Raw genomic sequence first — 101749 nt, 5'->3', positions numbered from 1 at the left:
TGAACTCCGACCAGATCGGCGCGCTGCGCACCCAGCAGGTGGCGGCCCTGTCGACCACTCAGGTCCGGGAGCTCGACAGTGCCGACCTCAACGCCCTCGGTACCGATCAGTTCAAGGCACTGACCAGTGCACAGATCGCCGCGCTGGGCACCAGCCAGGTGTCCACTCTGGAGAGCGACGACCTGCGCGCCCTCACCAGCGGCCAGCTGCGTGCCCTGTCAACCGACCAGATCGGCGCGCTGTCCACCGACAACATCCAGGCACTGCGCTCCGAGCAGGTCGGCGCCCTGAGCACGCTGCAAGTGCGTGGCCTGAGCACCGACCAGATGGCCGCGCTGGAGACCGACGACCTGCGCGCCCTGGGCACCGCCCAGATCCGTGCGCTCGACTCCGACCAGCTCGGTGCGCTGAACTCCGACCAGATCGGAGCCCTGCGCACGCAGCAAGTCGCCGCGCTGAGCACCACCCAGATCCGCGACCTCGGCAGCGCCGATCTCAACGCCCTGGGCACCGACCAGTTCAAGGCCCTCAACAGCGGTCACATCGCCGCGCTGGGCACCAGCCAGGTGTCCACACTGGAGAGCGATGACCTGCGTGCCTTGGGCTCTGCCCAGCTGCGGGCGCTGAACTCCGACCAGCTCGGTGCGCTGTCCACCGACAACATCCAGGCACTGCGCTCCGAGCAGGCCGGTGCCCTGTCCACCCAGCAGGTCCGTGGCCTCTCCACCGACCAGATCGGTGCCCTGGAGACCGATGACCTGCGCGCCCTGGGCACCGCGACCTTGCGCGCCCTCAACAGCGACCAACTGGCCGCATTGAACTCCGACCAGATCGGCGCGCTGCGCACCCAGCAGGTGGCGGCCCTGTCGACCACTCAGGTCCGGGAGCTCGACAGTGCCGACCTCAACGCCCTCGGTACCGATCAGTTCAAGGCACTGACCAGTGCACAGATCGCCGCGCTGGGCACCAGCCAGGTGTCCACTCTGGAGAGCGACGACCTGCGCGCCCTCACCAGCGGCCAGCTGCGGGCGCTGAACTCCGACCAGATCGGCGCGCTGTCCACCGACAACATTCAGGCGCTGCGCACGGATCAGCTCAGTGTGTTGAGCACAGGCCAGATCCGCGGCCTGAGCACCGATCAGGCCGCCGCGCTGGAAACCGACGACCTGCGCGCCTTGGGCACCGCGACCCTGCGCGCACTCAACAGCGACCAGCTTGGTGCCTTGAACTCCGACCAGATCGGCGCGCTGCGCACCCAGCAGGTGGCGGCACTGAGCACCCAGCAGCTGCGCGACCTCAGCAGCGATGACCTCAATGCTCTGGGCACCGACCAGTTCAAGGCACTCAACACCGGCCATATCGCCGCCTTGAGCACAACTCAGATTGCAAGCCTGGAAAGTGATGACCTGCGGGCACTGAATAGCGCACAAATCCGCGCGCTGAACTCGGACCAGATCGGTGCGCTGTCCACCGACAACATCCAGGCACTGCGCTCCGAGCAGGTCGGGGCGCTGACAACGGCGCAGATCCGTGGCTTGGAGACGGAGCAGATCGGTGCGCTGTCCACCGACAACATCCAGGCACTGCGCTCCGAGCAGGTCGGGGCGCTGACAACGGCGCAGATCCGTGGCTTGGAGACGGAGCAGATCGGTGCGCTGGAGAGCGACGATCTGAGGGCCTTGAACTCGGCCCAGCTGCGGGTGCTGAGTACCGAGCAGATCAGTGCGCTGAGCACCGACAACATCGAGGCCATGCAGACACATCAGTTCGCGGCACTGAGCTCGAACCAGATCGCCGGTTTGAGCACAGATCAGATCAAAGCCATCGAGACCCAGGATCTGGCGCAGCTGACCACCGCCTCGGTGCAAGGGCTGAGCACCGACCATATCCAGGCCTTCAGCACCGAACAGATCGCCGGCTTCGAGACCCAGGACCTGGCAGCAATGAATATGGACCAGTCGCTGGCCTTTACTTCCGACCAGAAGGGCGCGATGACTGGCGAACAACTGGGCGCGCTGTTCCTGTCTACGCCCATCATGCTGGACCTGGACGGTAACGGTATCCAGACGTTGGCGGCAGCCGACGGCGTCGAGTTCGATCTGACCGGCACCGGCCATGTGCAGCGCTGGGGCTGGGCCGGCAGTGGCGATGGTCTGCTGGTGATGGACCGTAACGGCGATGGCAGCATCAATGACGGTCGTGAGCTGTTCGGCTCCGGCACCCTGCTCGCCGACGGCCGCCGTGCCGCCGACGGCTACCACGCGATGAGCCAGGAAGACAGCAATGGCGATGGCAAGCTCAGCGCGCTGGATATCAGCTGGGCACAGCTGCAGGTCTGGGTCGATGCCAATAGCGATGGCAAGACCGATACCGGCGAGCTCAAGTCGCTGGAGGAACTGGGAGTTGGCGAGCTCAATCTGCAAGCGCAGAAGAGTGCGGAGATCGACAACGGCAACTTCATCGGCCTGGTGTCTGACTACAAGACCACCGATGGGCATACGATGGCCATGGCTGACGTCTGGTTCGCCAAGGACCGGACGCCGAGTGTCAGCCTCGGTGATGTCCTGACCGGCCCGAGCGGCAATCTGCTGGACGGCCCGGCAGCCACCACCGGGCTTTCGGTGGCCGGACAGGGTTCTGCAGCCTTGAATCCCTTGGCCAAACCGCTCGCCGATGACGATGAGAACCGCCTGCCGCCCCTGATCTGATCGCAGCCCGGCAGCGCTCCCGCTGTCGGCCGCAGGCCCCATCCGGTCGGTTCGCCGGGTGGGGCCTCCTCATTGCTGCCGAATGCGCTGCCCCAGACCAACGCCGTGAACGAATACCACCTCCATCCCCGCGCCGATGGGCAGCCGGTGAGCTGTGGAGGGCAATCCGGCTCGCTCACGTGGACGGGGGACTCAGAGCGCTGATCGATCAGACGCAGGCCCTGAGCTCCACAATCAAGCGGTCAACCTGTGCATGGCGAAAGACCGGCCACAGGGGCAGGCTCAGCAGCACCTCCTGATGCATGGCCTCGGCAATTGGAGGGTCGCCCGGGTCTGAGACCAGCTCGGCATAGACGGGCTGCGTAGGAGGCAGCACCGGGTAGTGGATCAAGGGGCCCAAGCCCAGTTCGGCCAGGCGTTTCTGCGGGGTGTCCCGCACCGGGTGGCAGATCACGAAGAGGTGCCGGGCGGGCCTGCGGCACCTGCGACAGTTGCAGGGCAGCGCCGGTCAGGCCATCAAGCCCGGAACTGATGCCTTGAGCTCATCGTCGTGATACTTGATGCGGGAGCCGTCCCGGATTCGGCTGCCTGCGCCGACGCGGGCGGTCTCGACCCGCGCGTGGGAAGGAACGAACAAGGACGCTTGCCGAGCAAGTCGCCCATGAATTTTTCGGGCTTCAACCGCCACGGCCGCCTTGGCTTCAGCGTAGTGGCGTCAGCACACCACGGCCCATAGACCACAGCAAGGCCACCGCCTGCTGGCCATCTACAAGCGCATTGACCTGGGCTACCCGCAGCGAGTAGTAGTCGGCTTCAGCGCCCATCACATCGAATAGGGAACGCCGGCCCAACTGCTGCCACTGCTGCAGGGTCGATGCGCGCACCCTCTCGCTGTTGCGCAGGATGTCGACAATCAAACGCGCCCGGTCGAAGGAGGACACTGCGGCCTCATGCATGTCGACCATGCGGTAACGGCGCGCCTCCAGTTGATCCTCACGCTGCAGGCGCACAGCCTCGGCACGCTTTCGGGCAGCGCTGATGCTGTGCTCGGCACCGGCGTTGTAGATCGGGATGTTGACGCTGACGCCGGCCACGAACTCGGCACTCTTACTGGGGCCAACCTTGCCGGCCGTGGCGGTGCCGCCCATCAGCAGGTTGACCTGAGGCTTGTAGCTGGCTACGACAGACTCCGCATAGCTGGATTGGGCGCGGGCCTGGGCCTCCATCTGGGCCAGCTCCGGCGCAAGCTCGGCATCGCGCTGCATCTCGGGCAGCTCGGGCACCTGGGTCAGCAAGGCCGAGTAGCTGGCACTGGGCGGCAGCTGTTCACCGACGAAGCGGCGCAGCCGCGACTCGACCTGGCGCAGCACGCTGAGGGTTTGCACCACCGCAAGTTCTGCCTGCTGCTGGTTCTTCTGCGCCTGCACCAGTTCGCTGGCGCGGCCGCGGTCGGCCTGGACGATGGTGTCGAGAGCCTCGACCAGGCAGGCCATCTTGCGCACGTACTGGCCGTAGACCTGGGCCTGCAGCTGGTAGCGGCTGCGATCCATGGCCAGCGAAACTGTCTGGAGCGCCAGCTGCTGCTCGGCACTGATCAGGCCATGACGGGCCGCTTCGGCCAGTTGGCTGCGCCAGTTCGCCAGCTGAGCATTGCGGCCAGAGTCATACAAGGGCGCGCTGACGCTCAGATTGGCACTGCCCTGAAGGCCCGACTGGCCGGGAAATCCCTCGGTCTTGTTGCCCGTCTGGGCCAGCGTGCCGCCCAGATTGACCTGGGGTATGCGCGCGGCCTTGGCCTCTTCCCACTCGGAGCGGGCGGCCTGAGCCAGCAAGTTGGCCGCGCCCAGGCCCTGGCTGCGCTGCTGGGCGAGCTCGACCAACTGCTGCAGCTGGCTGCGCGGGTCGGCGCTGCTGGTCTCGAAGTTCAGCGCCCCGCGTCCCAGCGTGGTTGGCAGCACATCCTCTTCGCCGCAGCGGCTTTGCCTGGGTTCGGCCGCGGCGACGGCCGCCGGCGCAGGGGCCGCCTTCTTGGCACGGCTCCTGGTCTGGGCCAGCAGTGGATCGGGCGCCATCAGCGCCAGCGAAAGCGGCAGGATCAAGACCCGGCGCAGGCCCTGGCGCGAGACGGCGAGCAGTGTTTTCAGCATAGGCCCTACTGGATCATGCCTGGGGCCGCTGCAATGCGCCGAACAAAGGCGCTGCCAGGGTGTAAATCGATCTCAGCGCTCGCGCATCGCTTCCTGGGTCTTGAGCATGGGCCTGAGCAGGAAGCTCAGTACCGAACGCTCGCCGGTCTTGATCTCGACCGAAGCATTCATGCCCGGAATGACCTCGACCGCCTCGCCCCTGTAGCGCAGGGTGCTGCGCTCGGCGCGGACCAGGGCGCGGTAGTAGCGGCCGTCGCCCCCCTTGTCGGCATCGCCCAGCGCATCGGGGCTGATGTACTCGACCTTGCCTTGCAGGCCGCCAAACACGTTGTAGTCGAAGCCCGCAACCTTGATCGTGGCCTTCTGGCCGACCCGCAGATAGCCGATCTCGGCCGGCTTGATGCGGGTCTCGACGAGGATGCGCTCGGTCAGTGGCACGATCTCCATGATGGGTGCACCGGTCGTGATGACGCCGCCCAGGGTGTTGGCGCGGATGTTCTTGACCAGACCATCGACCGGGGAGCTCAGCACCGTGCGGGTCAGCGCATCCTGCCGGACCACCATCTGCTCCTGTTGCTGGGCCAGCTCATTGCGCAACTTAACCAGCTCGGCGCTGGCCTCTTGGCGAAACCGGCTTACTCGCTCGCTGCGCTGCAGTTGCAGCTCGTTGACCTGGCGCGACAGCCGCATCACCTCCACATCCGACATGAGCCCCTTGGCCGCCATGCTCTGCGCGATGCGCATCTCGCGCCCCAGCAGCGCGGCGCTGCGTCCGATGCTGGCCACGGCCTCCTCCAGCAGGCGCTGGCGCGCCTCGAAGGACTCGGTCTCGGCCTCCATCAAAGCCTTGTGATCGTGCAGCTCGGCGGGGAACTGCAGCGGCCGCCCGGCGGCCTCGGCCGCCAGCCGTGCAATCGTTGCCTGTAAGGCCAGGCGCTTGACATGGCCCTCGTTCTGCTGCGCCTCGACCCGAGTCGGATCCAGGCGGACCAGCACCTGTCCCCGGCTTACCCGGTCGCCCTCACGCACCAGCAGCTCGCGCAGGATGCCGACCTCGGCACTGGCAATCACCTGCTCGCGCGCGTCGGGCACGATGCGGCCATCGTTGCGGCTGATCTGCTCGACCTCGGCCAGCGCCGACCAGACGATGGCCACCAGCACCGCCGCCAGCAGCAGGTACAGCACCCAGGTCACGCGCGGCAGCGGCTCATCCACCTGGGCCGCGGCCAGCGCGCTCATGAACATGCCCTCGTCGCGAGATGCGCTCATTCCAGCCATCCCCTCATACCGAAGCCGAACGCTGAACCGGCTGGGCACTCGGATGCATGTGCAGGTTCGAGCCCTCCCCGGCCGGTGCGGGACGTATGCCGGACAGAGCCGCCAGCACCTGGTCGCGTGGTCCGTCCAGCACCAACTTGCCGGCATCCATCACGACCACCCGAGAGACCAGCTCCAGCACGGCCGGCCTGTGCGTCACCACCACCAAGGTGCACTCGGGCGCCGCATCGCGCAGCTGGCGCAGAAAGGCCACCTCGGACTGGGCGTCCATTGAGCTGGTCGGTTCGTCCATCAGCAAGACCTGGGGTTTGGTCACCAGGCTGCGCGCCAGCGCCACCAGCTGGCGCTGGCCACCCGATAACAGACCGCCCATCTCGCCGACCGGCAGGTCCCAGCCCAGCGGATGGCCGGCGATCACGCGGTCCAGCCCGGTCAGCCGCGCCACCTCGACCAGGCGCGCCGCATCCAGATGGGCCCGGCCCATCAGCACGTTGTCGCGCAGAGTGCCGTGAAAGAGCCGCGGCTCCTGGGGGACGAAACCGACCCGGGCGCGGAACTCGGCCGGGTCGATCTGGCGCAGATCAATGCCGTCGACCTCCACCATGCCCTCGGTCGGCTGGTACAGCCCGGCCAGCAGGCGCAGCACGGTGGACTTGCCGCTGCCGATGCGGCCCAGCACAGCCACCCGCTCACCAGCCTTCAGACGCAGATTGACGCCCTTGAGCACCTTGGGCGCATTGCCCTCGCCACTCATCGGATAGGCAAAACCGACATCCTGCAGACCCATGTTGCCGCTGATGCCATTGAGCGGCACGTAGTTGCGATCGGCGCTGCGCTCGGTGGGCTTGGCCATCAGCTGGTTCAGCGAAATCAGCGCCGCATGCGCGCCCTGGTAACGAGAGGCCAGACTCACGACACTGCCCAGTGGCGCGATCGCGCGGCCGGCGAACATCACCGCGCCGATCAGCGCGCCGGCACTGATGCTGCCGGCCTCGATCAGATAGACGCCCCAGACCAGCATGACCAGGGTGATCGCCTGCTGCAGGGACGAGGAGAGATTGCTGCTCCAGCTGTGCATGCTGCGGGTGCGCATGCCGGCCTCGGCCGCCACGGCATTGCTGGTTTCATAGCGGCGTATGAAGCGCCCCTCGGCACCCGAGGTCTTCAGGTCCTCGAGTCCCTCGATCGCCTCGACCAAGGTGCCCTGCAAGTCAGCCATCTCGGTCATATTGGCTCGCACCGCACGTCGCATGCGGCCCTGAATAGCCCATGTCATGCACAGGATCAGCGGAATCGCGATCACCAGCACCCAGCCCAAAGGCCCGCCGATCACAAAAGCCATCGTGACGAACAGGATGATGAAGGGCAGATCCGACACCACCGACATGCTGGCGGAGGCGAAGAAGTCGCGCACCACCTCGATCTGCGCGAGGGTATGGGCGTAAGAGCCGGCCGACTCGGGCTTGTGCTCCATGCGCACGCCGAGGGTCTGGCGAAACAGCTTGGAGCCGATGATCAGATCGGCCTTGCGTCCGGCGATATCAATCAAGTGGGAGCGCAGCTGCTTGGCGAAGAGATCGAATAGCAGCGCCAGCGTAGCGCCGACAGCCAGGGTCCACAGGGTGACGAAGCTCTGGTTCGGGATCACCTTGTCGTAGATCACCATGGTCACCAAGCCGGACACCAGCATCAGCACATTGCTGAGCAAGGCCGCTACCATGGCCGCACGATAGTAGGGAATGAAGCGCCGCAGCGTGCCCCACAGCCAGTGGCTGCCCTCGGCGCGCAGCAGCGGCTCGCCGCGCCCCTGGGCGGAGCCGGCCTGCGATACCTCGGGCAGGGTGACCAGGAGCACGAAGCCAGTGAACTCGCTCTCCAGCTCGGCCAGTGAAGCACGGCAGACGTTGGCGTCGGCGCCGGGGAACACCACGTCATAGGTGGCCTGCCCTTCCTCGGCAGCCTCGTGGCGGGCCACCAGCACGCAGGCGTCACCGCCGTTGAGCAGCAGCACGGCCGGCAACAGCAGCGGGCGGATATCGGAGATCTTCTTGCGCGACAGGCCGGCGTTGTAGCCGGCCTCGCGCATCACCCGCAAGGCCTGGTCAGGCCCCAGGGCGCCCTCGGTCGGCATGCCAGCCCGCAAGGACTCGGCGGAGCGGGCCCGGCCGTGGTGCCGGGTCAGCCAGACCAGGGCATGCAGCAGGGGATCGCCGATGTCCGGCCCGGCCTCGGCCTCCCAGTCGCGCGGCTCCTCGACCGGCGCGGGCGCAGAGCCGTCCGCCGCCAGGTACAGCCCCGGCGGTCCGGACGGCTTGCCTGCGCCGTCGAAGAAGGGATCGTGCTTTTTCTGCGTCACCGCGTTCTTTCAGGCTGGCGCTTGGGGAGTGCCAGGGCTCCGAACTTGTCCTCCAGCTCGCGCACCATGCCGGGAATGTCGAACAGCGTCGAGGCCCGGCCATGCTCGCTCAGATAGCGCTTGTACGAGGCCGAGCGTGCCGGGTTCTGGCCGATCTGCACCGCCCGCTGCTCGTACTCCTGCAAAGAATAGGTCACCAGGTCCGGCAATCCCACATGGGTCAGCAGACTGCCGCACCTGCGCGAGATATAGCTGCGGCCCGAGCGGGTCAGGATGGGCGCGCCCATCCACAGGCAATCGCTGGCCATCGTGCCGGCGGTGGAGGGGAAGGTGTCCAGCACCAGATCGGCCAGCACGAAGCGGGCCAGATACTCGGGCGGCGCCACCCGCGGCGCGAAGATCAGCCGTTCGGCCGCCACCCCATGGGCGGCCGCGGTGGCCAGCATATTCGCCTTGGCCCATTCGTTGTCGGCCAGCAACCACAGCACGCTGCCGCTGACCTGCTGCAGTATGCGCATCCAGGCCGCGAACATCTCTTCGTTGAACTTGTGATTGTTGTTGAAGGAGCAGAAGACGAAGGCCTCCTCGGGCAGCTGGTACTGCGCACGGCTGGGCGTTGGGCCCACCTCGCGCTGGCGGTCGCTGACCTGATAGCAGTGCTCCAGCGTGATGGGACGCTCGGTACAGAAGCTCAGGTACTCCGGCGGCATCACGAAACGGTCGGCGATGATCCAATCCACGCCAGGCAGCGCCGAGGTGGCCGGCAGGCCCAGATAGCTCACCTGCACCGGCGCTGGTCGGTAGGCCAGGATGTTGGGGCGGGCCCCGCTGGTCAGGCCCTGCAAATCCACCAGCACGTCGATACCTTGCTGGGCGATCAGGCGAGCAGCCGCTTCGTCCTCGAGATCGCCGATGCGATGCACCCGGTCCATCGCACCAAGAATGCGCCGGCGCTGGGCCGAACCGTCCTCGCGGCTCCAGCAGAAGGCATGGACCTCGACGCGCTCGCGGTCATGCAGCTCGAACAGCTCGGGGGTCAGCAGGCCCACCGCATGCATGCACAGATCGCCGGACAGATAGCCGATCTTCAGCCGGCCCTGCCGCGGGCCGGCGGCGTGCAGCTGGTGATAGGGCTTGCCCTTGTATTTGTTGACCTTCTCGAGCACAAAGCGCTGCGAGGTCATCAGTTGCAGCACCGGGTCGTCGCTGATGCTGAGCATGGCCAGCAGCGAGGTGCTGCACAGCAGCTGGTTGTGCGTGACCTCGCCGACCGGCTGGTAGATCGGCCATTCGCACTGCTTCTGGCGGATGTGCACATAGTGCTGCATCACATCGCTCTGCTCGGGCTTGAGCTCCAGGCTGCGCCGCATCCAGGACTGCGATTCGGCAAAGCGCTTTTGCAGCTCCAGCAGCCGGGCCAGATTGTTCATCGCATGCAGGCGCAGCTCCAGCGGGTCGCCGCCGATGCTGTCCAGGCCGTGGACGCTCTCGGCCACGGCCTGCCAGGCGGCGAGCGCCTCGGCCACGCGGCCCAGGTGCTCCAGCTGGTGGCCCAGGTTCAGGCGCGCCTGGGCGAAATCCGGTTTGAGCGCCAGCGCCTGTCGGTAGAGTTGCTCGGCCTCGGCATGGCGTCGCAGATTGCCCAGCAAGGTGCCGCAGTTGTAGCAGGCGACCGTGCGCAGCGGGGAGTCGGACGCGGCAATCCAGGCCAGGTACAGCGCCGCAGCGGCATCGGCCAGGCCCAGCGCCTGCCAGCGGCCTGCCTCGCCCATCAGCTCGGGCAGGCCGATCGCTGCCGTGCTGGCTTGCGCCAGCGCCTGCTGCCAGGCGGCGGCGTGCGCATCGGGAACGGCGAGCGTCTGGAGACTGGGCTGTGACATGTCCATGGCAAGAAGCCGTCATTCGACGGCGCAGAACGGGTTCGCCTTGATCGTAGAGGCTGCCCCCGGCCGACAGCCCAGGATTAAGCGCGCATTTCACCGCCAAATCCGGCGGCTGTGCCCCAGCGCCGCCCCGGCGGACGGGGCGACGGCGAGGATCTGGGGCCACAAAGCCCGGGTTTTCGAGGTTTCCTAGCGCCCGGGCATGACCAGAATCTGCAGCGTGCCACCCGGAGGGGGAAAGGCGCCGTCCGCTGATGAAAACAAGATCAAGCCATGCTGAACAAGCTCTTACCGCGTTGGAAGCAGTCCCGGTCCAGATCGTCCCAGCCGCCATCCGAGCCCAGCACCGTCCGTGGTGCGGCCGTCCATCCGCCCGGCCAGCGCCCCGACGACTCGCTGCTGCAAAGCCTGCTGCGCTGGCTGCCGCGCGAGGCCGAGCCCTGGGGCGACACCCCGGCGCAGGCGCGGGCCCGCTGCGCCCAGCTGCTGCCGCAGCTGCGCGCCGATTTCGAGGCCTCGCTGTGCGATGTGCCAGCCGCCGATGAGTTGCGGCGCAGCATCAAGCGCGGCCGCAGTCTCGATGATTTCTGGCATCTGCGCGGCTGGCTCTACACCGAGGTGGCCCGCGCGCTGAGCCAGCGCGAGGCCGAGCTGCGGCTGGCCCATATCAACCGCCATTTCACCGATCCACTGGACGCCTTCTTCTTCAGCGGCCCGAACCGGCGGCAGTGAGGGCGGCGCCGGCTCAGCGGTTCAGCGCCCCAGATAATCCATCTTGCCCAGGCTGACGCCGGCATGGCGCAGCAGCGCGTAGGTGGTGGTCAGGTGGAAATTGAAATTGGGCAGTGCGAAATGGCGCAGATAGTCCTCGCCATTGAAGCGGTGCGGCTCGCCAGCGCGGGTCGGGATCTCGATCGCGCGCTCCTCGCTGCCGTCCACCAGGGCCGCCGGCACCGAATTCACATAGGCGATGGTCTTGCGGATGCGCTCGATCAGCTCGTCCAGCGTCGCTTCCGTGTCTTCCCCTTTGGGCGCTTGCGGGCCTGACAACCGCGCGATGCAGCCCATGGCGGCGTCGCTGGCGGTCTGGATCTGGCGCGGCAGCGGCAACATATCCGGCGCCAGGCGCAGCGTCATATAGACGCTGGTGTCGAACTTCTTGGCCTCGGCATGGGCTTTGGCGGCTTCAAGCCAGTTCAGCGCGTTGCCAAACATGCGGGTAAAAACCGACGCGCTGGCCGAATGCATCGAAATCGTCATCAGGGGCTCCATGTATCAGGGGTGGCGCGATCGTAACGATTTGGCTCATTCGCTGCAGAGCGGCCGGAGATGCCCGCAAGCCGGGGCAAAATGGGGGCCAGCACACCATGAATATCATCATCCTCGACGACTACCAGGACGCGGTGCGCAAGCTGCGCTGCGCCGCCAAGCTGGACCCGCTGAACGCCAAGGTCTTCACCAACACCGTCAAGGGCATTGGCCAGTTGGCCATCCGCCTGCGCGACGCCGAGGTGCTGGTGCTGATCCGCGAACGCACCCATTTCCCGCGACAGCTGCTCGAGAAGCTGCCCAAGCTCAAGCTGATCGCGCAGACCGGCCGGGTCGGCACCCATATCGATGTCGAGGCCTGCACCCGGCTGGGCATCGCGGTGGCCGAAGGCGTCGGCTCACCGATCGCACCGGCCGAGCTGACCTGGGCCCTGATCATGGCCTCGATGCGGCGTCTGCCGCAGTACATCGGCAATCTCAAGCACGGCGCCTGGCAGCAGTCGGGCCTGAAGAGCGGCTCGATGCCGCCGAACTTCGCGCTGGGCATGGTGCTGCGCGGCAGGACACTGGGCATCTGGGGCTACGGCAAGATCGGCCAGCTGCTGGCCGGCTACGGCCGCGCCTTCGGTATGCAGGTGCAGGTCTGGGGCAGCGAGGCCTCACGGGCCAAGGCGGTGGCCGACGGCTATCTGGCGGCCGAGAGCCGCGAGGCCTTCTTCGAGAGCAGCGATGTGCTGAGCCTGCACCTGCGTCTGTCCGATACCACCCGCAGTCTGGTCAAGCCCGAGGACCTGGCCCGCATGAAGCCGACCGCCCTGCTCGTCAACACCTCGCGCGCCGAGCTGGTGGCCGATGGCGCGCTGGTCTCGGCACTGAACCGCGGCCGGCCCGGCATGGCGGCGGTCGATGTGTTCGAGAGCGAGCCGCCGCTACAGGGACATCCCCTGATGCGGCTGGAGAACGCGGTCTGCACCCCCCATATCGGCTATGTCGAACAGGACAGCTACGAAATGTATTTCGATGCCGCCTTCGACAATGTGCTGAACTTCATCAAGGGCACACCCAGCAACCTGGTCAACCCGGACGCGCTCAAGGTCAAGCGGTGAGCCCAGCGACGCAGCCGGCCTCGCTGGGCGTGCTGTTCTGGGCTTTCAACCGCTTGGCGCTGCAGGGCTTCGGCGGTGTGCTGGCGGTGGCGCAGCGCGAGCTGGTCGAACGCCTGGGCTGGCTCAGCCGCGAGGACTTTGTCGAGATGTTGTCCATCGCCCAGGTGCTGCCCGGCCCCAATGTGGTCAATCTCGCGCTGATGATAGGCGACCGCTTCTTCGGCCTGCGCGGCGCACTGACGGCGCTGGCCGGCATGCTGCTGTTCCCCTCGGTCATCGTGCTGGGCCTGGCTTCGATCTCCGACGCGCTGCTGCAGCACCAGACCATGGCCGGTGCGCTGCGCGGCATGGGCGCGGTGGCGGCCGGCCTGATCATCGCCACCGGAATGAAGCTGCTGCCTTCGCTCAAGCGCAATCCGGTCGGCCGCGCCTGGGCCCTGTTGCTGGCGCTGGCCGCCTTTGGCGCCATCGCGCTGGCGCGCACACCGCTGATCTGGGTGGTGCTGGGCCTGGGCGGCATCGGCATGGGCCTGGCCTGGCGGCGGCTGTCGCGGGGCGATGGGGATGAACGGGCATGAGCGAGCTGAGCCTGGCCCAGTTCGGTGGCTTGTTCTTGCACTTCCTGATGCTGTCGCTGCTGTCCATCGGCGGGGCGATCACGACCGCGCCCGAGATGCATCGCTACCTGGTGGGCCAACAGGGCTGGCTCAGCGACACCCAGTTCACCAGCTCGATTGCGCTGGCCCAGGCCGCGCCGGGGCCCAACATCCTGTTTGTCGCGGTGCTGGGCTGGAATGTGGCCGGCCCGCTGGGTGCGCTGGCGACGATGGCCGGCATCATGCTGCCCTCCACCACCCTGGTGCTGGCCGCCACCCGCTGGGCCCGCGAACACCGGCACACGGTGGGCGTGCGGGCCTTCACCGCCGGCATGGCGCCGCTGACGCTGGGCCTTTTGATCGCCACCGGCTGGCTGCTGGCCGTGCCCTATGTGCGCGATCCCGAGCACCGGGTGGCCACGCTGGCCGTCATCGCGCTGACCGTGCTGCTGACCGTCAAGACCCGCATCAGCCTGGTCTGGCTGGTGCTGGGCGGCGGGGTGCTGGGGGCGCTGGGGATCGTCTGATCAGGCTTCCTTGGTGCCAAAAATCTTGTCGCCGGCATCACCCAGGCCCGGGATGATGTAGCCCTGCTCGTTCAGATGGCTGTCGATCGCGGCGGTCCAGCAGCGCACATCGGGATGGGCCTTGGTCAGCGCGGCAATGCCCTCGGGCGCGGCCACCAGCACCAGGGCGCGGATGTCCTTGGCACCGCGACGCTTGAGCAGGTCGATGGTCGCGATCATCGAGCCGGCGGTGGCCAGCATCGGATCGACGATCAGCGCGGTGCGCTCATCGAGCTGGCCGACGAACTTCTCGAAATAATGCACCGGCTGCAGGGTTTCATGGTCGCGGGCCAGGCCGACGACGCTGATCTTGGCGTTCGGGATCATGTCCAGCACGCCGTCCAGCATGCCCAGGCCGGCCCGCAGAATCGGCACCACGGTGACCTTGCGGCCGGCAATCTGGTCGATCTCGACCGGGCCGCACCAGCCCTCTATCGTCGTCTTCTCCAGCGGGAAATCGGCCGTCGCCTCATAGGCCAGGAGGCGCGCGACCTCGCCGGTCAGCTCGCGGAACTTCTTCGTCGAGGTATCACCCTCGCGCATCAGGCCGATCTTGTGTTTGATCAGGGGGTGGTGGACTTCGATGACGGACATGGCGCTGCTACTTTCGTTGAATGGTCCGATTATCCGCGCTGGCGCAGCGCCTCATACAGGCAGACACCAGCCGCCACCGAGACATTCAGGCTCTCGACCGCGCCCTTCATCGGGATACGCACCAGCTCGTCGCAGGTCTTGGCGGTCAGCTGGCGCAGGCCGTCGCCCTCGGCGCCCAGTACCAGGGCCACCGGTCGCTTCAGGTCGATGTCGTAGATCGACTTCTCGGCCTGGTCCGAGGTGCCGATGATCCAGACATCGCGTTCCTTGAGCTCGTTGAGCGAGCGGGCCAGATTCGTGACCATCAGATAGGGCACGGTCTCGGCCGCGCCGCTGGCCACCTTGGCCACCGTCGCGTTGAGGCCGACCGCATGGTCCTTGGGTGCCAGCACCGCGTGCGCGCCGGCGCCGTCGGCCACGCGCAGGCAGGCGCCCAGGTTGTGCGGATCGGTGACGCCGTCCAGCACCAGCAGCAGCGGCACGACCTCGGCGGCTTCCAAGCCTTCCATCACCTCGTCCAGCGAATGCAGCATCGCCAGCGCGGTGACGCGGGCGACCACGCCCTGGTGGCGGCTGGAACCGGCCAGCTTGGACAGGCGCTCGTCGTCGCTGTCGACGATCTTCAGGCCCGCCTCCTTGGCGCGCTCGACGAACTGGCGCATGCGCTGATCGCGCCGCGTCGCGTCGACATGGACTTCGCTGATTGACTTGGGATGCGTCTTCAGGCGCACGGTTACGGCATGAAAGCCGAACAGAATCTTGTTGCTGGTGCTCATGCCGCCATGGTAACTGCCATCAGCAGGCCGATCAGCAGCGGCTGGTGCAGCATGTAGAAACTCAGCGACCAGCGCCCCAAGGCCGCCAGCGGTGCCAGCACGGCCGGCAGCGCGCCCTGCAACAGGGCCGGCCGCCAGCGCCCTAGCGCGCAGCCCCACAGCATCACGCCGATCCAGGGCAGCAGCGGCACATAGTCCTCGGTGAAGGGCTTGGCGGTGACCAGACCGACCCAGTTCGTCCAGCGGCTGTCGAACACCGGGTGCTGCCAGAGCAGCGGCGCGGCCAGCGCCAGCAGGCCCAGGCCGAAGAGCGCGGCCGGCGGCAGACGCGGCGCCAGCAGCCGCAGGATTAATAACATCAACGCCATGGCGTGCAGCACGCCGAAGCTGATGAAGCTGCGCGGGAACATCAGCCAGGAGCCGGCCGAAACCAGCAGCGCGCAGCCCGCCACCTGGGCCCAGCGGCGCCAGAAACGCGGCCAGCGCTGGCCCTGGGCCAGCGCCACCGACTGGCCCAGCCCGGCGCAGAACAGGAACAGGCTGACAATGGCCGTGCGCTGCCAGGTCCAGAACGGGTCATGCTTGAAATCGGCCGCGATCAGCCCGAAATGATCGAGATCGAAACAGAAGTGAAAGATCGCCATCCAGACGACGGCGGCGCCGCGCAGCGCGTCCAGGCGTTCATAGCGGAGGGCGGGGTCAGGTCTTATCATCAGCGCCGCAGTCTAACGACAAGCCAGCCATGCACCGTCTTCTTCTGACCACCCTGCTCGCCGCGCTGAGCCTCGGCGCCGCCCAGGCCCAGCAGCCTCGCGAGGTCCAGCCGCGCGGCCCGCTGCAGGCAGCCGAGCTCAACCACATCAATGTCTTCAAGAAGGTCGCGCCCTCGGTGGTCCACATCACCACGCTGGGCCTGAGCCGCGATATGTTCTCGATGAATGTCTCCGAGGTGCCGCGCGGCACCGGCAGCGGCTTCATCTGGGACGAGCAAGGCCATATCGTCACCAACTTCCATGTGATCCAGGGCGCCAATGCGGCCCGCATCACGCTCAATGACCAGAGCAGCTACGACGCCGAGCTGGTCGGCGCCTTCGAGGACCGCGACCTGGCCGTGCTGCGCATCAAGGCGCCGCGCGACAAGCTGCCGCCGATCCCGATGGGCGCCAGCCGCGACCTGCTGGTGGGCCAGCAGGTCTATGCGATCGGCAATCCCTTCGGCCTGGACCAGACGCTGACCACCGGCATCGTCTCGGCGCTGAACCGCGAGATCGAATCGGTGACACGGCGCAGCATCCGCGGCGCGATCCAGACCGACGCGGCCATCAACCCCGGCAACTCCGGCGGCCCGCTGCTGGACTCGGCCGGCCGCCTGATCGGTGTCAACACCTCGATCTACAGCCCCAGCGGCGCCAGCGCCGGCATCGGCTTCGCGATTCCGGTCGACGAGGTCAACCGCGTCGTGCCGCGCCTGATCAAGGACGGCCGCTTCATCCGCCCGGCCCTGGGCGTCAGCGCGGCGCCCGAGAACCTGCACCGCGCGCTGAAGCTGCCCAAGGGCGTGGCGCTGCTGCGCGTCGCGCCGGGCAGCCCGGCGGCCAAGGCCGGGCTGCAGGCCTTTGCCCGGGCGCGCGACGGCAGCCTGGTCCAGGGCGATGTGATCACCGCGGTCGGCGAGGTCGCGGTGGCCGATCTCGACGACATGCTCAGCGAGCTGGAGCGCCGCCAGAGCGGCGACACGGTGCGGCTGACGGTCTGGCGCGGCGGCAAGACCCGGGTGCTCAGCGTCGTGCTGGGCAGCTCAGACTGACAGGGCCGCATCGATAGACCGCAGGACCTGGGCGACCTCCAGCGGCTTGGTCAGATAGCCGGAGGCGCCGGCGGCCAGCGCGGCCTCGCGGCGCGCCGGCGTCGCATCGGCCGAGATCACCAGCACCGGCAGACCGGCCAGTTCGCCGCGCTGGCGCAGCCAGTCCAGCAGCTCCAACGCCGAGCCGTCGGGCAGATGCATGTCCAGCAGCAGCAGGGTCGGCCGGCGCTCGGCCAGCTCGCGCCGCGCCTCGGCCAGATCGGCGGCCAGCCGCAGCCTCAGCCCCGGCCGCAGCGCCAGCAACTCGCGCATCAGGCCGGCGTTGACCGCGTTGTCCTCCACATAGAGCAGATCGGCGCTCTGCCCGGACGGCACTGCAGCGCTGAGCAGCGGCAGCGGCCCGAGCTCGGCCGTCTCGGCCAGCGGCAGCCAGAGCGTGAACACCGTGCCCTGCCCGGCCCGGCTGCTGACCGTCAGTCTGCCCTGCATCAGCTGCAGCAGCCGCTGCGTGATCACCAGGCCGATGCCGGTGCCGGGCACCGCCGTGCCCTCCAGCCCGAGTCGATCGAAAGGCCGGAACAGGCGGGCCAGCTGAGCCTCGTCCATGCCGCGGCCATCGTCGCGCACCGCCAGGCCCAGCCAGCCGGGCTCGCCCGGCTCCAGGCTCAGCCAGACCGAGCCGCCGGCGTGGCCGTACTTGATCGCATTGCTGAGCAGATTCAGCAGCACCTGCTGCAGCCGCGTCTTGTCGGCGCGCACGTGGGCCGCGCCGACCAGGTTCGCATGCAGGCTGACGCCGGCGGCCTCGGCCTGCGGGGCCACCAGGCGCAGCGCCGCCTCGGCGGCCTCGCCCAGATCCACCGTCTCCAGGCTCAGCTGCAGACCGCCGCTCTCGATGCGCGAGAGGTCCAGCACATCGTCGATCAGATGCACCAGATGCCAGCCGGCCGTCTCGATGCGGCGCAGCCGTTCCTGCTGGGCCGGCGTCAGCGCCTCCAGCGCCAGCAGCTGTGCATAGCCGAGGATGGCATTCATCGGGGTGCGCAGCTCATGGCTGACGCGCGACAAAAACTCGCTCTTGGCCTGGCTGGCCGCCTCGGCGCCGCGTCGCGCCAGCTCCAGCTCGGCAGCGCGCAGACGCTCGGTCTGGTCGATCGCGACCGCCAGAAAGCCGCTGGCCCGGCCGGCGCCGTCATGCAGGGCCGTGACCGACAGCGAAACCCGCAGCACCGAGCCGTCGGCACGACGGTAACTCCAGTCGCCGAACTCGAAGCGGCCGGCCCGGGCCGCCGCCAGCAAGGCCTCGAAGGCCTGCGCCGGGCTGTCGGCCGGTGTACCGAGCTCGGCCGCGCGGGCCATCACCTCGTCGCCCTCATGCAGGCATAGCGCGCTGCGCAGCCCCACCATCTGCGCCGCCTGATAGCCCAGCATCTTCTCGGCACCACGATTGAAGAGCCGGAACACGCCCCGCTCGTCCACCGACATCACCGCCACCTCGGTGGCCGCGTCCAGCACCGCCTGCAGATCCAGCTGAGCCCGCTTGGCGCGCTGCTCCTGCTCCTGCAGCCGGTCCATCAGCGCGCGCAAGCGCTCCCACAAGGCATAGACCTCCTCGCTGCCCAGATCGCCCGAGGCCTCACCGCCCTGCCCGGCCACCACCGCGTCGGCCAGCGCGACGATGCGGCGATAGCGCGCCGCCTCGCGGTCCGCCAGCCGCAAGGCGGCCCAGACCGCCAAGGCCAGCGACAAGCTCAGCACCACGGCGGCCAGACCGAGCAGGCGCAAGACCGGCCGGTACAGCCGCGCCTGCGGATGGGCCACCAGCACCTGCCAGCCCGAGTCGGCGGCCGGCGCGATCGCGGCCAGCCAACGCTGGCCGGCCAGCTCGAGTTCGCCGCTGCCGGGCCGGCCGTCCAGCGCCGCGCGCACCAGCGGCAGATTCACCAGGCTCTCCTGCCAGTCGGCCAGCTGCTGCTGCGGGTGGACGATGACGCGGCCGCGGCCGTCCAGCACGATGACGATGGCGTCGTCGGCGCGCGCCAGCAGGGCCAGGTCCTTGGAGAGGCCGCCCAGCGCCAGCTCGCCAACCAGCAGGCGCGTGCCGGCACGAGCCGCCAGCACGGCCGTGACACGGCCGGTCAGCGGCGACAAAAAGGTGTCGGACCAGACCGCATGATCGGCGGTGTGCGCACGCTCGAAGAACGGCCGCTGCGACACATCCATGCCGACCAGATCGCTGGCCTGCACGCCGGCGCTGGGCCGCACCTGGGCCTCCTCGATCAGGCCCTGGTAATCGACGCAGTAGACCGCCTCGAACTCCTGGGTCAGATCCAATGCCGGGCCCAGCATGGCCTTGTCGCAGGACCGGGCCGTATCGGCGCGCAGCAGCGCGGCCAGCAGCAGCATGCCGCGCTGCGGCGCGGCCAGCTGGCTGGCGATGCGGCTGCGGGTCTGCATGGCCAGATGCTCGTTCTCCTGCGCCATCGCCCGCACCGCCTCGGGCAGGGTCAGGGCCCCCCACAGCACGGCGAACGCCACCAGCGGCAGCAGGGCCGCGACGATGAATTGCCGCGCCAGCAGGCGGCGTAGGCTGGGTTTCTTCTTCGTCATCGCCGCGATCTCAGGGGCGCAGACCTTGCAGCCGGCCGGCCCGCGCCTCGCTCAGATGCAGGCGCCGGTCGGTATCGCCATGGGCGTCCAGCTGCAGCGGTCCCTGCAACAGCGTCCAGCGCCGGCCCGCCTCGCCGAGCACCTCGCGCAGGCTTTGAGCGCCGGCGCGCGCACGCCAGGCCTGCGCGCCCAGCATCAGCGAGTCATAGCTCTGCACGGCGGCCGTGCCCGGCGGGTCGCCGAAACGGGCCTGATAACGTTTCTTGAAGTCGACAAAGGCCGGCGACTCATCGTCCAGATCGAGCGCCTGCAAGACCAGCGCGCCCTCGATGGCGCGGCCGCCATACTCCAGCAGGGACTTGTTGGCCCCCCAGGGCGAAACGGCCAGCTGCAGCGCGGGCCGGATACGGCGCAGGGCCTGGGCCGTCAGCGCCGCCTCGGGCGCGCTATTGACCAGCACCACGGCCTCGGGCTGTGTGGCCAGCAGGCGCTCGGCCAGCGCCGCATAGTCCAACCCCGGCCCCGACTCATAGCGCAGCTCGGCCGGCGCCGGCGCACCCAGCTCGCGCAGCTGCGCCACCAGGGCCAGCCCGAAGCTCTCGGTGTAGGCACGGTTGCGCATGTCCATCAGCACCGCCACCCGCCGCAGGCCGCGCTGGTAAAGCACCTGGCTGAGCTGGCGCGCGCTCTGCGGCGCATCGGTGGCGATGCGAAAGAAATGGTCCTTGCGGCCGGACAGCTCGTGCGAGGTGGCCGTCGGGCTGATGGCGACCAGCTTCAGCCGCTCCAGCTCGGGCATGGCCGCCACCGCCATCGCGCTGGTCATCGGCCCGACCACCCACTGCGCGCCACGCGCCGCCAGCGACTGCAGCGCCTCGCCGAGCCGCTGCGGCGATTGCTGGTCGTCCTCGACCAGCAGCTCGAAGCGCTGCGCTCCGGCGGCGTTCAGCGTTTCGACGGCCAGCAGTGCGCCGTTGCGCCCCTCCACCGCCAGATCGGCGGCCGAGCCCGACAGGCCGGAGACAAAACCCACCTTGATCGGCGCCCGCGGCCCGCAGGCCCAGAGCAGGCACAGCAACAATCCCAGGGCTGCGATACGCTTCATCGAACCACGATAAGCTTTCACCGCGCGCCCCACAAGCGGGCAAAGCCCTTGCGGCCGCCGCGCCACGGCAAGGCCTTGCGCCGGCAAGGTTGGCGCGAGACTCCTAGACTGGGTGCATGAGTCCTCTGTCCATCCTCGATCTCGCCCCCATCGTCGAAGGCGGCACCGCCGCCCAGGCCCTGCACGACAGCATCGCGCTGGCCCGGCATGGCGAAGCGCTGGGCTATACCCGCTTCTGGGTGGCCGAACACCACAATATGGAGGGCATCGCCAGCTCGGCCACTGCTGTGCTGATCGGCCAGCTGGCCCAGGCCACGCAGACCCTGCGCATAGGCTCCGGCGGCATCATGCTGCCCAACCATGCGCCGCTGACGATTGCCGAGCAGTTCGGCACGCTGGCCACCTTGTTTCCCGACCGCATCGATCTGGGCCTGGGCCGCGCGCCCGGCACCGACGGGCCAACCATGCGGGCGCTGCGCCGCCATCTGAGCACGGCCGCCGAGGACCGTTTCCCCGAGGACGTTCTGGAGCTGCAGGCCTATCTGGGCCCGGCCAAGGAGGGTCAGGTCGTGCGCGCGATCCCCGGCCAGGGCACCGAGGTGCCGATCTGGCTGCTGGGGTCCAGCCTCTACAGCGCCCAGCTGGCCGCCTATCTGGGCCTGCCCTTCGCGTTTGCCTCGCATTTCGCGCCGGACCTGCTGATGCAGGCCCTGGACCTCTACCGCAGCCACTACCGGCCCAGCGCCAAACATCCCAAGCCCTATGCGATGGTGGGGCTCAATGTGGTCGTGGCCGACAGCGATGCCGAGGCGGCCTTTCTCTTCACCTCTCTGCAGCAGCGCTTTCTGGGCATGCAGCGCGGCCAGCGCGGGCTGCTGCCCCGACCGGTTGACGATATGGAGTCGCGCTGGAACGCGGCCGAAAAGGCCAGCGTGGCGCGCATGCTGGCCGAGTCCATCGTCGGCTCGCCGGTCACGGTGCGCGCCGGTCTGCGCGCGACGCAGGAGCGCACCGGTGCCGACGAGTTCATCGTCGCCTGCGCGGTGCACGACCAGGCGGCGCGCCGGCGCTCCTACGAGCTGCTGGCCCAGCTGAGCCGCTAGACGTTCTTCCTCAGAGCTTGAATATCTGCACCGCCTCGACCAGGCGGCCGGCCTGGTGCTTCAGGCTCTCGGCGGCGGCGGCGCTCTGCTCCACCAGCGCGGCGTTCTGCTGCGTGACCTGATCGAGCTGGCCCACAGCATCGCTGACCTGGCCTATGCCCGAGGTCTGCTCGACGGTGGCGGTGCTGATCTCGCCGATCAGATCGGCCACCCGCTTGACCTGGGCCACGATGCCCTCCATCGCCTGGCCGGCATCGCCGACCAGGCGCGTGCCGGTCTCGACCTTCTCGACGCTGTCATTGATCAGGCTCTTGATCTCCTTGGCCGCATTGGCGCTGCGCTGCGCCAGGCTGCGCACCTCGGAGGCGACGACCGCAAAGCCCCGCCCCTGCTCGCCGGCGCGTGCCGCCTCGACGGCGGCATTCAGCGCCAGGATATTGGTCTGGAAGGCGATGCCGTCGATCACGCTGATGATGTCGCTGATGCGCCGGCTGGAGGCGCTGATCTCGTCCATCGTGCCGACCACCCGGGCCACCACCTCGCCGCCCTGCGCGGCCGCCGCGCGGGCCGAGCCGGCCAGGGTGTTGGCCTGCTGGGCGGTGTCGGCGCTGGAGCGCACGGTGCCGGCCAGCTGTTCCATCGACGCGGCCGTCTGCTGCAGATTGCTGGCCTGCTCCTCGGTGCGCTGGCTCAGGTCGGCATTGCCGGTGGCGATCTGGCTGGAGCCGGTGGCGATCGAATCGCTGCTCTGGCGCACGGTGGACACGACCTTGACCAGGCTCTCGTTCATCGCCTTCAGGGCCTGCAGCAACTGGCCGGTCTCGTCCTGGCTGTTCACCTCGATGCGCGAGCTCAGGTCACCGGCGGCCACGGTCTCGGCCAGGCGCACGGCCTGCCGGATCGGCGCGACGATGCTGCGGGTGATGCCGGTGCTCAGCAGCACGCCGATCGCCAGGGCCACCGCGCTGCCGCCCAGGATCAGCCAGCGATTCAGGCTGCGGCTGGCCTCGGCCTCGGCGCTGCGCTGCGCCTGCAGCTCGCGCTCGAGCTTGTCGAACTCGGCATGCACGGCACGAAAGCCATCCATCGCGGCCTTGTCGCCGCCCAGCATGAAGGCGGAGACCAGATCGTCGATGATCTTGCTGCCGGCACGCACCTCCTGGCGCACCGGGAACAGCGCCTCAATGGCGGCCTTGAGCTCCTGCTGGCGCTGCTTCATCAGGTCCAGGCGCCTTTGCTGCTCGGGGTTGTCTGCGGTCAGCTGCTTGGCCTCCGACCAAGCCTTGTCAAAAGACGCCTGGCCGATTTTCCAAGGCTCCAGATAGCGATCCTCGCCGGCCAGCAGATAGCCGCGGCCGCCGGCCTGCATGCTGACCATGGACTGCAGCAGCTTCTCGCCCCGGTCCAGCACCTCGTAGGTGTGGATATTGAGCTTCTCGGCCTCGGCCAGCTTGGCGCCGCTGCCCAGCGCGGTCCAGACTACCAGCAGGAACACGCCGATCACCGCAGCAAAGGCCACGGCCAGACGGCGGCCGATCGACAAATTGGCAAACATCCTCACTCACCACTCCTCTTGATGACCACCCCGGGGCACCATAGCCGCCGGGGTCAGGTCTTGAGCTCCGTCGAGACCACCCCAGGCTATCGGCCGGGGGTGGCGAGTCTTGAGGATGAAAAGCCGCTCAGCCCAGCTGTTTGCGCGCATTGCGGAACATGCGCATCCAGGGGCTGTAGGCGCTCTTGTCGCCCGAGGTCCAGCTCATCTGCACATTGCGGAAGACGCGCTCGGGGTGCGGCATCAGCACGGTGAAGCGACCGTCCGGCGTGGTCACCGAGGTCAGGCCCTCGGGGCTGCCGTTGGGGTTCAGCGGATAAACCTCGGTGGGCGCACCGGCGTGGTCGACATAGCGCATCGCGCGCGCCACCGTCTTCGCATCGCCGCGCTGCGAGAAGTCGGCATAGCCCTCGCCGTGAGCGACCGCGATCGGCAGCCGGCTGCCGGCCATGCCCGTGAAGAACAGGCTGGGACTGTCCAGCACCTCGACCATGGCCAGGCGCGCTTCGAACTGCTCGCTCTTGTTGCGGGTGAACTTGGGCCAGGCCGCAGCACCCGGGATGATGGGCGACAGCGCCGCCATCATCTGGCAGCCGTTGCACACGCCCAGCGCGAAACTGTCGGGGCGCGCGAAGAAGGCCTTGAACTGCTCGGCCAGCAGCGGGTTGAACATGATGGAGCGGGCCCAGCCCTCGCCGGCACCCAGGGTGTCGCCGTAGCTGAAACCACCGCAGGCGACAAAGCCCTTGAACTGATCGAGGCCGACCGCGCCCGCCTGCAGATCGCTCATGTGCACGTCGTAGGTGTCGAAGCCGGCCAGCGCCATCGCATAGCTCATCTCGATATGCGAGTTGACGCCCTGCTCGCGCAGGATGGCCAGCTTGGGCCGCGCGCCGCTGTTGATGAAGGGCGCGGCGACATCCTCCAGCGGATCGAAGCTCAGCTGCAGATGGCGGCCGGGGTCGGCGGCCAGGCCGGCCTGGGCGTGCTCGCTATCGGCACAGGCCGGGTTGTCGCGCAGCTGGCTGATGCGCCAGCTCACCTCGTCCCAGCTCTTGTGCAGGGCCTCCAGTGGCGCGCTGAAAACGGCCTTGGCATCGCGCCAGATCTCGACCTTGCCCGTGCTGTTGGGCTTGCCCACCACATGGCTCAGCTTGGACAGGCCATGGGCGCGCAGCACCTGCATCACCGCATCGCGCTCGGCGGTGGGCACCTGCAGCAGCACGCCCAGCTCCTCGTTGAACAGCGCCTTCAGCGTCAGTTCCTCGCGGCGCGCGCTGACCTGGGCGGCCCAGTTCTTCGCATCGCCCTGATCAGCGCGGCTGTCGTTGACGCCGTCGCTCTCGGTCACCAGCATGTCCACATTCAGGCTGATGCCCATATGGCCGGCAAAAGCCATCTCGCAAGCCGTGGCCCACAGGCCGCCATCACCACGGTCGTGATAGGCCAGCAAGCGCCCTTCGGCGCGCAGCTGATTGACGGCCGCAACCAGGTTCTTCAGCAGCGCCGCATCGTCCAGATCGGGCACCGCGCCGCCGAACTGGTTCAGCGCCTGGGCCAGGATGGAGCCGCCCATGCGGTGCTGGCCCTGGCCCAGGTCCACCAGGATCAGGCTGCTATCACCCACATCCGGGCCGGACTGCAGCTGAGGTGTCAGCGTGGCGCGCACATCGGCGATGCTGGCGAAGGCGGTGATGATCAGCGAGACCGGCGCAGTGACCTGTTTGTCGGCCCCGTCGTTCCACTTCGTGCGCATCGACAGCGAATCCTTGCCGACGGGAATGGAGATGCCCAGCGCCGGGCACAGCTCCATGCCCACCGCCTTGACGGTGTCGAACAGCGCGGCGTCCTCACCGGGTTCGCCGCAGGCGGCCATCCAGTTGGCAGACAGCTTGACGCGCGGGAGCTCGATAGGCGCGGCCAGCAGATTGGTGATGGCCTCGGCCACGGCCATGCGGCCCGAGGCCGGGCCGTTGACGGCGGCCAGCGGCGTGCGCTCGCCCATGCTCATCGCCTCGCCGGCAAAGCCCTTGAAGTCGGCCAGGGTCACGGCGCAATCGGCCACCGGCACCTGCCAGGGGCCGACCATCTGGTCGCGGCTGTTCAGGCCGCCGACCGTGCGGTCGCCGATCGTGATCAGGAAGCGCTTGGAGGCCACGGTCGGGTGGCGCAGCACGTCGACGGCGACCTTGGCCAGATCGACGCCGGTCAGCTCCAGCCGGCCGGCGTCGCGCTCGAGCCGGCTCACCTCGCGGTGCATCTTGGGCGGCTTGCCCAGCAGCACGTCCATCGGCATGTCCACCGCGCGCTGGCCATCGGGCCCGTCTTCCAGGATCAGCTCGCGCGACTCGGTCGTCACGCCCACCACCGCGAAGGGGCAGCGCTCGCGTTCGCACATGCGCTGGAACAGATCCAGGCTGTCAGGTGCGATGGCCAGCACATAGCGCTCCTGGCTCTCGTTGCACCAGATTTCCTTGGGCGCCATGCCGGACTCTTCCAGCGGCACCTTGCGCAGATCGAAGCGCGCGCCGCGGCCGGCGTCATTGACCAGCTCGGGGAAGGCATTCGAGATGCCGCCCGCGCCGACATCGTGGATGGCCAGGATGGGGTTCCCGGCACCGGAGGTGCCTTCGGCACCGTGGCCCAGGCCCCAGCAGTGGTTGATGACCTCCTGCACCCGGCGCTCGATCTCGGGATTGCCACGCTGCACCGAGTCGAAGTCCAGGTCTGCAGTATTGGTGCCGGCCGCCATCGAGCTGGCGGCACTGCCGCCCATGCCGATGCGCATGCCGGGGCCGCCCAGTTGCACCAGCAGGGAGCCGGTGGGGAACTCGATCTTCTGCGTCTGGTCGTCACGAATCGCCCCCAGGCCGCCGGCGATCATGATGGGCTTGTGATAGCCGCGCTGCACGCCGTCCACCTGCTGCTCGTAGACGCGGAAATAGCCGTTCAGATTGGGGCGACCAAACTCGTTGTTGAAGGCCGCGCCGCCCAGCGGGCCTTCGATCATGATCTGCAGCGCGCTGGCGATATGGCTGGGCTTGCCCACCGGGTTTTGCTCCCAGGGCTCGGACAGGCCCGGCAGGTGCAGATTGGAGACCGAGAAGCCGGTCAGGCCGGCCTTGGGCTTGGAGCCGCGGCCGGTGGCGCCTTCGTCGCGGATCTCGCCGCCGGCCCCGGTCGAGGCGCCGGGGAAAGGCGAGATGGCGGTCGGGTGGTTGTGGGTCTCGACCTTCATCAAGACATGGGCCAGTTCCTCACGCGCCTCGTAGCGCGGCGCGCGCTTGTCGCCGGCCGGCATCCAGCGCTCGATGCGGTGGCCTTCCATCACCGAGGCATTGTCCGAATAGGCCTTGACCGTGTGCTGCGGGCTCAGCTTCTCGGTATGGCGGATCATGCTGAACAGGCTCAGCGGCTGCTCGACGCCGTCCACCGTGAACTTGGCATTGAAGATCTTGTGGCGGCAGTGCTCGCTATTGGCCTGCGCGAACATCATCAGCTCGACGTCGCTGGGATTGCGCTGCAGGCCGGTGAAGGCGGTCACCAGATAGTCGATCTCGTCATCGGACAGGGCCAGGCCGAAGTCCTTGTTGGCCGACTCCAGCGCCGCCCGGCCCTGGCCCAGCACATCGACATGGGCCAGCGGCTGCGCGGTCTTTTCGTCGAACAGATGGGCGGCATCCTCGCGGGCCAGCAGCACGCTCTCGGTCATTCGGTCGTGCAGCAGATCGGCACAGGCGATCAGCTCGGCCTGGCTCAGCGTCTTCTCGCTGCCGATCAGTCCCCCCAGCAGGCCGGACTTCAGCACCAGGCGGTACTCGGTGACCCGCTCGACCCGGTGGATGCTATTCAGCCCGCAGTTGTGGGCGATATCGGTGGCCTTGGAGGCCCAGGGGCTGACCGTGCCCAGGCGCGGCGCCACCAGCACCAGGCTGCCTTCGCCGCCGCCCTCATAGGCGTCGCCATAGTTCAGCAGCGCGGCCAGCTTGGCCTGCTCATCGGCGGCCAAGGCCACATCGCTCCAGACCCAGTGCACATGGCGTGCCTGGACCGCGCTGATGCGCGCATTGACGGCCTGCAGCCGAGGCAGCAGCGCCTGGGCCCGGAAAGCGGAAAGAGCGTTGCCGCCCTCGAACGAAAGCAGATGCTTGGTGGAAGCCATGGAATCCCGCAGTGCTAGCCGGACCGAGACGGCCGACCTTCGATGAAGTGCGGGATTCTACCGAGGCTGGCCTGGGTCTTGGACTTGCCGCCCGCAAAGGCGGCAAGTTTCACCAGCCGGTAAGTGAACTCAGCGCTCGGTCTTCATCCTGGCGACGATGCCTTCGATGCGATCCAGCAAGGCGCCCTGGTCCACCGTGGTCAGCTCGCGGCCCTTCAAGACCTGGCGGCCGCCGACCCAGACATCGGAGACATGCTCGCGGCCGGCCACATAGACCAGCTGGGCCTCGGGGTTGTAGACCGGTCGGCATTCCAGCGCGTCCAGCGACACCGCGACGACGTCGGCCAGCTTGCCCACTTCCAGCGACCCCAGGTCGTCGCCCCGGCCCATGGCCTTGGCGGCGCGAATGGTGGCCATCTCCAGCGCGCTGCGTGCCGAGACGGTGGTGGGATTCTGCGTCGAGCCCTTGGCCAGCAAGGCCGCAGCGCGGATCTCGCCGAACATGTCCTGGCGGTTGTTCGACGCTGCGCCGTCGGTGCCCAGAATCGTGTTGACGCCGGCGGCTTCGAGCGCCGTCACCGGGCAGACACCCGAGGCCAGCTTCATATTCGAGTTCGGGTTGTGGACCAGGTGCACCTTCTGCCGCGCCAGCATCGCGATCTCGTCCTCGTTCAGATGGACCATGTGCACGGCCATCATCTTCTCGTTGAGCAGACCCAGCTTGTTCAGGCGCTCCAGCGGCCGCATGCCATATTGTTTCAGGCTGCCATCGACCTCGTCCTGGGTCTCGTGGATATGGCAGTGCATCTGCATGCCATGCTGCTCAGCCAACTGGCGCAGCTTGATGAAGGTCTCGTCCGACACCGTGTAGGGCGCGTGCGGCGCGCTGGTCCAGTCCAGGAGCTTCTCGCCCTTGAACTGCTGGTAAGCGGCCAGGCCCTTGGCGATGTAGTCGTCCGGGCCCGAGGCATAGCCGGTCGGGAAATCGATCACGTTGATCGAGACGCCGGCGCGCAGACCTGAGTCGACGGCGGCGCGCGCCATCGCGGTCGGGAAGAAGTACATATCGTTCAGATAGGTGACGCCGCCGCGCAGCGACTCGGCCGCCGACAGCAGCGAGCCCTGGTAGGTCCAGTCCTCGCTGACCCACTTCTTCTCCAGCGGCCAGATGTGGTTGTTGAGCCAGTCCATCAGCGGCACATCGTCGGCCACGCCACGCAGCAGCGACATCGCCGAATGCGTGTGGCCGTTGATCAGGCCCGGGATCAGCACATGCGAGCCGAGTTCGACCTTGGCCGCATCCGGGTACCGGGTCTCGGCCTCGGCCCAGGGCAGGAGGGCCGCAATGCGCTCGCCCTCCATCACCAGCGCATGCTCATTGAGCACCTCGCTGCCGGGCGCCATCGAGACGATCCAGCGGGCCTTCAGCAGGGTTTGTTGGGCTTGGCTCATGGGTTTCTCCTCAATTGAAGGCTTGGGCAAACAGATTCAGCACGCCGGCCGCATCGACGGCGATGCAGGCCTGCTGCGGCGAGCAGCTGCTCCAGGGCGTCTGCGCACCGGTGGGCTTGTGGAAGTCCTGGATGGTCTGGCCGCGGGCAATGCCCTCGGTGACGACGCGCACCGGGCCGCTGCGCAGGCTGAACAGCTCGGGTGCAATGCAGAAGGCCGCCGCGCTGGCGTCGTGCGAGTAGATGCCGCCGATGCCGTCGCGCTCGTGATAGAAGTCCTGGTAATGGCGGGTCGCGGTCCACAGAAAGTCGCCGACGGCGCCGTCCTTGCCTTGCAGCGCGGCCAGGTACTGATGCTTCATCACCACCTCCTGGGTCACATCCAGGCCGACGATGACGACCGGCCAGTCGGCCGTGAAGACGATGTCGGCCGCCTCGGGGTCATTGATGATATTGGCCTCGGCCACCGGCGTCACATTGCCGCCATGGCCATGAGTGCCGAAGGCGCCGCCCATCACGACGACCTGGCGAACCTTGGCCGTGATCGTCGGGTCATGGCGCAGGGCCAGTGCGATATTGGTCAGCGGGCCGACGGCCAGCAGCGTGATCTCGCCGGGTTCGGCATTGATCAGATCGCAGATCAGCTGATGGGCCGGGCGGGCATCTGCTCGGGCCGGCGAGGCGGGCAATTGCCCGAACATGCCGCCCAGGCCGTCGTCGCCATGCACATGGGCCGGGAAGTCCTGCTCCGCCGGCGTGTGCAGCGGGCCGGCCGCGCCCTGCGCCACCGGCAGGTCCAGGCCGTAGAAGGCCGACAGGCTCAGCGCATTGCGGGTGGTGGTCGCGATGGGGGCGTTGCCGAACACGGTGGTCAGCGCGCGCAACGCGATGGCCGGGTGGCGCGCCAGCAGGTGCAGCGCCATCGCATCGTCGATGCCGGGGTCGGTGTCAAAAATTACGGCAGAGGCTTTCATACTGCAAGCACCAGTTCGGTTGTTCAAAGAGTGATTTCGGCGCGGCGCGGCATCGCCGACTGCACGCCGCTGCGGCTGACCGCAATGGCCGCCGCCGCCTGGCCCAGGCGCACCGCATCGGTCGCGCTCATGCCCTCGGCCAGACCGGCGGCCAGGCCGCCGACAAAGGTGTCGCCGGCACCGACGGTGTCGACCGCCTTGACGACCCGGGCCGGCAGATGCTGGACGCCGGCCGCGCCGCACAGCAGCACGCCTTGCGCGCCCAGCGTCACCAGCACCTGCTGCGGGCCGCGCTGCAGCAGCGCCAGCGCCGCAGCCGCGGCCTCGTCGACGCTGCCGCTGGCCATGCCCGCGAGCTGGCCGGCCTCGGTCTCGTTAACGATCAACCAGTTGCTCAGGGCCAGCAAGGCATCGCCGACCGGCAGCGCCGGTGCCGCGTTCAGAATCGTCGTGACGCCGGTCGCGCGGGCCAGCTCGAAGGCCTGGGTGATGGCCGGCACCGGTACCTCCAGCTGGGCCACGACAACTTTGGCCGACTGCAGCAGCGCGGCACTGGTCTGCACATCGGCCGCGCTGAGCTGGGCATTGCTGCCGGGCACGTAGACGATGGAGTTCTCACCGCCCTCGCTGGCCACCATGATGACGGCGACGCCGGGCAGCGCCGCCGGATCGGCGACCACGCCGGAGGTCGCGATGCCCTCCTCGGCCAGCGCGGCCAGCAGCTCCGCGCCATGCTGGCGCGTGCCGACCCGCGAGACAAATGCCACCGGCGCGCCCAGCCGGGCCGCAGCCACGGCCTGGTTGGCCCCCTTGCCGCCGGGCGCCATCACAAAGGCCTCGCCCATCAGGGTCTCGCCGGGCCCGGGCAGACGCCGGGAATGCGAGACCATGTCCATATTGATGCTGCCTACCACCACCACCTGGGGGGCTGCATTTGCGCGCTGCGTCATGAAACTTCTTCCCTTTGTTTTTTCTCAGCCCAGTCGCTGCGGCGCGGAGGTGCTTTCTCGCACCACCAGACGCGGCGTCAGCAGCACATCCTTCAGCGGCGCCGCCGGGTTCTCGATGCGGTCCACCAGCACCCGGGCCGCTTCGCGGCCCAGCTCCTTGATCGAGCAGCCCACCGTGGTCAGCGCCGGGTAAACAAAGCCGCTGAGCTCGATATCGTCAAAGCCGACGATGGAGAGCTGCTGCGGCACCTTGAGCCCCGATTCGGCGGCCGCGCGAAGCGCACCCAGGGCCATCATGTCATTGCTGGCGAACAGGGCCGTGATACCGGCCTGCGCGCGCAGCAGGCGGCGTGCCGCTTCGTAGCCGCCGGCGCTGCTGAAGTCGCTTTCGATCAGCAGGCCTTCGTCGGGCGTGATGCCGCGATCGAGCTGGGCACGGCGCCAGCCGTCGACCCGCTCCGCAGTCACCTCGAACTCGGCCGGCCCACTGATGCACGCGATGCGGCGGTGACCGAGGTCCAGCAGATGCTTGACCGCCTTGTAGGCGCCGTCAGCATTGTTGACGCTGACCCGATCGGCGCGCGCGCCCGGCACCAGACGGTCCACCGTCACCGAGGGCACGGTGGCCAGCTTGAAGATGCGGGCCAGCGATGCGGCATCGCCGGCCGAGGACAGCAAGAGCCCGTCGATACGTTTTTCCAGCAGGGTGCGCATGGACTGCTGCTGGCGTTTCGGGGCGTTGTCGGAGTTGCACAGGAACACCGAGGAGCCGGCCAGCCGGCAGCAGTCCTCGACGCCACAGACCCGCTCGGCGACGAAGGGATTGTTGACGGTGGGCACCAGCACGCCCACGATCTTGGTCTCGCTTTTGCGCAAAGAGCGCGCCACCGCGCTGGGCAGATAGCCGATCTCCTCGACCGCCGCCAGCACCCGGCGCCGCGCGTCGGCGCTGACCGGCCGGGTGTCGTTCAGCACATGGGAGACGGTGGTGAACGAGACCCCCGCCAGGGCCGCAACATCTTTGATCGTGCTCACAAGGACTCAGTGCTTTCCATCATCAATGACCACACAGTGGCAAACGTTTGCCAACCACAAAGCATAGCTGAAACAAGCAGCCTGACGGCAGGCCGGCAGCGCTGTTTGCGCAAATATCCGGGCCTGGCGGCCCCGGGCTTTCCCTGGTCCGCCGGCCCGGGCATCAAAAAACCCGCCGGGCCTGAAGGCCGGGCGGGTTTGGCAACAGCAGCGGGCACGCGGCCCGCTAGGAATCGATCAGCGTTGCGCGATCGGCTTGACGTCGCGCGGGGTCGAGCCGACGAAGAGCTGACGCGGGCGGCCGATCTTGTACTCCGGGTCACCGATCATTTCGTTGAGCTGGGCGATCCAGCCGACCGTGCGGGCCAGCGCGAAGATCGCGGTGAACAGCGGCACCGGGATGCCGATGGCGCGCTGCACGATGCCGGAGTAGAAGTCGACGTTCGGGTAGAGCTTGCGGGCGACGAAGTACTCATCTTCCAGCGCGATCTTCTCCAGCTCCATCGCCAGCTTGAACATCGGGTCGTTGTGCAGACCCAGCTCGTCCAGCACCTCGTGGCAGGTTTCGCGCATCAGCTTGGCGCGCGGGTCGTAGTTCTTGTAGACCCGGTGACCGAAGCCCATCAGCTTGACGCCGCTGCTCTTGTCCTTGACCTGCTTGATGAACTCGCCGATCTTGGCGACGCCACCCTGCTTCTGGATGTCGCCCAGCATGTTCAGCGCCGCCTCGTTGGCGCCGCCGTGAGCCGGGCCCCACAGGCAGGCCACGCCGGCCGCGATGGCCGCAAAGGGGTTGGTGCCCGAGGAACCGCACAGGCGCACGGTCGACGTCGACGCGTTCTGCTCGTGGTCGGCATGCAGCGTGAAGATGCGGTCCATCGCGCGCACCAGCACGTCGTTGGGCTTGTAGTCCTCGCAGGGCGTGGCAAACATCATGCGCATGAAGTTGCCGGCGTAGCTCAGATCGTTCTTCGGATAGATATAGGGCTGGCCGATGGTGTACTTGTAGGCCATGGCCACCAGCGTCGGCATCTTCGCGATCAGGCGGATCGCGGCGATCTCGCGGTGCTCGGGGTTATTGATGTCGGTGCTGTCGTGATAGAAGGCCGACATCGCGCCGACCAGACCGGTCATCACAGCCATCGGATGCGCGTCGCGGCGGAAGCCGCGCAGGAAGAACTGCATCTGCTCGTTGACCATGGTGTGGTTGGTCACGCGAGCGACGAAGTCTTCCTTCTGCGCCGGGTTGGGCAGCTCTCCGTACAGCAGCAGATAGCAGGTTTCGAGGTAGTCGCAGCTGGTGGCCAGCTGCTCGATCGGGTAGCCGCGATACAGCAGCTCGCCCTTGTCGCCATCGATATAGGTGATGGTCGAGTTGCATGAAGCGGTCGACAGGAAGCCGGGGTCGTAGGTGAACTTGCCCGTCTGTGCGTACAGCTTGCGGATGTCGATCACATCCGGGCCTATCGTGCCCTTGTACAGCGGCAGATCCATTTGCGGGCTGCCATCGGAGAACGACAGGGTGGCTTTGACGTCAGACGGGGTCATGGGCGTTCCTTATGACTTCTTGGGGATTCAGGGGGCGGTCCTGAGCAGGGCCAGGACCTCTTGCACATCGGCACGATCGAGTTCGCCTTCGGGCTGCTTGCGGCACAGGAACAGATCCAACAAATCGTTGTCGGACAGCTCCATCAGCACGCGCAGGCCCTCGGCCTGATGCTCGGTCAGACTGCGGTCGTATCGAGCGAAGAAACGCTCGATGAAGAGATCATTCTCCAGCAGGCCGCGTCGGCAGCGCCAGCGCAGCTTGGAGAGGGCTCTCTCGTCGATCAGGGTGTTGACAGCGGTCATGACTGAGCAGGGCCGGGCATCGTCAGACGGCGCGCCGGACCATCAATTCCTTGATCTTGCCGATGGCCTTGGTCGGGTTCAGCCCCTTCGGGCAGACATCGACGCAGTTCATGATGGTGTGGCAGCGGAACAGGCGGTACGGATCTTCCAGATTATCCAGACGCTCGCCGGTGGCCTCGTCGCGGCTGTCGGCGATGAAGCGGTAGGCTTGCAGCAGGCCGGCGGGGCCGACGAACTTGTCCGGGTTCCACCAGAAGCTGGGGCAGCTGGTCGAACAGCTGGCGCAGAGGATGCACTCGTACAGGCCGTTGAGCTCTTCGCGCTCTTCAGGGAACTGCAGACGCTCCTTGTCGGGCAGCGGCGTGTCGTTGACCAGATAAGGCTTGATCGAGTTGTACTGCTTGAAGAACTGAGTCATGTCGACGATCAGGTCGCGCACGACCGGCAGGCCCGGCAGCGGCTTCAAGACGATGGTGCCCGGCAGGGTACGCATATTCGTCAGGCATGCCAGACCGTTCTTGCCGTTGATGTTCATCGCATCCGAACCGCAGACACCCTCGCGACAGCTGCGACGGAAGCTCAGGCTGGGATCGACGGCCTTGAGCTTGTTCAGGGCGTCCAGCAGCATGCGCTCGGAGCCGTCCAGCTCGACCTCGAGGGTCTGCATATAGGGCTTGGCATCCTTGTCCGGGTCGTAGCGGTAGATCTGAAAAGTACGCTTGGTCATAGTGATTTACCTCTTAGAACGTACGGACCTTGGGCGGAATCGACTCGGCCGTCAGCGGCTTCAAGTTGACCGGCTTGTAGTCCAGGCGGTTGCCTTCCGAATACCACAGCGTGTGCTTCATCCACTGCTCGTCGTTGCGACCATTCGGGTGGGCGGGCGTGTCGCCGTAGTCGTCCACCGTATGGGCGCCGCGGCTCTCGGTGCGGGCCGCAGCGGAGACGATGGTGGCCTGGGCCGCCTCGATCAGGTTCTCGACCTCCAGCGCCTCGATGCGGGCGGTGTTGAAGACCTTGGACTTGTCCTTCAGCGTGATGTTGGCGACGCGCTTGGCGATCTCGGCCACCTTGGCCACGCCCTCGTTGAGCATGGCCTGGGTGCGGAACACGCCGGCATGCTGCTGCATCGCGGCACGCAGATCGTTGGCCACATCCTGCGCGTACTCGCCGCTGGTGCTGGCGTCCAGGCGGGCCAGGCGGGCCAGCGAGCGGTCGGCTGCATCGGCCGGCAGATCCTTGTGCGCTTTAGTCTTCAGGCCGGCGTCGACGATGTGGTTGCCGGCCGCACGGCCGAACACCAGCAGGTCGAGCAAAGAGTTGGTGCCCAGGCGGTTCGCGCCGTGCACGCTGACGCAGGCGCACTCGCCCACCGCGTACAGGCCGTTGATCACCGCATTGGGCTTGCCGTCCTTGGGCACGACCACCTGGCCATGGATATTGGTCGGGATGCCACCCATCTGGTAGTGGATGGTCGGCACCACCGGGATCGGTTCCTTGGTGATGTCGACATTGGCGAAGTTGTGGCCGATCTCGAACACCGAGGGCAGGCGCTTCATGATGGTGTCGCCGCCCAGATGGGTCATGTCCAGCTGGATGTAGTCCTTGTTCGGACCGCAGCCACGCCCTTCCTTGATCTCCTGGTCCATGCAGCGCGAGACGAAGTCGCGCGGTGCCAGGTCCTTCAGGGTCGGCGCATAGCGTTCCATGAAGCGCTCGCCATTGCTGTTGCGCAGGATCGCGCCTTCGCCGCGGCAGCCTTCGGTCAGCAGCACGCCGGCGTTGTGCACGCCGGTCGGGTGGAACTGCCAGAACTCCATGTCTTCCAGCGGGATGCCGGCACGCGCCGCCATGCCCAGGCCGTCGCCGGTGTTGATGAAGGCATTGGTCGAGGCGGCGAAGATGCGCCCTGCCCCGCCGGTGGCCAGCAGCACGGTCTTGGCCTGCAGGATGTGGACCTCGCCGGTCTCCATCTCCAGGGCGGTCACGCCCACCACATCGCCCTCGGCGTCGCGGATCAGGTCCAGCGCCATCCATTCGACGAAGAACTGGGTCTTGGCCTTGACGTTCTGCTGGTACAGCGTGTGCAGCATCGCGTGGCCGGTACGGTCAGCCGCCGCGCAGGCGCGCTGCACCGGCTTCTCGCCGTAGTTGGCGGTGTGGCCGCCGAAGGGGCGCTGGTAGATCGTGCCATCGGCATTGCGGTCGAAAGGCATGCCGAAATGCTCAAGCTCGTAGACGACCTTGGGCGCTTCGCGGCACATGAACTCGATCGCGTCCTGGTCACCCAGCCAGTCCGAGCCCTTGACGGTGTCGAAGAAGTGGTAGTGCCAGTTGTCTTCCGACATATTTCCCAGGCTGGCGCCGATGCCGCCCTGGGCGGCCACGGTGTGCGAGCGGGTCGGAAAAACCTTGGACAGCACGGCCACATTCAGGCCGGCCAGCGAGAGCTGCAAGGAGGCGCGCATGCCCGAGCCACCGGCTCCGACGATCACGACATCAAACTTGCGCTTAGGAATTGAATTAGCCACCGACATCACAGTCTCCACAACACTTGGATCGCCCAGCCGGCGCAAGCCACCAGCCACACCAGCGTGAACGCTTGCAGAAACAGGCGCGCGCCGACCGGCTTCACATAGTCCATCCAGACATCGCGCATGCCCACCCACGCGTGGTAGGCCAGCGAGATGATCACGACAAAGGTCAGCAGCTTCATCCACTGCGACGAGAAGATCGCCGCCCAGTGGTCATAGCCCAGCTCGCCGGGCATCAGGAACTGCACCAGCAGCACGACGGTAAACAAGGCCATCAACACGGCCGTGATGCGCTGGGCCAGCCAGTCGCGCAGACCGTAGTGCGCACCCACGACGATGCGCTTGGAACCAAAAGTACTCATTGTTTTAACCTCGCGTTCAGTACAGGCCGAAGAGCTTGGCCGCGACGGCCAAGGTCAGCAGCACGCTGGCGGCCAGTGTGAACACCGCCGACGAATGACCTTGCTCCTTGCTGACGCTATGCGTCGCATCCATCCACAGATGGCGCACGCCGGCGATGAAGTGATGCAGATAGGCCCAGGCCAGGCCCAGCACCACCAGCTTGATGAACCAGGCCGGCACAAAGCCGATGCCGGCCACGAAGGCGTTGGTGAAGGCGTCGTAGGAGATCTCGGACGTCAGGCTGTTGTCGAACATCCAGATGATGAAGGGCAAGAGCAGGAACATCAGCACACCGCTGATCCGGTGCAGGATGGACACAAAGCCGGCCGGCGGCAGCCGGTAGGTTCGCAAATCGGTAAAGAAATTGATGTTGCGATAGACCGGTCTTTTCTTGGCGGTACCGTTGGTGGTGCTTGTCATACCCAACCTTATGTAATCAACATGAAACCCGAGGATTTTATTGCAATGCAGCAGGGCTTCAGCTGCTGCAGTGCGCGCTACGCAACGCGCAAGGATTAGTTCAGCTCATTGCGGTAAAAGTGTGAAGCGGTGTTATAGAGGCCGCGCCGCAGCTCGACCGGCTTGTCACCATAGGTGAAGGACAGGCGCTCGACGCTCAGCAGCGGCGTGCCCGGCGCCACCTGCAGCAGCGCGGCGGCCTCGGCATCGGCCGCGACCGCACGGATCTGCTCCTGCGCGCGAATCATGTGCACGCCGAACTCGGCCTCGAACAGGCCGTAGAAGGGCCCGCGGTGTTTTTCGAGCCGCTCGGCCGTCAACCCTTTGAACAGGGCGCCGGGCAGCCAGATATCGTCCAGCACCACCGGGTGGTTCTTGCTGTGCAGCAGCCGGCGCACCTCGACCATCGGGTCGCCGGCACGCATCTGCAGCTGCTTGGCGATCCAGGCCGGCGCGCGCTGGCGCTTGCAGTCCAGCAGCTGGCGACCCAGCGCCTCCTGGCCCTCGTCGGGCATCAGGCGCAGAAAGCGGTACTGGATCTTCTGCTCGGCATGGGTCGCGACAAAGGTGCCCTTGCCCTGACGGCGCACCAGCAGATTGTCGGCCGCCAGCTCGTCGATGGCCTTGCGCACCGTACCCTGGCTGACACCGAAGCGCGTCGCCAGCTCGATCTCGCTGGGGATCGCCTCGCCCGCCTTCCACTCGCCGGCCTGCAGGCTGGCGATGATCAGCCCCTTGATCTGGCGGTACAGCGGACTGAAAGAAGGGCCGGCGTCCGGGCGTGCGGATTCGCCGGACAGCGGTGGGGCGGTCGACATGGCCGGCATTGCAGCACAGGTCGGGGCCATTCGTCCATCAAAGTTGAGTGATATCTTCTATAAGACATAAGACGCGAGCAAGAAATCCGGAAAACATCGCATAATCGCGCGCTATGGCATCGCAGGCCGCCAGTCCAGCCGGGTAAGCCCTTGGACTGTCCTACACTTGCGCGGCACTCGCCGGAACGCTGGAGCTTGTCTTCCGGCACCCCTGCGGGCATGGAACACCCCCCACATTTCGTCATTACTCCGGAGCTTTCACATGAGCACAAAGAAACCCGTTCGCGTCGCCGTCACCGGTGCCGCCGGCCAGATCGGCTACGCCCTGCTGTTCCGCATCGCCTCCGGCGAAATGCTGGGCAAGGACCAGCCGGTGATCCTGCAGCTGCTGGAGATCCCTGACGAGAAGGCCCAGAACGCACTGAAGGGCGTGATCATGGAGCTGCAGGACTGCGCCTTCCCGCTGCTGGTGGGCATCGAGGCCCACAGCGACCCGATGACCGCCTTCAAGGACACCGACTACGCGCTGCTGGTCGGCTCGCGTCCGCGCGGCCCGGGCATGGAGCGCTCGGAGCTGCTGTCGATCAACGGCGCCATCTTCACCGCCCAGGGCAAGGCGCTGAACGCCGTCGCGTCGCGCAATGTCAAGGTGCTGGTGGTCGGCAATCCGGCCAATACCAATGCCTATATCGCGATGAAGTCGGCCCCGGACCTGCCGGCCAAAAACTTCACCGCAATGCTGCGCCTGGACCACAACCGCGCCGCCTCGCAGCTCGCCGCCAAGACCGGCAAGCCGGTCGCCGAGATCGAGAAGCTGGCCGTCTGGGGCAACCACTCTCCGACCATGTATGCCGACTACCGCTTCGCCACCATCGGCGGCGCCTCGGTCAAGGCCATGATCAATGACGAGACCTGGAACCGCGAAACCTTCCTGCCCACCGTGGGCAAGCGCGGCGCCGCCATCATCGCGGCCCGCGGCCTGTCCTCGGCCGCCTCGGCCGCCAACGCAGCCATCGACCATATGCGCGACTGGGCCCTGGGCACCAACGGCAAATGGGTCACGATGGGCATCCCCTCGGGCGGCGAGTACGGCATCCCCAAGGATGTGATGTTCGGCTACCCGGTCACCTGCGAGAACGGCGAGTACAAGATCATCGAAGGCCTGGAGATCGATGCCTTCTCGCAAGAGTGCATCAACAAGACGCTCAACGAACTGCTGGAAGAGCAGGCGGGCGTCAAGCACCTGCTCTGAGCCTCAGGCTTGAGCGACACTCGCTTGAGCAAAACCAAGGGCCGGCTTTTGCCGGCCCTTTTTTCATTGAGACCGCCATCGTGACCACCGCTCCCCACCCCCGCCTGGCCCTGTTCGAGGAAGGCGACGCCGCCGCCACCCTGCCCGTGGTCGACCACTACTGCGGCGTCGAAGCCCGCATGGGCAAGAGCCTGGAGCTGCAGGCCGAGATGGGCCCGGTGTTCGACATCACGTTGGACTGCGAGGACGGCGCACCGATAGGCGGCGAGGCCGAGCATGTGCAACTGGTGCTCGCGATGCTCCACAGTGCGAACAACCGGTTCGGCCGCGTCGGCGCCCGCGTCCATCCGCTGGATCACCCCGCCTTCGAGGCCGATGTCGACGGCCTGATCGCCGGCGCCGGTGCGAAGCTGGCCTATCTGATGGTGCCCAAGCCGCGCGGCATTGCCGATGTCGAGAAGGCCTGCGCCTTCATCGACGCCAGCCTGGCTCGCCACGGCATCAGCCGCCCGCTGCCCGTCCATGTGTTGATCGAGACCCATGGCGCGCTGCGCGAGGTGCAGCAGATCGCCGCCCACCCGCGCATCGAGTCGCTGTCCTTCGGTCTGATGGACTTCGTCTCGGCCCATCGCGGCGCGATCCCGCGCCAGGGCATGAGCCTGCAGGGCCAGTTCAGCCATCCGCTGGTGCTGCGCGCCAAGCTCGAGATCGCCGCCGCCGCCCATGGCTTCGGCAAGACACCGTCGCACTGCGTCGTCACCGAGTTCAAGAAGGTCTCAGCCATCGAGGAAGCCGCGCGGCGCGCTGCCCGCGAGTTCGGCTACACGCGGATGTGGAGCATCCACCCCAGCCAGATCCAGCCCATCATCGACGCCTTTGCCCCCAGCGTGGCCGAGATCGACGAGGCCATCGACATCATCCACGCCGCCCAGGCGGCCCACTGGGCGCCGATCCAGTACCGCGACCATCTGCACGACCGCGCCAGCTACCGCTATTTCTGGCAGTTGCTCGAGCGCGCCCACCGCACCGGCCAGACCCTGCCGATCGAAGTCGAGCAGGCCTACTTCGGCGACGCCGCCCATTTGGGGTAAAGCAGGGGGTGGCGGCGCTGCGGCGGCGGTGACAATCGCTCACCCGCGCCGGCCGCCGATGCGGCTACATTGCAGCGCGAGCCTTCCCTGCCGTACCCAGAGATACCCATGAAAATCATTCCCACCCTGACCCTGCTGATCAGCCTCGCGAGCGCTGGCGCCGTGATGGCCCAATCCGCGAGCCCTGCCGCCCCTGCCGCCGCCAAACCGGCCAACAAACAAGCCGTCAAGAAAGCCCCGGTCAAGCCGCGCGCCAAGCCGGCGCCGGTGCCGCCGCCCCCGCCGCCGCTGGCCGATGCCACCGAAGAGCAGCTGGCCGCCACCGAGCGTGCCTATCTCGGTACTTATGACTGCGAGTTCAAGCAATCGGTCAGCATCACCCGAAATATCAAGCCGGGTTATCTGGACGTGATGTGGCAGAAGGACACCTTCACGATGAAGCCGGTGCTGTCCTCGACCGGCGCGCTGCGCCTGGAAGACGTCACCGGCCGTACCCTGATGATCCAGATCGCCAACAAGTCCATGTTGATGGACACCCATGTGGGCCGCCGCCTGGTCGATGAGTGCCTGCATCCCGAGCACCGCGCCGCGATCGAGGCCGCCAAGATCGCCCGCGCCGCCGCTGCCGCATCGGCCGCCGCCTCCGGCCTGGAGGTCGAAGCCGACGCCAGCAGCCTGGGCATCGCGCCCAGCCCCGCCAAGCGCGGCAGCTGAAGCCGGCCCGGCAGACTCCGATCGGCGCGCGGGTATTCCCGGGCGAGGCCAAAGTATGTAGAATCAATGCATACTTTCCTCGCCATACCGACACCCATACCCGCGCCATTTCCGGAGCCCTGCCATGGAAGCCACTGTTGCCGAACGCGGCCAGATCACCCTGCCCAAGGCGGTGCGTGATGCGCTGGGCCTGAGCAAGGGCACCACGCTCAAGGTCGAACTTGACGGCGGCCGCATCATCCTGAGCAAGAACGTCGACGACGCGCTGGCCAAGCTGCGCGGGCGTTTCAAACTGGCCGAAGGCTTCACCAGCACCAATGACGCGATGCGCGCGCTGCGTGGCCGCGCCCCGGGCGACCCCTATCCCGCGCCCAGCGAGGACGAGACATGATCGCCGTCGACTCCTCCGTGCTGGTCGACGTGCTGACCGGCGATGCCGAGTACGGCGAGGCCTCCTCGCTGGTGCTGGCCAAGGCCTTGAGCGAGGGCGAGGTCGTCATCAGCGAAGCGGTCGTGGCCGAGGTCCAGACCCTGCTCGACACGCGCGAGACCGTGATGGACGCGCTCAATGAGTTCGGCATCCGCTTCGAACCCATCCAGCAGGCCGCCGCCGTGCGCGCCGGTCATATGCAGCGCCGCTACCGCGACCGTGGCGGCAAGCGCGAGCGCGTGGTGGCCGATTTCCTGATCGGCGCCCATGCCCTGCTGCAGTGCCAAGCCCTGATCACCCGCGACGAAGGATTCTTCCGCGATTACTACAAGGGCCTGAGGCTCATCGTCCCTCAACGTTGACCCGCCCGCTGACCCCACCTAGCCCCCCCCAGGAGTAGCCATGTTGCAAGCCTATCGCCAACACACCGCCGAGCGCGCCGCGCTGGGCATCCCGCCCCTGCCTTTGGACGCCAAGCAGGTGGCCGAGCTGATCGAGCTGATCAAGACGCCCCCGAGCGGGGAAGGCGAGTTCCTGCTGGACCTGCTGACGCACCGCGTGCCGCCGGGCGTCGATGACGCCGCCAAGGTCAAGGCCAGCTTCCTGGCCGCCGTGGCCCATGGCGACCTGACCGTGGCCCTGATCTCCAAGGCCAAGGCCACCGAACTGCTGGGCACCATGGTGGGCGGCTACAACGTTCATCCGCTGATCGAGTTGCTGGACGATGCGGCCGTGGCCGAGGTCGCCGCCGCCGGTCTGAAAAAGACCCTGCTGATGTTCGACTTCTTCAACGACGTCGCCGAGAAGGCCAAGGCCGGCAATGCGCAGGCCAAGGCCGTGATGCAGAGCTGGGCTGAGGCCGAGTGGTTCACCTCGCGTCCCGAAGTCGCCAAGAAGATCACCGTGACCGTGTTCAAGGTGCCCGGCGAGACCAATACCGACGATCTGTCGCCGGCCCCCGACGCCTGGAGCCGCCCGGACATCCCGCTGCACTATCTGGCAATGCTGAAAAACACCCGTCCCGGCGCGGCCTTCGTGCCCGAGGAAGACGGCAAGCGCGGCCCGATGAAGTTCATCGAGGACCTGAAGAGCAAGGGCCATCTGGTGGCCTATGTCGGCGATGTGGTCGGCACCGGCTCCTCGCGCAAGAGCGCCACCAACAGCGTGATCTGGGCCACCGGTCAGGACATCCCCTTTGTGCCGAACAAGCGCTTCGGCGGCGTCACGTTGGGCGGCAAGATCGCGCCGATCTTCTTCAATACGCAGGAAGACTCCGGCGCGCTGCCGATCGAGGTCGATGTCTCGGCCTTCGAAATGGGCGATGTGATCGACATCTACCCCTACGAGGGCAAGATCGAGAAGGACGGCAAGGTTGCGGTCGAGTTCCAGCTCAAGAGCGATGTGCTGTTCGACGAGGTGCGCGCCGGCGGCCGCATCAACCTGATCATCGGCCGTTCGCTGACCGCCAAGGCCCGTGAGTTCCTGGGCCTGCCCGCCTCCACCACCTTCCGCCTGCCCCAGCCCCCGGCCGCCACCGAGGCCGGCTTCACGCTGGCTCAGAAGATGGTCGGCCGTGCCGTCGGCCTGCCGGAAGGCCAGGGTGTGCGCCCCGGCACCTATTGCGAGCCCAAGATGACCACGGTCGGCTCGCAGGACACGACCGGCCCGATGACCCGCGACGAGCTGAAGGACCTGGCCTGCCTGGGCTTCTCGGCCGACCTGGTGATGCAGAGCTTCTGCCACACCGCCGCCTATCCGAAGCCGGTCGACGTCAAGACCCACCGCGAACTGCCCGCCTTCATCAGCAACCGCGGCGGCGTCTCGCTGCGCCCCGGCGACGGCGTGATCCACAGCTGGTTGAACCGCCTGCTGCTGCCCGACACGGTCGGTACCGGCGGCGACTCGCACACCCGCTTCCCGATCGGCATCTCCTTCCCGGCCGGCTCCGGCCTGGTGGCCTTCGGCGCCGCCACCGGCGTGATGCCGCTGGACATGCCCGAGTCGGTGCTGGTGCGCTTCAAGGGCCAGATGCAGCCCGGCATCACGCTGCGCGACCTGGTCCATGCGATCCCGCTGTATGCCATCAAGCAAGGCCTGCTGACCGTCGCCAAGGCCGGCAAGATCAATGCCTTCTCGGGCCGCATCCTGGAGATCGAAGGCCTGCCGGATCTGAAGGTGGAGCAAGCGTTCGAGCTGAGCGACGCCTCGGCCGAGCGCAGCGCCGCCGGCTGCACCGTGCACCTGAACCCCGAGCCGATCAAGGAGTACCTGACCAGCAATATCGTGCTGATGAAGAACATGATCGCCGACGGTTACGCTGACGCCCGCACCCTGCAGCGCCGCATCCAGGCCGTCGAAGCCTGGCTGGCCGACCCGAAGCTGATGAAGGCCGATGCCGACGCCGAGTACGCCCACGTCATCGAGATCGATCTGGCCGACATCAAGGAACCGATCCTGTGCTGCCCGAATGATCCGGACGATGCCAAGTTCCTCAGCGATGTGGCCGGCACCAAGATCGATGAGGTCTTCATTGGCTCCTGCATGACCAATATCGGCCACTTCCGTGCCGCCTCCAAGCTGCTGGAAGGCAAGCGCGACATCCCGGTCAAGCTGTGGGTCGCCCCGCCGACCAAGATGGACGCACAGGAGCTGACCAAGGAAGGCCACTATGGCACTTTCGGCACGGCCGGTGCGCGCATGGAAATGCCTGGTTGCTCGCTGTGCATGGGCAATCAGGCCCAGGTCAAGGAAGGCGCCACCGTGGTGTCCACCTCCACACGCAACTTCCCCAACCGCCTGGGCAAGAACAGCAACGTCTACCTGGCCTCGGCCGAGTTGGCCGCGATCGCCTCCAAGCTGGGCCGCATCCCGACGGTGGCCGAGTACCACGCGGACATGGGCGTGATCAATGCCGACGGCAGCAAGATCTACAAGTACATGAACTTCGACCAGATCGAGGAGTACGCTGAAACTGCCAAGGGCGTGACGGCCTGAGTCTGAATCAGGCTTGACCATCAGCGGCCCGCCGACGCGAAGTCGGCGGGCCGCTGTCTTTGTGGCCCGCGCGGTACAAAGTCGCATGAAGCGCCCGCGCTTTCACTTACAGTCGATCCGATGACGCCCACCGCGCCGGAGTGATGCCATGAGTGCAGCTCAGCCCAAACCGACCTCGGCCTACAAGGTGCTGGTGGTCGACGACCAGCAGCAGATGCGCCAGATCATCCGCGAGTCGCTGTACCGACTGGGCATACGCACGGTGCTGATGGCCGGCAATGCGGCCGAGGCGCTGAAGGCCATGCGTGGCGAGGGTATCGATCTGGTGCTCAGCGACTACAACCTCGGCGAAGGCCCGGACGGGCAGCAGTTGCTGGAGGCCGCGCGCGGCGCCAAGCTGCTGAGCCCGGTCGCGCCGTGGATCTACATCACCGCCAATGCCTTGCGCACCGACATCCTGGCGGCCGGCGACTTCATGCCCGACGGCTATATCGTCAAGCCCTTCACCGACCAGCTGCTGTCGCGCTATATCGAGGCGCTGTCGACCCGCAAGCAGACGCTGGCGCCCTTGCTGCTGGCGGTCGAGGCCCAGCAGTGGGACAGGGTGCTGGAGACGGCCGAGGGCTTCATCCGGCGCGGCGACGCGCTCAGCGTCGAGGGCCTGAAGCAGAAGGCCCAGGCGCTGATGCGGCTGGCCCGCTTCGAGGACGCCCGCGCCTGCTACGCACAGGCGCTGCAGCTCAATACCGAACTGTCCTGGGCCCAGCTGGGTCAGGCCCAGGCCTTGCGGGCGCTGGGCAAGACTGAGCAGGCCCGCGCCGCGCTGGAGCAGCTGACACGCGAGCAACCCTCCTACGCCAGCGCCTATGACGTGCTGCTGGAGATGGCCGAAGACCAGGGCGACGCACAGGCGGCCATGGGCATCGCCCAGACCGTCGCCGATCTGGTGCCGAACGCCAAGCGCAAGCTGCGCCTGGGCAGCCTGGCCCTGGGTGCCGGCGAGACCGAGACCGCGTTGAAGGCGCTGGAGCAGGCCGCCGCAAAGAACAAGCACGCGGTCCAACCGACGCCGCAGGCCCAGCTGCTGCTGACCCAGGCCCTGCTGGACAAGGGCGACGCCCTGCGCGCGCTGGGTCTGGCCGTCGAGCTGGCCAAGAAGTTTGCCGACTCGCCGGACGCGGGCCTGCTGGCCAAGGCGCTCAGCGCGCAGGCCCAGCAGCGCCTGGGCAATGCGGCTGCCGCTACCGCGCTGATGCAAGAGGTCGAGCAGCGCATGGCCAAGACGCCGCTGGACGAGCAGCACAAGCTGCTGATCGCAAAAAGCGCGCTGGCCACCGGCCAGACCGCGCTGGGCCAGCAGCTGATCACCGAGCTGGCGCGCAACCACAGCGACCGCCCCTTGCTGCTGGCCAGTGCGCTGCGCGCTGCCGAGGGCACGCCGGCCGAGGCCGAGTGCCGGGCGCTGATCGAGCAGGTCGGCCGCGAGATGACAGAAGCGATGAACGCGCTGCAGCAAGCCAAGCGCAGCGGCGATGTGGCGCGGGCACTGGAGCTCGGCGAGCAGGCGCTGACGCTGTCGCCGCAGAACTTCAATGTACTGATCGAGCTGTGCAGCCTGCACCTGATCGCGATGGGGCGCGAGAGCGCGGATGCACGCGAACCGCATCGCGCGCGCGCCGCCGAGCTGCTGGCCCGGCTGGAGCACAGCCACCCCAATCACGACCGCGTCGCGGCGGCCCGCAAGTTCTATCGCGAGCGCGCCGGCGCCGCCTGAGCCATGCTGGATCGCTACCTCAACGCCGCGGTGCTGCACGACCTGAAGAACCGCCTGGCCATCCTCAGCGACGAGCTGACCAAGCTCGGCCGGCTGGACCTGCCGGCCCAGGCCCATCAGCATGCGCGCCAGGCCCATGAGCAGGCCCATGTGCTGACCCGCAAGCTGGTCGAGTTCCTGACCGCCCAGCAGGCCAGCGAGGCCGGCGGCCTGCGCGCCGCCGCGGCCGAGGAGATTCCCGAGGCGATGCTGCAGGACATGCATGCCGAGGCCCAGATGCTGATACACGGCGGGCTGCAACTGCAGCTGGAGATCGCCGCTGCGGTGCCGCCCTTCTGGTTCTTCGATCAGCATCTGGTGCGGCTGGCGCTCGACTCGGCGCTCTACAACGCGCTGCGCTTCGCACGCAGCCGCATCGTGCTGGGCCTGCGGGTCGAGGACGGCCAGCTGTGCTTTTCGGTGCGCGATGACGGCCCCGGCCTGCAGGCCACGCCGGCCCACAACTCGACGGGCCTGGGCCGCCTGGTCTGCGACGAGGTCGCCAAGGCCCATCGCAACAAGGGCCGCAGCGGCCGCAGCGTGCTGCGCAACCATGCGGACGGCGGCGCGGTGTTCGAGCTGTTTCTGCCCTGATGCGTCAAGACCGGCCTGCTAGCATGCCGGCTCCCCTGCCCTCGCCCATCCCGATGAATCCAACCCGTGCCCTCCTCCTGATCCTGCTGTCCCTGGCCGGCGGCGCCCGAGCCGCCGAGCTGAAGCTGCGCATCCTGCAGACCAGCGATGTGCATATGAACCTGCTGAACTACGACTACTACCAGGACAAGAGCACCGATGAATACGGCCTGGCCAAGACCGTCAGCCTGATCAAGGCGGCGCGGGCCGAGGCCAGGAACAGCCTGCTGTTTGACAACGGTGATCTGCTGCAGGGCAATCCGCTGGGCGATGTGGTGGCACGGGTCAAGCCGCTGGCCAAGGACGCCGTGCACCCGGCCTACAAGGTGCTGAACCTGCTGAAGGTGGACGCCGCCAATATCGGCAACCACGAGTTCAACTATGGCCTGCCGTTCCTGCGCCAGGCCATCGCCGGCGCGCAATTCCCCTATGTCAGCGCCAATGTGGTCGAGGCCGGCAGCGGCAAGCCGGCCTTCACGCCCTATGTGATCCTGCAGCGCACGCTCGTCGATGAGGCCGGTCAGAGCCATGCGCTGAAGATCGGCGTGATCGGCTTTGTGCCGCCGCAAATCATGCAGTGGGACCGCCAGCATCTGGAGGGCCGGGTCCAGGCGCTGGACATCATCGAGGCGGCCCGGCGCTATCTGCCCGAGATGCGCGCGGCCGGCGCCGAGCTGGTGGTGGCGATCGCGCACAGCGGCTTCGAGAAGACCGAGCAGCCCAAATTCGCCGAGAACGTGGCCGCCCAGCTGGCCCGGGTGCCAGGTGTTGACACCTTGCTGCTGGGCCATGCCCATGCCGAGTTCCCCAGCCCCACCTTCGCCGGCTACCCCGGCGTGGATCTGGTGCGCGGCAGCATCTTTGGTGTGCCCAGCGTGATGCCGGGCCGCTGGGGCGATCATCTGGGCGTGATCGATCTGAAGCTGGACAACAGCAGCGGCGCCTGGAAGGTGGTCGAGAGCCGCGCCGAGATTCGCGCGATCTACCAGCGCAGCAGCCGGCGTGCGCTGGTCGAGGCCGATCCGATGGTGGCGCAGACGATTGCGGTCGAACACCAGCAGACGCTGGACTATGTGCGCAGCCAGGTGGCCATCACCGAGGCGCCTATCCACAGCTACTTCGCCCAGGTGGCCGACGACCCCTCGGTCCAGGTCGTCGCCCAGGCCCAGCTGGCCTATGTGGCACGCGCGGTGCGCGGCACGGCCTATGAAAAGCTGCCGCTGCTCTCGGCCGCCGCGCCCTTCAAGGCCGGCGGGCGCCAGGGCTGGAGCAATTACACCGACATCCCGGCCGGCCCGGTCGCGATCAAGCATGTGGCCGATCTCTATGTCTACCCCAACACCATCAAGGCGGTGAAGATCACGGGCGCCGAGCTGCGCGAATGGCTGGAGATGTCAGCCGGCCAGTTCCGGCAGATCGACCCCAAGGGGCCGGCCGAGCAGGCGCTGATCGAGCCGGGCTTTCGCTCCTACAACTTCGACACGGTAGAGGGCGTCAGCTACGAGATCGATGTCAGCCAGCCGGCTCGCTACGATGTCGAGGGCAAACGCAGCCCGGCCCAGGGCCACCGCATCGTCAATCTGCGCTACCAGGGCAAGCCCGTTGACGCGGCCGCCGAGTTCCTGGTCGTCACCAACAACTACCGCGCCAACGGCGGCGGCGGTTTCCCGGGCCTGGGCGCCGAGCGCATCGTGATCGACGCGCCCGACGAGAACCGCGAGGCGCTGGCCCAGTACCTGAGCACGGTCAAGCGCTTCAACCCCTCGGCCGACGGCAACTGGCGCATCCTGCCGGTGCCGGGCATCCGGCTGCGCTTCAGCTCAAGCGCCAGCGGCATCCAGCACCTGCCGCGCACGCCGGCCGTGCGCCTGGTCAAGGACCAGGGCGACGGCTCGGCCTTGTACGAGCTGGCGCACTGAGCGCTACGATCATTCAAGGACGCGGCCGCAGGATGGTCAGCTCCGGATCGAGTGCGGAGGATGCCGATGAGACAGGCTCGAACTCGGTCGTGATCCAGTCATAAAGCACTGGATGCAATCGGCTGTAGCGCTGCTCGGGTCTCCCGTCGAGCGCATGATCTGACAAGAGCACCAGCCGCGGCGGTGCCGCCTGCAGACGACCCAGTTCGGCATGCTCGAAGGCCGTATCGCGAGGAAACAGCGAGTAAATCTCCCAGATCGGCATGCGGGAGCGCTGGATTGCATAGAGGCTGGGCATATCGGGCACCGCCAGAAAGCGCTCGCCGGCCTCCGGATACGCCGCCAACGCCGCGCTGCAGGCCAGGTACCGCTTGGCGACGGAGGGGTACATATGCAGGGTTTGCCCCGTGACGCTGGCGCTGAGCAGCTTGCGGCTCAGCAGCCGGTGCGCCAGATAAGGCTGCTCCAACGACAGCGCCAGCATCGAGCCCGCCAACAGCGCGGCGCCCAGCACAGATGCCAGTCGCACGCCGCGTAGCGCTGCGGCACCAAGCGAGGCAAGTAGCAGGGGAAAGATGCCCAGGGCCAGGTGGGTCAAGTCGGCACGCGAGAATGCGTAGTGCGCATAAGGCCAGCCAGCCAGCGCGGCGGCCACCAGCAGTTGGTTCGCGGGTCGCTGCAGTGGCTGACCTCCAGCGATCAAGCGGGCAAGGATGAGCAGCGGCACGAGCAGAATGAGCACGAACCCGAGCCCGACCAGAATCCGCGCAGCGCCGATGATGCCGCCGGCTTGCGCGACATCGACCATCCAGGGCCACGGCACCGGCAGGCCGATATTGGTGCTACCGCTGCGCAGAAGCATCAAGATGCTGGCGATGAATGCTTCCTGGAAGCCCGGTACCACGGCCATCATCCAGAATGTCGGACTGAAGCCCACAACCACGCCGGCCGCGAAGACCAGGCCCAGGCGCAATGTGCCCGGCCGATCAGTCTGCTTGAACCACAGCAGCAGCAACACGCCGCCGACTGCCACCGCCCCGTAAACGCCGTGGTTGCGACCCATCATCGCAGCCAGCCCCAGCAACAGGCCAGCGCTGAACCAGGCGGTGCGTCGGCGCGAGCCCAGCATCAGCACCAGCAGCGCCACAATCATGACGCTGGTGCCATGATCGAACACCTTGTAGTAGGGGTAGACCCAGATCGTCAGCAGCGCGGCTGTCAGCAGGGCCAGCGCGAGGCGGCCAAGGCCCGCCGCCGGCACCACACGAAGTACCAGATAGACGCCGAGCCCCGTGCCGAGCAACTGGTAGGCCACCGCGCCCAGCCGTGCCGCAAGAATGCCCTCATCGCCGAGCAGGCGCATGGCGGCGGCCAACCAGTAGTAGCGGCCGATGTCGTAGGCCATGAAGTCGCGCATCGGCACTTCGCCGTGCAGCACGCGCTGGGCCCCGTACCAGAGATAGCCTTCGTCAGCGAGGTCGAAACCGTAGCGCCAGCCGAGCGCGAACCAAAGAGCGGTGATGCAAAGCGCGGCAAGCGCCGCCCACAGCAGCGCTCCCCGCGCGATGCGCGGTTCCATCCCGATGCCGAGCGCCTGCATCAATGCAGCAGCGACAGCGCGGTCTGGATCACCTCGCTCTGGTGTTCCTCCAGACCCAGCCATAGCGGCAGGCGAACCAGCCGCTCACTGAGTTTCTGGGTGTGCTCGATCGGGCCGCCGAGCCGGCCGACCCGGCTGCCAAACGGTGAGTTGTGCAGCGGCACATAGTGGAAGACCGTGCCTATGCCTGAGGCCTTCATGCCCGCAATGAAATGACTGCGCTGCTCCAGATTGGGCAGCAGCAGATAGTACATATGGGCGTTGTGCATGCAACCCTCGGGCACGGTCGGACGGCGCAACCAGCCGGCCTGCTCGGCCTGGGCGAAGAAGCGGTGGTAGGTCGACCAGAGCTGCAGCCGCCGCTGCGTGATCGGGTCGGCCTCTTCCATCTGCGCCAGCAAAAACGCCGACACCAGCTCGCTGGGCAGATAGGACGAACCGCAATCGACCCAGGTGTACTTGTCCACCTGGCCGCGAAAGAACTGGCTGCGATTGGTGCCCTTCTCACGGATGATCTCGGCCCGCTCGACAAAGCGAGCATCGTTGACGAGCAAGGCCCCCCCCTCGCCCGAGATGATGTTCTTGGTCTCGTGAAAGGAAAAAGCCCCCATATGCCCGATGCTGCCGAGCGGGCGCCCCTTGTAGCTGGCCATCACCCCTTGTGCCGCATCCTCGATCACCAGCAGTCCGTGGCGCCGGGCGATCTCCATGATGGTGTCCATCTCGCAGGCGATGCCCGCGTAATGCACCGGCATGATGGCCTTGGTCCGCGGCGTGATCGCGGCCTCGATCTTGTCTTCGTCGATATTGAGCGTGTCGGGGCGGACATCGACAAAGACTGGCACCGCGCCGCGCAGCACAAAGGCATTGGCTGTCGATACAAAGGTGTAGGAAGGCAGGATGACCTCGTCGCCCGGCCCCAGCCCGGCCAGCATCGCCGCCATCTCCAGCGCACCGGTGCAGGAATGAGTCAGCAAGGCCCTGTGCGTACCGGTGCGCTCCTCGATCCAGCGCCCGCAGCGCTTGGTGAAGTCGCCATCGCCGGCCAGATGTCCGTTGGCATGGGCTTGCGCGATGTACCACAGCTCCTTGCCCGTCATATAGGGCTTGTTGAAGGGGATCATCCTGATGTCTCCGTATCGCGGTGCGTCGAAGCCGGAACTCGAAACACCCAGAACTTCTGAAGCACAAACAGCAGGCCGGCCAATACGAAGATCATCACAGCCTGCACGATCGCGTGGGGCTGGCCCCAGCGATCTACCAACAGATACAACACTGCCAGATTGAGCAGGTAGCCCAGGCCATAGGCCGCCAGATAGCGACCGAAGGCCGGCCCATGCCCCCCGCCATGCCCAAAGGTCCAGCGCCGATTGAACACAAAGGTCTGCAGCACCCCGACCAGATAGAGCAGCGACATGGCCAGCTTAGGGCCGAGACCCAGCGCTGTCAGCCCCAGGTACAGCAGATAACCCAGCGCATTCGAACTCAGCCCGACGATGCCGTAACGCAGCAACTGTCGTCGGGTGCTCATGATCGCAGGGCTGTTGCGTCGCGCCATCCCCAGATATAGGTCGGCGCTGCGGGTCCGACATGGAACAACAGGTCGACAATGCTCACCCCATGCTCGAACGGCGGATGTGCCTGCCCGTATTCGGGGTAGCCGGCATAGTCCTTCCACTGCAACTCCACGCCCAGTTCGGCAAAGCGTGCCGGCTCGATATAGGCACGAGCCGCCGGTCCGGACAGATAGTGGCTGGCTCCGCTCTGGCGCACCAGATCAAGCAGGCGCTCCTGTTTCTCACCGCTGAGCGAGTAGCTGCGCGAGTCCTCGAAGCGCGTGCGCAGGCCCAGCAATTCGGTGGCAATGCGTCGAATCATGTGCTGATTCAGCTCCGACAGATATCGCCAGGCATGCGCAAGATAGATCTCCTCAAAGAACGGCCTGTAATGACCAAAGAACGGGCTTTGGCCATAGCTGTGGCGCAGGCTGTCCCAGTGCGACCGCTGCCAGCCGGGATCGATCAACTCCACTTCGCAGACCAGGCGCTTCGCATCGATGCCGGTCGGTATCGTCAGCCACTGGCTGCCCCGCGCGGTCTTGATCCGGTTGCGGTTGCGCCAATCGTTCTTGGTGTACTGCACATCGTCATAAAAGATGAACACATCGGCGTCATGGATCAGGTCGAAGTAGCCCTTCCACGGGATGTAGTTCGATTGCAGGACCACCAGTCGCATCAGCGGCTCGGCTCAGGAAAGCGCTCCAGCAGTTTCAGGCGGCTGCCGGGCGGCAACTGCTGGTGATCGGCAATCGCCGCGCCCGCGCCCACAAAGCTGTCGGCACCCAGGTTGACATGGCCGCACAAGGTGGCGTTCGGTGAGATGAAGCAGTTGGAACCCAGCTCGCTGTCGTGGCTGATGCAGGCGCCTGGCCACAGCACGCTGGCGGCACCGATGCGCGCGCGCACATCGACCAGGGCGCCGGCCATCACCATGCAGCCCGGGCCGAGCACCGCGCTGTCGGCGACATAGGCACGCGGATGGACAAGGTTGGGCGTGGCATAGCCGGCGGCAAGCACCTGTTGCCAGACACGCCAACGCGCAGCCAGATTCTTGTAGCCGATCGCCAGCACCAGGCCGCAACGGCCGGGTGGATGCGAAATGCACACCTGATCGAAGCTGCCAAGCACGCCGTCGCCGCTGCCGCTGTCGTCAATCTTGCCGAGCACCTCATGGCCGCAATGCCTGGCAAGCTCAGCCACGGTCAGCGAAAAATCACGGGAACCATAGATCAGGATTTGCATCGATGGTCCCTTCCAAGAGAGCTCAGGCGGCCCGGCTCACACCAGCACCTCGACCACCGCCGGATGCCCCAGGAAGCCCTGCGGGCTGGCGCTGGCGCCGTAGGCCCCGGACTGGAACACGACGGCCAGATCGCCCGGCTGGGCCGCTGCGAGCTCCATCTTGTCGGCCAGCAGATCCAGCGGCGTGCACAGCGGCCCCACCACCGAGGCGCTCTCGACGCCAGCCTCAGCGCGTGTCTGGCTGATCATCGCCGGATAGTTCTTGCGTATCACCTGGCCGAAATTGCCCGAGGCCGACAGGTGGTGGTGCAGGCCTCCGTCGCAGAGCAGATAGACCTGGCCGCGCGAGACCTTGCGGTCGACGATGCGCGCCACATAGACCCCCGCCTCGCCGACCAGATAGCGGCCCAGCTCGATCACCAGTTCCGCCTGCGGCAGCTCGCTGGCCGCCCGCTCGGCAATCGCCTGCAGATTGGCGCCGATCGGCGCCAGATCCAGCGCCTGCTCGCCGGGGAAGTAGGGGATGCCGAAGCCGCCACCGAGGTTCAGGAACTTGACCGGGCCGGGCGCATCGGCCGCCAGGCGCAGCGCCAGCTCGTAGCATTTCTGCTGGGCCTCGCAAATCGCCTCGGGCTTGAGGTTCTGCGAACCGGCGAACAGGTGGAAGCCCTCAAACGCCAGGCCCAGGCGCCCGACCTCGGCCAGCGCCGCCGGCACCAGTTCGGCATCGATGCCGAACTGCTTGGGGCCGCCGCTCATCTTCATGCCCGAGCCCTTCAGCTCGAAATCGGGGTTGACGCGTATCGCCACCCGCGCCGGCAGGCCCAGTTCGGCCGCCACCGCCGCCAGCACCGGCAGCTCGCGCAGGCTCTCCACATTGACCAGCACACCGGCGGCCACCGCCTGGCGCAGCTCGATATCGCGCTTGGCCGGCCCGGCAAAGCTGATCTCGGCCGGGTCGGCCCCGGCGTCCAGCGCCACCTTCAGCTCGCCCGCCGAGGCCACGTCGATGCCGTCCACCAGGCCCGCCATCAGCGCGACGACGGCCGGCATCGGGTTGGCCTTCATCGCATAGTGCAGCTTGATGCCGGCCGGCAGCGCAGCGCGCAGACTGGCCACACGCTCACGCAGCAGGCGCCGGTCATAGGCATAGAACGGCGTCTGTCCGACCTGCTCGGCCAGCAGCGAGAGCCGCTTGCCACCGACGATCAACTCGCCGTCCTGCAGCGGGAACTGGCTCATCGCCGCATGCTGCGGCGGTTTCTTCACGGGACTCTCGCTCATAGATTCTTCTCCACCCAGGCGGTGGACAGCAGCTTGCGGTCGATCTTGCCATTCGGGTTGCGCGGCAGCGGGCCGGCCTGGGCCTCGATGCCGGCCGGCACCATATAGGCCGGCATGCGTTTGCGGCACTCGGCCTGCAGCGCGGCCAGGTCCAGCGCCGCGCTGCCGGCGGGCGGCGTCGCGATCACCTGGATGGCCTGGCCCAGCGTCGCATGGTCGACGCCGAAGGCCACGCACTCGCCGACCAGCTGGGTCGCATACAGCACCTCCTCGACCTCGGTCGGGCTGACCCGGTAGCCCGAGGTCTTCATCATCTCGTCGCGCCGGCCGATGAAATACAGATAGCCCTCGGCATCGCGGCGCACCGTGTCGCCCGAGAACACCGCAAACTCGGGCAGCTGCAGTCCGGCCTCGCGAGCGCCGGCCCCGACCGGCAGCGGCTTGTAGCGCTCGGCCGTCTTCTCGGCATCGTTCCAGTAGCCCAGCCCCACCAGCGGGCCGCGGTGCACCAGTTCGCCCGGCTCCTCGGCCGCGCATTCGCTGCCATCCTCGCGCAGCACCAGGATCTCGGCGTTCGGAATCGCCTTGCCGATCGAGTCGGGCCGCAGATCGACCTGATCGGGCGGCAGATAGGTCGAGCGGAAGGCCTCGGTCAGGCCGTACATCAGGAAAGGCTTGGCCTGCGGCACGCGCTGGCGCAGCAGTTGCAGGGTCTCGCGCGGCATGCGGCCGCCGGTGTTGGCGAAATAGCGCAGCCGCTGGTTGATCGCGGCCGGCCACTCCAGCTGGGACAGCTGGATATAGAGCGGCGGCACGGCGGTCAGCCCGGTGATGCGCTCGCGCTCCATGGCCTTGAGCACATCGCGCGGCAGCAGATAGTTCAGCAGCACGACGCGGGCGCCGACATGGAAGGCGGTGGTCAGCTGGCTGAAACCGGCGTCGAAGGACAGCGGCAGCGCGGCCAGCAGGCTGTCCTCGGGCCGGTTCTCCAGATAGGACGCCACGCTCTTGGCGCCGGCCACCATATTGCGGTGCGACAGCACCACGCCCTTGGGCCGGCCGGTGGAGCCCGAGGTGTAGAGGATGGCGGCCATATCGCCGTCGATCACGCGGTGGCCGGCCTGCGGCGGCGCGTCCAGCAGATCGGCGAAGCGGTGCAACGGCAGACCGGCGCCATCCGCCGCAGCGGGCGCCTCGGTCAGCACCACATGGCGCAGCCCCGGGCAATCCGGCAGGGTCTCGCGCAGCAGCGCATGGCGCTCCGGCGAGGTGATCAGCACCCGCACCTCACAGTCGCGCAGGATGAAGCCGACCTGCTCGGGCTTGAGCAGCGGGTTCAGCGGCACGAACACGCCACCGGCGGCCGGCGCGCCAAAGCTGGCGATCACGGTCTCGAAACGCTTTTCCAGATAGATCGCGACCCGCTCGCCGCGCTGCAGGCCCAGGGCCCGCAAGCCAGCGGCCAGCGCCTGGATCTGCTGCGCCAGCTCGCCGTAAGAGAGCTGGCGTTCCGCCAGGCTCAGGGCCGTCGCTGAGGGCGAGCGCAGTGCACTGCGCAGCGGCAACTCATGCAAAAGCACGCTGTCGCCAGAAAAATCCACGTGGTCAGCTGTCATGGAACTCATCGAATATAGGGGGCGGCACTCGCTGGCAAGCCCGAAGCACGGCCGGAGCCGCATCGTACAGGGGGCCGCGCCGCCTATGCAAAACCTGCGTGACATCCTGCCGCCACGCCCCTCAGGATAAGGGGGCACCCCGACACGGAAGGAGCCGGGCGCACAGTTAAGATGCGCCGCAGTCGTGGGCAGCTTCGCCCCTGGGAAAACATAGAAAAAACATGGACGCCGAAAAGCAAGTTCTGCGCATTCTTGACGAGGTTCTGAGCCTGAACGGCCGCGGCACCAGCTTCGACCGCGACACCGCCCTGCTTGGTGCCATCCCTGAGCTCGACTCAATGGCGGTCGTCAGCCTGATCACTGCCTTCGAGGAACAGCTGGGCATCAGCATCGGCGACGACGAGATCGACGGTGCGACCTTTGCCAGCGTCGGCTCGCTGAGCGACTTCGTTGCGGCCAAGCTGGCGGTTTGACCTCGACGCCCCGTGGCCAACCGCACACAGGCATTCTTCCTGCCCGCCGCTGACGCAGGCGCGCGCTTTTGCCTGTTCCACCCCTTTCAGGGCGGGGTGCTGCGTGGTCGTGTGATCCACATCCAGGCACTCGGCGAGGAGATGAACAAATCGCGCCGCATGGCCGCGCAGCAGGCACGCGCGCTGTCGGCAGCCGGATTCAGCGTGCTGCAGATCGACCTGTTCGGCTGCGGCGACAGCGATGGCGACTTCGGCGACGCCGCCTGGTCCGACTGGATTGCCGATGTGAAACTGGCCTGCACCTGGCTGCAGGCCCTCGACGACGCTCATCGGCAGGTGCCGCTGTGGTTGTGGGGCCAGCGGGTTGGTTGCCTGCTGGCGGCCGAGGCCGGGGCCCAGGTCGCAGAAGCCTGCAACTACTGCTTCTGGCAGCCGGTCACGGCCGGCAAGTCGGCGCTGCAGCAGTTGCTGCGACTGAAGCTGGCGGCCGGCATGGTCGGTGGCGGCGCCAAGGGCCAGATGGACGAGATGCGCCAACAGCTGGCTCTGGGCCAGCCGGTGGAGCTTGGCGGCTATCTGCTGAGCCCGGGGCTGGCCAGCGGGCTGGAGGCGGCCCGCCTGGTGCCGCCGCCCGGCGGTGGCGAGCTCGCCTGGTTCGAGCTGAGCACGCGCGCCGATGCGCAGCAGTTCAGCCCCGTCAGCGAGCAGACCCTGCAGCAATGGCGGCAGGCCGGTTATCGCGCGCGGTCGCAGTTGGTCCAGGGGCCATCGTTCTGGCAGACCACCGAGATCGAGGATGCGCCGGCGCTGATCGCGGCCACCACGGCAGCATTGCTGACGCCGGCCACCACGCTGTCGCCGGCCGAGGTGGGCTTAGCATGAGCGGCTACAGAGAAACCGTCGTCCAGTTCGACTGCCAGGGCGAGCGGCTGCTGGGCGTGGCCGCGCTGCCGCCTGACGGGCAAGCTATCCACAGAACCGGCGTCGTCATCGTCGTCGGTGGTCCGCAGTACCGTGCGGGCAGCCACCGCCAGTTTGTGCTGCTGGCGCGCAGCCTGGCTGCGGCGGGTTTCGCCGTGCTGCGCTTCGACTACCGAGGCATGGGTGACAGCGAGGGCGCCCAGCGCGACTTCCAGAGCGTCACGGCCGACATCGGTGCCGCCATCATGGCCTTGATGGCGCAGTCCGATGCCATCAAGCGCATCGCGCTGTGGGGTCTGTGCGACGGTGCCTCGGCGGCCCTGCTCTACAGCGAAGCCACCCGGGACCCGCGCCTGGCGGGCCTGTGCCTGCTCAACCCCTGGGTGCGCAGCGAGTCCAGCTTGGCCCGCGCCCAGGTCAAGCACTACTACACGCAGCGCCTGTTCGACAAGAGCTTCTGGAAAAAGCTGCTGTCGGGTCGTGTGGGCCTGGGCGCACTGGGCGGCTTGATCAGAAGCGTCAGGCGGGCGACCCGGTCGAACAGTCTGCCGGCAGCAAGCGCCGCATTGAGCTATCAAGAGCGCATGGCGCTGGCCTGGCGCGGCTTCAAGGGCCAGATCCTGCTGCTACTCAGCGGTGTCGATCTGACCGCCAAGGAATTTCTCGAGTTCGGCCAGATCGACCCGTCCTGGGCCGGGGCCCTTAAGCTCGCTCATGTGACACGGCTGGATTTCGCCGAGGCCGATCACACTTTTTCCGACGGCAAGCAGCTCGCGCTGGCCAACGCCGCTGTTCGCGACTGGTTGCTTGCCCTGGCACGCAAGGAGGACTGATGCGATCCCGTACTGACCCCAGCCAAGGCCGGAGCCCGCTGTCGATGAGCTGCCTGAGAACAGCGCTGATGAGCCTAAGCCTGCTGTTTGCCGCCACGGGCCATGCACAAACGAGTATGTGCGGCTCGCTGGCCAGTTCCTACGGCCCTTTCGATTTCCGGACCGACAAGGACAAGCTGCCCATCGTGACCACAGCCCACTTCACACCCGAAGTGGAAGCACTGATCCGTGGCACAACCTCGCGCCTGCCGGGCGGCGACATCGCCTACACCTTGCGTGCAATCCCCAACCATCACGGCGCTCTGATCGCGATCGTCAGGCTCGGCGAGAAGGAAAAGACCGACAAGCCCCACGGCTCCACATTCACGGTCGAGTGCTGGTTTGACCGCGCCATCCGTTTCCGCGCCGATGATCAGCTCGTGCGCATGATTTACGCCGACTACCTGATCAAGAAGCAGCGTGAGGCCGATGCACGTGCGCAGCTGGATGTCGTCAAGACCCTCGCGGCCGACAATGCTTTCACCCATCACAACCTCGGCCTGCTGCTGGCCGATCTGAAGGACTACGACGCCGCACTGCTGCATGCCCACCGCGCGATGGCGCTGGGCTTGTCGCACAGCGCGCTGCGCGACAAGCTACTCGCAGCAGGCCGATGGCGAGACCCCGTCCCGGCCGAGGCCTCCAGCGCAGCCAGCGCGGCCTCGCAGTGAAACAGCAGCTGTTGCAAGACAGGTCTGCGCCGAGCGCAGGGCCCGACTCTGCCCAGGCCACGGATCAACCAGGCGTTCGGGCGATGCCCCGTGGGCCGGTCTTCGGCTGGGACAATTTTGGCTCGGTCCCTGGCTGTGAGCTTCATGGCGTCGAGCAGCTCCCGCATCTGGCGTACACCACCAGTGGCCGGGCGGCCATCTATCAGGCATTGCGCCAACTGAAGCTGACGCGAGACAGCTCGGTGCTCGTTCCAACCTATCACTGTCCCACCATGGTCGCGCCGGTCCTGCTGGCCGGTGCTCGGCCCAGCTACTTCGGCATCCTGCCAAATGGCCTGCCCAATCTGGACAGCATCTCCCCCGAGCTTGCCCGACATGCCTCAGCCATGCTGGTGCCGCACTACTTCGGCCTGCCGCAATCACTGGCGGCCGTTCGGGCCTGGTGTGACGCGCACGGCATTGCGCTGATCGAGGATTGCGCGCACAGCTTGTTCGGCACGGCCGGCGAGCGCAGCGTAGGCGCCTGGGGTGACTTCGCGACCGCCAGCCTCTCCAAATTTCTGCCGATCCCGGAGGCCGGATTGCTGGCCTCGGCTCAGCGACCGCTGGCACCGCTGCAACTGGCGCCACAAGGGATGAAGGCCGAGCTCAAGGGTTTTGTCGATGTGCTTGAAGTCGCGACGCTGAATCGGCGTTTGACCGGACTGAACCATCTCGTCGGTGGCCTGTTCCGGCTGAAGAAGGCCTTGCGCGGCACGACGGTGGTGGGCGGCGGCAGCGCAGCCGAGGCCAACTCGGAGAGCGATTTCATGTCGGCTTGCGATATGCAGCGTATTGACCGTGCCCCGCTGGTGGCCTCGGCATGGCTGGTAAGGGGGCTGCCACGCAGCCGCATCATCGCGCGTCGGCGCGAGAACTACGAGGCCTATGCCCGCGAACTGCGCGACTGTCGCGGTGCACGCGCCCTGCTGCAGATCGACTCGCAGCACAGCGCGCCCTACGTCTTCCCGCTATGGGTAGATGATGCTGATCGGGTCTATCAGGCGCTGCGGACCTGCGGCTATCCGGTATTCCGATGGGACCGCATCTGGCCGGGAACGCCCCAGCAGCCCGGCGATGCCGGGCCCTTGTGGAGCCGCCATGTGCTGCAGCTTTTGTGCCATCAGGATTTGCATGACGATGACATCGACGCCACGGCGTTGGCGATCAAGCGCCTGCTCGGCTGAGTCATGAATCGCCGCGCCGAGCCCCCTTCAAACCAAGAGAAAGCCGCAAGCCCGATGGCCAGCCCCCCGCTGCAATGGAAACTCCGACCGGCCCAAGCCCTGCGGGACGACCCGGCCATAAGGTCGGCCTGGGACCGGCTCAACAGCCAGCGCGGTGATCTGCCCTTCATGTCCGCCGACGCTGTGGGCGCTGCACTGGCGGCATTTGGCAGCGGCCAGGAGCGACTGGCCGTGGCCAGCCGGGGCGCGGAACCGGTGGCCTTGTTTGTGCTGGTGCCCGACGGCCGGCTCCGCTGGGCCACCTTCCAACCCTCGCAGCTGCCGCTGGGCACCTGGGTCGCCGCACCCGACCTGCAGCTCGCCGATCTGGCCCGCTCGCTTTGTCGCGGGCCATTGGGCCTATGCCTAGCCTTGTCGATCACCCAGGTTGACCCGTTATGCAGCCCCCGGCCAGCAGATGGGGCCGATGCGCGTGGCGACGACTACATCGAGACGGCCTGGATCGACGTGGCCGGCAGCTTTGAGGACTACTGGGCCGCGCGCGGCAAGAATCTTCGCCAGAACATGCGCAAGCAGCGCAACAAGCTGGCCGCCGATGGCGTCCAGACCTCTATGCGCATGATCACCGACGCCGCGTCGGTCGCATCGGCACTGGATCGCTACGGTGCGCTGGAAAGCGCCGGCTGGAAGGCTCAAGAAGGCACGGCCATTCACCCGGACAACGCCCAGGGACGCTTCTATCGCGAGCTCTTCGAGCGGGCGGCGGTGCGCGGCGAGATGGTGTTCTACGAATACCTGTTCGACGAACAAACCGTGGCGATGAATTTGTGCCTGCTGCGCCGTGGCCAGCTGATTGTGCTGAAGACGGCCTATGACGAATCGATCAAGGCCCTGTCGCCGGCCTTTCTGTTGCGCGAGGAAGAGCTGCAACGATTCTTCGGCGAGGGCCAGATCCTGCGCGTCGAGTACTTCGGCAAGGTGATGGACTGGCACACCAAGCTGACGCAGGACAAGCGCTGCATCTATCACTATACCCAGTACCGCTGGCCCTGGCTCACGCGGCTGGCGGAGCGTCGCCGCGCGGCGACGCGTCCATCCGCGCCGGCCACCGCCGACACCGCTGCGGTCGAAACCAACTGAGCCACCGATGATCACGGTCGTCATTCCCTATTTCCAGCGCAGCCCGGGTGTGCTTCGACGGGCGCTGGCCAGCATCGCGGCGCAGCAGGCCTGCCCGCTGCCGATTCATATCTTGGTGGTGGATGACGCCTCGCCGGTACCGGCCGACGATGAGATCACCGCGGCGACGCTACCGGACGACATCGGCATGACCCTGATCCGCCAGACCAATGGCGGCCCCGGCGCCGCGCGCAATACCGGACTGGACGCGCTGCCCGAGTCAACCCGTTACGTCGCCTTCCTGGACTCCGATGACGAGTGGTCGCCCGATCATCTGGTAAGGGCCGCACTGGCGCTGGACTCCGGCTTCGACTTCTACTTCGCCGATCACTACCAGCTCGACACCCAGGTCAGCGCCTTCGCACGTGCCGGCAAGCTCAAGGCCGGCGAACATCCGACACTGCCGCTGGCTGCGGCCAATCTGCACGCCTACCGAGGCGATATGGTCGACCAGATCATGCGCGGCAATGTCATCGGTACCTCGACCGTGGTCTATCGGAGGGCCGGCTTTTCGGAGCTGCGTTTTCGCATCGACTACACCAGCGCCGGCGAGGACTATCTGTTCTGGCTGGGCCTGGTGCGGGCCGGCAGCCGGATCGCGTTCTCGAGTCAGGTCGAGGCCACCTATGGCCGTGGCGTCAACGTCTATTCGGGTGCGGTCTGGGGCTCAGCCGAACACATGTTGCGGGTTCATAACGAGCTCAAGTACCGCAAGCTGCTGTTGCGCGAGTTCTGCCGCAATGCCGAGCAGGAAGCTTTCCTGCGCGTAGCCGTCCATCAGCTGCGACGCGACTTCATCCGCGACCTGACGCACCGGCTCAAGCACCGCAAGCCATTGCCCAGGGCCTTGCTGGGCCGCTATTTCAGGGACGACCCGGCCACGCTGTGGCTGGCACCGCTGCTGCTGCTCGAGATCCTTCGGGGTCAGCCATGAAACTGGTCTTCATCGATCCTAAATGCCCACGCCCCTATGACCCCGAGGTGCTGGCAACGCAGGGCCTGGGCGGCACGGAGGCCACGGTGGTGCGCATCGCCGGCGCCCTGAGCGCTCAGCACCAAGTCACGGTGTTCCAGCACAACCGCAAGAACGTCTGGCAGGGTGAGCGAGGGCTGTGCTTCAAGCCCATGGCCGACCTTGAGCAAGAGCTGGCAGCGGCCGACCACCTGGTCTTCGTCCAGAAAGCCCAGGACCTGGCCAAACTGCATCGTCGCAGCCGAGGCAGCTGGTGGCTGTGGCTGCACAACTATGTTCCGGAGGAGGTGCCGCTGTTCTGGCAGGACCATCTGCGCTACCGGCTGGGTGTGATCTGCGTCTCGCGCACCCATGCACTGCAAACGGCCCGCTACATCCAAAGCCAGTCGCACTCCTGGCTGACGGCTCGCTGGGCGCTGCGCGGAGGGCTGCTGTACCACCACAACCCGCTGAACCCAGCGCTCGGCACGCTGCCCGGCGCCAGCTACGATCCCTGCAAACTGACCTTCTTCAGCTCGCCCCACAAAGGGCTCGAGCAGGTCGTGGTCCAGTTTCGACGCGTCCATGAGATCGAGCCGAGATTCCGGCTGTATGTCGCCGACCCTGGCTATCTGAAAAACCTCGACAGCCGACAGCTTGAACACCCAGGCATCGTGCGGCTGGGTAGCCTGCCGCAGACCGAGGTCCTGCGACATGTGGCCGAGTCGCTGTGCGTCTTCTACCCTCAGACCAAACGCGCCGAAACCTTCGGCCTGGTGTACGCCGAGGCTCATGCCGTCGGGACGCCGGTACTGGCCCATGATTTCGGTGCCGCGCGCGAGGTGCTTGGCGACAGCAATCCGCCGCTTGACGCTGGCAGCGCCGAGACGGTGCAGCAGACCTTGTTCGCATGGCAGCACGGCCAACGGCCGACGGTGTGCGCCGACCCCAGATTTTCGCTGCCGCAGGTAAGCCAGGGCTGGAATCGGTTTTTCGCCGACCCGACGGCCTTCATTCGAACCCAGGGGCTGACATGAACACCGAGAAGCAACGCATCCTGGTCAGCATCCTGAACTGGAACAGCACGCCCGATACCCTGGCCTGCCTTCAACCACTGACCGCGCCGGCCGTAGACGGCATCGACTGCCTGGTGCTGGACAACGGTTCAACCGTCGACACGACCGAGCAGATCCGGCTCGCCTATCCGGGCGTCGAGGTACTTCGCACCCCGGTCAACCTGGGATTCACCGGAGGGCACAACCTGGTCTTCAAGCTGGCGCTGCAACGTGGCTACGGCTCGGTGCTGATACTCAACAACGACTGCAGCATCGCCCCGGACGCCATCCGGCGCCTGCAGCAGGTGCTGGATCAGCATGGCGATGTGGCGGCCGTTTCACCCCTGATCTACACCAGTTCGGCGACGCCGCGGCCCCAGGCCGTGGCGGGCTGGCTGGACTGGCGTCGGCAGCGCAGCGTCTATCCCTCAGAGCCGGGCGTTGCCGCGCCGGAGGGGCTGCCCACCCACGTACTGGGCACCGCCCTGCTGCTTCGCTGCGCCGCGCTGCGCCAGATCGGCCTGCTGGACGAACGCTACTTTGCCTACTACGAAGACAATGACCTGAGTGCTCGCATCGCCCAACATGGCTATCGAGCCCTCTACTGCGACAGCGCCACCGCACTGCATCGTTCGCGCGACATCAGCGAGTACAGCGCCATGGCCCTGTATCTGTCGGCGCGTAACAGTTGGCTGTTTTGGGGCACGCACACGCCGATGCCGTATCGACGTGGCATGCGACGCCGGCTGCTGAGTCAGTCCCTGTACAACCTGGCCCTGCTGAAGAAGAAAAATGCCGCGCCGGTGCTGCTGGATGCCGTCGTCGATGGCTGCTGGGACGCGCTGCGCGGCCGCTACGGAGCGCCCTCGCAGCCGCGTGGCAGCAGCCCCTGGCTGCTGCGCAGGCTAGCAACCATCGCGCCCTATCTGGTCAGCCAGTTGCTGGAGGCGCCGCTGACCACGCTGCGCCGCAAGCTGAGTCCTCGATGAGTCACGAACCGCGTCCATCCACCGCCGCCAATTGCCGGACAAGCCGCCATGACTGAAACCTCTGCCCTGCACAACGCCAAGCCGGCCGACTATTACCGCTATGCCCGCAAGGAGATGCTGCCATTCTTTCCGACACATCCAGGTCGGGTGCTGGATGTCGGCTGCGGAAGCGGTCGCTTCGGTGAATTGCTGAAGGACAGTTTCGCTGGTATCGAGGTATGGGGGGTGGAGCCGGTGGCCGAGGCCCAGGCCGTCGCCGCCGGCGTGCTGGACCATGCCTTGCTGGGCTTCTTCGATGAGGGGCTGCAACTGCCCGAGAGTCACTTCGACGTGATTGTCTTCAACGACAGTCTGGAACACTTCCCGGACCATGTACCGGCCCTGTCGCTGGCCTTGCGCCTGCTGAAACCGGGCGGCGCCATCGTGGCCTCGATCCCCAACATTCGCTATTGGCCCCATGTGCAGCAATACCTTTTCGAAGGCGAATGGCGCTATGAGTCGGCCGGCGTTCTGGATCGAACGCATCTGCGATTCTTCACCCGCAAAAGCATGCTTCGCGAGTTCGAATCGGCCGGCCTGAAGGTGCAGGACATCGGCGGCATCAACCCCTGTTGGCTGAGCTGGAAGTTCCGGCTGCTGCAGGCCCTGATGCCCGGTTTGATGAGCGATATGCCGTACCAGCAGTTCGCGCTGCGGGCCATCAAGCCGACGGTGCCGCGATGAAGAAGGTCTTGATGGTGGCCTTTCACTTTCCGCCGCTGGCGGGCAGCAGCGGCATCCAGCGCACGCTGCGCTTTGCCCAGCATCTGCCGGCCACCGGATGGCAGCCCCTGGTGCTTTCGGCCGCGCCACGCGCCTATGAGCGCACCAGCGAGGACCTGAACGCCGCCATCCCCGCAGGCACCGTGGTGCGGCGCGCGCAGGCCTTCGACACCGCGCGCCATCTGGCGCTGCGGGGGCGGTATCTGGGCGCAATGGCGCGACCGGACCGCTGGGTCAGCTGGCGCTTCGACGGCGTGCGTCAAGGCATGCAGATGATCCGCGAATTCAAGCCCGATGTGATCTGGAGCACCTACCCGATCGCCACCGCTCATCTGATCGGTGCCGAGTTGCAGCGCCGCTCGGGTCTGCCCTGGATTGCCGACTTCCGCGATCCGATGGCTCAGGACGGCTATCCGGCCGATCCGCTGACCTGGCAGCAGTACCGCGCGATCGAGGCCGTGGCGACCACCAAAGCGGCGCTGTGCACCTTCACGACGCCCGGTGCGGCCACCGAGTACCAGCGGCGCTACCCGGATGCGGCCGCCCGGATCAAAGTCATCGAAAACGGCTACGACGAGGAAACCTTCACCGACCTGGCACAGGGCGACGGCACGGTGCAGCCCTTGCAGCCCGGCTGCGTGACCCTGCTGCACAGCGGCATCGTCTATCCCAGCGAGCGCGATCCCAGCGAGCTGATGGTGGCACTGCGCCGGCTGCACGAGGCCGGCACCATCCAGCTGGGCCGGCTGAAGCTGCGCTTTCGAGCTGCCGTGGCGGACGAGCTGTTGCTGCGTCTGGCCGAGCAGCAAGGGGTGCTGGACTATGTCGAAGTCTGTCCGCCCATTCCCTATCGCGAGGCACTGGCCGAGATGCTGCGCGCCGATGGCCTGCTGATCATGCAGGCGAGCAACTGCAATGCCCAGATTCCGGCCAAGCTCTATGAGTACCTGCGCGCCGGACGGCCGGTGTTGTGCCTGACGGATCCGGCCGGCGATACCGCCCAGGTGCTGGGCCAGGCCGGCATCAATGCGATCGCCAGACTGGACGACGCACAAGACATCGCCGCCCTGCTGACGCGCTTTCTGGAAAGTGGTGGCCATGGCAGCTTGCAAACATTGCCCGAGGCTGGCTTTGTGCGTACTGCGTCGCGTCAGGGGCGCACCGAGGCCTTAGCTCGCATGTTGACCCAGGTGAGCGATCACTGATGCGCAATGAATCCAAGGGTTCGGCCGCATGCCCGGATGTGCGTGACCGCCCATGACGATAGAGCGCCAGTTCTCACTCGGCCTGCGCTGGGTCGCGGCCGGCCGCTTCGGCTCGCAGCTGATCTCATGGGGCGGCACCATCCTCGTGATGCGCCTGCTGGCGCCGCAGGACTACGGGCTGGCAGCCATCTGCACAGCCATCATGGCCATCGTCTCGATGGCGGCCGAGTTCGGCATCGGCGCCGGCATCGTGCAGGCGACACGGCTGGAGCCGCGCCAGCTGCGCAGCGTGTTTGGCGCCGCACTGCTGTTCTCCCTGGCCGGCGCGCTGGTCGTGGCGGCCGCCGCGCCGCTGCTGGCCTGGTTCTTCAAGGCGCCGGAGGCCGAACGCCTGATCCAGGCGTCGGCGCTGCAGCTGGTGCTGGCCCCGCTGGCGACCATGTCGGACGCCCATCTGCGGCGCGAGTTGCGGTTCCAGACCAGCTCCATCATCGATTTTGTGTCCATCGTTGCGGCCACATCGGCCACGGTATTGCTGGCCTGGCGCGGCAGTGGTGTGTGGGCCCTGGTACTGGGCCCGTTGATCGGTGCCGTCGTTCGGGTGCTGCTGCTGAATCTGCTGGTGCCACAACGCCTGCTGCCAAGCTTCGATCTGCGCCCCGCGCGTGCGCTGATCGGCTTCGGCTTCAAGATCGCGTTGTCACGCATTGCCAGCTATGTATTCGGCCAGAGTGATGTGCTGATCGCCGCACGCACACTGTCCAAGACATCGCTGGGCGAGTACTCTGTGGCGATGCATCTGGCAATGCTGCCGGTCGCCAAGGCCATGGCCATCGTCAACCAGGTCACCTATCCGGTGATTGCCCAGCTCAACCGCGATGGCGGCTCGATGCAGCCGCTGCTGCTGCGTGGCCTGCGACTGTTTTCCTATGTCGTGATGCCGGTGCTGTGGGGCTTGGCCGCCGTCTCACCCTGGCTGGTGCCCGCCCTGCTGGGGCCGCATTGGCAAGGCGCAATACTGCCGCTGCAGATCGTCGCGCTGGCGCTGCCGCTGCGCCTGCTCAGCGTGCTGCTGTCCAGCGTGATCCAGGGCATGGGTCATGCGGGACTGGATCTGCGCAACAGCATCACCGGTGTCGTGGTGCTGCCCTGCTGCTTTGTGGTGGGGGCGCAGTTCGGTGCCATCGGGCTGGCGCTGGCCTGGCTGGTCGGCCTGCCCATCCTGATCACGCTGAACCTGCAGCGCTCGCGGCCGGTGCTGGGCATCAGCCTGGGCAACGCGCTGCGGGCGCTTAGCAAACCGCTGGCATTGAGCGCGGCGATGGCTATTTGCGTCAGCCTGACGGGCTGGTGGGGCGCCGCCCACTGGAGTGCCTGGCCCACCCTGCTGGCCGCGATTTTCGTCGGCGCGCTCAGTTATCTGGGCCTGTTCTGGCTCCTGGATCGTGACAGCGTCCACCAACTGCTGCGCCTGGTCCGCCCCGCCCCGCAGGTCTTGCCCCGATGATGATGCTCCAAGGACCTCGCCAATGAACCACCAACCACCTCACGCCCACTTTGCGCGCCGCTCAGCGGCGAATCACTGATATGGCCGTTTTCCTTGCCGCTTATGCACTCGATCCGGCGTCTGCAGCGCTCGACCTGAGCGCGCGACTGCGCGCGGCGCTGGAGCCGGCCGGCCCGGCCCGGGTCGACCACACCGGCCGCGCCACGGTCGCCCATCTCGACCTGCAGCTCTGGCCCGGCGCTTCTACTCAGATCGACACGCAGGGGCTGATCGTCGTCGGCGGCGATCCGGTCATCTGCCATGGCCAGGAGGTACTGGACCGCAGCGCTGCCATTGACAGCCTTGCTGGCGATCTGGACCAGGGTCTGCTCGATGCGCAAGGCACCTTTGCCGGCATCCGCGTGGATCAAAGCGGCCGACGTTTGCGTGCCTTTACCGACAAGTTGGGCGTGCGGCCCATCTACTGGGCTCGCAGCAACACCCATCTCTACATCGCCTCGGCCTTCTGGCTGCTGCAGGATCTGCCGGATCTGCAAGCAGCACCGGACTGGCAAGCGGCGGCTGAGACAGCCGCCTTCGGCTTTCCGCTCGGCAATCGCAGCCTGCGTGCCGCCATCTCGGTGCTTGAATCGGGCCATGTGCTGCAAGTGCTGGATGGCGACCTGCAGTTGCAGTCTTACTGGGACTGGCGCCAGCTGAGCCCCAACCGGCTGCAGAAGCAAGAACTGCTGGCCTTCATTGAACAGGAGTTCCATGCGGCGGTGGACCGCCGCAGCCAGGACCAGAATGCAGTGATGTGCTTCCTGTCCGGCGGCATGGACTCGCGCCTGATCGCCGTGCGGTTGAGGGAGACCGGCAAGCAGGTGCACAGCCTGAACTTCGCACCCGAGGGTTCGCAGGATCTGGTGCTGGGCCGCCTGATTGCCGAGCGCCTGGGCTGCCATCACTTCGAGTATCCGAAGGGGAGCCAGGGCTTCGCCGAACGTCAGGTCGATGCCTTGAAGGCCTGGGCCGAGGTCAACAGCCGCTTGAGCACGCCACCCGAGCGGCCCGCGCTGATCTGGTCCGGCGACGGCGGCAGTGTCGGTCTGGGCCATGTCTACCTCAGTCGGGACATCATCGATCAGGCACGTCGCCATGGCCCGGCCGCAGCCGCGCGCGCGCTGCAAAACAGCAATGGCAACTTCCTGATGCCCAGCGTGCTGCGGCGGCGCTGGCGGCATCTGGCCGAGGTGCCGCGCAGCGGCATCGAGGCGGACCTGCTCTCGCGGCCGCAGATCGAGCCGGGCCGCAACTGCCATCTGTTCCTGATGCTCAACGACCAGCGCCGCCATCTGGCCCGCCATTTCGAGAGCCTGCACAAGACCCGCATCGATCTGGTCCTGCCCTTCTTCGACGCCCGCTTCCTGGCCGCCGTGCTGGCCAGCCCCGTCGACGAGTTCCTCGATCATGGCCTGTACAACGCCTTGATGGCCCGCCTGCCCTTCGAGGCTGGCGCCGTGCCCTGGCAGTCCTATCCGGGCCATCTGCCCTGCCCGGTGCCGGTGGACCCGAATCTGCGGCATCAATGGGACGATGGCTGGGTCGACGCCGAGGGCGTCAAACGCATGCGCGACGACCATCTGCGGCGGCTCAGCCGCGAACTCGGCGACAGCCGCAGCGTGCGCGCGGTGCTGGCCATGCCGCTGCTGCGCCTGCTGATCTGGGCCGAGCAGTTGGCAGGCCTTGAGCGCTACGGCTACCTGATCAATGCCACCGAACCCTTCCTGAACGCAGCCAAGGCCGCCGATGCCCGTGGTACTGCCCGAGAATCGCTGACATGACACAAGCACACCTCGCATCGACCACGGTCATCACGCGCGGCCAGCCGCGCTTTGCCGATGCCGGCAAGGCTGGCGAGAGGGCCTGGCTGGAACTGCTGGCGCCGCACGGCCGGTTGATCGATGGCCTGGCGCAAGGCCTGGCGTCCGTACAGGGCGATTTCGCAGTGGCGCTGACGACCGACTCCGGTGCCACCTTGCTGGCGGTGGACCGTTTCGCGCAGCAAACGCTTTGCTATCGCATGGGCCCGCAGGGGCTGCGCTTTGACGAGCGCGCCGATGCGCTCGCCGGCGCGTCCGAGCTCGATCCGCAGGCCATCTTCGACTATCTCTATTTCCACTGCATTCCCTCGCCGCGCACCATCTTCAAGGAGGTGCTGCGCCTGCCGCCAGGGCATTACGCGCTGTACCAGAACGGCCGGCTGACGGTCGCCCGCTACTGGAGCCCGTGCTTCGACGCGACGGGGCCGACCGATTTCGCCAGCCTGAAGCAGGAATTTCTGAGTCATCTGCAAGGCGGCGTGCGGCATCAGCTCGATGGCAGCAAACCGGCCTGCTTCCTCAGCGGCGGCACCGACAGCTCCACCGTCGCCGGCATGATCGCGCGCGAGACCGGCAGTGGCGCGGACAGCTACTCGATCGGCTTCGATGCCGAGGGCTATGACGAGATGGCCTATGCGCGGCTCGCCGCCCGCCATTTCGGCACCCGCCACCACGAGTACTACGTGACGCCGGACGATCTGGTGCGTGGCATCCCCGAGATGGCGGCCCATCTGGACCAGCCCTTCGGCAACTCCTCGGTGCTGCCGGCCTACTACTGCGCCAAGATGGCCCGGCAGGACGGCGTGAGCCGACTGCTGGCTGGCGACGGCGGCGACGAGCTCTACGGCGGCAACTCCCGCTATGCCAAGCAGCGCCTCTTCGATCTCTACCAGCAGGTGCCTGGCCTGCTGCAGCGCGGCCTGCTGGAGCCGCTGCTGCTGAAGACGCCGCTGGGCAAGCTGCCGTTGCTGAGCAAGGGCGCCAGCTATGTGGAGCAGGCGGCGATGCCGATGCCCGACCGGCTGCAGCTCTACAACCTGATCACGCGGGTCGGTCCGTCCCAGGTGCTGACGCCCGCAATGCTGTCGCGCATCGACCTGACAGCACCGCTGCGCCACCAGCAGGCGAGCTGGCGCGAACCGGCTGCATGCAGCCCGCTGAATCGCGAGCTGGCCTTCGACTGGCGCTACACGCTGGCCGAGAGCGACCTCCCCAAGGTGCGCGCCGCGACCGCACTGGGCGGCGTATCGGTGGGCTTTCCCATGCTCGACGATGCGCTGCTGTCGTTGTCGCTGCGCCTGCCGGATGACTACAAGCTCAAGGGCCAGCAGCTGCGCTGGTTCTTCAAGGAAGCGCTGCGAGGATTCCTGCCCGACGAGATCATCAGCAAACGCAAGCAGGGCTTCGGCCTGCCCTTCGGCGTCTGGACCACGCGAACGCCAGCGCTACGGGCAATGGCCGAGGATTCGCTGCGCGGGCTGGCCGGCCGTGGTGTCGTGCGCGCCGACTACATCAGCCAGCTCTTCGATCGGCAGTTGCCCGCCCACCCCGGCTATTACGGCGAGATGGTCTGGATCCTGATGATGCTGGAGCAGTGGTTGCGGGCCAAGGCGCCGGCTTACAAGCTGGGCTGAGCGAGGCGCAGCGGGGTCTCAGCTAGCGCGCCCACAGGTTATGCGCCAGCCGGCCGCCAAAGCGCAAGCGGCTGCGGTCCCAGGGGGTGAAGCGCGGCAGCTGGAACAGATCGGCATCGGCACGCGCAGCGCCCCAGGCCGTCGAGACCGCAGCCTTGAAGCCCAGCGAGCGGGCCACCGCGACGCTGGTGTCGTTGTAGTCCTCGCCCGGCTTGCCGTTCGGGTAGGCGAACAGATCGACCGGCTCACCCAGCAGATGCTCCAGCTGCATCTTGCTGGCAGCGATCTCGGCGCGCATCGATTCGGCATCCAGCCGGGCCAGGATCGGATGGCTGACGGTGTGCGCGCCGACCTGCATGCCCGCGCGCCGCAGCGCCACGACCTGGTCCGAGCTCATCATCAGATCGTCCGGCAGACGCACCGCAGCCCGCTCGGCCAACTCCTCACACAGGCGCTGGCGCTGCTCGACGGGCAGGTACTTGATCGCGCCGATCAGGCCGTCAATGGCCTGGCGGCGCTGCGCCGTCGAGTCCAGTGCCAGGCTGGGCGGCAGCGGCAGGTCCAGCCCTTGCAGATCAACGCGGGTGCGCGAACTGCGTCGCACGGTCTCGATCAGGCTGTCATTCCACATGCGGCCGCCGTCGAGGAAGCCGGTGGCGACGAAGAAGGTCGCGCACAGGCCATGGCGCTGCAGGATGGGTAACGCCACCTGCTCGTTGTCGGCATAGCCATCGTCAAAGGTGATGGCCAGCGCGCGTGCCGGCAGGCTGCGCTCTGACAGGCGCCGCACAGCCTCGTCCAGTGGCAAGACCTGGAACCAGGCCTTCAGCCAACCGCAGATCGCGTCGAACATCGCGGCGTCAATCTCGGACGGGAACAGAGGATCCGGCGCCGGCAGCACGCGGTGAAAGATCAGGATGTTCAGGCGCGCGCGCACGCCTGCGGGTGCCAGCAGAGTGAACAGGGGACGCAAGCTCATGGTGTTAAGGGCTTTGGGGCCGGGCCGCCGCCCAGCAGTTTCAGCCAGCGCGGTGCGGTTTCGGGCTCGGTCTTCCAGAGCTCCTTCTTCAGCCAAACGCGGGCACACACCACCACCACCATCAAATCGTAGGGCAAGTCGAAATAGGCCAGGCTCAGGAAGGCACCGCCGACCGCATAGGCGAGCAAAGACACCTGTGCCATGGTCCCAAGATCCTGGCACCACTTGGTTTGCATGTTCAGCTTGCCCAGGCGTATCAGCGCGCTGGCACTGCGCCAGGTGGTGATCCAGATGCCGAGATAAAGAAGCAGGCCGATGAAACCATGGTTGCCCATGACCTGGAAATAGATGCTGTGCGCGGCGTGGGTGCTGCCACTTTCCGGCGCATACAGAGCGAACAGCTCCGGTCGGGCCAGGTTGAAGCCAGCCCCAAAGGGGTGGCGCAGGGCATAGTTCCAGGCCACCACCCAGGCGTGGATGCGCCCCATCGCCGAATCGTCTTCCTGATAATCGTCAATGCTGCGCATGCGCTCGGTCCAATGCTCGGGCATGAACAGCAGCAACAGCACGCCGACCAGCACGAACACGATGGCCATCGGCAACTTGTTCTTGCCGCGCCACCAGAAGTACAGAACCATGGCCGAAATGGCCAGAAAGCCGCCGCGTGAGTGCGACCCCAGGGCCGAGGCTGCACAGCAAAGCATGGTGGCAACCAGCCCCCATTTCAGCCAGCGGTTGCTGACCTGCATGCGCAGGAACTGCAGCAAGGGGATGGTCATGATCACGGAGAGCGCAAATTCGTTGTTGTCCTCGATGAAGGAGCCGGGCGGCCCCCAGACCCGGAAGTTGCCGCCGCTGGCAAGCGTGAAGACGCCGCCCTTGAGCCCCAGCAGCGCGATCGATGCAATCACGACCCAGGCGAAGGTCATGATCTGCGCCTTGCTATGAAGCAGGGCCAACGCAACGAAGATCATCAGATTGATCTTGAAGATCTTGTTCCACTGGTAGTACTCGCCGTTCGGGTCCAGCCCCATCAACCATGAGATCGTCAGCCACACCGAGAACAGGGCCAGCCAGATGGTCGGCGAGCCCTTGAACGGCGAGCTTCGATCACGGGTGATGAACAGGCCTACCAAGGTGCAGGCGGCCGAAATCGCTGCCAGGGGCGCGTCATAGGCTATGCCCCAGGCAAAGCGATGCGGGTTCATCAGGCTGAGCCAGGTCCAGACCAGGATACCGATCCAGGGTTTGCGCAGCGCCGCGAAGGAACCGGCCAGCACGAGGGCAATGATGATCAGGTCACGCATCTGGGCTCAGCTCGCATGGCTCACGATGTAGCGGAACTTGCCCGACTTCTCGGTCGGAATGGCGTCGACCAGTCGCACCTCCACCGCCACCGAGACGCCCAGCCGTTTCTTGAAACCTTCGACGATACGGGCCGGCGCACCGGGATCAAAGCCCGGCTCGGGCACCAGCAGCACCTCGGTCAGCTCCCGGCTGTGCTGCACCACCTTGAAGGAGCGCAGTCCCGGCAGATCGCGCAGGATGTAGATCAGCGCCAGGCCGTGCATCACGGTGCCGTCAGCGGCAATCACGAAATCGGTGCTGCGGCCCTGGATCTCCTTGAGCATTGGCAGGCCGCGGCCGCAGGCGCAGGCACGCTCGTCCATCACCGCGATATCGCCGGTGCGATAGCGGATGAAGGGGAAGTCGCTGGTGGCCAGATGGGTGACGACAATCTCGCCGGCCGTGCCTAGCGGCACCGGCCGGCCCTCCCGGTCCAGCAACTCGACGATGATGTCCTCGGCCGTCAGATGCATGCCGCCGCTGGGGCACTGGTGGGCGATGAAGCCGGCGTCGCGGCCACCATAGCCATTGGCCACCGGGCAGCCGAACACCTCGGAGAGCAGCCCACGCTGCTCGTCATAGAGCCGCTCCGAGGTCACGAACGCGACCTGGATGCCCAGATCGTCCATCGCGACACCGCGCTCGCGCGCATGGCGGGCGATATGGGACAGCGCCGAGGGGTAGCCGAATAGCATCGACGGGCGCTTGCGGCGGATCGCCGCGACAAAGCCGTCGAGCTTGGCCACATTCATCTCGAAGGCCGGCAGCAGCTCGGTGCGCAAGAGCCGGTCACGCCACGCACGCAGCCGGTCCTGCGCGCCGAGCTCTATCGGTGAACCCCACACCACCATCTCCGGGTCGCCGATATCGACGCCCCACCAGCGGGTGGCACGCCATTTGGCCGCCACGTCGTGGCTGACCCGCTCTTTGCCGATGAAAAAGATCAAGGGCTCACCCGAGGAGCCGCCGGTATTGAAGCGGGCCAGGCTGCGGCCGCGCGTGCTTTTCATCGCCTCGGTATGGGCGCGGATCTCGGCCTTGCCCAGCAACGGCAGCTGCTGCAGCTCGGCCAGGCTGGCGAAGCTGCCGACCGTCAGGCCCAGGCGCTGGAACAGCTCGCGGTAGTAAGGCACATGCTGGCCCACTTCGGCCAGCAGGCTGTTCAGGCGCTGGAGCTGCAGGGCCTGGAGTTCGGCCGGCGCCAGCCACTGGCTGCGCTCCAAGCCTTGGCGCAGCGCCACGCTGTCATGGCCCTTCAGGCGCTCGTGCAGCGGGAACAGGGCCTTGGAGACCAGGCCGGTATAGATCGAGGACAAGGCGGCAACTGGCATGGGCATCAAGGAATCAGCAGGGTGCGACGGTAACAGGCCGCCAGCTGCGGGCCGACGCGGGCCCAGGTATAGCGCTGCACCTCGGCCAGGCCGGCCGCGCGCAGGCCCTGGTAGAGCGCCGTGTCGCCGAGCAGGCGCAGCACGGCGTCCGCCATGGCCTGCGGATCGCGCGGCGGCACCAGCAGCGCGGTGCGCTCATGCTGGACCAGATAGGGCACGCCACCGACCTCGGTGGACACCACCGGCACACCGCTGGCCAGCGACTCCAGCACCGAGTTGGGCATGTTGTCGGCCAGGCTGGGGTTCAGCGACAGCGTGGCATCGCGATACAGCTCGGCCATCGCCTCCCGCTCCAGTCGGCCGGCGAAGCTCACCGCCCCGCCCAGCCCCAGGCTGTCGGCCAGTTCTTGCAGCCGGGTCAGCTCCGGGCCGCTGCCGGCCACGGTCAGGCGCGCCGCAGGGTGATGCAAGCGCAACAGGGCCAGAGCCCGGATCGCGGTGGCGTTGTCGTAGAGCGGCTCCAGATTGCGGGCCACCAGCAGATGCGGAGCCGTCGGCGGCTCGCCGCCGGCGCGAAAGCGCGCCAGATCGATGATATTGGGCAGCACCTCGGCCTTGAAACCATGCCTGGCGAACACCGCCTCCAGAAAGCCCGAGGGCACCAGCAGCGCGCTGGCGCGCCGCAGGCTCAGGCCCACCACCGCCGCCGAGCGCTGCAAAAAGCCATCGGCCTCGCCGCCTCGGTAATTGACCAGCACCGGCCGGCCACGCAGCCGGCCTATGCACAGCGCCGGCGCGGCGAACAGATGCCAGGACCAGCCCGAGTTGGCCATCAGGTGCAGCAGATCGTTGCGCCCCGCCGCCCGCCACAGCGCCCAGAGATAGGGCAGCAGCCGGAACAAAGCCCGCAGCACCGGCACCCGGCCCGCCCAGGCCGGCCGGTAGGCCGCATTGGTCTGCACCAGCTCGACCTCGGCGCCCTCGCCGCGCAGCAGCTCGGCAAGCTGGCGAGTCTGGTTGGCCATGCCGCCGGCCGGTGGCGGCAAGGGCCCCACCAAGGCGATGCGCAGGCCCGCAAACCCCATCATCATCGGCCGGCCGGCCGGCTCGACAGCAGGCGCTCATAAGCGGCGGGATAGCGACTCACCGAGGCGCGCCAGTTGCGCTCGGTCTCGACGAACTGGCGCCCCTGCGCACGCAGCCGCGGCCACAGCTCGGGCGTGGCCAGCAGCCGGTTCACTGCGGCGGCCAGCGCCTCGGCCTGGCCAGCGGCGAACAGCAGACCGGTCTCGCCGTCGCGTATCAGTTCCTTGTGTCCGCCGACATCAGAGGCCACCAGGATGCGGCCCTGGGCCATCGCCTCCAGCGGCTTCAGCGGCGTCACCAGCTCGGTCAGGCGCATCGAGTGGCGCGGATAGACCAGGGCATCGACCAGATCGTAGTAGCGCGTCACCTCCGCATGGGGCACGCGGCCGGTGAACACCACCTTGTCGGCCAGGCCCAGGCGCTGGGCCTGGGCCTTCAGCGCCTCGTCCTGCGGCCCGCCGCCCACCAGCAGCACCCGCACCTCGGGGCGCCGGGCCAGGATCTGCGGCAGTGCATCGAGCAGCAGATCCAGCCCTTCATAGGCATAGAAGGAGCCAATAAAGCCCAGCACCGTGCAGTCCGTCAGGCCCAGTTGCGCCTTCAGCGCTGCATCGGGTTGGCCGCCGGGCTCGAAGGCTTCGATGTCGACCGCGTTCGGAATCACCGTAACCCGGTCCGCCGCGACGCCGCGCGCAACGATGTCGCTGCGCAGGCCCTCGCAGATCGTGAACACATGGTCGACCCGCTTGAGCGCATGGGTCTCCATCGCACGGGTCAGGCGGTAGCGCAGACTGCCTTCGCTCGTCGTGCCATGGTCGACTGCCGCGTCCTCCCAGAAGGCGCGCACCTCGTAGACCACCGGGATGCCCAGGCGCCGGCCGACATTCAGCGCCGGCAAGGCGTTCAGCACCGGCGAATGGGCATGGATGATGTCGGGGCGCAGCGCTTCGGCGACCGTCTGCAAGCGCTTTTGCAGCGCCCCCATCAGCTGCCACTGGCCGAGGCCGGGCAAGCCACCCGACACAGCCGGGCTGCGATGGAAATACCAGCCATCGACGGTCTGTTCCAGCGCGCCGTCGTCCTCGGCGCCCAGGCCGGCGCCATGCTTGGGGCTGGTCAGGTGATGGGTCTCCCAACCCAGCTTGCGCTGCTCGCGCAGCAGGGACAGGGTGCGGAAGGTATAGCCGCTGTGCAGGGGGATCGAGTGGTCCAGCACATGAAGAACTCGCAAGCTCATACCAGCGCCACCGATTCCTCGACCGGTCGCGTCAGCGTGCTGCGGTCGCCGTCCACCACCTGGCGCAAAAAGGCCTCGAACATCAGCAGGGTCCATAGCGGCGCGCTGTAATCGCTGGCGCCGCTCTGGTGGGCGTCGACCAGATGGCGCAGATAGGCCGGGTTGAACCAGCCGGTGGCAGCCAGGCGATCACCCAGCACCGCGTCGCGCACCCGCTGTTTCAAGGGGCCGCGGAACCAGCGTGCCAGCGGCACGGCAAAGCCCATCTTCGGGCGGTAGAGGATGTCGTCGCTGAGCTGCGGCTCCATCGCCTTCTTGAGCAGGTACTTGCCTTCCTGGCCGCGGATCTTCAGGCTGGACGGCAGGGTCGCCAGCCATTCGACCAGCTCATGGTCCATCAGCGGCTCGCGCACCTCCAGCGAGTGGGCCATGCTGGCGCGGTCGACCTTGGTGTTGATGTCGCCGACCAGATAGGTCTTGGTATCCAGGTATTGGATCAGGGCGAGCGGATCATCGGTGCCGGCCTTGGCGGCATGGCGGTCGAACACGGCCTCGGCGTTGTAGCCGGCCAGCTCGGTCTTGAAGCGCGGGCTGAACAGCTGCTCGCGCATAGGTCCGCGCAGGATGGAGATCGAATGGAAATAGGCCTCCACCGAGCTGCGCGCCATGCCCTCGAAGGTGGTCTTGGCACGGAACACCCGCGGCGCCCAGTCGGCCTTCGGATAGAGGCGGCCCAGCATGCCGAACAGGGGCTGGCGCAGCCCGGCCGGCAAGGCGCCGCGCATGCGCTCCTCCATCAGATGCATGCGGTAGCGGCGGTAACCGCCAAAGCTCTCGTCGCCGCCATCGCCGGACAAGGCCACCGTCACATGCTTGCGCGCCAGCTGGCAGACGCGGTAGGTCGGGATCGCCGAGCTGTCGGCATAGGGCTCGTCGTAGAGCCGGGCCAGCAGATCGATCAGATCGAAATCGTCGCTCTTGACGGTCTCGACACGATGGTTGGTCTGGTAGCGGTCGGCAACGATCTGGGCAAAGGCCGATTCGTTGAAGGCCGGGTCGTCGAAGGCGATCGAGCAGGTGTTGACCGGGCCCTCGGACAGGCCGGCCATGGTCGCGACCACCGCGCTGGAATCGACGCCGCCGGACAGGAAGGCGCCCAGCGGCACCTCGGCAATCATGCGCAGCCGCACCGACTCCTTGAGCCGCGCCTGCAGCTCGGCGCTGGCGTCCTCGACGCTCATCGGGTTGTCCAGCGTGAAGCGCACGTCCCAGTACTCCTTGGGCTCGGGCAGCGGCTCGCCCCGGCGCAGGCACAGGCTGTGGCCCGGTGAGAGCTTGCGGGCCTGCTTGAAGATGCAGCGCGGCTCGGCCACATAGCCCAGCGCGAAATACTCCTCGACCGCCAGCGGGTCGAGCTCACGCTTCATGCCGCCCTGGCCATCGTCATAGGCGAGCAGCGACTTCAGCTCGGAGCCGAACAGCAGGTGGCCGTCGTCCAGCAGCGCGTAGTACATGGGCTTGACGCCAAGGCGGTCGCGCGCGATGAACAGGGTCTGCTTGTTGCGGTCCCAGATCGTGAACGCGAACATGCCGCGCAGGCGCTGCACGCAGGCCTCGCCCCAGGCCTCCCAGGCATGGACGATGACCTCGGTGTCGCTCTTGGTGTGGAATTGGTAGCCCAGGCCCTGCAGCTCGCTCATCAGGCTCTGGTAGTTGTAGATCTCGCCATTGAAGACGATGACCACCGAGCGGTCGGCGTTGAACAAGGGCTGCTGGCCTGTCGCGATGTCGATGATGGACAGGCGGCGGTGGCCGAAGCCCAGGCCCGGCTCGGTATGCAGCGAGCCCTCGTCGGGGCCGCGATGCCATTGCGAGTCGTTCATGCGCTGCAGCCGCGCGGGATCAATCTCGCGTGCGCTGCGGGTGTCAAAAATACCGGTGATTCCGCACATGGTCGTCAGCTCTTGATCAATTGAATCCGCTCGGGCGCCCGGGCGGCCAGCAGCTCGTCATAAAGGCCTTGATAGCCCGCCACCATCACCGGCATCGCAAAGCGCTGCTCGACCGCGCGACGGCCCGCCGCGCCCAGCCGGCGCGCCCGCTCGCCATCATCGGCCAGCTCGATGATGCGCGCGGCCATGGACTGGGCGTCGGAGGGCGGTACCAGAAAGCCGCTGCGGCCCTCCTCCACCAGCTCCACATTGCCGCCCACCGCGGTCGCGATGACCGGCAGACCGCAGGCCATCGCTTCCAGAATGGTGTTGGACACGCCTTCGGCCAGCGAGGGCAAGACAAAGCAGTCCAGCCCACGCATCCAGCCGGCCACATCGCCCCGCTCGCCGGGCAGCCAGGCCAGCTCGGACACGCCGGCCTCGGCCAGCAGTTGCAGCACCGGCTCGCGCAGCGGCCCCTCGCCGGCCATCAACAGGCGCAGCCGGGGCCGCAGATCGGGGCGCTGCTGCAGGGCCAGCACAAAGGCACGAGCCAGAGTCGTCTGGTCCTTGACGGTCTGCATGCGTCCCACGGTGCCGATGATGAAATGCTCGGGTGCGCCGAAGGCACAGCCGGCCATCGCGTCGCGCTGTGCGGCCGGCTGGAAGCGCCGGATATCGACGCCGTTGTAGATCTGGCGGATTGCCGCTGCCGGCAGGCCGACCTTGTCATGCAAATAGCCGGCCAGGTCGCGCGACAGCGCAACGAAACGGTGCACAAACAGGCCATAAAGACGACGCTGCCGCTGGTAGCCGCGGTGCGTGCCGTCCAGGTCGCCGACATCGCGCCCATGCTCGCCATGCACACGCACCGGCACGCCGGCAGCCCATGCCGGCACCACCACCTCCAGCGCGGCCAGGTTGCGGGTGTGCACAACGGCCGGCTTGAGCTCGCGCAGCAAGCGGTAGAGCTTGGGATAGAGCCAGAAGCCATGGCCAGGCGGCTTGTGCAGTGCGATGAACTGCACATCGCTGCGGCGCACCCGCTGCCGGAACTCGGTCACCTCGGTCAGCGCCAGCACCGCATGGCGGTAGGCCTGCGGGTCCATCTCGTTGATCAGATTCACCACCCCGTTCTCGAGCCCGCCGGTATCGAAGCGATACACGACGTGCAGGATCAGCGGGCGGCGATCATCACTCATCGTTCACAGACGCCAGACCTTGTAGCCGGCCTCGATCAGGGCCGGCGCATCGAAGGCCGCCTTGACGTCGATGAAGGCACCGTTCTTGACCAGCTTCTTGCCCAGGTCGTCAACACCCAGCGCGGCGTATTCCTTGTGCGCGACAGCCGCCACAATGGCGTCGGCGCGCGGCAGCTCGTCCCAGGGCAGCAGGCGCACGCCGTACTCGTGCATCGCCTCCTCCGCCTCGGCCTGCGGATCGGTCACAAAGACCTCGACCCCATAGGTCTTCAGCTCATTGATGATGTCGATCACCTTGGAGTTGCGCAGATCGCCGCAGTTCTCCTTGAAGGTCAGGCCCAGCACATTGACCCGGGCGCCCTTGATATAGCTGCCGCTGGCGATCATGTGCTTGATGGTCTGCTCGGCGATGAACTTGCCCATGCTGTCATTGATACGCCGGCCCGCCAAGATGACCTGCGGGTGGTAGCCGATCATGTCGGCCTTGTGCGTTAGGTAGTAGGGGTCGACGCCGATGCAGTGGCCGCCGACGAGGCCCGGCTTGAATTTCAGGAAGTTCCACTTGGTGCCGGCCGCTTCCAGCACCTCGCTGGTGTCGATGCCCAGCTTGTCGAAGATGATGGCCAGCTCGTTCATCAGCGCGATGTTCAGGTCGCGCTGGGTGTTCTCGATCACCTTGGCGGCTTCGGCGGCCTTGATGCTGGAGGCGCGGTGCACACCCGGGATGATGATGGTCTCGTAGAGCTTGGCGACCTTGTCCAGCGTAGCCGGCGTGTCGCCGGAGACGATCTTCAGGATCTTGGTCAGCGTGTGTTCCTTGTCGCCTGGGTTGATGCGCTCGGGGCTGTAGCCGACGAAGAAATCCTCTTTCCACTTCAGGCCCGACTCGCGCTCCAGTACCGGGATGCAGACCTCCTCGGTGGCGCCGGGATAGACGGTGCTCTCATAGACCACGGTCACGCCCTTCTTCATATGGCGGCCGACGCTGGTGCTGGAGCCGATCAGCGGGCGGAAGTCGGGGATATGGGCTTCGTCCACCGGCGTGGGCACGGCGACGATGATGATGTCGGCCTCGGCCAGCAGGGCCGGGTCGGCGGTGTAGACCGCGTGGGTGGCCTCGCGCACCTGTTCGTCGCTGAGCTCGCGCGAAGGGTCGACACCGCGCTGGCAGGACTCGACCTTGGCCTGCGCAATATCAAAACCGATGGTGCGCATGTGCTTGCCGAATTCCACCACCAGGGGCAGGCCCACATAACCCAGGCCGATCACCGCTACCGTCGAGCTCATCGCTTGTTCCTTATTCATCCCAGATGCCTATGCGGCGGCAGTCAGCGCGCCGCGTCTTTCTTCGTTTGCTGCAACTGCGCCTCGATGGCGCCCCAGTTCTGCTGCAAAAAGTTTTGCAGCAGCGCTCGCGCCGATGCCGCATTGTCCGTGTCTTTGACCGTGTAGACGATGACCGCTGCGGCGTCATCGCCCCTCCCGCTCAGGCGCTGCCAAGCGCCATACAGCTTGGCCCGCACATCACTGGCCGTCAGGCGGCCATCGATCCAGTAGAACTGCCAGACCAGCAGCCGGGTTCCGGCCCGTCCGGGCACGCCGGCCGACCGCAGCTCAGCGCTGCGCAAGTGCAGCGCCTGACCCGCCAGCGTCTGCGCCTGAGCATCACCGCCGAGGTCGGCCCATTGCTTGTCCTCGGAACGCACCAGCTGGTTCTGCGAGCTGATCAGCTTGCTCTCGTAATCCTGGGCACGGTAGTAGGCGATGTAGAGCCCGACCGGTTGCCCCTGCCTGACATAGCCGGTCTGCAGTTCGGCAGCGGCCTTGCCGTAGACCGGCTTCCAGAGTGGCAGGCCGGCCTGGGTTTCAGTCCAGCCCTGCAGCGCCGGCGCCGGCAACAGGACATCACGCCCACCAGGTCCACCAGGCAGCAAGTACAGTGCCGACAGCGGCAGCAGCGCGAGCAAAAGAGCCACTATCGCCCCGAGCCAGACCGAGCGCAGGCCCGACTCAAGCACCGCAGCCCGTAGATTCGCGGCCTCGGGCGGCTCGGCCCAGCGTGCGCCGACCATAAACATCGCCAGCATGATGATGCCGAAAAACACCCAGCCATAGACCAAATGATCGGCGCCGGTGGCCAGCGCATTGTCGGACAGGTGCCCCAGCATCACGATCATGTAGGCGCGCAGCCAGTTCGCCAGCAGCGGCAACAAAAAGGCAAAGGCAATGAAGATCAGGCGGCGGCGCAGGGAGTTGTAGTTCAGGTAGGCAAACAGGGTGCCCACCATCACCGAGGCCATCAGATAACGCAGGCCGCTGCAGGCTTCCACCACCGACCAACTGCCCGACGGAATCACGAACTGCAGCCCTTCCCGGTAGACAGGCAAGCCGCTCACCCGCAGCGCTGCAACGGTGAAATCCGCCGTTGCCTCCATCAACGCCGGCATCATGAACTCGCCGATCGGCACGGCAAAGAACAGGAAGGCCAGCGGAAAAGCGATCTGCCAGGCAACCTGCCAGCCCAGCACCAGGGGCACGCTGAGCACCAGCATGGTCACCAAGGCCAGTTGCGTCAGCGCATTGACCGCCATTAGGTCGCCGAGCAGCCAAGCTACTGCAGCGGCCAGGAAGGGAATGGCAAACCAGAAGCACGGCTCCGGGCCGAGACGTGCCAGCGCTTCGCGCTGGCGCCATATCAGCCACAGCGAGATCGGAGGCACGACGAAGGCGTGGGCGAACGTGTCCGAGCGTTGCCAGATGCCAACCATCGCCATGCCGGTCTCACGATAGGCCAGCAACAAGGCGAACAGCACCAGCAGGAACAGCGGCGCGGCCTGCCGCCAGGCGACGGGCAAGATGGGACGGGATGGCATGGTGGGCATCACGCTGCTCATGCAGCCTCCGCTTGCAGGGCCAGGCGCGGCGCGGCGCACGACCGGGCCAGATGATGGTCGATGCCCGACAGATGGGCCGACCAGCTGTACCGCTTGATCACGCAGTCGCGTCCGGCGCGGCCGACGCGTTCCGCCCGGTCGGGCTCGCTGAGAAGGGCGTCGACCTGCCGAACATAGTCGGCCGCATCTTCGGCCGCCAACAGCTCGCTGCCGGCCTCGGCCGTGATCGCGGCCACGCAGGTCTGCGCCGCGACGACCGGCCGCGCCATCGCCATCGCTTCGAGAATCTTGTTCTGGATGCCGCGCGCCAGCCGCAGCGGCGCCACCACGGCGGCGGCGTGCTGCAGATAGGGGCGCACATCGGCGACCGTGCCGGTCACGACGACGGCCTCCGAGGCCAGGGCCTGCACCGCCGGTGTCGGACTGCGCCCGACGATGTAAAACTTCAGCGCCGGCCAGCGCAGACGCAGCGCCGGCAAGACCTCGGCGGCAAACCAGCCTACCGCGTCCGCGTTGGGCCAGTAGTCCATCGCGCCGGTGAACACCAACGGCAGTTCGCCTGCCGCATAGGGCGAGGCGCGCTCGTCGCTGGGCGAGAAGAACTCGGCGTCGACACCATTGCACAAGGCCTCAATCCGGCTCTCGCTGCCCGGTGTCAGCTGGCGAAACAGCGCCACCTCCCGGTCAGTGACGAAGAAGGAGCAGGCCGCGCGAGCCGCCACCCGCGCCTCGAAGTCCAGCAGACGTCGACCTTCGCGCCGGTACAGCCAGGACATCGGCCAGGCATGGGCCTGGGCATAGTCGGTCCACTTGGCCGAATCGACATCGACAAAATCGACCAGCATCGGCAACGCATGCGGCGCGTACTGAGCCATCGAGGAGGAGAAGACCACCACCGCATCAAGGGCCTGGCGGCGGGTGAGGTCTTGCACCCAGGCGCCCAGGCCTGCATCGCGGTAGTAAGGCAGGGTCAGTGCCTCGCCGCTCAGCAGGCCGCGCAGGCTAGCCAGCTTGGCCGAGCCAGGGTGCAGACGCGCGACATGCAGTTCGGTGCACAGCTGACGCACGACAGGGATGTAGGCCTCGTCTTCAGGATCGTCGACAAAGGTTGCCAGATAGACCTCATGCCGGGCCGCCAGATGCTTGAGCAGATGGTAGGAGCGCACCTTGTCGCCCTTGTTGGGCGGATAAGGCAGGCGGTGCACCAGGTAGAGCAGCTTGGCCATCGCCGCGCCTTCAGCCGAGACTGCGAACGATGAAAGGCCCCAACCAATTCGCCCAGGACAAAGGCATGCGGCGCCAGGTCTTGATCAAGAGCTGGTACTTGGCGTTGGACGGGTTGTTCTGAGGCACGGTGTCGCGCTTGTAGAGGCAGTATTCGTAGGTCAGCGGCGTCGGCTCGAAGCCCCAGTTCTTCTTGAAGGCGTAGGAGCCGGTGCCCTGCTTGCTGCGGCCGTAGTCGAAGACCTTCAGTCCGCGCGCACAGGCCAGCCGCATCAGTTCCCAGTATTTGAAGTCATTGGCGGCCAGTTCGCGCGCCGCCTCGGCATCGCCGGCATAGTAGGGCAGCACTTCGTCACGGAAATAAAAGCTCACCACCGAACTGAGGGGGGTGCCCTGGGCATCGGTGACCGTCAGCACCTCGCAGTCGCTACCGAACTCGCGCAGCAAGGCCTCGAAATAGCGCCTGGGCATGGCCGGCGTGCCATGGCGGTGCACATTGTCGGCATACAGCGCAAAGAAACGGCCGGCGTCGGCATCAAGATGGCTTTGCAGCCCGTTCTTGATGCCTTTGCGCACCATCGCGCGCTGCTTGCGCGGGATGGCCAGCATATTGGCCTCTTCCTCGGGCAGGATCTCCTTTCGAAAGGTCACATAGAGATCCTGGCGCGGCCAGTCGCTGTGGCGGGGCTGGACATGGCGCAGTTCCAGATGATCGGCGCCGAGTTCCTTGGCAATGCGCTGGGCCTCATCCTCCAGCGCCTGGGCAGCGGCTTCGGTCTCGGCGGCCACGCCGCCATAGACGCCAAAGGGCAGGCTCACCAGCGCATGGCCGAACAGCAGGCTCTTGACCTGGGCCAGCGGCAGCACACCCTCGATGCGACCGTCGCGCTCGGCATAGAGAAAGAAGCAGCGGTGGCCGAAGATCTCGCCGACCAGGCGCTGCCAGCCGGCGCGGTGGAAGAAGCTGGCCTGTGGGCAAGCCAGCACAAAAGCATCCCAGGCCGACACGGCCGGGCCATCGCCCGCCTGCAGGCGTCGGATAGTGAGCACGGCGCTCATCGATGGGTCGCCGCGGTCTGACCCAGAAAGATCTCGTCCATCCGGCCCCAGGCAAAGTCCTGCAGCAGCCGTGCGATGCGGGCCTCGGTGCGGGGGATATTGACGTAGTGCCGAAACCGCGTCTTGGCGTCGATGCCGGCCACGCGAGGCTGGTCGACATCGATCTCCCAGGGGTGGAAATAGAACACCGCCGACTGCTGGTCGACCCGGTTGACCTGGGCTATCAGCCAGCGCGACAGCGCATAAGGCAGCAGCCGGAAATAGCCACCGCCGCTGGAGGGCAGGTTCTTGCCACCCAGGCGCAAGGTCGTCACCGGCACCTCTAGCAAGCCCTCGCGCACCGGATAGGCAAAGCGCGGCGAGTCGGGCATGCCGTAGTGGTCGTGCTGGATCGGGTAGACGCTGGAGCTGTAGCGATAACCGGCAGCCAGCAACTCATCGAACGCCCAGAGATTGCCCTTGCCGATCGAGAAGCTTGGCGCACGGTAGCCCTGCACCGGCCGGCCACCGATGTCTTCGAGCAGCGACTTGGCGCGTGTGATGTCGCTGCGGAAGGCCTCCGGGCTCAGATCGCTGGCGCGCTCGTGGCCGTAGCCGTGGCTGGCCAGTTCATGGCCGCCGGCGACGATGCGGCGCACCAGCGCCGGATAGCGCTGCGCCACCCAGCCCAGTGTGAAGAAGGTGGCATGGGTGCCGCTGGCCTCCAGCAGGGACAGGATGCGCTCGACATTGCGCTCGACCCGGCATTCGCGCGCGTCCCAGTCGCTGCGGGCGATATAGGGCGCAAAGGCCGAGACCTGGAAGTAGTCTTCCACGTCGATCGTCATCGCATTGCGCGGCTGGCGGCTGGGCATCAACATAGGGCTGCTCTCGTCAAGGTTTGAGCCAATGCCACAAATCGGCGGCGATGCGCTCGGCGGCATGGCCGTCCCAGTATTCAGGCACACGGCCGCGCTTGCCGTGGCCGGCCAGTACCTCGGCCACACCATGCAGCAAGGCCTCGCCGTCCAGCCCGATCAGGGTATTGGTACCCTGCTCCACCGTGATCGGACGCTCGGTGTTCTCGCGCAGGGTCAGGCAGGGCACGCCCAGAGCCGTGGTCTCTTCCTGCAGGCCGCCGGAGTCGGTCAGCACGATGGCGGCGCCAGCCATCAGGCCCAGCATCTCCAGATAGCCCTGGGGCGGCAGCAGGGCCACGCGGGAAGGGTCCAGCATCGCCTGAAGGCCGAAGCGCTCGATATTGCTGCGGGTACGCGGGTGCAGCGCGAACACCAGGGGCAGGTCTTCCGCGACCTGGGCCAGCAGGCCCAGCAGGTGCTTCAGGGTCGCGGCCTCATCGACATTCGACGGGCGGTGCAGCGTGACAACGCCGTATGCCCCGGACACCAGGGCCGTATCCAGACCGTGATCGCGCAAGGTTTGCGCTGGCGCGCGCGCCAGCGGCCGGCTGGCCTCCAGCGAGTCGATCATCACATTGCCGGCGAAACAGACCCGCTCCAGCGCGATGCCCTCTCGGGCGAGATTGTCGGCGGCGCTGCGCTCGGTGGTGTAGAGGCGGTCGGCCACCTGGTCGGTCAGCAGACGGTTGATCTCCTCGGGCATCTTGCGGTCATAGCTGCGCAGGCCGGCCTCGACATGGGCCACCGGCACCCCTTTCTTGACGGCCACCAGCGTGCAGGCCAGGGTCGAATTGACATCGCCGACCACCAGCACGCAGGAGGGCTTGTGCTCATCCAGCGCCGGCTCGAAGCGGCGCATCACCTCGGCGGTCTGCAGCGCATGGCTGCCGGAGCCGACCTCGAGATTCAGGTCCGGCTGCGGCAGGCCCAGGTCGACAAAGAGCTTCTTGCTCATATCGGTGTCGTAGTGCTGGCCGGTATGCACCAGCAGGGCCGGAATCGGCGGCTGATGAGCGGCCAGCGCCCGCAGGATGGGCGCCATCTTCATGAAGTTGGGTCGCGCGCCCACCACGCACATCACGGGGGCCAGTGTCACTGCGTCTGTCATTGCTTGGTCTCGGTCGGGGCGGTGATCGGTGCGCTGGGGGCTGCTGCGCCGGCGGGGCGCACCGCCTCCACCAGTTTTTGTAGCAGACCCAGGGTCTGCAGATTGATGCGCTCCAGCCTGATCAGACTGCTCTCCAGGCGCTGCAGCCGCTCGGACTGCTGGTCCTGATTCAGCGCCGCGATCTCGCCGGACAGGCCGCTGAGATCGCCCAGCTTGAGCCGGCTCAGGTCCACATCCAGCGGCGCCCCGGCAGCGACCCCATTGTGATGGCTGGCCTTCAGCGGTGTCTCGCTCTCCTGGGCCAGATCGCGCAGCACCTCATTGACATCGGCCACCTGCAGATGGGTCTTGCCACCCATGAAGCCCAGCAACAGCAGGCGATCGCACAGCGAGTTGATACGCCGCGGTATGCCCTGGCTGGACTTGTAGATCAGCGGGAAGACATCGAGCTCGAAGCTGGGTTTGCCGCTGCTGCCGGCGCACTTGAGGCGGTGCTCGATATAGCGCTGGGTCTCGTCCTCGTCGAGCGGTCCGATATGGCAGGTGGCCGCCACACGCTGGCGGAACTGTTCCATCTCGGGGCGCTGCAGGATGTTGCGGAACTCGGGCTGGCCGACCAGGAAGGTCTGCAGCAAAGACTGGTTGCCGAACTGGAAGTTGGACAGCATGCGCAGCTCCTCGACAGCCCGCGCCGTCAGGTTCTGCGCCTCATCAACGATCAGCAGGCAGCGCTTGCCCTGGCTGGTCTGATTGACGAAGAAGGCCTCCAAGGTCATCAACAGCTCGGACTTGGGCAGGTCCTTGACCCGCACGCCGAAGGCCGCACCGACCATGCGCAAGGTGTCCTCGGCATCGAGCTGGGTCGTGACCAGGTTGCCGATCACGACATTGCTGCGGTTCAGACTGTCCAGCAGGCCGCGCAGCAAGGTGGTCTTGCCGGCACCGATCTCGCCGGTGATGACGATGAAGCCGTCATTGCGCAGCACGCCATAGTCCAGATAGGCCTTGGCGCGCCGGTGCTGCTTGCTACCGAAGTAGAAATTGGGGTCGGGGCTGAGTTGGAACGGCTTGCTGCTCAGCCCGAAAAAAGCTTCATACATGGGCTAGAACTGCTGGACAAGGGTGGCGATCACGGCGCTCTCGCGGTAAGGCTGCTGCGTGCTCTCGAAACGGCTGTGGCGCAGGCCCAATTGCCAACTCAGCCGAGCCCCGAAGCGCCCATTCCAGTTGGCTGTCAATGACTTCAGGTCGGTGCCCTGGCTGCGTTGATCACCCAGACTTTGCTGCTGGGAAAAGACCAGCGACGCCGAGTCGGTGGGTGTCAGTTGGTGGGCCAGGCTCAGCGAGAGACCACGCTGCTGCACGAGCGCCGACTGAGACAAGTCGTCAACAGCTGGGCCCTGCACATCGATACGGCGGCTTTTACTCTGCGTCAGCATGGCGGTCACACTGGTTCGCAGGCCTTGCCATGAGAACGAAAAAGACCGGCTGCGCAACAAGGTCGGAGCGGCGCTGAGAAAGCCGGAGTTGATCAATGAACCAGGAGGCAGCCCCAAACGGACGAGCAAGGCGCGGACAAAAACATCGCGCTCCCTCGGATCGGGCACCAGGCCCGCATACTGAAGGAAGTACAGGTCGTAGTTGGTCATCGCCCCGGCATTGCCTTGCGGGCCACCGGTATTGACCGATTGCGAGTCTGACAATCGCCAGACAGTACGCGCCATGCGATGCTCCAAGCTCAGCGTATGAGAGTCTCCATAGCTGTGTCGCATCCAATCGGCCAGCAGCTTGGTGCGAGGTGTCGGTGTCCAGTTTGCGTTAGCACCGTAGGTCGTACTGCTCTCCCGAGACAATGTCGTGTAATCATTGCGCTCGCGCCCCGCCGTCAGACCGACATTCCACTCAATATCGGGCGTGATCAACAAGGTAGCGGTGGTCGAAAGCTGCTGAACATCACGACTGCCACGGGCTTGGGTGCGCTGGTCGCTCAGCGATGCAACCCAGTTCAACAGCTTCGTTCCACCCAGTCCATTCAAACGCATCGCCACGCTGCGACCGCTCACATCACCGGCGACGGAGTCCTTCGCGCGAGACTCGGTCAGATTGGTGCGCAGGTCGTATCCGACCAGACCAGCCAACTGCCCCTTGACATAAGGCGAAACCGCGAGACTCGCGACTTCGGACTGATTGCCGTTGGCCAGAGAAGGATCGGCCGCCTGCTGACCGAAAGCCGAGATCGCCTGCTGCGACACGGAAGCCTGCATATCGACAAACAACCAGTCCTCTACCGCCTCGGCGGTCAGCTTGGCCGCCAAGGCATTCTGTAACTGACTTGCTTCCGAACTCTTGGTGTACGTGAGGCTGTTCAGTGCGTAGTCCAGCGACCCCTTGATGCGACCCGTATTCCGAACAAGACTGATGCCCGGTGCAATGTTCGTGATCAGCGCCGCATCTTTGCCTTGGCTCGTCAGGCGCAAATTATCGGTCAGCGTTTGCGTCAGGCTCAGCCGCGGCTGAATCAATAGCGCCGGCGCGCCTCCTGATTCTTGCGCCCAGGCATTGAGCGTCGGAACAAGCAGCAGCACGGCTACCGGGCATCGCATCAGGGCAGCGCTATCAATGCGACGCCAGACTGGGTTTCGCTCAAGCCTTCTGGATTGCATTGTCATGCCCGTAGCCATAGCCATACCCGTAGCCATAACCATAGCCATAGCTACCTGCCGCATTTGCCCGCGCCTGGTTGAGCAACAGCATCTTGACCGGGCAGGACTCGATCGTCGCAACGGCCTGCTGAACTGCGCTTTGCGGTGTCTTGTCAGCATGGACCACAACGACGATTTGCCCCATATGAGAGGCCAGCACGCGCGACTCGGTGGTCAACAACAAGGGTGGCGAGTCAAAGATGATGATCCGATCAGGATACCTATTGGCCATGTCTTCGAGCAGATGACTCATGGCATCGCTGGCGAGCAGTTCAGTTGCACGTGCATGCGGCGTACCGCTGGGCAGTATCGTCAGTTTGTCGACATTGGTGCGCAGCAAGACACTGGCCATGTCCACCTGATCCTCCAGCACATCCAGCAGACCCGGCCCTTGTGGAAGACCCAGCATGCGCAGGACAGACGGACGAGCCACATCGGCATCGACCAGCATCACCGTGTTGTCCATCTCCGCCGCAATACTCATCGCCAAATTCAGCGACGTGAAGCTCTTGCCCTCACCGGCAAGGGCACTGGTCACCATGATCAGATTGGCATGATTGAGGGTTGCTGCCCCTTTACCCATCGCGTTCTTGATCAATGGCCTTTTGATGACACGGTACTGATCGGCAATATGTGTACGCGGCGCGTTGGGCGTCAGCAATCCTTGCGCCGCCAAGGCATGCAGATCCAGTTCCACCTTCTTGGATTGAGGCTGTGCCACTGGCTCCTCAATCACCTCGCGAACTGGTGCGTCGCGAAGCGGCAATGCAGCAGATACCGGCTCGCTTCCCTTGTTGAGCGTATCGCCAGGCAAAACCACGCCGGCATTGCGCAGTTGCTCAAGACGCTGCGCCGCCTGTTCGATGAGACTACTCATTCAACCCGCCTGTCTGCTGATCAGCAGCGCCATCACCACCAAACCGAGGGCAAAAACCCCGACCAAACCACCCGATGCGGCGCCGAAGCGAAGCAGGTCGACGCGCTCCTTGCGGCGTTCAACCTCGGTTGCCAGGCGCGACACCACGCCCAGCACCGGCAACTCGGTGCGCAACCGGAGCTGATTGCCATCGTGAAAAACCGGACGCAGCTGGCTGGCGGCGAAGGCGGTGAACAAGCCGGCGGCAAGGGCAACAGCCAATGCCCCCCCCAACAACAGCAAACGGTTCGGAGCCACCGGCTTGGACGAGGCCCGAGGCGGGTCGATCAGACGAAAGTCTGCAACGCCGGACGCCACATCGAGTTCACCTGACATCGTCGCCGACTCACGCCGCGCCACCAGATCTTCGTAGTTTTTCTTGTGAATCGCGTAGTCTCGATTCAACTGGGCCGCCTCAGCCTCCAGTTGTGGCGCTGTCTTCAATGCAGCCAGGGCCTGGCCGTAACGGCTCGAGTATTCGGCGACACGAGCTCGCAGGGAGGCCACCTGGACCTCGGTGGTAGCCAGCATGCGACTGAGTTCCTGTTGAACCAAAGTCGATCCTGCGCCCAGTCCTGGTGGCGCTGCCATCGCAGCCTTGCGCAAACTTGCCACTTCGAGCTTCTTCTGCTCCTCAAGATCGGCGATCAGCTTGCGCGTGCTGATGATGTCGGGGTGCTGATCGGTGTAGCGCTGCAACAAGGCATCCAGATTGCGGCGCTGCATCTCGAGGCGCGAGTCGATCTCGGGTGTAGCCACACTCAAGGCGGATTCCTGCAACAGGCTCTGGGTGGTGGTATTTGAACTGCGCGAACGCTCACCGTCCATTTGCTGCTTGGTCGCATCGCGGGCATTCTCGGCCTCGCGCAACTCCAGCTTGGCGCGTTCAAGCTGAGCGCTCATCTCGGTCAGGCGTGAGGCCGAATCGCGGCCATCGCTGGACATGGTCTGCAGGTTGCGCAAGCGAAATTCCTTCAGACGCCCTTCGGCCTCTTCGAGCTTGGCCTCGTAGTTCTTGATCTGCTCGTTGATGAAGGTCGCGGCGGTGGCTGTGTCCTTGCGGCTGGCGCCGAGGCTGGACTCGACGAAGATGGACACCAGGGACTGAACCACCCGCTTGGCCGTCTCAGGATCCTCGTCGCGATAAGAGAGGGTGTAGAGGTTGTCCCGGGCCGTGCTGCCGATCGACAGCGACTTGGTCACGGCCTCGATCGTGGCTTCCTGCTGGGCTTTGGATTGATTCTTCAGGTCGAGATCGGCCATGCGAACCAGCTTCTCGACATTCGGCCGGCTGATCAAGGTGCGACTGAGCATCACGACCTGCTGCTCAACATTGGGCTGCACGGCCAGACCCGACATCAGCGGTTTCAGAATCGACTGAGTATCCACATAGATGCGGGCGCTGGCCTGATAGCGATCCGGCATCATGAACACGACCGTCGCACACACGGCCCCGGTCACCCAGGCCACCAGGACGCCGGGCCAGCGGTACTTCCACATGCTGCGTGCAATGGAAAGAATCTGGGCTATCAATAAATCCATCTAGATTCGCCTGCAGACAAGCAAGGCACGCTGGCAATAGACAAGAAACCCCTGAACTCAGGTCGCCAGGGGGCTCGAAACCCGGTCTGGATTCAGAACAGGCTTTGCGGAATGATCAGGATGTCACCGGGCCGCATTTCCACATTGGCCGACACCTCGCCACGCTTGATCAGATCGGTCAAGCGAACCGAGTACTGCTTGTTGCCCTCGGATGAACGCAAAATCGTCGCTTGATTGCCGGCGGCAAAGTCGGTCAAGCCACCGACCGCGATCATCACGTCCAGCAGGGTCATCTTTTGCTTGTAGGGCAGGAATTGCGGCTTCGCGGCCTCGCCGAGCACGCGGATCTGTTCGCTGAAGGGGCCGACAAAGCCTGTCACGATCACCGTCACGACCGGATCACGCACATAGCGGCCGAGTTGCTTTTCGATATCGCGGGCGATTTCCACAGAATTCTTGCCCTGGGCCACCATTTCATCGACCAGCGGCGTCGAGATCTTGCCATCGGGGCGCACAGGCACCGACATTGACAATTCGGGGTTGCGCCAGACAATGATATTGAGATTGTCACCGGCACCGACGATGTAGCTGTAGTCCTGGGTCGCAGCAGAAACAGGCGCTGCCGGGTACTTGGAGCTGTTGCTGGCACAACCGGCAAACAGGCCAGCGGCCGCCACCAGCAAAGCCAGACCGAGTCCGCGCGAAGTGGAAGCAATGCGAGTATTCAAGGCAAGTCCTCTCAAAAATCAGTTGGTCTTGTGTGGACCCGTACAGCATCCAAGGGCATGACATGTTCGGACTGAATACCGATGCCTGCGAGGCCCCAGCGCAATGGATCATGCCACAGCAGTAGGGCAAACAAACCTGGGAATACGGACCAAGCCGCCATGGCAGATGCCCACTAGTTGACACCCTTGGCACCTGCCTCACCGAGCACCCGGTTCACAGGCCGCGATTGCACCTCAGCCCCAGCGACAAGGCTATCCCCCGAGTAGGGGCGTGCACCGCCCGACTGCCCGCCACAGGGCCAAAACGGGCCACGCGCCGCAAGCGACTCGGCTTACTTGCTGCGCCCTCGCAACACCGGTCGGATAAAGCTCAGCAGCAATTGCTGCAGCGGATTTGCGTTGCCCAGGGGGCGCCAGGCAAAGCTCAGCTTCTGGCGATACCCATCAAACTGCAGCGACCAGGGTGCCGCACGCAGAGCGCCGCGCCCCAGCAAGACCTTCAGCACCGAAGTTCCCATCATGCCGGCACACAGATCGCAGGCCATCATGGTGGACGGCCCGCGCTTCTCGACGAAATTAACCGCCTCGGGCACCACCAAATAGGAGCGCTGCAGCATGGCAGGCGACAGTCCGGCGATGAATCGCGCGTATTGCTCCTGTTTGGTATGCCCCTCAAGCCGAAAGTAGTTTTCGAAACTCAGCCCTCCCGGCTTGAAATACAGCAAAGAAACACCCATGCCCAGCGGTGCCGCCGTCAGCGCAGGGATCTTGCGCTCGTGACACAACTGGAACAGGCTGCGCCGTGCCTCGATGGCAAAAACATCGATGCCATCCACATAGACGTCAACATCGGCTAGGAATTCGCCAATATTCTCGGCAGTGACGCCGGCTGGATACACCCGCACATCGGCCTCGGGATTGATGTCCTTGGCCATTTCGGCGAGCACTTGCGCCTTGGGACGCCCCAAAGTCGACATCGTGGCGCCAACTTGGCGATTGAAATTGTGGACCTCGAAATCATCGAAGTCGGCAATATTGAACTTGCTCAGCCCCAAACGCGCCAAGGTCAGCAGATGAGCCCCGCCAACCCCACCAAGGCCGGCTATCGCCACCCGCGCCTGACGCAATCGCGCCTGCTCCGCGACGGAGACCCAGCCGATATTTCGCGAAAAGGCGCGCTCATAATCAAATGTCAATGTCGGCTCCAAGTGCACCTCTCTTCTTTCTTCCGACCTTCAGTGGCGCGGCAGCCTCATCATCGGCAGTTCGCCAGCACCTGTAAATCCAAACACGACTGCGGCAGACCCAAGCCCGCCTTGAGCAGCTTTTCTGGGGGGTCTTTGTATACCATGAGCAACCTTTTCTGAAGCACCCGCATCATGCCGACTCGAGAGCAAGTTCTGCAGATTCTGGACCTCGCCCGTTGGGCACCCAGCGGCGACAACACCCAGCCCTGGCGCTTCGAGATCATCTCGCCCGAGCATGTCGTTGTGCATGGTTTCGATACGCGAGAGCACTGCGTCTATGACCTTGACGGGCATCCAAGCCAGATTTCGCTGGGCGCCCTGCTTGAAACCGCCGCGATCGCCGCGAGCGCCCATGGCCTGGGCCTGGAGATCAGCAGGCGGACCGGGCTGCCGGAATCGACGCCGACTTTCGATCTGCGCTTGCACGTCGACCCAAGCGTGAGGCGGGACGCACTGATCGAGCAGATCGAACGCCGCAGCGTGCAGCGCCGACCACTGAGCACCCGCGCGCTGAGCAAGGCCGAGAAACAGCAGTTGCAGGACTGCCTGCCTGCCGGCTATCAGATTCATTGGCTGGAGGGCTTTGCCAGCCGGCTGCAGACCGCCCTGCTGATGTTCCGCTCGGCCCGGCTGCGCCTGACCACGCCCGAAGCCTACCGGGTGCATTGCGACATCATCGACTGGGATTGCCAGTTCAGCGCTACCAAAGTACCCGACCAAGCACTGGGCGTCGACGCAGCCACCACCCGCTTGATGCGCTTCGTGATGAAGAGTTGGGATCGTGTGCAGTTTTTCAATCGTTTTCTCGCGGGCACTTGGGCACCTCGGCTGCAAATGGACTTTCTACCCAGCTTGCGATGCGCCGCGCACTACGCGCTCCATACAGCACGTCCCCCGCAGAGCATTGACGACTATGTGCAGGCCGGTCGAGCCATGCAGCGCCTATGGCTGAAACTGACGGAACTGGGTCTGCTTATGCAGCCCGAGATCACACCCCTCGTGTTTGCTCGCTATTCAAGCCAAGGCCGCTCGTTCTCCGCAATCACCGGCACTGCCGGGGCCGCCGGCCGCGTCAGGACACAGTTGCATCAGTTGCTGGGTGAGGACGTTGCCAATCGAACCGTCTATATGGGTCGTGTTGGTGCAGGCGATCCGGCGCAATCACGATCAGTACGCAGACCGCTGGACGAATTGCTGATCACCAACCACCCGAAGGCACGCTGAAGCTAGGCAGTCGGCAGCAGCATGTCCCGCAGGTCGGCGTCTTCCGCAATTTTCGGCCGGGCACAGTCGATGCTAATCTCATTGATGCCCGATTGCTGCGCTGCTCGCTTTTTCAAAACCCTGAACCAATTGGTGCCCACATGGCCGCTCCTCACCATCCCCTGATCGCCGCAGTTGTCGGCACGATGCTTCTTCTTGGCGGCTGCAGCGAGCCTACCGCGCAGGAGCAACTAAGCATCGCGCGAACCAGTCTGGAGAAGAAAAATCTCCAGGCGGCCATCATCGAACTCAAGTTGGCACTGCAGAAACAGCCCGATCTGGCCGAAGCCCGATTCCTGCTCGGTAAAGCTTTGCTTGATACGGGGGACGCCAATTCGGCGTCCTTCGAATTACGCAAAGCACTCGATCAGGGCTACCCAAAGGAAACAGTCATTCCCGCACTGGCAAAGGCCATGCTTCTTAGTCAGCAGGCCCCCAAGCTCCTGGCCGATTTCGCCATCGAGCGCCTCGATGATGCCAAAGCCTTGGCCGAGTTGAAGACCACGATCGCCTCTGCACACGCACTCTTGGGCGAGACCGAAAAGGCACAAGCTGCCACCGAAGCTGCCCTGCTGGCCACACCGGACTTCCCGCCTGCGCTGATACTGCAGGCTGGCTTGGCGTCTAGCAAAGGGGCGCATGATCAAGCGCTCGCACTGATCGAACTCGCCATCGCCACCGACCCCAAGAACGTCCAGGCCTGGATGCAGAAAGGCGACATCCTGCGCAGCCGGGGTGACTTTGCTGGTGCAGCGCAGGCAATGACTCAAGCCCTGAGCCTGGACCCGGCCTCCTTGCCTGCACGGGCTGGGCTGTTCAGCATTGCCATGCAACAGCGCGATGTGAAGACTGCAACTCAGCATGCGACCGAACTCCGGGCCAAGCACCCGGGACACCCGCAAACCCTGATGGCCGAAGCCCAGTTGGCACTGACCCAGAAGCAACTCGAGTCGGCAAGGGACAAGATTGCCCAAGTACTCAAAGTCATGCCCGACAACCCGCAAGCACTCCAGTTGGCCGGCATTATTCAGTTCAACAGCGGTGCGCTGCTGGAGTCCGAGCGCTCGCTCAGCAAAGCCCTGTCCCTACAGCCAGACCTGCGCATTGCGCGCAAACAACTGGCGCAGACACAGATCCGCATGGGGCAGCCAGACAAGGCACTGAGCACGCTGCAGCCATTGATTGTCCGCGGTGATGCTGGCGCCGATATCTATGCACTGGCCGGCGAGGCCTATGTGCTAAGTGGTACACCTGAGCAAGCCAGCAAGAGTTTTGCTGAAGCGGTCAAACTGGACCCCGAAAATCCCAACAACAAGACCATGCTGGCGCTGGCCAGGCAAGGCAGCGTTGGCATCAACGCGACCATTACGGAACTGCGCCGGATCGCGACCGCTGACAAGGGGACATACGCAGATCTCACACTGATCACGCTCTTGTTGCGTGAGGGCCAGTTCGATACTGCGCTCAAGGCAATCGACCGACTGCAAGCAAAGCAAGAGCCGGGCAGTGCCGTAGCAGACAATCTGCGGGGCCGGGTAAATCTGGCTCGCAACGATGTTGCGGCAGCCCGCAGCAGCTTCGAGAAAGCCCTGAGCCTGGATCCGGTTTACCTGCCTGCCGTGACAAGCCTGGCTACGCTGGATCTGCAGGCAAACAAGCCAGCCGATGCAAAAAAACGCTTCGATGCGATGCTTGCCGCCGACCCGCAGAATCTGGCGGCCCTGCTGGGCCAGACCAAGATCCGCATTCTCGAAAAAGCCCCCGCATCCGAGATCACCAGCATGCTTGGTGCAGCAATCAAGCTCAATCCGCAAGCGGCCGAGCCGAGACTGCTGCTGGTCGAACTTCAACTCCAAAACAAGGAACACAAGGGTGCGCTCGAGACGGCACAGAGTGCGATCACCGCCCTGCCCGGCAACGCCGATCTGTTAGACGCTCTGGGCCGCGCTCAACAAGCTGCCGGCGAAAAACTCCAAGCCCTTGCCAGCTTCAAGAAGCTGGCCGGCCTTGAGCCGCGCTCGACGCGCGCCTTGGTTCGCACTGCCGGCGTCCACCTGGCAGCGAAGGATTCGGCTGCGGCCGAGCAGAGCTTGCGTCAAGCGCTGGAGATGTATCCCAATTACTTGCCTGTACAGCGCATGCTGATCACAGTGGCGCTGACCGACAAGAGACCTCAGGATGCTTTGAGGGTTGCCAAGACGGTGCAACAGCAGCGCCCCAAGGAAGTTGTCGGCTACGAAATGGAGGCGACCATTGAGGCGTCTCGCAACAACACGGAGGCAATGATCGCAAGCTACCGCCGCGCATTGCAGCAGATTCCCCGTACCGACATCGCGACCCGACTTCACGCCGCACAGATGACCGCAGGCCAGACTAAGGATGCCGACGAGACGGCGGCCCGCTGGCTCGCCAACTCTCCGCAGGACATCGCCTTCATGGCCTATCTGGGCGACCTCGCAATGACTCGCGGGGAGTACGAAAAGGCTGAGAAGCAGTTTCGCCAAGTGCTGAGCCGGCAAGCCAACAATACTGCCGCCCTGAACAATGTCGCATGGACCATGGCCCAACAGAAAAAGCCGGGCGCCGCCGAGTTTGCCGAACGCGCACTGAAGCTCGCGCCTGACACCCCTGGCCTGATGGATACGCTGGCCACAGCCTTGGCTGCAGAAGGTCGAGTCGAGCGCGCTCTTGAACTGCAGCGAAAGGCCTTGAGCCTTGCGCCCGAGCAACAAGTGCTGCGTCTCAACTTGGCCAAGCTGCTGCTGCAAGCAGGCAACAAACCGGCAGCGATGGCCGAACTCAAAACCCTCGAGAAGCTGGGGGACAAGTTCCCCGCACATACCGAGGTCGACCGATTGCTGAAGACGATCTGAGCGCATTCGCCAGGCCGTGCTGAGTCAGCCTCAAGCCGAATTTGTCGGTTTTCTTTACAAACCCAGTCGCAGCGTCAGCGCGCACATGAAATTTTCAGTTTTTCATGTTTCAAATCAACGACTTAATAGATCTGGCACGGCTTGTGCTTTATTTGCTCCAGCGACCGAGGCGATATCCGTCTCCGCTTCTTAAAGGACCGAAGACCATGATCAAACTAGCAAAACTGAGCACGCTCGCTGCGGTGTCGGCCGCTTGTGCTGCGCTGTTCGGCGCCACGTCGGCACACGCTTATGTCTATGGCGTTTCTCATCTGAAGGTTCAGGATTTGGCCATCGCCGTGCTCGATGGCAACACCGGCAACCCGACCTCGACGGCACAGGGCTACACCTTCAATCAAGCCAACACTGCGGTCATCAACAGTGCTGGCGGTGCATTTACCAGCGCAGCCTGTAATGGCAACGCCGCCCTTGGCACCACGAACTGCGGCGCTGGCCCGGTGCTGGATGCAGGCGTGGCGATCGCCGGCGGCTCGACTGTGGGCCGGGGTCAGAACGACTTCAGCTTTGTTGGCACCAACCAACTCCAGACCTACAGCCATTCGGACTCCCTGATCAACTCGGCACAGCTGGTTGGCGGCGTCCCGACCAATCTGGAGCAAATTGCCGAATCGCTGCTGAATACCAATGGTTCGGCACAGGCCAATGTCGAGCAGCAATCCAACACCACGCTGCAGACCACCATCGTGGTCGGTGGCGGCAGCGTTGGCTCTGTCCTGGACCTGAGCTTCCTGGCTGACGTTGATCAGCGTAGCCAGATCGATGGCAGCGCAGGCGCCTACCTGTCCCAGACCAATTCCAATGTCACCTTTACGCTGACACGCTCGGGTGATGACGGCGGCGGTTCTGTCAGCTGGAGCCCGCAGGGCACGGCAGGCAACAACTGCGATGTGTCTGGATTGCTGGCTGGCGTGACCTGCATTGAGACTGCTGATGGTTCCGACCTGAACTTCAACACCTCGACCAGCAACAACCCCAGCGCGCATGACAACAGCTTTGACGTCGGTGATGTGTTTGCCAGCTTCGGCATCCGCATCTTCGGCCTTGGTGCCGGCACCTACACGCTGGCGCTGAACGCTGTGTCCTCGACTTCGATCGTTCGTGAAGTTCCGGAGCCTGACGCCCTGGCCCTGCTGGGCGTCGCCTTGGCTGGTCTGGCACTGACCACCCGTCGTCGCAAGCAAGCCTAAAGCGCGAGCCTCTCGTGCTTGTTCGACAAAAGGCCCTTCGGGGCCTTTTTCCTTGTTTTGGAAGCCCTCAGCCTTGCGGCCTGCCGGCTCAACCTATGTACTCAGCCAGCAGGCGGGGAAAATTTCGGGTCGGATCAAAATTCGCAGCAAACTCATGCTGCAAGGCCTGAGCCCTGATTCGATAAGCAGCCTCGGGCCGCAAGAGCTCGGCAATGGACAGCCGGGCCCGCACAGGTGAAAATTCCCCGGCTCGCATCAGCAGACCGGCACCAGCACGCTGAACTGCAATCATATTCAGCACCTGATCCAGGTTTGAGCAGATTCCAAGCACCGGCTTGCCCATCTGGAGCGCCTGCGAAGCGGTCGGGTTGCCGCCATTGCAAATCACCAACTCGGCCGCTGCAGCCGCCAAGTTACCGGGCAGAAATGGCGCTGCATAGACATCGGGGGGGGCCGAGCCCAGCCCGCGGCGCCCAGCGGTAGCAACAAGACAGATCAAGCCCGCCTCACGGCAGGCCGTCACGATGGCGGGCAGCAGATCGACATTGCCGGTCGAGCCGAGTGTGATATAGACCCGCGGCGCTGTCTGGGCCAAAGCTTCATCCCACCAGTCCGGCAAAGCCATGCTCGGCGACCAAACGATCGGGCCGATGTAGTGATGCGAATCCGGTAGCGAATGCGTTGGTACCAAGCTGGGGGTATCTGAGTACAGCACCACATCACCATCGCAGTAATAGTCTCGAAGCGAGCGGACCGGTACCAGTCCGTAACGGGCTCTGACCTTGTTGATAGCCCGGCAGTGATAGCGGCTGGCCACTGGCCAGACAGCCGAGAAAACCCGATCCATCAGCGGAAAACCCAAAAACCTTGCGGCCGGCAAATCAGGTGCTCGAACCTGCTGATCGGCCGCATAGGGACTCCAGTACGCATTGCAGACGGCAAGTAGGGGGATGCCCAGTTGGCGTGCGGCAATCGTCATCGAAAGTCGGAAGTCGGACACCACCGCATCCGGCTGCAGCAGCTCCAGCGCCTGAATGTCCGCCTCGACATAGGCTTGCAATTCCATCTCTGTGTAGACCGGACTGCCGCTCGCCAAGCGCTGAAGAAACGTCTTCGGAGAAATACTCTCCAGCTGATACTGAGCCCACTCGCTACGGTTCTCGCAGATCGGGAACTGCCCGTTGCTTGCAAAGACGATGTCATAGGACTCGGCACCCAGCGACTCCGCCAAAATGCTGGGCCTCGCCACATGGGCCAAAGACACCGCTTCGGCAACAAAGAGTATTTTTTTTCTTGCCATGTCAAGACTCCATGCCATTGAATCGCCCCGGCTTCCGCGGAGGCCAGTTGGTTTAAGTCAGACGGTCGCGGCCTGACCAGCGCG

The 101749-nt window shown here is 66.0% G+C and carries 85 protein-coding genes; 33 read left to right on the top strand and 52 right to left on the bottom strand.

Annotated features, from left to right (window positions below):
* The coding region (locus PO768_RS01805; RefSeq protein WP_272644640.1) for a heme utilization protein at positions 1–2708 on the top strand (2708 nt) is incomplete at its 5' end.
* Between the two features lie 208 nt (positions 2709–2916).
* On the opposite strand, the gene PO768_RS01800 is transcribed toward PO768_RS01805, so the two are convergent.
* The 5 genes from PO768_RS01800 to PO768_RS01780 form a co-directional block, all read right to left on the bottom strand.
* The gene (locus tag PO768_RS01800) at positions 2917–3162 is read right to left on the bottom strand and encodes a DegT/DnrJ/EryC1/StrS family aminotransferase (protein ID WP_272644639.1); all 246 of its coding nucleotides are present in this window, start codon (positions 3160–3162) and stop codon (positions 2917–2919) included.
* 247 nt (positions 3163–3409) lie between these two features.
* Positions 3410–4855, bottom strand: coding sequence for a TolC family protein (locus tag PO768_RS01795; RefSeq protein ID WP_272644638.1), 1446 nt, complete (start codon positions 4853–4855; stop codon positions 3410–3412).
* 72 nt (positions 4856–4927) lie between these two features.
* Positions 4928–6124 (bottom strand): HlyD family type I secretion periplasmic adaptor subunit, encoded by a 1197-nt coding sequence (locus PO768_RS01790; RefSeq protein ID WP_272644637.1) that lies wholly within the window; start codon positions 6122–6124, stop codon positions 4928–4930.
* 13 nt (positions 6125–6137) lie between these two features.
* Positions 6138–8489 carry a type I secretion system permease/ATPase gene (locus tag PO768_RS01785; RefSeq protein ID WP_272644636.1) on the bottom strand — a complete coding sequence of 784 codons (2352 nt, stop codon included), beginning with the start codon at positions 8487–8489 and terminating at the stop codon, positions 6138–6140.
* A complete protein-coding gene (locus PO768_RS01780) occupies positions 8486–10375 on the bottom strand; it encodes an O-linked N-acetylglucosamine transferase, SPINDLY family protein (RefSeq protein WP_272644635.1) in 1890 nt (629 codons plus the stop codon). Before PO768_RS01780 ends, PO768_RS01785 begins: the two co-directional genes overlap by 4 nt.
* A 270-nt stretch (positions 10376–10645) precedes the next feature.
* Here PO768_RS01780 and PO768_RS01775 point away from each other — a divergent pair, with 270 nt between their 5' ends.
* The gene (locus tag PO768_RS01775; protein WP_272644634.1) at positions 10646–11104 is read left to right on the top strand and encodes a hypothetical protein; all 459 of its coding nucleotides are present in this window, start codon (positions 10646–10648) and stop codon (positions 11102–11104) included.
* Positions 11105–11125: 21 nt separating this feature from the next.
* Here the strand turns inward: PO768_RS01775 and PO768_RS01770 are convergent, their stop codons facing one another.
* Positions 11126–11632 (bottom strand): DUF1993 domain-containing protein, encoded by a 507-nt coding sequence (locus PO768_RS01770; RefSeq protein WP_272644633.1) that lies wholly within the window; start codon positions 11630–11632, stop codon positions 11126–11128.
* 107 nt (positions 11633–11739) lie between these two features.
* Here PO768_RS01770 and PO768_RS01765 point away from each other — a divergent pair, with 107 nt between their 5' ends.
* From PO768_RS01765 to PO768_RS01755, 3 genes are read left to right on the top strand one after another with little or no spacing between them, the layout of a single operon-like run.
* Positions 11740–12747, top strand: a complete 1008-nt coding sequence (locus PO768_RS01765; protein WP_272644632.1) for a D-2-hydroxyacid dehydrogenase family protein — start codon at positions 11740–11742, stop codon at positions 12745–12747.
* Positions 12744–13325, top strand: coding sequence for a chromate transporter (locus tag PO768_RS01760; RefSeq protein WP_272644631.1), 582 nt, complete (start codon positions 12744–12746; stop codon positions 13323–13325). Before PO768_RS01765 ends, PO768_RS01760 begins: the two co-directional genes overlap by 4 nt.
* Complete coding sequence (locus PO768_RS01755; RefSeq protein WP_272644630.1) at positions 13322–13870, top strand: chromate transporter; 549 nt, start codon at positions 13322–13324, stop codon at positions 13868–13870. Before PO768_RS01760 ends, PO768_RS01755 begins: the two co-directional genes overlap by 4 nt.
* Here PO768_RS01755 and upp read toward each other — a convergent pair whose 3' ends face one another.
* From upp to PO768_RS01740, 3 genes are read right to left on the bottom strand one after another with little or no spacing between them, the layout of a single operon-like run.
* Positions 13871–14503 (bottom strand): uracil phosphoribosyltransferase, encoded by a 633-nt coding sequence (upp, locus tag PO768_RS01750; RefSeq protein ID WP_137940635.1) that lies wholly within the window; start codon positions 14501–14503, stop codon positions 13871–13873.
* Between the two features lie 29 nt (positions 14504–14532).
* Entirely contained in the window at positions 14533–15279 is a 747-nt protein-coding gene (rlmB, locus tag PO768_RS01745) for a 23S rRNA (guanosine(2251)-2'-O)-methyltransferase RlmB (RefSeq protein WP_137940636.1), read from the bottom strand.
* Positions 15276–15992 (bottom strand): heparan-alpha-glucosaminide N-acetyltransferase, encoded by a 717-nt coding sequence (locus PO768_RS01740; protein WP_272644629.1) that lies wholly within the window; start codon positions 15990–15992, stop codon positions 15276–15278. The genes rlmB and PO768_RS01740 overlap by 4 nt, the downstream gene beginning before the upstream one ends.
* 29 nt (positions 15993–16021) lie before the next feature.
* Between PO768_RS01740 and PO768_RS01735 the strand changes: the two genes are divergently transcribed.
* Positions 16022–17086, top strand: coding sequence for a S1C family serine protease (locus tag PO768_RS01735; protein ID WP_137940638.1), 1065 nt, complete (start codon positions 16022–16024; stop codon positions 17084–17086).
* On the opposite strand, the gene PO768_RS01730 is transcribed toward PO768_RS01735, so the two are convergent.
* Together PO768_RS01730 and PO768_RS01725 are read right to left on the bottom strand one after the other, a co-directional pair.
* The gene (locus tag PO768_RS01730) at positions 17078–19696 is read right to left on the bottom strand and encodes an ATP-binding protein (protein ID WP_272644628.1); all 2619 of its coding nucleotides are present in this window, start codon (positions 19694–19696) and stop codon (positions 17078–17080) included. The genes PO768_RS01735 and PO768_RS01730 overlap by 9 nt on opposite strands.
* 10 nt (positions 19697–19706) lie before the next feature.
* The gene (locus tag PO768_RS01725) at positions 19707–20801 is read right to left on the bottom strand and encodes an ABC transporter substrate-binding protein (protein WP_272644627.1); all 1095 of its coding nucleotides are present in this window, start codon (positions 20799–20801) and stop codon (positions 19707–19709) included.
* A 116-nt stretch (positions 20802–20917) separates the two neighbouring features.
* On the opposite strand from PO768_RS01725, the gene PO768_RS01720 reads away from it, so the two are divergent.
* Positions 20918–21904: an LLM class flavin-dependent oxidoreductase gene (locus PO768_RS01720; protein WP_272644626.1), complete on the top strand. Its 987-nt coding sequence runs from the start codon at positions 20918–20920 to the stop codon at positions 21902–21904.
* A 10-nt stretch (positions 21905–21914) separates the two neighbouring features.
* Here the strand turns inward: PO768_RS01720 and PO768_RS01715 are convergent, their stop codons facing one another.
* The 13 genes from PO768_RS01715 to PO768_RS01655 form a co-directional block, all read right to left on the bottom strand.
* Complete coding sequence (locus PO768_RS01715) at positions 21915–23459, bottom strand: methyl-accepting chemotaxis protein (RefSeq protein WP_272644643.1); 1545 nt, start codon at positions 23457–23459, stop codon at positions 21915–21917.
* 127 nt (positions 23460–23586) lie between these two features.
* The gene (gene purL / locus PO768_RS01710; protein ID WP_272644625.1) at positions 23587–27621 is read right to left on the bottom strand and encodes a phosphoribosylformylglycinamidine synthase; all 4035 of its coding nucleotides are present in this window, start codon (positions 27619–27621) and stop codon (positions 23587–23589) included.
* Positions 27622–27750: 129 nt separating this feature from the next.
* Positions 27751–29073, bottom strand: coding sequence for a TRZ/ATZ family hydrolase (locus PO768_RS01705; RefSeq protein ID WP_272644624.1), 1323 nt, complete (start codon positions 29071–29073; stop codon positions 27751–27753).
* Between the two features lie 10 nt (positions 29074–29083).
* Entirely contained in the window at positions 29084–30046 is a 963-nt protein-coding gene (locus PO768_RS01700) for a nucleoside hydrolase (protein ID WP_272644623.1), read from the bottom strand.
* 23 nt (positions 30047–30069) lie between these two features.
* Complete coding sequence (gene rbsK, locus PO768_RS01695; protein ID WP_272644622.1) at positions 30070–30996, bottom strand: ribokinase; 927 nt, start codon at positions 30994–30996, stop codon at positions 30070–30072.
* 24 nt (positions 30997–31020) lie between these two features.
* Positions 31021–32031 (bottom strand): LacI family DNA-binding transcriptional regulator, encoded by a 1011-nt coding sequence (locus PO768_RS01690; RefSeq protein WP_272644621.1) that lies wholly within the window; start codon positions 32029–32031, stop codon positions 31021–31023.
* A 237-nt stretch (positions 32032–32268) separates the two neighbouring features.
* Positions 32269–33579, bottom strand: a complete 1311-nt coding sequence (gltA, locus tag PO768_RS01685) for a citrate synthase (RefSeq protein WP_272644620.1) — start codon at positions 33577–33579, stop codon at positions 32269–32271.
* A 27-nt stretch (positions 33580–33606) separates the two neighbouring features.
* Positions 33607–33882, bottom strand: a complete 276-nt coding sequence (locus PO768_RS01680; RefSeq protein ID WP_137940648.1) for an FAD assembly factor SdhE — start codon at positions 33880–33882, stop codon at positions 33607–33609.
* Positions 33883–33904: 22 nt separating this feature from the next.
* Positions 33905–34609 (bottom strand): succinate dehydrogenase iron-sulfur subunit, encoded by a 705-nt coding sequence (locus tag PO768_RS01675; RefSeq protein ID WP_137940649.1) that lies wholly within the window; start codon positions 34607–34609, stop codon positions 33905–33907.
* Positions 34610–34622: 13 nt separating this feature from the next.
* Positions 34623–36419, bottom strand: a complete 1797-nt coding sequence (sdhA, locus tag PO768_RS01670) for a succinate dehydrogenase flavoprotein subunit (RefSeq protein ID WP_272644619.1) — start codon at positions 36417–36419, stop codon at positions 34623–34625.
* Complete coding sequence (sdhD, locus tag PO768_RS01665) at positions 36419–36778, bottom strand: succinate dehydrogenase, hydrophobic membrane anchor protein (protein ID WP_272644618.1); 360 nt, start codon at positions 36776–36778, stop codon at positions 36419–36421. Before sdhD ends, sdhA begins: the two co-directional genes overlap by 1 nt.
* A 16-nt stretch (positions 36779–36794) precedes the next feature.
* Complete coding sequence (sdhC, locus tag PO768_RS01660; protein WP_272644617.1) at positions 36795–37238, bottom strand: succinate dehydrogenase, cytochrome b556 subunit; 444 nt, start codon at positions 37236–37238, stop codon at positions 36795–36797.
* Between the two features lie 95 nt (positions 37239–37333).
* Positions 37334–38095: a GntR family transcriptional regulator gene (locus tag PO768_RS01655; RefSeq protein WP_137940653.1), complete on the bottom strand. Its 762-nt coding sequence runs from the start codon at positions 38093–38095 to the stop codon at positions 37334–37336.
* Between the two features lie 262 nt (positions 38096–38357).
* Between PO768_RS01655 and PO768_RS01650 the strand changes: the two genes are divergently transcribed.
* The 9 genes from PO768_RS01650 to PO768_RS01610 all read left to right on the top strand — a co-directional run bounded on the left by PO768_RS01650 (position 38358) and on the right by PO768_RS01610 (position 48941).
* Positions 38358–39347, top strand: a complete 990-nt coding sequence (locus PO768_RS01650) for a malate dehydrogenase (protein ID WP_272644616.1) — start codon at positions 38358–38360, stop codon at positions 39345–39347.
* Between the two features lie 80 nt (positions 39348–39427).
* A complete protein-coding gene (locus PO768_RS01645; protein WP_272644615.1) occupies positions 39428–40438 on the top strand; it encodes an HpcH/HpaI aldolase/citrate lyase family protein in 1011 nt (336 codons plus the stop codon).
* A gap of 108 nt (positions 40439–40546) precedes the next feature.
* Positions 40547–41152, top strand: a complete 606-nt coding sequence (locus tag PO768_RS01640) for a hypothetical protein (protein WP_272644614.1) — start codon at positions 40547–40549, stop codon at positions 41150–41152.
* 124 nt (positions 41153–41276) lie between these two features.
* Positions 41277–41543, top strand: a complete 267-nt coding sequence (locus PO768_RS01635) for an AbrB/MazE/SpoVT family DNA-binding domain-containing protein (protein WP_137940657.1) — start codon at positions 41277–41279, stop codon at positions 41541–41543.
* On the top strand, positions 41540–41944 hold the full coding sequence (locus PO768_RS01630; protein WP_262973020.1) for a type II toxin-antitoxin system VapC family toxin: 405 nt from the start codon (positions 41540–41542) through the stop codon (positions 41942–41944). Before PO768_RS01635 ends, PO768_RS01630 begins: the two co-directional genes overlap by 4 nt.
* A 40-nt stretch (positions 41945–41984) precedes the next feature.
* Positions 41985–44576: a bifunctional aconitate hydratase 2/2-methylisocitrate dehydratase gene (acnB, locus tag PO768_RS01625; RefSeq protein WP_272644613.1), complete on the top strand. Its 2592-nt coding sequence runs from the start codon at positions 41985–41987 to the stop codon at positions 44574–44576.
* A gap of 148 nt (positions 44577–44724) precedes the next feature.
* On the top strand, positions 44725–46350 hold the full coding sequence (locus PO768_RS01620) for a response regulator (protein ID WP_272644612.1): 1626 nt from the start codon (positions 44725–44727) through the stop codon (positions 46348–46350).
* Between the two features lie 3 nt (positions 46351–46353).
* Positions 46354–46983, top strand: a complete 630-nt coding sequence (locus PO768_RS01615; RefSeq protein WP_262973023.1) for a sensor histidine kinase — start codon at positions 46354–46356, stop codon at positions 46981–46983.
* A gap of 53 nt (positions 46984–47036) precedes the next feature.
* Positions 47037–48941: a bifunctional 2',3'-cyclic-nucleotide 2'-phosphodiesterase/3'-nucleotidase gene (locus PO768_RS01610; RefSeq protein ID WP_272644611.1), complete on the top strand. Its 1905-nt coding sequence runs from the start codon at positions 47037–47039 to the stop codon at positions 48939–48941.
* A 13-nt stretch (positions 48942–48954) separates the two neighbouring features.
* Here PO768_RS01610 and PO768_RS01605 read toward each other — a convergent pair whose 3' ends face one another.
* From PO768_RS01605 to PO768_RS01575, 7 genes are read right to left on the bottom strand one after another with little or no spacing between them, the layout of a single operon-like run.
* On the bottom strand, positions 48955–50541 hold the full coding sequence (locus PO768_RS01605) for a hypothetical protein (protein WP_272644610.1): 1587 nt from the start codon (positions 50539–50541) through the stop codon (positions 48955–48957).
* Positions 50541–51665 (bottom strand): dTDP-4-amino-4,6-dideoxygalactose transaminase, encoded by a 1125-nt coding sequence (gene rffA / locus PO768_RS01600; RefSeq protein ID WP_272644609.1) that lies wholly within the window; start codon positions 51663–51665, stop codon positions 50541–50543. The genes PO768_RS01605 and rffA overlap by 1 nt, the downstream gene beginning before the upstream one ends.
* Entirely contained in the window at positions 51662–52072 is a 411-nt protein-coding gene (locus PO768_RS01595; RefSeq protein ID WP_272644608.1) for a GtrA family protein, read from the bottom strand. The genes rffA and PO768_RS01595 overlap by 4 nt, the downstream gene beginning before the upstream one ends.
* Positions 52069–52776 carry a WbqC family protein gene (locus PO768_RS01590; RefSeq protein ID WP_272644607.1) on the bottom strand — a complete coding sequence of 236 codons (708 nt, stop codon included), beginning with the start codon at positions 52774–52776 and terminating at the stop codon, positions 52069–52071. Before PO768_RS01590 ends, PO768_RS01595 begins: the two co-directional genes overlap by 4 nt.
* Positions 52776–53342: a hypothetical protein gene (locus tag PO768_RS01585; protein WP_272644606.1), complete on the bottom strand. Its 567-nt coding sequence runs from the start codon at positions 53340–53342 to the stop codon at positions 52776–52778. The genes PO768_RS01590 and PO768_RS01585 overlap by 1 nt, the downstream gene beginning before the upstream one ends.
* A gap of 36 nt (positions 53343–53378) precedes the next feature.
* On the bottom strand, positions 53379–54626 hold the full coding sequence (locus tag PO768_RS01580; protein WP_272644605.1) for a pyridoxal-dependent decarboxylase, exosortase A system-associated: 1248 nt from the start codon (positions 54624–54626) through the stop codon (positions 53379–53381).
* Positions 54623–56242 carry an acyl-CoA ligase (AMP-forming), exosortase A system-associated gene (locus PO768_RS01575; protein WP_272644604.1) on the bottom strand — a complete coding sequence of 540 codons (1620 nt, stop codon included), beginning with the start codon at positions 56240–56242 and terminating at the stop codon, positions 54623–54625. Before PO768_RS01575 ends, PO768_RS01580 begins: the two co-directional genes overlap by 4 nt.
* Positions 56243–56463: 221 nt before the next feature.
* Here PO768_RS01575 and PO768_RS01570 point away from each other — a divergent pair, with 221 nt between their 5' ends.
* From PO768_RS01570 to PO768_RS01505, 14 genes are all read left to right on the top strand, one after another.
* Positions 56464–56715: an acyl carrier protein gene (locus tag PO768_RS01570; protein ID WP_272644603.1), complete on the top strand. Its 252-nt coding sequence runs from the start codon at positions 56464–56466 to the stop codon at positions 56713–56715.
* Positions 56716–56727: 12 nt separating this feature from the next.
* Complete coding sequence (locus PO768_RS01565; protein WP_272644602.1) at positions 56728–57597, top strand: hydrolase 2, exosortase A system-associated; 870 nt, start codon at positions 56728–56730, stop codon at positions 57595–57597.
* Positions 57594–58469, top strand: a complete 876-nt coding sequence (locus PO768_RS01560; protein WP_272644601.1) for a hydrolase 1, exosortase A system-associated — start codon at positions 57594–57596, stop codon at positions 58467–58469. Before PO768_RS01565 ends, PO768_RS01560 begins: the two co-directional genes overlap by 4 nt.
* Entirely contained in the window at positions 58469–59179 is a 711-nt protein-coding gene (locus PO768_RS01555; protein ID WP_272644600.1) for an ABC transporter permease, read from the top strand. The genes PO768_RS01560 and PO768_RS01555 overlap by 1 nt, the downstream gene beginning before the upstream one ends.
* Complete coding sequence (locus PO768_RS01550) at positions 59176–60405, top strand: DegT/DnrJ/EryC1/StrS family aminotransferase (RefSeq protein WP_272644599.1); 1230 nt, start codon at positions 59176–59178, stop codon at positions 60403–60405. The genes PO768_RS01555 and PO768_RS01550 overlap by 4 nt, the downstream gene beginning before the upstream one ends.
* Positions 60406–60459: 54 nt before the next feature.
* On the top strand, positions 60460–61545 hold the full coding sequence (locus tag PO768_RS01545; protein ID WP_272644598.1) for a GNAT family N-acetyltransferase: 1086 nt from the start codon (positions 60460–60462) through the stop codon (positions 61543–61545).
* Positions 61546–61552: 7 nt separating this feature from the next.
* Positions 61553–62518: a glycosyltransferase family 2 protein gene (locus PO768_RS01540; RefSeq protein WP_272644597.1), complete on the top strand. Its 966-nt coding sequence runs from the start codon at positions 61553–61555 to the stop codon at positions 62516–62518.
* Positions 62519–62604: 86 nt separating this feature from the next.
* Positions 62605–63573 carry a glycosyltransferase gene (locus tag PO768_RS01535; RefSeq protein WP_272644596.1) on the top strand — a complete coding sequence of 323 codons (969 nt, stop codon included), beginning with the start codon at positions 62605–62607 and terminating at the stop codon, positions 63571–63573.
* Complete coding sequence (locus PO768_RS01530) at positions 63570–64580, top strand: glycosyltransferase family 2 protein (RefSeq protein ID WP_272644595.1); 1011 nt, start codon at positions 63570–63572, stop codon at positions 64578–64580. The genes PO768_RS01535 and PO768_RS01530 overlap by 4 nt, the downstream gene beginning before the upstream one ends.
* Positions 64581–64628: 48 nt before the next feature.
* Positions 64629–65303: a class I SAM-dependent methyltransferase gene (locus tag PO768_RS01525; RefSeq protein WP_272644594.1), complete on the top strand. Its 675-nt coding sequence runs from the start codon at positions 64629–64631 to the stop codon at positions 65301–65303.
* On the top strand, positions 65300–66547 hold the full coding sequence (locus PO768_RS01520; RefSeq protein WP_272644593.1) for a glycosyltransferase: 1248 nt from the start codon (positions 65300–65302) through the stop codon (positions 66545–66547). The genes PO768_RS01525 and PO768_RS01520 overlap by 4 nt, the downstream gene beginning before the upstream one ends.
* Positions 66548–66599: 52 nt before the next feature.
* Positions 66600–68054 carry a lipopolysaccharide biosynthesis protein gene (locus PO768_RS01515; protein ID WP_272644592.1) on the top strand — a complete coding sequence of 485 codons (1455 nt, stop codon included), beginning with the start codon at positions 66600–66602 and terminating at the stop codon, positions 68052–68054.
* A gap of 80 nt (positions 68055–68134) precedes the next feature.
* Positions 68135–69877: an asparagine synthase-related protein gene (locus PO768_RS01510; protein WP_272644591.1), complete on the top strand. Its 1743-nt coding sequence runs from the start codon at positions 68135–68137 to the stop codon at positions 69875–69877.
* Positions 69874–71550, top strand: coding sequence for an asparagine synthetase B family protein (locus tag PO768_RS01505; RefSeq protein WP_272644590.1), 1677 nt, complete (start codon positions 69874–69876; stop codon positions 71548–71550). The genes PO768_RS01510 and PO768_RS01505 overlap by 4 nt, the downstream gene beginning before the upstream one ends.
* A gap of 22 nt (positions 71551–71572) precedes the next feature.
* On the opposite strand, the gene PO768_RS01500 is transcribed toward PO768_RS01505, so the two are convergent.
* The 19 genes from PO768_RS01500 to PO768_RS01410 form a co-directional block, all read right to left on the bottom strand.
* On the bottom strand, positions 71573–72529 hold the full coding sequence (locus PO768_RS01500) for a polysaccharide deacetylase family protein (RefSeq protein WP_272644589.1): 957 nt from the start codon (positions 72527–72529) through the stop codon (positions 71573–71575).
* Positions 72526–73836, bottom strand: coding sequence for a putative O-glycosylation ligase, exosortase A system-associated (locus tag PO768_RS01495; RefSeq protein ID WP_272644588.1), 1311 nt, complete (start codon positions 73834–73836; stop codon positions 72526–72528). Before PO768_RS01495 ends, PO768_RS01500 begins: the two co-directional genes overlap by 4 nt.
* A 6-nt stretch (positions 73837–73842) precedes the next feature.
* On the bottom strand, positions 73843–75213 hold the full coding sequence (locus PO768_RS01490) for a phenylacetate--CoA ligase family protein (RefSeq protein WP_272644587.1): 1371 nt from the start codon (positions 75211–75213) through the stop codon (positions 73843–73845).
* Positions 75213–76298, bottom strand: coding sequence for a glycosyltransferase family 4 protein (locus PO768_RS01485; protein ID WP_272644586.1), 1086 nt, complete (start codon positions 76296–76298; stop codon positions 75213–75215). The genes PO768_RS01490 and PO768_RS01485 overlap by 1 nt, the downstream gene beginning before the upstream one ends.
* Positions 76295–77524 carry a TIGR04063 family PEP-CTERM/XrtA system glycosyltransferase gene (locus PO768_RS01480; RefSeq protein ID WP_272644642.1) on the bottom strand — a complete coding sequence of 410 codons (1230 nt, stop codon included), beginning with the start codon at positions 77522–77524 and terminating at the stop codon, positions 76295–76297. Before PO768_RS01480 ends, PO768_RS01485 begins: the two co-directional genes overlap by 4 nt.
* 2 nt (positions 77525–77526) lie before the next feature.
* A complete protein-coding gene (locus PO768_RS01475; protein ID WP_272644585.1) occupies positions 77527–79482 on the bottom strand; it encodes an XrtA/PEP-CTERM system amidotransferase in 1956 nt (651 codons plus the stop codon).
* Between the two features lie 5 nt (positions 79483–79487).
* Positions 79488–80663, bottom strand: a complete 1176-nt coding sequence (locus tag PO768_RS01470; protein ID WP_272644584.1) for a TIGR03088 family PEP-CTERM/XrtA system glycosyltransferase — start codon at positions 80661–80663, stop codon at positions 79488–79490.
* Between the two features lie 3 nt (positions 80664–80666).
* On the bottom strand, positions 80667–81950 hold the full coding sequence (locus PO768_RS01465; RefSeq protein WP_137940689.1) for a nucleotide sugar dehydrogenase: 1284 nt from the start codon (positions 81948–81950) through the stop codon (positions 80667–80669).
* 41 nt (positions 81951–81991) lie between these two features.
* Positions 81992–83557 carry an exosortase A gene (gene xrtA / locus PO768_RS01460; protein WP_272644583.1) on the bottom strand — a complete coding sequence of 522 codons (1566 nt, stop codon included), beginning with the start codon at positions 83555–83557 and terminating at the stop codon, positions 81992–81994.
* Positions 83554–84783: a TIGR03087 family PEP-CTERM/XrtA system glycosyltransferase gene (locus PO768_RS01455; protein ID WP_272644582.1), complete on the bottom strand. Its 1230-nt coding sequence runs from the start codon at positions 84781–84783 to the stop codon at positions 83554–83556. The genes xrtA and PO768_RS01455 overlap by 4 nt, the downstream gene beginning before the upstream one ends.
* A 10-nt stretch (positions 84784–84793) precedes the next feature.
* A complete protein-coding gene (locus PO768_RS01450; protein WP_272644581.1) occupies positions 84794–85840 on the bottom strand; it encodes a FemAB family XrtA/PEP-CTERM system-associated protein in 1047 nt (348 codons plus the stop codon).
* Positions 85837–86694 (bottom strand): XrtA system polysaccharide deacetylase, encoded by an 858-nt coding sequence (locus tag PO768_RS01445; protein WP_442953161.1) that lies wholly within the window; start codon positions 86692–86694, stop codon positions 85837–85839. Before PO768_RS01445 ends, PO768_RS01450 begins: the two co-directional genes overlap by 4 nt.
* Positions 86695–86713: 19 nt before the next feature.
* Positions 86714–87847, bottom strand: coding sequence for a non-hydrolyzing UDP-N-acetylglucosamine 2-epimerase (wecB, locus tag PO768_RS01440; protein ID WP_272644579.1), 1134 nt, complete (start codon positions 87845–87847; stop codon positions 86714–86716).
* A complete protein-coding gene (locus PO768_RS01435) occupies positions 87844–88947 on the bottom strand; it encodes an XrtA/PEP-CTERM system-associated ATPase (protein ID WP_272644578.1) in 1104 nt (367 codons plus the stop codon). Before PO768_RS01435 ends, wecB begins: the two co-directional genes overlap by 4 nt.
* Before the next feature lie 3 nt (positions 88948–88950).
* A complete protein-coding gene (locus PO768_RS01430; RefSeq protein ID WP_272644577.1) occupies positions 88951–90432 on the bottom strand; it encodes a TIGR03016 family PEP-CTERM system-associated outer membrane protein in 1482 nt (493 codons plus the stop codon).
* 58 nt (positions 90433–90490) lie between these two features.
* Positions 90491–91426: an XrtA-associated tyrosine autokinase gene (locus PO768_RS01425; protein ID WP_272644576.1), complete on the bottom strand. Its 936-nt coding sequence runs from the start codon at positions 91424–91426 to the stop codon at positions 90491–90493.
* Positions 91427–93007, bottom strand: coding sequence for an XrtA system polysaccharide chain length determinant (locus PO768_RS01420; RefSeq protein ID WP_272644575.1), 1581 nt, complete (start codon positions 93005–93007; stop codon positions 91427–91429).
* Positions 93008–93099: 92 nt separating this feature from the next.
* The gene (locus tag PO768_RS01415; RefSeq protein ID WP_272644641.1) at positions 93100–93690 is read right to left on the bottom strand and encodes an XrtA/PEP-CTERM system exopolysaccharide export protein; all 591 of its coding nucleotides are present in this window, start codon (positions 93688–93690) and stop codon (positions 93100–93102) included.
* 377 nt (positions 93691–94067) lie between these two features.
* Positions 94068–94943: a ThiF family adenylyltransferase gene (locus PO768_RS01410; protein WP_272644574.1), complete on the bottom strand. Its 876-nt coding sequence runs from the start codon at positions 94941–94943 to the stop codon at positions 94068–94070.
* Positions 94944–95114: 171 nt separating this feature from the next.
* Between PO768_RS01410 and PO768_RS01405 the strand changes: the two genes are divergently transcribed.
* Complete coding sequence (locus PO768_RS01405; protein WP_272644573.1) at positions 95115–96206, top strand: nitroreductase family protein; 1092 nt, start codon at positions 95115–95117, stop codon at positions 96204–96206.
* Between the two features lie 2 nt (positions 96207–96208).
* On the opposite strand, the gene PO768_RS01400 is transcribed toward PO768_RS01405, so the two are convergent.
* Positions 96209–96346: a hypothetical protein gene (locus tag PO768_RS01400; RefSeq protein WP_272644572.1), complete on the bottom strand. Its 138-nt coding sequence runs from the start codon at positions 96344–96346 to the stop codon at positions 96209–96211.
* On the opposite strand from PO768_RS01400, the gene prsT reads away from it, so the two are divergent.
* Positions 96347–99118: an XrtA/PEP-CTERM system TPR-repeat protein PrsT gene (gene prsT, locus PO768_RS01395; protein WP_272644571.1), complete on the top strand. Its 2772-nt coding sequence runs from the start codon at positions 96347–96349 to the stop codon at positions 99116–99118.
* 206 nt (positions 99119–99324) lie between these two features.
* On the top strand, positions 99325–100365 hold the full coding sequence (locus PO768_RS01390) for an EDSAP-1 family PEP-CTERM protein (RefSeq protein WP_272644570.1): 1041 nt from the start codon (positions 99325–99327) through the stop codon (positions 100363–100365).
* Between the two features lie 88 nt (positions 100366–100453).
* Here PO768_RS01390 and PO768_RS01385 read toward each other — a convergent pair whose 3' ends face one another.
* The gene (locus PO768_RS01385) at positions 100454–101665 is read right to left on the bottom strand and encodes a glycosyltransferase (protein ID WP_272644569.1); all 1212 of its coding nucleotides are present in this window, start codon (positions 101663–101665) and stop codon (positions 100454–100456) included.
* Positions 101666–101749 lie beyond the last annotated feature (84 nt).

The sequence above is a fragment of the Paucibacter sp. XJ19-41 genome (genome assembly GCF_028462495.1).
Classification (GTDB): domain Bacteria; phylum Pseudomonadota; class Gammaproteobacteria; order Burkholderiales; family Burkholderiaceae_C; genus Roseateles_E.
The sequence above is the reverse complement of the archived record's forward strand: the minus strand, read 5'-3'. Positions and strand labels throughout refer to the sequence as shown.

Excerpts from the sequence above, each read along its gene's own strand:
- PO768_RS01795 (WP_272644638.1), bottom strand. The coding sequence starts at position 4,855 with ATGCTGAAAACACTGCTCGCCGTCTCGCGCCAGGGCCTGCGCCGGGTC.
- PO768_RS01790 (WP_272644637.1), bottom strand. The coding sequence starts at position 6,124 with ATGAGCGCATCTCGCGACGAGGGCATGTTCATGAGCGCGCTGGCCGCG.
- PO768_RS01780 (WP_272644635.1), bottom strand. The coding sequence starts at position 10,375 with ATGGACATGTCACAGCCCAGTCTCCAGACGCTCGCCGTTCCCGATGCG.
- PO768_RS01775 (WP_272644634.1), top strand. The coding sequence starts at position 10,646 with ATGCTGAACAAGCTCTTACCGCGTTGGAAGCAGTCCCGGTCCAGATCG.
- PO768_RS01770 (WP_272644633.1), bottom strand. The coding sequence starts at position 11,632 with ATGACGATTTCGATGCATTCGGCCAGCGCGTCGGTTTTTACCCGCATG.
- PO768_RS01765 (WP_272644632.1), top strand. The coding sequence starts at position 11,740 with ATGAATATCATCATCCTCGACGACTACCAGGACGCGGTGCGCAAGCTG.
- PO768_RS01755 (WP_272644630.1), top strand. The coding sequence starts at position 13,322 with ATGAGCGAGCTGAGCCTGGCCCAGTTCGGTGGCTTGTTCTTGCACTTC.
- upp (WP_137940635.1), bottom strand. The coding sequence starts at position 14,503 with ATGTCCGTCATCGAAGTCCACCACCCCCTGATCAAACACAAGATCGGC.
- rlmB (WP_137940636.1), bottom strand. The coding sequence starts at position 15,279 with ATGAGCACCAGCAACAAGATTCTGTTCGGCTTTCATGCCGTAACCGTG.
- PO768_RS01740 (WP_272644629.1), bottom strand. The coding sequence starts at position 15,992 with ATGATAAGACCTGACCCCGCCCTCCGCTATGAACGCCTGGACGCGCTG.
- PO768_RS01735 (WP_137940638.1), top strand. The coding sequence starts at position 16,022 with ATGCACCGTCTTCTTCTGACCACCCTGCTCGCCGCGCTGAGCCTCGGC.
- PO768_RS01730 (WP_272644628.1), bottom strand. The coding sequence starts at position 19,696 with ATGACGAAGAAGAAACCCAGCCTACGCCGCCTGCTGGCGCGGCAATTC.
- PO768_RS01725 (WP_272644627.1), bottom strand. The coding sequence starts at position 20,801 with ATGAAGCGTATCGCAGCCCTGGGATTGTTGCTGTGCCTGCTCTGGGCC.
- PO768_RS01720 (WP_272644626.1), top strand. The coding sequence starts at position 20,918 with ATGAGTCCTCTGTCCATCCTCGATCTCGCCCCCATCGTCGAAGGCGGC.
- PO768_RS01715 (WP_272644643.1), bottom strand. The coding sequence starts at position 23,459 with ATGTTTGCCAATTTGTCGATCGGCCGCCGTCTGGCCGTGGCCTTTGCT.
- purL (WP_272644625.1), bottom strand. The coding sequence starts at position 27,621 with ATGGCTTCCACCAAGCATCTGCTTTCGTTCGAGGGCGGCAACGCTCTT.
- PO768_RS01705 (WP_272644624.1), bottom strand. The coding sequence starts at position 29,073 with ATGAGCCAAGCCCAACAAACCCTGCTGAAGGCCCGCTGGATCGTCTCG.
- PO768_RS01700 (WP_272644623.1), bottom strand. The coding sequence starts at position 30,046 with ATGAAAGCCTCTGCCGTAATTTTTGACACCGACCCCGGCATCGACGAT.
- rbsK (WP_272644622.1), bottom strand. The coding sequence starts at position 30,996 with ATGACGCAGCGCGCAAATGCAGCCCCCCAGGTGGTGGTGGTAGGCAGC.
- gltA (WP_272644620.1), bottom strand. The coding sequence starts at position 33,579 with ATGACCCCGTCTGACGTCAAAGCCACCCTGTCGTTCTCCGATGGCAGC.
- PO768_RS01680 (WP_137940648.1), bottom strand. The coding sequence starts at position 33,882 with ATGACCGCTGTCAACACCCTGATCGACGAGAGAGCCCTCTCCAAGCTG.
- PO768_RS01675 (WP_137940649.1), bottom strand. The coding sequence starts at position 34,609 with ATGACCAAGCGTACTTTTCAGATCTACCGCTACGACCCGGACAAGGAT.
- sdhA (WP_272644619.1), bottom strand. The coding sequence starts at position 36,419 with ATGTCGGTGGCTAATTCAATTCCTAAGCGCAAGTTTGATGTCGTGATC.
- sdhD (WP_272644618.1), bottom strand. The coding sequence starts at position 36,778 with ATGAGTACTTTTGGTTCCAAGCGCATCGTCGTGGGTGCGCACTACGGT.
- sdhC (WP_272644617.1), bottom strand. The coding sequence starts at position 37,238 with ATGACAAGCACCACCAACGGTACCGCCAAGAAAAGACCGGTCTATCGC.
- PO768_RS01655 (WP_137940653.1), bottom strand. The coding sequence starts at position 38,095 with ATGTCGACCGCCCCACCGCTGTCCGGCGAATCCGCACGCCCGGACGCC.
- PO768_RS01650 (WP_272644616.1), top strand. The coding sequence starts at position 38,358 with ATGAGCACAAAGAAACCCGTTCGCGTCGCCGTCACCGGTGCCGCCGGC.
- PO768_RS01640 (WP_272644614.1), top strand. The coding sequence starts at position 40,547 with ATGAAAATCATTCCCACCCTGACCCTGCTGATCAGCCTCGCGAGCGCT.
- PO768_RS01635 (WP_137940657.1), top strand. The coding sequence starts at position 41,277 with ATGGAAGCCACTGTTGCCGAACGCGGCCAGATCACCCTGCCCAAGGCG.
- PO768_RS01630 (WP_262973020.1), top strand. The coding sequence starts at position 41,540 with ATGATCGCCGTCGACTCCTCCGTGCTGGTCGACGTGCTGACCGGCGAT.
- acnB (WP_272644613.1), top strand. The coding sequence starts at position 41,985 with ATGTTGCAAGCCTATCGCCAACACACCGCCGAGCGCGCCGCGCTGGGC.
- PO768_RS01620 (WP_272644612.1), top strand. The coding sequence starts at position 44,725 with ATGAGTGCAGCTCAGCCCAAACCGACCTCGGCCTACAAGGTGCTGGTG.
- PO768_RS01615 (WP_262973023.1), top strand. The coding sequence starts at position 46,354 with ATGCTGGATCGCTACCTCAACGCCGCGGTGCTGCACGACCTGAAGAAC.
- PO768_RS01610 (WP_272644611.1), top strand. The coding sequence starts at position 47,037 with ATGAATCCAACCCGTGCCCTCCTCCTGATCCTGCTGTCCCTGGCCGGC.
- PO768_RS01605 (WP_272644610.1), bottom strand. The coding sequence starts at position 50,541 with ATGCAGGCGCTCGGCATCGGGATGGAACCGCGCATCGCGCGGGGAGCG.
- rffA (WP_272644609.1), bottom strand. The coding sequence starts at position 51,665 with ATGATCCCCTTCAACAAGCCCTATATGACGGGCAAGGAGCTGTGGTAC.
- PO768_RS01595 (WP_272644608.1), bottom strand. The coding sequence starts at position 52,072 with ATGAGCACCCGACGACAGTTGCTGCGTTACGGCATCGTCGGGCTGAGT.
- PO768_RS01590 (WP_272644607.1), bottom strand. The coding sequence starts at position 52,776 with ATGCGACTGGTGGTCCTGCAATCGAACTACATCCCGTGGAAGGGCTAC.
- PO768_RS01585 (WP_272644606.1), bottom strand. The coding sequence starts at position 53,342 with ATGCAAATCCTGATCTATGGTTCCCGTGATTTTTCGCTGACCGTGGCT.
- PO768_RS01580 (WP_272644605.1), bottom strand. The coding sequence starts at position 54,626 with ATGAGCGAGAGTCCCGTGAAGAAACCGCCGCAGCATGCGGCGATGAGC.
- PO768_RS01575 (WP_272644604.1), bottom strand. The coding sequence starts at position 56,242 with ATGACAGCTGACCACGTGGATTTTTCTGGCGACAGCGTGCTTTTGCAT.
- PO768_RS01570 (WP_272644603.1), top strand. The coding sequence starts at position 56,464 with ATGGACGCCGAAAAGCAAGTTCTGCGCATTCTTGACGAGGTTCTGAGC.
- PO768_RS01560 (WP_272644601.1), top strand. The coding sequence starts at position 57,594 with ATGAGCGGCTACAGAGAAACCGTCGTCCAGTTCGACTGCCAGGGCGAG.
- PO768_RS01555 (WP_272644600.1), top strand. The coding sequence starts at position 58,469 with ATGCGATCCCGTACTGACCCCAGCCAAGGCCGGAGCCCGCTGTCGATG.
- PO768_RS01545 (WP_272644598.1), top strand. The coding sequence starts at position 60,460 with ATGGCCAGCCCCCCGCTGCAATGGAAACTCCGACCGGCCCAAGCCCTG.
- PO768_RS01540 (WP_272644597.1), top strand. The coding sequence starts at position 61,553 with ATGATCACGGTCGTCATTCCCTATTTCCAGCGCAGCCCGGGTGTGCTT.
- PO768_RS01530 (WP_272644595.1), top strand. The coding sequence starts at position 63,570 with ATGAACACCGAGAAGCAACGCATCCTGGTCAGCATCCTGAACTGGAAC.
- PO768_RS01525 (WP_272644594.1), top strand. The coding sequence starts at position 64,629 with ATGACTGAAACCTCTGCCCTGCACAACGCCAAGCCGGCCGACTATTAC.
- PO768_RS01520 (WP_272644593.1), top strand. The coding sequence starts at position 65,300 with ATGAAGAAGGTCTTGATGGTGGCCTTTCACTTTCCGCCGCTGGCGGGC.
- PO768_RS01515 (WP_272644592.1), top strand. The coding sequence starts at position 66,600 with ATGACGATAGAGCGCCAGTTCTCACTCGGCCTGCGCTGGGTCGCGGCC.
- PO768_RS01510 (WP_272644591.1), top strand. The coding sequence starts at position 68,135 with ATGGCCGTTTTCCTTGCCGCTTATGCACTCGATCCGGCGTCTGCAGCG.
- PO768_RS01505 (WP_272644590.1), top strand. The coding sequence starts at position 69,874 with ATGACACAAGCACACCTCGCATCGACCACGGTCATCACGCGCGGCCAG.
- PO768_RS01500 (WP_272644589.1), bottom strand. The coding sequence starts at position 72,529 with ATGAGCTTGCGTCCCCTGTTCACTCTGCTGGCACCCGCAGGCGTGCGC.
- PO768_RS01495 (WP_272644588.1), bottom strand. The coding sequence starts at position 73,836 with ATGCGTGACCTGATCATCATTGCCCTCGTGCTGGCCGGTTCCTTCGCG.
- PO768_RS01490 (WP_272644587.1), bottom strand. The coding sequence starts at position 75,213 with ATGCCCATGCCAGTTGCCGCCTTGTCCTCGATCTATACCGGCCTGGTC.
- PO768_RS01485 (WP_272644586.1), bottom strand. The coding sequence starts at position 76,298 with ATGATGATGGGGTTTGCGGGCCTGCGCATCGCCTTGGTGGGGCCCTTG.
- PO768_RS01475 (WP_272644585.1), bottom strand. The coding sequence starts at position 79,482 with ATGTGCGGAATCACCGGTATTTTTGACACCCGCAGCGCACGCGAGATT.
- PO768_RS01470 (WP_272644584.1), bottom strand. The coding sequence starts at position 80,663 with ATGAGTGATGATCGCCGCCCGCTGATCCTGCACGTCGTGTATCGCTTC.
- PO768_RS01465 (WP_137940689.1), bottom strand. The coding sequence starts at position 81,950 with ATGAGCTCGACGGTAGCGGTGATCGGCCTGGGTTATGTGGGCCTGCCC.
- xrtA (WP_272644583.1), bottom strand. The coding sequence starts at position 83,557 with ATGAGCAGCGTGATGCCCACCATGCCATCCCGTCCCATCTTGCCCGTC.
- PO768_RS01455 (WP_272644582.1), bottom strand. The coding sequence starts at position 84,783 with ATGGCCAAGCTGCTCTACCTGGTGCACCGCCTGCCTTATCCGCCCAAC.
- PO768_RS01450 (WP_272644581.1), bottom strand. The coding sequence starts at position 85,840 with ATGAGCGCCGTGCTCACTATCCGACGCCTGCAGGCGGGCGATGGCCCG.
- PO768_RS01445 (WP_442953161.1), bottom strand. The coding sequence starts at position 86,694 with ATGCCCAGCCGCCAGCCGCGCAATGCGATGACGATCGACGTGGAAGAC.
- wecB (WP_272644579.1), bottom strand. The coding sequence starts at position 87,847 with ATGACAGACGCAGTGACACTGGCCCCCGTGATGTGCGTGGTGGGCGCG.
- PO768_RS01435 (WP_272644578.1), bottom strand. The coding sequence starts at position 88,947 with ATGTATGAAGCTTTTTTCGGGCTGAGCAGCAAGCCGTTCCAACTCAGC.
- PO768_RS01425 (WP_272644576.1), bottom strand. The coding sequence starts at position 91,426 with ATGAGTAGTCTCATCGAACAGGCGGCGCAGCGTCTTGAGCAACTGCGC.
- PO768_RS01420 (WP_272644575.1), bottom strand. The coding sequence starts at position 93,007 with ATGGATTTATTGATAGCCCAGATTCTTTCCATTGCACGCAGCATGTGG.
- PO768_RS01405 (WP_272644573.1), top strand. The coding sequence starts at position 95,115 with ATGCCGACTCGAGAGCAAGTTCTGCAGATTCTGGACCTCGCCCGTTGG.
- prsT (WP_272644571.1), top strand. The coding sequence starts at position 96,347 with ATGGCCGCTCCTCACCATCCCCTGATCGCCGCAGTTGTCGGCACGATG.
- PO768_RS01390 (WP_272644570.1), top strand. The coding sequence starts at position 99,325 with ATGATCAAACTAGCAAAACTGAGCACGCTCGCTGCGGTGTCGGCCGCT.
- PO768_RS01385 (WP_272644569.1), bottom strand. The coding sequence starts at position 101,665 with ATGGCAAGAAAAAAAATACTCTTTGTTGCCGAAGCGGTGTCTTTGGCC.